The 115,343-nt window shown below is 45.7% G+C and carries 106 protein-coding genes, 1 tRNA gene, 1 pseudogene and 1 CRISPR repeat array (1 of these 109 only partly in view); of the genes and pseudogenes, 58 read left to right on the forward strand and 50 right to left on the reverse strand.

Going from position 1 to position 115,343, the window contains the following annotated elements; genetic code table 11:
- From mnmA to E7L17_RS09895, 5 genes are all read left to right on the forward strand, one after another.
- Positions 1-790, forward strand: partial view of a tRNA 2-thiouridine(34) synthase MnmA gene (gene mnmA / locus E7L17_RS09875; RefSeq protein ID WP_316323075.1) — the 3' portion only. It extends 281 nt beyond the left edge of the window; only the last 790 of its 1,071 coding nucleotides appear in the window; the start codon falls outside the window, past its left edge; the stop codon is at positions 788-790.
- A 48-nt stretch (positions 791-838) separates the two neighbouring features.
- Entirely contained in the window at positions 839-1,471 is a 633-nt protein-coding gene (locus E7L17_RS09880; protein ID WP_316323076.1) for a CpXC domain-containing protein, read from the forward strand.
- 27 nt (positions 1,472-1,498) lie between these two features.
- Entirely contained in the window at positions 1,499-3,370 is a 1,872-nt protein-coding gene (asnB, locus tag E7L17_RS09885; protein WP_316323077.1) for an asparagine synthase (glutamine-hydrolyzing), read from the forward strand.
- A gap of 333 nt (positions 3,371-3,703) precedes the next feature.
- Positions 3,704-4,150 (forward strand): hypothetical protein, encoded by a 447-nt coding sequence (locus E7L17_RS09890; protein WP_316323078.1) that lies wholly within the window; start codon positions 3,704-3,706, stop codon positions 4,148-4,150.
- A 174-nt stretch (positions 4,151-4,324) separates the two neighbouring features.
- Positions 4,325-5,713 (forward strand): hypothetical protein, encoded by a 1,389-nt coding sequence (locus E7L17_RS09895; RefSeq protein WP_316323079.1) that lies wholly within the window; start codon positions 4,325-4,327, stop codon positions 5,711-5,713.
- A gap of 62 nt (positions 5,714-5,775) precedes the next feature.
- Here E7L17_RS09895 and E7L17_RS09900 read toward each other — a convergent pair whose 3' ends face one another.
- The 3 genes from E7L17_RS09900 to E7L17_RS09910 form a co-directional block, all read right to left on the reverse strand.
- Positions 5,776-6,453 carry a hypothetical protein gene (locus E7L17_RS09900; protein WP_316323080.1) on the reverse strand — a complete coding sequence of 226 codons (678 nt, stop codon included), beginning with the start codon at positions 6,451-6,453 and terminating at the stop codon, positions 5,776-5,778.
- Positions 6,437-6,781 (reverse strand): PadR family transcriptional regulator, encoded by a 345-nt coding sequence (locus E7L17_RS09905; RefSeq protein ID WP_316323081.1) that lies wholly within the window; start codon positions 6,779-6,781, stop codon positions 6,437-6,439. Before E7L17_RS09905 ends, E7L17_RS09900 begins: the two co-directional genes overlap by 17 nt.
- Positions 6,782-6,998: 217 nt before the next feature.
- Complete coding sequence (locus E7L17_RS09910; RefSeq protein ID WP_316323082.1) at positions 6,999-7,970, reverse strand: LysR family transcriptional regulator; 972 nt, start codon at positions 7,968-7,970, stop codon at positions 6,999-7,001.
- A gap of 226 nt (positions 7,971-8,196) precedes the next feature.
- Here E7L17_RS09910 and E7L17_RS09915 point away from each other — a divergent pair, with 226 nt between their 5' ends.
- From E7L17_RS09915 to E7L17_RS09930, 4 genes are read left to right on the forward strand one after another with little or no spacing between them, the layout of a single operon-like run.
- A complete protein-coding gene (locus E7L17_RS09915) occupies positions 8,197-9,195 on the forward strand; it encodes a 4-hydroxy-2-oxovalerate aldolase (protein WP_316323188.1) in 999 nt (332 codons plus the stop codon).
- On the forward strand, positions 9,192-10,163 hold the full coding sequence (locus E7L17_RS09920; RefSeq protein WP_316323083.1) for a 2-hydroxyacid dehydrogenase: 972 nt from the start codon (positions 9,192-9,194) through the stop codon (positions 10,161-10,163). The genes E7L17_RS09915 and E7L17_RS09920 overlap by 4 nt, the downstream gene beginning before the upstream one ends.
- Before the next feature lie 20 nt (positions 10,164-10,183).
- Complete coding sequence (locus E7L17_RS09925; RefSeq protein WP_316323084.1) at positions 10,184-11,548, forward strand: TRAP transporter large permease subunit; 1,365 nt, start codon at positions 10,184-10,186, stop codon at positions 11,546-11,548.
- A 6-nt stretch (positions 11,549-11,554) separates the two neighbouring features.
- Positions 11,555-11,779 (forward strand): cobalt ABC transporter substrate-binding protein, encoded by a 225-nt coding sequence (locus E7L17_RS09930; protein WP_316323085.1) that lies wholly within the window; start codon positions 11,555-11,557, stop codon positions 11,777-11,779.
- Positions 11,780-11,831: 52 nt separating this feature from the next.
- Here E7L17_RS09930 and E7L17_RS09935 read toward each other — a convergent pair whose 3' ends face one another.
- Complete coding sequence (locus tag E7L17_RS09935) at positions 11,832-13,325, reverse strand: hemolysin family protein (protein WP_316323086.1); 1,494 nt, start codon at positions 13,323-13,325, stop codon at positions 11,832-11,834.
- 432 nt (positions 13,326-13,757) lie between these two features.
- On the opposite strand from E7L17_RS09935, the gene nifJ reads away from it, so the two are divergent.
- From nifJ to E7L17_RS09955, 4 genes are all read left to right on the forward strand, one after another.
- Positions 13,758-17,315: a pyruvate:ferredoxin (flavodoxin) oxidoreductase gene (nifJ, locus tag E7L17_RS09940; RefSeq protein ID WP_316323087.1), complete on the forward strand. Its 3,558-nt coding sequence runs from the start codon at positions 13,758-13,760 to the stop codon at positions 17,313-17,315.
- Between the two features lie 395 nt (positions 17,316-17,710).
- Positions 17,711-18,445: a 16S rRNA (uracil(1498)-N(3))-methyltransferase gene (locus E7L17_RS09945; protein ID WP_316323088.1), complete on the forward strand. Its 735-nt coding sequence runs from the start codon at positions 17,711-17,713 to the stop codon at positions 18,443-18,445.
- Positions 18,446-18,470: 25 nt separating this feature from the next.
- A complete protein-coding gene (gene ymfI, locus E7L17_RS09950; RefSeq protein ID WP_316323189.1) occupies positions 18,471-19,229 on the forward strand; it encodes an elongation factor P 5-aminopentanone reductase in 759 nt (252 codons plus the stop codon).
- Positions 19,230-19,249: 20 nt separating this feature from the next.
- Positions 19,250-19,777 (forward strand): flavodoxin domain-containing protein, encoded by a 528-nt coding sequence (locus E7L17_RS09955; RefSeq protein ID WP_316323089.1) that lies wholly within the window; start codon positions 19,250-19,252, stop codon positions 19,775-19,777.
- Positions 19,778-19,851: 74 nt separating this feature from the next.
- Here E7L17_RS09955 and E7L17_RS09960 read toward each other — a convergent pair whose 3' ends face one another.
- Together E7L17_RS09960 and E7L17_RS09965 are read right to left on the reverse strand one after the other, a co-directional pair.
- A complete protein-coding gene (locus E7L17_RS09960) occupies positions 19,852-21,228 on the reverse strand; it encodes a glycine--tRNA ligase (protein ID WP_085832610.1) in 1,377 nt (458 codons plus the stop codon).
- 38 nt (positions 21,229-21,266) lie between these two features.
- Complete coding sequence (locus E7L17_RS09965; RefSeq protein ID WP_316323090.1) at positions 21,267-21,689, reverse strand: GtrA family protein; 423 nt, start codon at positions 21,687-21,689, stop codon at positions 21,267-21,269.
- Between the two features lie 357 nt (positions 21,690-22,046).
- Here E7L17_RS09965 and E7L17_RS09970 point away from each other — a divergent pair, with 357 nt between their 5' ends.
- Genes E7L17_RS09970 through E7L17_RS09980 form a run of 3 tightly spaced genes read left to right on the forward strand, consistent with a single transcriptional unit; the run spans position 22,047 to position 26,210 of the window.
- Positions 22,047-22,736 carry a response regulator transcription factor gene (locus E7L17_RS09970; protein WP_316323091.1) on the forward strand — a complete coding sequence of 230 codons (690 nt, stop codon included), beginning with the start codon at positions 22,047-22,049 and terminating at the stop codon, positions 22,734-22,736.
- A gap of 29 nt (positions 22,737-22,765) precedes the next feature.
- On the forward strand, positions 22,766-24,283 hold the full coding sequence (locus E7L17_RS09975) for a HAMP domain-containing sensor histidine kinase (protein ID WP_316323092.1): 1,518 nt from the start codon (positions 22,766-22,768) through the stop codon (positions 24,281-24,283).
- A gap of 22 nt (positions 24,284-24,305) precedes the next feature.
- On the forward strand, positions 24,306-26,210 hold the full coding sequence (locus E7L17_RS09980) for a trypsin-like peptidase domain-containing protein (RefSeq protein WP_316323093.1): 1,905 nt from the start codon (positions 24,306-24,308) through the stop codon (positions 26,208-26,210).
- A gap of 274 nt (positions 26,211-26,484) precedes the next feature.
- On the opposite strand, the gene E7L17_RS09985 is transcribed toward E7L17_RS09980, so the two are convergent.
- The 4 genes from E7L17_RS09985 to E7L17_RS10000 all read right to left on the reverse strand — a co-directional run bounded on the left by E7L17_RS09985 (position 26,485) and on the right by E7L17_RS10000 (position 30,595).
- Positions 26,485-28,326 carry a methyl-accepting chemotaxis protein gene (locus tag E7L17_RS09985; protein ID WP_316323094.1) on the reverse strand — a complete coding sequence of 614 codons (1,842 nt, stop codon included), beginning with the start codon at positions 28,324-28,326 and terminating at the stop codon, positions 26,485-26,487.
- 396 nt (positions 28,327-28,722) lie between these two features.
- Positions 28,723-29,361 carry an ABC-2 transporter permease gene (locus E7L17_RS09990; RefSeq protein WP_316323095.1) on the reverse strand — a complete coding sequence of 213 codons (639 nt, stop codon included), beginning with the start codon at positions 29,359-29,361 and terminating at the stop codon, positions 28,723-28,725.
- Positions 29,358-30,218: an ABC transporter ATP-binding protein gene (locus E7L17_RS09995; protein WP_316323096.1), complete on the reverse strand. Its 861-nt coding sequence runs from the start codon at positions 30,216-30,218 to the stop codon at positions 29,358-29,360. Before E7L17_RS09995 ends, E7L17_RS09990 begins: the two co-directional genes overlap by 4 nt.
- Complete coding sequence (locus E7L17_RS10000; protein ID WP_316323097.1) at positions 30,215-30,595, reverse strand: GntR family transcriptional regulator; 381 nt, start codon at positions 30,593-30,595, stop codon at positions 30,215-30,217. Before E7L17_RS10000 ends, E7L17_RS09995 begins: the two co-directional genes overlap by 4 nt.
- A 363-nt stretch (positions 30,596-30,958) precedes the next feature.
- On the opposite strand from E7L17_RS10000, the gene E7L17_RS10005 reads away from it, so the two are divergent.
- The 19 genes from E7L17_RS10005 (at position 30,959) to hflX (ending at position 43,371) form a co-directional block, all read left to right on the forward strand.
- Complete coding sequence (locus tag E7L17_RS10005; protein WP_316323098.1) at positions 30,959-31,279, forward strand: hypothetical protein; 321 nt, start codon at positions 30,959-30,961, stop codon at positions 31,277-31,279.
- A 2-nt stretch (positions 31,280-31,281) separates the two neighbouring features.
- Complete coding sequence (locus E7L17_RS10010) at positions 31,282-32,556, forward strand: PBSX family phage terminase large subunit (RefSeq protein WP_316323099.1); 1,275 nt, start codon at positions 31,282-31,284, stop codon at positions 32,554-32,556.
- Entirely contained in the window at positions 32,543-33,706 is a 1,164-nt protein-coding gene (locus E7L17_RS10015; protein WP_316323100.1) for a serine/threonine protein phosphatase, read from the forward strand. The genes E7L17_RS10010 and E7L17_RS10015 overlap by 14 nt, the downstream gene beginning before the upstream one ends.
- On the forward strand, positions 33,703-34,680 hold the full coding sequence (locus E7L17_RS10020; RefSeq protein ID WP_316323101.1) for a hypothetical protein: 978 nt from the start codon (positions 33,703-33,705) through the stop codon (positions 34,678-34,680). The genes E7L17_RS10015 and E7L17_RS10020 overlap by 4 nt, the downstream gene beginning before the upstream one ends.
- A gap of 21 nt (positions 34,681-34,701) precedes the next feature.
- Positions 34,702-35,043: a hypothetical protein gene (locus E7L17_RS10025; RefSeq protein ID WP_316323102.1), complete on the forward strand. Its 342-nt coding sequence runs from the start codon at positions 34,702-34,704 to the stop codon at positions 35,041-35,043.
- Positions 35,044-35,063: 20 nt separating this feature from the next.
- A complete protein-coding gene (locus tag E7L17_RS10030) occupies positions 35,064-36,074 on the forward strand; it encodes a phage major capsid protein (protein WP_316323103.1) in 1,011 nt (336 codons plus the stop codon).
- Between the two features lie 17 nt (positions 36,075-36,091).
- Positions 36,092-36,448 (forward strand): hypothetical protein, encoded by a 357-nt coding sequence (locus E7L17_RS10035; RefSeq protein ID WP_316323104.1) that lies wholly within the window; start codon positions 36,092-36,094, stop codon positions 36,446-36,448.
- Positions 36,445-36,801, forward strand: coding sequence for a hypothetical protein (locus E7L17_RS10040; RefSeq protein WP_316323105.1), 357 nt, complete (start codon positions 36,445-36,447; stop codon positions 36,799-36,801). The genes E7L17_RS10035 and E7L17_RS10040 overlap by 4 nt, the downstream gene beginning before the upstream one ends.
- On the forward strand, positions 36,788-37,198 hold the full coding sequence (locus E7L17_RS10045; RefSeq protein ID WP_316323106.1) for a hypothetical protein: 411 nt from the start codon (positions 36,788-36,790) through the stop codon (positions 37,196-37,198). Before E7L17_RS10040 ends, E7L17_RS10045 begins: the two co-directional genes overlap by 14 nt.
- A gap of 1 nt (position 37,199) precedes the next feature.
- The gene (locus tag E7L17_RS10050; protein WP_316323107.1) at positions 37,200-37,592 is read left to right on the forward strand and encodes a hypothetical protein; all 393 of its coding nucleotides are present in this window, start codon (positions 37,200-37,202) and stop codon (positions 37,590-37,592) included.
- On the forward strand, positions 37,589-37,723 hold the full coding sequence (locus tag E7L17_RS10055) for a hypothetical protein (protein ID WP_316323108.1): 135 nt from the start codon (positions 37,589-37,591) through the stop codon (positions 37,721-37,723). The genes E7L17_RS10050 and E7L17_RS10055 overlap by 4 nt, the downstream gene beginning before the upstream one ends.
- Positions 37,720-38,244, forward strand: a complete 525-nt coding sequence (locus tag E7L17_RS10060; RefSeq protein WP_316323109.1) for a LysM domain-containing protein — start codon at positions 37,720-37,722, stop codon at positions 38,242-38,244. The genes E7L17_RS10055 and E7L17_RS10060 overlap by 4 nt, the downstream gene beginning before the upstream one ends.
- Positions 38,241-39,155 carry a hypothetical protein gene (locus E7L17_RS10065; RefSeq protein ID WP_316323110.1) on the forward strand — a complete coding sequence of 305 codons (915 nt, stop codon included), beginning with the start codon at positions 38,241-38,243 and terminating at the stop codon, positions 39,153-39,155. The genes E7L17_RS10060 and E7L17_RS10065 overlap by 4 nt, the downstream gene beginning before the upstream one ends.
- Positions 39,156-39,168: 13 nt before the next feature.
- Positions 39,169-39,513: a hypothetical protein gene (locus E7L17_RS10070; protein ID WP_316323111.1), complete on the forward strand. Its 345-nt coding sequence runs from the start codon at positions 39,169-39,171 to the stop codon at positions 39,511-39,513.
- A 2-nt stretch (positions 39,514-39,515) separates the two neighbouring features.
- Complete coding sequence (locus E7L17_RS10075; protein ID WP_316323112.1) at positions 39,516-39,875, forward strand: histidine kinase; 360 nt, start codon at positions 39,516-39,518, stop codon at positions 39,873-39,875.
- Position 39,876: 1 nt separating this feature from the next.
- On the forward strand, positions 39,877-40,950 hold the full coding sequence (locus E7L17_RS10080) for a baseplate J/gp47 family protein (RefSeq protein ID WP_316323113.1): 1,074 nt from the start codon (positions 39,877-39,879) through the stop codon (positions 40,948-40,950).
- The gene (locus E7L17_RS10085; protein WP_316323114.1) at positions 40,951-41,517 is read left to right on the forward strand and encodes a hypothetical protein; all 567 of its coding nucleotides are present in this window, start codon (positions 40,951-40,953) and stop codon (positions 41,515-41,517) included.
- A 25-nt stretch (positions 41,518-41,542) separates the two neighbouring features.
- A complete protein-coding gene (locus tag E7L17_RS10090; protein ID WP_316323115.1) occupies positions 41,543-42,016 on the forward strand; it encodes a hypothetical protein in 474 nt (157 codons plus the stop codon).
- A gap of 92 nt (positions 42,017-42,108) precedes the next feature.
- Positions 42,109-43,371, forward strand: coding sequence for a GTPase HflX (hflX, locus tag E7L17_RS10095; protein ID WP_316323116.1), 1,263 nt, complete (start codon positions 42,109-42,111; stop codon positions 43,369-43,371).
- 60 nt (positions 43,372-43,431) lie between these two features.
- On the opposite strand, the gene ruvX is transcribed toward hflX, so the two are convergent.
- From ruvX to E7L17_RS10130, 7 genes are all read right to left on the reverse strand, one after another.
- On the reverse strand, positions 43,432-43,863 hold the full coding sequence (gene ruvX, locus E7L17_RS10100) for a Holliday junction resolvase RuvX (protein WP_316323117.1): 432 nt from the start codon (positions 43,861-43,863) through the stop codon (positions 43,432-43,434).
- Between the two features lie 102 nt (positions 43,864-43,965).
- The gene (locus E7L17_RS10105) at positions 43,966-44,622 is read right to left on the reverse strand and encodes a histidine phosphatase family protein (protein WP_316323118.1); all 657 of its coding nucleotides are present in this window, start codon (positions 44,620-44,622) and stop codon (positions 43,966-43,968) included.
- 22 nt (positions 44,623-44,644) lie between these two features.
- On the reverse strand, positions 44,645-45,556 hold the full coding sequence (locus E7L17_RS10110; RefSeq protein ID WP_316323119.1) for a dihydroorotate dehydrogenase: 912 nt from the start codon (positions 45,554-45,556) through the stop codon (positions 44,645-44,647).
- Positions 45,557-45,559: 3 nt separating this feature from the next.
- The gene (locus E7L17_RS10115; protein ID WP_316323120.1) at positions 45,560-46,330 is read right to left on the reverse strand and encodes a dihydroorotate dehydrogenase electron transfer subunit; all 771 of its coding nucleotides are present in this window, start codon (positions 46,328-46,330) and stop codon (positions 45,560-45,562) included.
- Between the two features lie 5 nt (positions 46,331-46,335).
- Entirely contained in the window at positions 46,336-47,265 is a 930-nt protein-coding gene (gene pyrF / locus E7L17_RS10120; protein ID WP_316323121.1) for an orotidine-5'-phosphate decarboxylase, read from the reverse strand.
- Between the two features lie 119 nt (positions 47,266-47,384).
- Positions 47,385-48,662, reverse strand: a complete 1,278-nt coding sequence (locus E7L17_RS10125) for a dihydroorotase (RefSeq protein WP_316323122.1) — start codon at positions 48,660-48,662, stop codon at positions 47,385-47,387.
- A gap of 184 nt (positions 48,663-48,846) precedes the next feature.
- Complete coding sequence (locus E7L17_RS10130) at positions 48,847-49,605, reverse strand: YdcF family protein (RefSeq protein WP_316323123.1); 759 nt, start codon at positions 49,603-49,605, stop codon at positions 48,847-48,849.
- Positions 49,606-49,937: 332 nt separating this feature from the next.
- Here E7L17_RS10130 and serC point away from each other — a divergent pair, with 332 nt between their 5' ends.
- The 3 genes from serC to E7L17_RS10145 all read left to right on the forward strand — a co-directional run bounded on the left by serC (position 49,938) and on the right by E7L17_RS10145 (position 53,515).
- Positions 49,938-51,023 carry a 3-phosphoserine/phosphohydroxythreonine transaminase gene (serC, locus tag E7L17_RS10135; protein WP_316323124.1) on the forward strand — a complete coding sequence of 362 codons (1,086 nt, stop codon included), beginning with the start codon at positions 49,938-49,940 and terminating at the stop codon, positions 51,021-51,023.
- 128 nt (positions 51,024-51,151) lie between these two features.
- Complete coding sequence (locus E7L17_RS10140) at positions 51,152-52,315, forward strand: 3-phosphoglycerate dehydrogenase family protein (protein ID WP_316323125.1); 1,164 nt, start codon at positions 51,152-51,154, stop codon at positions 52,313-52,315.
- A gap of 180 nt (positions 52,316-52,495) precedes the next feature.
- Positions 52,496-53,515, forward strand: coding sequence for a homoserine dehydrogenase (locus E7L17_RS10145; protein ID WP_316323126.1), 1,020 nt, complete (start codon positions 52,496-52,498; stop codon positions 53,513-53,515).
- Between the two features lie 174 nt (positions 53,516-53,689).
- Positions 53,690-54,054: direct repeats of the CRISPR family, unit length 33 nt; unit sequence GTCGCCCCTCGCGAGAGGGGCGTGGATTGAAAT.
- A gap of 40 nt (positions 54,055-54,094) precedes the next feature.
- On the opposite strand, the gene E7L17_RS10150 is transcribed toward E7L17_RS10145, so the two are convergent.
- Positions 54,095-54,460 (reverse strand): hypothetical protein, encoded by a 366-nt coding sequence (locus E7L17_RS10150; protein WP_316323127.1) that lies wholly within the window; start codon positions 54,458-54,460, stop codon positions 54,095-54,097.
- 51 nt (positions 54,461-54,511) lie between these two features.
- A complete protein-coding gene (locus E7L17_RS10155; protein WP_316323128.1) occupies positions 54,512-54,838 on the reverse strand; it encodes a hypothetical protein in 327 nt (108 codons plus the stop codon).
- 783 nt (positions 54,839-55,621) lie between these two features.
- On the opposite strand from E7L17_RS10155, the gene E7L17_RS10160 reads away from it, so the two are divergent.
- Entirely contained in the window at positions 55,622-55,834 is a 213-nt protein-coding gene (locus E7L17_RS10160) for a helix-turn-helix transcriptional regulator (RefSeq protein WP_316323129.1), read from the forward strand.
- An 82-nt stretch (positions 55,835-55,916) separates the two neighbouring features.
- Here the strand turns inward: E7L17_RS10160 and E7L17_RS10165 are convergent, their stop codons facing one another.
- The 5 genes from E7L17_RS10165 to E7L17_RS10185 all read right to left on the reverse strand — a co-directional run bounded on the left by E7L17_RS10165 (position 55,917) and on the right by E7L17_RS10185 (position 62,500).
- Entirely contained in the window at positions 55,917-56,237 is a 321-nt protein-coding gene (locus tag E7L17_RS10165; protein ID WP_316323130.1) for a hypothetical protein, read from the reverse strand.
- Positions 56,238-56,837: 600 nt separating this feature from the next.
- Positions 56,838-58,964, reverse strand: a complete 2,127-nt coding sequence (locus tag E7L17_RS10170) for a 5'-nucleotidase C-terminal domain-containing protein (protein WP_316323131.1) — start codon at positions 58,962-58,964, stop codon at positions 56,838-56,840.
- 247 nt (positions 58,965-59,211) lie between these two features.
- Complete coding sequence (gene spoVAD, locus E7L17_RS10175) at positions 59,212-60,222, reverse strand: stage V sporulation protein AD (RefSeq protein WP_316323132.1); 1,011 nt, start codon at positions 60,220-60,222, stop codon at positions 59,212-59,214.
- A gap of 15 nt (positions 60,223-60,237) precedes the next feature.
- Positions 60,238-60,687 (reverse strand): stage V sporulation protein AC, encoded by a 450-nt coding sequence (gene spoVAC, locus E7L17_RS10180; RefSeq protein ID WP_316323133.1) that lies wholly within the window; start codon positions 60,685-60,687, stop codon positions 60,238-60,240.
- 301 nt (positions 60,688-60,988) lie between these two features.
- Positions 60,989-62,500, reverse strand: coding sequence for a phosphomannomutase/phosphoglucomutase (locus E7L17_RS10185; protein WP_316323134.1), 1,512 nt, complete (start codon positions 62,498-62,500; stop codon positions 60,989-60,991).
- 144 nt (positions 62,501-62,644) lie between these two features.
- On the opposite strand from E7L17_RS10185, the gene E7L17_RS10190 reads away from it, so the two are divergent.
- The 3 genes from E7L17_RS10190 (at position 62,645) to E7L17_RS10200 (ending at position 64,720) form a co-directional block, all read left to right on the forward strand.
- Positions 62,645-63,322: an ABC transporter ATP-binding protein gene (locus E7L17_RS10190; protein WP_316323135.1), complete on the forward strand. Its 678-nt coding sequence runs from the start codon at positions 62,645-62,647 to the stop codon at positions 63,320-63,322.
- An 83-nt stretch (positions 63,323-63,405) separates the two neighbouring features.
- Positions 63,406-63,657, forward strand: a complete 252-nt coding sequence (locus E7L17_RS10195; RefSeq protein ID WP_316323136.1) for a hypothetical protein — start codon at positions 63,406-63,408, stop codon at positions 63,655-63,657.
- Positions 63,658-63,766: 109 nt separating this feature from the next.
- On the forward strand, positions 63,767-64,720 hold the full coding sequence (locus tag E7L17_RS10200) for a ComEC/Rec2 family competence protein (protein ID WP_316323137.1): 954 nt from the start codon (positions 63,767-63,769) through the stop codon (positions 64,718-64,720).
- Positions 64,721-64,925: 205 nt separating this feature from the next.
- Here the strand turns inward: E7L17_RS10200 and E7L17_RS10205 are convergent, their stop codons facing one another.
- The 4 genes from E7L17_RS10205 to E7L17_RS10220 form a co-directional block, all read right to left on the reverse strand.
- The gene (locus E7L17_RS10205) at positions 64,926-65,774 is read right to left on the reverse strand and encodes a transporter substrate-binding domain-containing protein (RefSeq protein WP_316323138.1); all 849 of its coding nucleotides are present in this window, start codon (positions 65,772-65,774) and stop codon (positions 64,926-64,928) included.
- 179 nt (positions 65,775-65,953) lie between these two features.
- The gene (locus E7L17_RS10210; RefSeq protein ID WP_316323139.1) at positions 65,954-66,919 is read right to left on the reverse strand and encodes a hypothetical protein; all 966 of its coding nucleotides are present in this window, start codon (positions 66,917-66,919) and stop codon (positions 65,954-65,956) included.
- A 297-nt stretch (positions 66,920-67,216) separates the two neighbouring features.
- Positions 67,217-68,542 (reverse strand): glycoside hydrolase family 1 protein, encoded by a 1,326-nt coding sequence (locus E7L17_RS10215; RefSeq protein WP_316323140.1) that lies wholly within the window; start codon positions 68,540-68,542, stop codon positions 67,217-67,219.
- A gap of 53 nt (positions 68,543-68,595) precedes the next feature.
- Positions 68,596-71,025 carry a GH36-type glycosyl hydrolase domain-containing protein gene (locus tag E7L17_RS10220; RefSeq protein WP_316323141.1) on the reverse strand — a complete coding sequence of 810 codons (2,430 nt, stop codon included), beginning with the start codon at positions 71,023-71,025 and terminating at the stop codon, positions 68,596-68,598.
- Between the two features lie 486 nt (positions 71,026-71,511).
- Between E7L17_RS10220 and E7L17_RS10225 the strand changes: the two genes are divergently transcribed.
- The 6 genes from E7L17_RS10225 to E7L17_RS10250 all read left to right on the forward strand — a co-directional run bounded on the left by E7L17_RS10225 (position 71,512) and on the right by E7L17_RS10250 (position 77,611).
- Complete coding sequence (locus tag E7L17_RS10225) at positions 71,512-72,546, forward strand: LacI family DNA-binding transcriptional regulator (RefSeq protein WP_316323190.1); 1,035 nt, start codon at positions 71,512-71,514, stop codon at positions 72,544-72,546.
- Between the two features lie 101 nt (positions 72,547-72,647).
- On the forward strand, positions 72,648-74,036 hold the full coding sequence (locus tag E7L17_RS10230) for an ABC transporter substrate-binding protein (protein ID WP_316323142.1): 1,389 nt from the start codon (positions 72,648-72,650) through the stop codon (positions 74,034-74,036).
- 119 nt (positions 74,037-74,155) lie between these two features.
- The gene (locus tag E7L17_RS10235) at positions 74,156-75,142 is read left to right on the forward strand and encodes a sugar ABC transporter permease (protein ID WP_316323143.1); all 987 of its coding nucleotides are present in this window, start codon (positions 74,156-74,158) and stop codon (positions 75,140-75,142) included.
- Positions 75,139-76,002 (forward strand): carbohydrate ABC transporter permease, encoded by an 864-nt coding sequence (locus E7L17_RS10240; RefSeq protein ID WP_316323144.1) that lies wholly within the window; start codon positions 75,139-75,141, stop codon positions 76,000-76,002. The genes E7L17_RS10235 and E7L17_RS10240 overlap by 4 nt, the downstream gene beginning before the upstream one ends.
- 281 nt (positions 76,003-76,283) lie before the next feature.
- Entirely contained in the window at positions 76,284-76,796 is a 513-nt protein-coding gene (locus E7L17_RS10245) for a Crp/Fnr family transcriptional regulator (protein WP_316323145.1), read from the forward strand.
- 68 nt (positions 76,797-76,864) lie between these two features.
- Entirely contained in the window at positions 76,865-77,611 is a 747-nt protein-coding gene (locus tag E7L17_RS10250; protein ID WP_316323146.1) for an SDR family oxidoreductase, read from the forward strand.
- 108 nt (positions 77,612-77,719) lie between these two features.
- Here the strand turns inward: E7L17_RS10250 and E7L17_RS10255 are convergent, their stop codons facing one another.
- The 3 genes from E7L17_RS10255 to E7L17_RS10265 form a co-directional block, all read right to left on the reverse strand.
- On the reverse strand, positions 77,720-79,807 hold the full coding sequence (locus E7L17_RS10255) for a glutamine synthetase III (protein ID WP_316323147.1): 2,088 nt from the start codon (positions 79,805-79,807) through the stop codon (positions 77,720-77,722).
- Between the two features lie 321 nt (positions 79,808-80,128).
- Complete coding sequence (locus tag E7L17_RS10260) at positions 80,129-81,046, reverse strand: LysR family transcriptional regulator (protein WP_316323148.1); 918 nt, start codon at positions 81,044-81,046, stop codon at positions 80,129-80,131.
- 237 nt (positions 81,047-81,283) lie between these two features.
- Positions 81,284-82,456 (reverse strand): cadherin-like beta sandwich domain-containing protein, encoded by a 1,173-nt coding sequence (locus E7L17_RS10265; protein WP_316323149.1) that lies wholly within the window; start codon positions 82,454-82,456, stop codon positions 81,284-81,286.
- A 207-nt stretch (positions 82,457-82,663) separates the two neighbouring features.
- Between E7L17_RS10265 and E7L17_RS10270 the strand changes: the two genes are divergently transcribed.
- A complete protein-coding gene (locus E7L17_RS10270; protein ID WP_316323150.1) occupies positions 82,664-83,206 on the forward strand; it encodes a hypothetical protein in 543 nt (180 codons plus the stop codon).
- Positions 83,207-83,297: 91 nt separating this feature from the next.
- Here E7L17_RS10270 and E7L17_RS10275 read toward each other — a convergent pair whose 3' ends face one another.
- From E7L17_RS10275 to ygiD, 3 genes are read right to left on the reverse strand one after another with little or no spacing between them, the layout of a single operon-like run.
- Positions 83,298-83,813 carry an HD domain-containing protein gene (locus tag E7L17_RS10275; RefSeq protein WP_316323151.1) on the reverse strand — a complete coding sequence of 172 codons (516 nt, stop codon included), beginning with the start codon at positions 83,811-83,813 and terminating at the stop codon, positions 83,298-83,300.
- Positions 83,814-83,846: 33 nt separating this feature from the next.
- Entirely contained in the window at positions 83,847-84,401 is a 555-nt protein-coding gene (locus E7L17_RS10280) for an NADPH-dependent FMN reductase (protein ID WP_316323152.1), read from the reverse strand.
- Positions 84,402-84,451: 50 nt separating this feature from the next.
- Positions 84,452-85,225, reverse strand: coding sequence for a 4,5-DOPA dioxygenase extradiol (ygiD, locus tag E7L17_RS10285; protein WP_316323153.1), 774 nt, complete (start codon positions 85,223-85,225; stop codon positions 84,452-84,454).
- A 257-nt stretch (positions 85,226-85,482) separates the two neighbouring features.
- On the opposite strand from ygiD, the gene E7L17_RS10290 reads away from it, so the two are divergent.
- The 8 genes and pseudogenes from E7L17_RS10290 (at position 85,483) to E7L17_RS10325 (ending at position 94,901) form a co-directional block, all read left to right on the forward strand.
- Complete coding sequence (locus E7L17_RS10290; RefSeq protein ID WP_316323154.1) at positions 85,483-86,358, forward strand: NAD(P)/FAD-dependent oxidoreductase; 876 nt, start codon at positions 85,483-85,485, stop codon at positions 86,356-86,358.
- Between the two features lie 268 nt (positions 86,359-86,626).
- A complete protein-coding gene (locus tag E7L17_RS10295) occupies positions 86,627-87,103 on the forward strand; it encodes a desulfoferrodoxin family protein (protein WP_316323155.1) in 477 nt (158 codons plus the stop codon).
- Positions 87,104-87,194: 91 nt separating this feature from the next.
- Positions 87,195-87,602 carry a hemerythrin family protein gene (locus E7L17_RS10300; protein WP_316323156.1) on the forward strand — a complete coding sequence of 136 codons (408 nt, stop codon included), beginning with the start codon at positions 87,195-87,197 and terminating at the stop codon, positions 87,600-87,602.
- A 969-nt stretch (positions 87,603-88,571) separates the two neighbouring features.
- Positions 88,572-91,119: pseudogene (locus E7L17_RS10305) on the forward strand (heavy metal translocating P-type ATPase).
- A 21-nt stretch (positions 91,120-91,140) separates the two neighbouring features.
- Positions 91,141-91,404 (forward strand): metal-sensing transcriptional repressor, encoded by a 264-nt coding sequence (locus E7L17_RS10310; RefSeq protein ID WP_316323157.1) that lies wholly within the window; start codon positions 91,141-91,143, stop codon positions 91,402-91,404.
- Positions 91,405-91,715: 311 nt separating this feature from the next.
- Positions 91,716-93,683 carry a methyl-accepting chemotaxis protein gene (locus tag E7L17_RS10315; protein WP_316323158.1) on the forward strand — a complete coding sequence of 656 codons (1,968 nt, stop codon included), beginning with the start codon at positions 91,716-91,718 and terminating at the stop codon, positions 93,681-93,683.
- A gap of 184 nt (positions 93,684-93,867) precedes the next feature.
- Positions 93,868-93,943 (forward strand) — tRNA-Lys (locus tag E7L17_RS10320).
- 139 nt (positions 93,944-94,082) lie between these two features.
- Entirely contained in the window at positions 94,083-94,901 is an 819-nt protein-coding gene (locus E7L17_RS10325; RefSeq protein WP_316323159.1) for an undecaprenyl-diphosphate phosphatase, read from the forward strand.
- 411 nt (positions 94,902-95,312) lie between these two features.
- Here the strand turns inward: E7L17_RS10325 and E7L17_RS10330 are convergent, their stop codons facing one another.
- The 10 genes from E7L17_RS10330 to sdaAB form a co-directional block, all read right to left on the reverse strand.
- Positions 95,313-97,337 carry an ABC transporter permease gene (locus E7L17_RS10330; RefSeq protein WP_316323160.1) on the reverse strand — a complete coding sequence of 675 codons (2,025 nt, stop codon included), beginning with the start codon at positions 97,335-97,337 and terminating at the stop codon, positions 95,313-95,315.
- Positions 97,334-98,098 carry an ABC transporter ATP-binding protein gene (locus E7L17_RS10335; RefSeq protein ID WP_316323161.1) on the reverse strand — a complete coding sequence of 255 codons (765 nt, stop codon included), beginning with the start codon at positions 98,096-98,098 and terminating at the stop codon, positions 97,334-97,336. The genes E7L17_RS10330 and E7L17_RS10335 overlap by 4 nt, the downstream gene beginning before the upstream one ends.
- A 136-nt stretch (positions 98,099-98,234) precedes the next feature.
- Positions 98,235-99,227, reverse strand: a complete 993-nt coding sequence (locus E7L17_RS10340; RefSeq protein WP_316323162.1) for a sensor histidine kinase — start codon at positions 99,225-99,227, stop codon at positions 98,235-98,237.
- A gap of 21 nt (positions 99,228-99,248) precedes the next feature.
- Positions 99,249-99,920, reverse strand: coding sequence for a response regulator transcription factor (locus E7L17_RS10345; RefSeq protein ID WP_316323163.1), 672 nt, complete (start codon positions 99,918-99,920; stop codon positions 99,249-99,251).
- Between the two features lie 195 nt (positions 99,921-100,115).
- The gene (locus E7L17_RS10350) at positions 100,116-101,252 is read right to left on the reverse strand and encodes an endospore germination permease (protein WP_316323164.1); all 1,137 of its coding nucleotides are present in this window, start codon (positions 101,250-101,252) and stop codon (positions 100,116-100,118) included.
- A 10-nt stretch (positions 101,253-101,262) separates the two neighbouring features.
- Positions 101,263-101,502 (reverse strand): hypothetical protein, encoded by a 240-nt coding sequence (locus E7L17_RS10355; RefSeq protein WP_316323165.1) that lies wholly within the window; start codon positions 101,500-101,502, stop codon positions 101,263-101,265.
- A 3-nt stretch (positions 101,503-101,505) separates the two neighbouring features.
- On the reverse strand, positions 101,506-102,699 hold the full coding sequence (locus E7L17_RS10360) for a Ger(x)C family spore germination protein (RefSeq protein ID WP_316323166.1): 1,194 nt from the start codon (positions 102,697-102,699) through the stop codon (positions 101,506-101,508).
- 6 nt (positions 102,700-102,705) lie between these two features.
- Positions 102,706-104,232, reverse strand: coding sequence for a spore germination protein (locus E7L17_RS10365; protein WP_316323167.1), 1,527 nt, complete (start codon positions 104,230-104,232; stop codon positions 102,706-102,708).
- Between the two features lie 223 nt (positions 104,233-104,455).
- Positions 104,456-105,331: an L-serine ammonia-lyase, iron-sulfur-dependent, subunit alpha gene (gene sdaAA / locus E7L17_RS10370; protein WP_316323168.1), complete on the reverse strand. Its 876-nt coding sequence runs from the start codon at positions 105,329-105,331 to the stop codon at positions 104,456-104,458.
- A gap of 16 nt (positions 105,332-105,347) precedes the next feature.
- Positions 105,348-106,013, reverse strand: a complete 666-nt coding sequence (gene sdaAB / locus E7L17_RS10375) for an L-serine ammonia-lyase, iron-sulfur-dependent subunit beta (RefSeq protein WP_316323169.1) — start codon at positions 106,011-106,013, stop codon at positions 105,348-105,350.
- A 370-nt stretch (positions 106,014-106,383) separates the two neighbouring features.
- On the opposite strand from sdaAB, the gene E7L17_RS10380 reads away from it, so the two are divergent.
- Positions 106,384-108,186, forward strand: coding sequence for a methyl-accepting chemotaxis protein (locus E7L17_RS10380; RefSeq protein ID WP_316323170.1), 1,803 nt, complete (start codon positions 106,384-106,386; stop codon positions 108,184-108,186).
- A gap of 52 nt (positions 108,187-108,238) precedes the next feature.
- On the opposite strand, the gene E7L17_RS10385 is transcribed toward E7L17_RS10380, so the two are convergent.
- From E7L17_RS10385 to E7L17_RS10410, 6 genes are all read right to left on the reverse strand, one after another.
- Positions 108,239-108,409 (reverse strand): hypothetical protein, encoded by a 171-nt coding sequence (locus E7L17_RS10385; protein ID WP_316323171.1) that lies wholly within the window; start codon positions 108,407-108,409, stop codon positions 108,239-108,241.
- A 169-nt stretch (positions 108,410-108,578) separates the two neighbouring features.
- The gene (locus E7L17_RS10390; RefSeq protein WP_085832527.1) at positions 108,579-108,911 is read right to left on the reverse strand and encodes a P-II family nitrogen regulator; all 333 of its coding nucleotides are present in this window, start codon (positions 108,909-108,911) and stop codon (positions 108,579-108,581) included.
- Between the two features lie 50 nt (positions 108,912-108,961).
- Entirely contained in the window at positions 108,962-110,623 is a 1,662-nt protein-coding gene (locus E7L17_RS10395; protein WP_316323172.1) for a DUF1538 domain-containing protein, read from the reverse strand.
- Between the two features lie 278 nt (positions 110,624-110,901).
- Entirely contained in the window at positions 110,902-111,954 is a 1,053-nt protein-coding gene (locus E7L17_RS10400; RefSeq protein WP_316323173.1) for a lysylphosphatidylglycerol synthase transmembrane domain-containing protein, read from the reverse strand.
- A gap of 421 nt (positions 111,955-112,375) precedes the next feature.
- Complete coding sequence (locus E7L17_RS10405; RefSeq protein WP_316323174.1) at positions 112,376-114,709, reverse strand: heavy metal translocating P-type ATPase; 2,334 nt, start codon at positions 114,707-114,709, stop codon at positions 112,376-112,378.
- Positions 114,710-114,736: 27 nt separating this feature from the next.
- A complete protein-coding gene (locus E7L17_RS10410) occupies positions 114,737-115,105 on the reverse strand; it encodes a metalloregulator ArsR/SmtB family transcription factor (RefSeq protein ID WP_316323175.1) in 369 nt (122 codons plus the stop codon).
- Positions 115,106-115,343: the final 238 nt, after the last annotated feature.

Genomic DNA, 115,343 nt, shown 5'->3' on the forward strand with positions numbered 1-115,343 from the left:
CCGAACACCCAACCCCTGCATCAACTGCAACCGGTATTTAAAATTTGAAGAAATGCTGCGCCGTGCCAAACAGCTTGGCTTTGATGCGGTTGCCACCGGGCACTATGCCATTGTGCGGCAAAATGAAGCAGGGCGGTGGCTTTTGTACCGTTCCCCTGCGGGAAAAGACCAAAGCTATGCGCTGTATTCTTTAACACAGTATCAGCTTGCACACACGCTTTTTCCCATTGGCGAACTGGAAAAGCCAGAGGTGCGCCGTTTGGCGCAGGAGGCAGAGCTCCCAGTCGCAAAAAAGCCCGATAGTCAGGAAATCTGTTTTGTAGAAGATAAGGATTATGCCGGGTTTATTCACCGTTATACTGGGCAAGAACTGCCAGCGGGCGATTTTGTAGATGCAAAGGGAATTGTGTTGGGACGGCATAAGGGAATTACCCATTATACCGTAGGCCAGCGTAAGGGCCTTGGAATTAGCTTCCCCCAGCCGATGTATGTAACGGCAATTGATGCTGAAAATAATCGAATAATTCTGGGGCCGGAGGGCAGCCAGTACGCAAAAGAGCTGGTAGCTGGCGACCTGAATTGGATTGCGTTTGATGAGCCGCCTGCCGAGCTGCTGGTGCAGGCAAAAGTACGCTACCAAGCAATGCCGGCGCAGGCACGGGTGGTGCCTGATACCGAGGGGCAGGTTCGTGTAATATTTGATGAGCCGCAGCGTGCGGTCACACCGGGACAAGCGGTGGTATTTTACCAAGATAATTTGGTAATTGGTGGCGGAACCATATTAAAGTAAGAAAAACTGGTACAAACTTTTAGAATTAAGAAGCAATGGGGTGTTAGAATGGCAGCCTGCATTACCAAAGAGCTGAGCTGCCCCGGTTGTGGGGCGGTAAATAAAAGCCGCATGTGGATTGAGATTGACGCTTCTGCCGACCCGGAGCAGAGGGAGCGCATTTTAGATGAAACTTTGTTCTTCTGGGAATGCCCTGACTGCAATCATCAGGCGCAGATGGTCTACCCATGCCTGTACCACGACAAAGAGCGAGGCTTTTTAATCTGCCTGTCACCTGCCGGGCGCACCCAGCAGGTAATTGAGGCGGAGCAACGCCACCCGGGTCTGGCTGGGCTGAAGAAGCGGCTAGTGCTTTCCCCAGCAGAGCTAAAAGAAAAAGTGATGATCTTTGAAAGCGGGCTCAATGATGTGGCGCTGGAGATGGTTAAGCTGGCGTTGCAGGAGCTGGCCGAGAGCAAGCAGCAAACAAGGGTGGATCATACATTCTTTTTAACAATGAGTGAAGAACTGGACTACCTAGGTTTTTCAATGTTCCTTCGGGGCGAAGAAAAACCGGTGTACCAAGGGGTTCGGTTGGAAGTATATCAAAAATCGCTTCGCGCCGCGGAGCGGGTAGGTTTTCAGGAATCAGGCTTTCAGTTGGTGGATTTGGCACTCGCCAGAACGCTGCTGGAGCAATAACCGGAGAAGGGACTCAAGGATTAGGTTATGTGTGGAATATGCGGATTTACAGGCGAGATTATAGATAGAGAGGCCGTGCTCAAAAGCATGGCCGACAAGATTACACACCGCGGGCCAGACAGCAGCGGCGCCTTTCAGACGGAGGATATCTCAATGGGATTTCGCCGCCTGAGTATTATCGATGTGTCTTCTACGGGCGACCAGCCGATTTTTAACGAAGATAAAACGCTGGTACTTACCTTTAACGGTGAAATATACAACTATCAGAAGCTACGTGATGAGCTGATTGAAAAAGGCCATGTGTTTACCACTCACACAGATTCTGAGGTGTTGATTCACGGCTTCGAAGAGTGGCAGGAGGGATTGCTTAACCGCCTGCGCGGAATGTTTACGTTTGCAATTTGGAATACAAAAGATAAGTCTCTGTTTATTGCGAGAGATTTTTTTGGCATTAAGCCTTTGCACTACACAACAGTGAACGACCATTTTGTGTATGGCTCGGAGATTAAGAGCATTTTAGAGTTCCCGGGGTTTGAAAAGCGCCTGGATTACGATACGCTCAATAATTACCTCTCGTTTCAATATGCGGTGCCGCCGAAAACCTTTTTTGAAGGTGTATTCTGTCTTTTGCCCGCACACTACCTGTGGTACCGTGACGGCAAGGTGACGACCACCCGCTATTGGGAGCCTCGCTTTGAGCCAGATGAATCCCTCACCGAAGAGGAAGCAATTGACCGCATTGAAAAAGTGTTTGAGGAATCGGTAGAATGCCATAAGATTAGCGATGTTGAGGTAGGCTGCTTCCTTTCCAGTGGTGTAGATTCCAGCTATGTGGCAACGTATTTCCCGGGGCAGAAAACCTTTACCGTAGGGTTTGATTTCGGCGAAAAGTACAATGAAATCGACTGGGCGGAGAGCCTTTCCAAAGAGATTAATGTGGAGCACCACAAAAAGTTGATTACCTCCGAGGAGTTCTGGGGCAATATTAAAAAAGTACAGTACCATATGGATCAACCGCTCGCTGACCCCTCCTGCATTGCGCTGTTTTTTGTTTCTAAGCTTGCGAGCGAATATGTAAAGGTTGTTTTGTCCGGCGAGGGGGCAGATGAGCTCTTCGGCGGCTACACCGTGTACAATGAACCGGATGTTTTTGAGAAGTACCATAAACTACCACAATGGCTTCGCACATTTTTGCGCCGTGTTGTGCAAAAGGTGCCGTGGCATTTTGTGGGACAAGGCTTTATCACACGTGGTGAATTTCCCACAAACCAAAGCTTTATTGGCAACGCCAAAATGTTTGGTTATGAAGATAAAAAGCGTTTGCTCAAAGACCCCTCCATTGCGACCAAGCCCCAAACCCTTACAAAGCTGTATTACGACCGCGTAAAGGATTTGGATGATGTGACCCGTATGCAATATCTTGACATGAACCTTTGGATGGTGGGAGATATTCTGCTTAAGGCAGACCGCATGAGTATGGCAAATTCATTGGAGCTGCGTGTTCCGTTTTTGGATAAAGAGGTGTTCCGTGTTGCGTCGTCTATTCCGAAAAGTTTGCGTTTAAAGAATGACACAACCAAGTATGCCATGCGGCAGGCTGCGCTGCGCCATCTTCCCGCTCGTACAGCGAAGAAGGAAAAGCTGGGCTTCCCGGTTCCTACCCGTGTATGGCTGAGGGATGAGCGGTATTACCAAGTGGTAAAGGATGCGTTTTCTTCCGATTTAGCAAAGCAGTTCTTCCACACGGAGGAGCTTTTACGGTATTTGGAAGACCATTATAAAGGCCTCCGTGATTACAGTCGCCGTATTTGGACGGTATTTGTGTTCCTGCTATGGTATCAAGTCTATTTTGAGGGAGCGGGACACGAAGAAGGCGATATGCCCAATTTTAAAAAGTAAGCTTTAGTTGAGTACGAAAAAGAGCGCATTGCACTCTTTTTCGTATTTTTATTACATAAAAACCACTTATTTCATTGGGGATGCCAAAAAGCTTTCTCTATGCCAATAAAACGAACACTCTGATCGTTATGTTAAAAAATGATTGATTGCCGGCAAGAGCAGGCTGCACTGGCAATTGAATAATTACCGACTACTCGGTCGTATGTGAATTTGAGTTATCCGTTCACTTGTTTTTATGCCGTAATTTTAAAAACAAGAGGATTTTACCCAACTTACACTGGTTCTGTACTTATTAAAAAATCGATAAGTATTATAGGGAGATGCAAAAATAGTATGAAAAAGATAGAGTCGTTTTTTCTTTGCCTGACTTTTGTATTTTGTATGCTACTAAATGCCTGTTCTTCTGAATCGGAGCAGTCGAAGAATCCTTTTCCGATTAATGTAACAAGGGAAGAATTGCTTTATGAATCAAAAGAGGACTATAACTCGGTTCAAATATACCAGCAAAAAGGTCAGCTGGTAATCAATGCGAAATCAGAAGCAGGTTTCTTTGATGGTGCCCAATTTACCGTTAAGACCGTGGAGCCTCTAACAGATAAGGATGTGGCGGTTATATGGACTACCGTAGGGGGCGGTACAGAGAAAACCGAAAAGAATGATAGAATCATTGCGGAAATTGTAGTAAGGGATAATGAAACAATTATTTTTGATAAGAAAATTAATTTTGTGAGTAAAGCGATTCATGCTGTGGAGGATTTATTGGAAAAGCGGAGTAAATGAATGAACTAGAATGAGATTGGGGAAAAAGGGATGGATATGGTTGCCCTTGTTACCTTGACTCATAGTTAGATTTTATATATAATGAGAGGGAAATAAAGGGAAATTGTGATAATTAGGCAACCTACAGTAAAACGGCTCGATTGTGCGGGCAGAATGCAGGAGGAACGAAAGCCGATGAGAAAAATAGGGAAAAAATGGATGGCGATGGTACTGTCTATGGGTCTGTTATGGACAGCGGTACCTCAACAAACCGCTCAGGCAGCATCGAGCGACCAAACGGTTGACATAGATATTACTGGTACCAGCTTTAAATTTGATGCTGCAAAATTATCTGAAATTGAATACATACTCACAAATGATAAAAAAAATGTGACGGTACAATTGAATTTTGAGTCCGCTACCTCGAAAGCCGTGCAGGATATTGGTACGATTACCGTTCCAAAATCTACCTTGCAGGCGATTGAAAAAAGTGGCAAAAAAGCTACCTTTGAGATATACTCCAAAGACGGAGACAAGGAATATGCTTGGGAGTTTACCAATGGTAAAATGGATAAACCTGCTGATATTAATCTGGCATTGAAAATGACTTCGGTTTCAACCATCACACTATCTGACCCCATTACTGTCAACAGCGCCGTTTTACAGATGAAGTATACGAGTGAGCTGCCGAAGAACACTTCGCTCATTCTTCCGGTGGATAAGGGTGATGATGCAAAAGTAACTTACCCCGTATTTTACGATTTGGATAATGCCCAGAAAAACTCATTCTATTTATATAAGCTTTCCGGCTCTAAGCTCTCTTATGTCACCGGTTCTCGCTACAAATTAAATGACGACGATGAGTTTAAAATCAGTGTGGCTACCGGTGGTTCTTATGTATTTACGCCCACAAACTTAGGGCTTTCAAATCCGAATGGCAATAATAATTCCAGCTCTGGTACAACCGATTCGGTTCAGCTTAGCAGCTACACCGGTACGGTTGGCATAGGGGGAACGGCGTCTATCTTCATTCAGAGGCCAACCTCCGGTACCTTTACCGTAACCTCTGGTAACCCCAATGTGGCGCAGGTATTGGGTTCGGGTACAGCAGTGAATGGTGGAACGCAATACCAAGTGCAGGGGCTTTCAGCCGGTACCTCTGTATTCACCGTGAAATCTTCAAACGGAACAACTACGAGCTATACCTTAACAGTTACAACTGGTTCTACACCAACTCCTACACCGTCAAACCGCGGTTGGGTAATGATAGACACCGTAAGCTACCAGTTTGCACCGGGTAATATTTATGACTACAAGGTTACCCTTTCGGGAGCCTCTGCGGATGAAGTGAAAACGACTTCCAGTCGTGCACATATTGCATCTGTAAAGGAGCTTCGCCGTGTGGCAAGAAGTGACGGGCAGGTGGATGTGTATTACCGCATCACCGCACATAGAGCGAGCGCAGACCCCACAACGGTTAGTTCTACTGTGCGCGGCGTGCATTCCTCCATACGGGTTATGGTGACAGCCGGAGTCAAGCAAAATGGTGTTGCTGCCCGCAACCAGAGTTTCTTTACTTCTTAAGTTTTCAATTGAATATAATAATAAACGCCGAAACAAGTGTAAAACTTGTTTCGGCGTATTTTTTATCCCTCAAATCGTTCAAAAAAACGGTAAAGTACGAACATAACAAATATACTGATACAGGCTGACCAAATTGATACAGTAAATGCAATTGCCTGCCCGTACCATGTGATGAGTAATAAAAATAGTATAATTCCTACACCAATCAAAAATGCTTTTCCCAAACCGGGTTTATTTTTTTCCGTCTCAAAGACGGTTTTACATATATGTTGAACTATAAAAACAGAAAAAGCAATAATCAAGGCAAAGGAAATCACACTGCTAATCGGTACAGAAATGAGAAGATCGACAGGCTGATTGGAAAAGGCGGAACGGATGATACGGTAGGTATCCTTGGAAAATAGAACACCGATCACACTCAAAATTGTCGCACATTGAAAAAAGGTGCTGAGTGCGCCACATATCTGTTGTGGAACGGTTCTTGCGGGCAGGCTGGCAATAATCTCGTCGCAGAAAGCTTTATAATCCTTGCCAATTACCGATTCAATGGAGTCTCCTCGTTCCTGCGCGGAGAGAAGCATCTCTAGTAAATCCTGCCGAACAATCTCTTGATGATATTCCGATAAGTGGGATGCGCGCAGGTAACAAACCATATCTACCATCACCGGAACGTATTCTTGAAATAGATCTTTATCAAGTTTGTTGTTACTGCGGTTGAGCAGCTTAGATTTTAGATTCATCGTAATTCCCTCCATGAAGAAATAAGTTATTTACCGCTTTTTCAAGTTCCTGCCAGTTTGCATAAAAACCGCTGAGCTCTGCCTGACCCTCTACGGAGAGGGAAAAGTATTTTCGGCGGGGGCCAAGCGGGGATTCTCGGTATTCGGCAGTAATAAGGCCGCTTTTTTCAAGCCGCAGGAGAAGCGGATAGATCGTTCCCTCCGAAATATCGGTAAATCCATACTGTTGTAACTCCTGCGATATTTCATAGCCGTAGGTTTCTCGCCGACTAATTATTTTTAGTATGCAGCCCTCGAGTGTCCCTTTCAGCATTTGCGATGGTATCATGTGGTGCATCCTCCTGACTTGCTACATCTATCTTGCAATGCAATGTAGTAGCTACATTGTAATACATGGTAGAGGAATTGTCAAGTGCTCTAAGTAAATGTTAAAAGCAAAGTGGCAAAAATAAAAAGCGCTTTGTGCTGCCTTTTAATGGCATTCAAAGCGCAAGTAGAGAAAAAATGCGGGGCTGCTGTAAATTTTCTTGCAGGCAGCCATGATTTTAGTGGTTATCTGTTCTTCTTTTTTGTGAAATAGAGGAAAACATATTTTGAGTTAAAGATATAAAATGCTTGGCCGGTTTGGACAAGTACCGGCGACAGTTGATGGTAAGTGTAATGTCCCGGTATAAAAAGTCTCCGTTCAGTAGCAAAGGAAAGGTGTGGAGCGTTTCCGTTCCTTCCTGCTGGTAGCGCAGGGTATCGTCCAGAATCATTTCCGTTAAAAAGGCGGCCGCAATCCCACGGAAGTAGAGTGAGTGAAAGAACTGGGGATAGGTAGTAGTCAGTAAGGTGTTGGGCTGGCTGCCAGCCTCTTCATAGCAAGAGAGAATTGCACGGCTCAGTGGAATACTGCTTGTGGGCATGACCACAGGAAGCCGGGAAAAATCGGCAATATTCGCTCCGTGTTGCGCCTGCATTCGCAATTCATTGGCCTGCGTGCCATAGCAGCTGCGAAGCAGCGCGTCAGAGACGCAGAGATAAACCTTATCTGTTAGCAGATGCGTTGACTGAAGCTCTGGGTATTCAGAGTAGATTACCCCAATGCAAAAATCCAGTTTATTATCTATTAGCATTTTCTCCAACTGATAGGAGGGTTGGTCAAACAACTTGATATGGACTCCCGGGTGCGCATCGATAAATTGCTCCATTATTTCTGGAATGATGATGCTTGCGCGGGGCGTTGTCATTCCGATACGCAATTCGCCCGTATCTTCATTTTGAATAGACTTTAATACCGTTACAATGTTGCTTTCGGATGCGACCACTTCTTTGGCATAAGAGAGGAAAAGCTCCCCCTCATAGGTAAGAGCCAGTTTGGGTTTTCGCTGAAAAAGCTTGCAATCTAAAAGAATTTCCAGCCTTGCAATGTGATTGCTCAGATTTTGCTGAGACAAAAACAAACGACTGGCTGTTTGTGTAAAGTTAAGGTCTTTTGCCGCCTCTGTAAAATAATAAAGACTGGTGGTGTCCATGTTCTGCCTCCCTCATCGATTCGCACTATGCCAAACACTTTCTTTTAAAACAGCATACCTGAGTTCCTGATATTTGTCAAAATGCAGAATTTTCTTTAAAGTCACAAAGAATATTTGTGATAATCAAAAAAGACTTGTGTTTCACTTATGGTGTAATTTCTAGTATGTTAATTATAGCAATAAAATACATCAATTTATTTGATTGAGGAGTGATTTTGTGAAAATTATGGACTGTACGCTGCGTGACGGCGCGAATGTTGTCGGAAATGGGTTTTCCCCAGAACTGACCAAATTAATGATTGAGGGCCTAATCCGCAGTAACATTCACATTATTGAGATGGGAAATGCCAAGGGACTTGGAGCAACGGAAAAGGGGAGCCCTGCTCCGATTAGCGATGCTGATTATCTAGATTTAATCCACCCTTACCTGTCACAAGCAGATATCGGCATGTTTTTAAATGCTAAGCGCTATGAGCCGGAAAATGTGGCAATGGCGGCAGACAAGGGATGTTCTTTTTTACGAATTGGTATGGATGCTGGCGACGGTGCCAAAGCCTATCATGTAATTGAGGATGTCAAAAAACATGGTATTACCGCAAGGTACTCTTTGATGAAAGCTTATCTTCTTACCCCGGAAGAGTTGGCCGAAGAGGCTGCTGGACTTGAAGCACACGGTTTAGATGAAATTACCATAATGGATTCGGCCGGAACCATGTTGCCGCAGGATTCTGGACTGTATGTGAAAGCTTTGAAAGAACGCATTCAAATTCCGGTTGGCTTCCATTGCCACAATAATTTGGGATTAAGCACCGCCAATGCTTTGGCTGCCTTTGAAAATGGTGTTGATGTGCTGGATTGTGGTCTATTGGGTATGGCTCGCAGCGCGGGAAATCTTCCAACAGAAGTGGCTGTGGCTTTAATGCAGATGAAAGGAGCCGCACAGGAGGTTGACCTGTACCAGCTTCTGGATTTTGAGGATCGCGAGCTGATCCCTGCGATGGAGAAAGAGGGATATCATACCCCCATCAAACCCAAAGATTTGATTTTGGGTTATAGTGGTGCTCACTCCACTTTCATGCCTCTCTTCCGTAAGGTTGCTGGGGAATGCAGCGTAGGGTTATATCCGCTGATTGTGGAAACCTCTAAAATCGATCGCAAAAATCCCAGTGAGGAATTAATGCGTGAGACCGCTGCTCGTATTCATGCGAAAGGGGATAAAGCATGAATGTAATACTTGCAGGCCCTTACCCCACCGGAACTTTGGAGCGTTTTCAGTCGCTCCTTCCGGAGCACCGCGTGACTCAGGTTTTGTCGCAGGAGGATTATAACTCTTTGACGGATGCAGAGTGTATCATTGTCCGTATTTTAAAAACTCCGGAGGCTGTCATTGCAAATAATCCAGACCTGAAAGCAGTAATCCGTTGGGGAGCCGGATACGATTCGGTAGATATTGAAGCAGCGGGAAAACACGGCGTTATGGTAGCAAACACGCCCGGCGTCAATGCCTATGCCGTGGCAGAACTTGCCTTGGGCCTGATGATTCTGCTGAACCGCAAAATAATGGGTTACAGCCGTAATGTACAGGCTGGAAACTGGGACAGGGGAGTGTACGCAGACACGTCTATTTCCCTCAACTACAAAACGGTAGGGCTTATCGGCGGAGGAAATATTGGCCGTAGGGTAGCTGCGTTGGCACAGGCACTGGGTGCTAGTGTTCAATATTATGATGCGTATCGCCTACCGGAGGAAGTGGAGAAGCAAAACAATATGACTTTTGTTTCTCTGGAACAGCTTCTGTCTACTTCGGATCTGATATCTCTCCACGTTCCCCTGCTGGACAGTACCCGGCATATCATTGGAGCAGAACAGCTTGCCGCGATGAAACCGTCAGCATGTTTGCTGAATACCGCCAGAGGCGGTTTGATCGATGAAGCTGCTTTGGTTAAGGCTCTGAAAGAGGGAAATTTGGCTGGAGCAGGCCTGGACTGTGTGGAGGAGGAAGATTCCGAAACGACAGCTCAGCTATTGCAATGCGCTAATGTGATTATAACACCTCACGTTGGCGGAACTACGGCTGATTTGGCCGATGCGATGATTCCTTATATCGCCGATAAAATTACATCTTTAGCAGAAACAGGGACAATGCGAGACGTTGTTAATGCTCAATGGCTTTGCGATTCTGAGAAGAAATAGTTTAAGAGGAGGGTTGATTTATGGGTATTGGGATTGGAATTTGGGCCTTTGTGGTCTATATTCTGTTTGTTATGTTTTGGTATCTCGGGTTAAAACGCACAATTGCGGAGGCGATGTTCTTAGGAATGATAATAGCCTGTGCTTTCAACGGAATTAATCAGATTCCCGCGACACTGGCCAGCAGTTTTACGGATGCGGTACAGGAAAATGTAATGGCAGCTATTATTCTATTTACGGTAATGGCTTCTATTATGCAAAAAACAGGAATTATCAACCATTTGGTTAACATTCTGAACTCATTATTAGGGCGTGTTCGCGGCGGCCCCGCTTATGCTTCCACCTGCGCCAGCGGCTTATTTGGAATGGTGGCAAGTGCGAGCAGCGCTAACTCTGCAACTGTGGGTTCGATTACTGTTCCCTGGATGCTCGAGTCCGGTTGGCCGAAGGAAACAGCTGCCACCATTAACACTGGTAATGCAGATCTTGGAATCTGTGGCCCTGCGGCATCTTCTTTGTTTTTGATGTTGAGCTTTGCCCCCATCGCGCAAGCGGTCAGCTATGGTGATCTATATGTACCTCTGCTGTGTGGTGCTTTTTGGGCTTTGGCTTATCGTTTGCTGGTTGTACGTTACTATGTATGGAAACATAAGATTCCTGCTATGGACAGCAATGCTGAAAAATTGGGTGTTGCGGTGAAAAAGGGCGGTACATCGTTACTAATGTTCTTGGGCATTGTCATACCACTGGTTTTGACCATTGGCCCCGTTGGCACCATGCTGAAGAATCAGGCTTCCTTTGGGTCGAAAGCCGTGAACGCTATTAATATCATTATCTGGGTTCCGGTGTTGATTATGTCCATTTGCTTAGTTCTGGGCCGAAAACTATTGCCAAAAACCTGGGACGGCTGGAAAGCTCTCTTATCCTCCACCTCTAAAACTGTCTGCTCCTGCGGTGCGGTTTCTTTATTCGCTCTGACTGGAAGCTCTGCTTTGACGCTAATTGGCTTTGGTGATGGCCTGAGTACGATTTTGGGTAACTTAAATCTGCCTAAGTTTGCCATGATTCTTATCATTGGTTTTGTGGTCGCTCTGGTAGCGGGTCCGCTGAATGCTACTGCTACTACTGTTAGCCTTGGTTTGGTAGCTTATACTGCCATGGTAGCTGTGGGAGTTCCCCCTGTTACTGCCGTTGTAGCGTTCCTACTGTTTGTTTCTACCGAGGGCTGCTCCCCTCCAATGTCCTCTCCAATTTTTATTTCCAGCAGTATTGCAGGTGTGGAAAACGTCAGTGTTATGTTCAAGCCATTGATTTTCAACTATTTAATACCGCTTGTTCTGGTTGGCGTTTTGGTCGCATTGGGGATTTTACCCATCATAGGGGGTTGATGTAGCATGAAAAATATCGTCAATAATATATTTCTGTTGTTTTTAATTCTATCTATCGTATCTGCCTTATGTTTGGTTGCGATTCAGCTCTTTTCGGTTATTACCATGAATGGTGCCCTGGCTATTTGGGCGAAGAGCTCTTTGCAAACTCCAGTTTGTGTTCTCTGTTCTATTTCTGCGCTGGTTGCTTTTTTGTTGAGCTATCTCTCCAAAACTGCAAAAGAAGATTGATACGAATAGAAACTAAAAATGCCCCGCGCTATCCGGCGCGGGGCAAAGTAGTTTATTGTTCGGTATCAATAAAAGAGGAGACATGCGGTTGGTGGCTGTGCTCTTTTATAGAATCACCTTTTGGCGGTAAAGCCTTTTTATCTCCGGTTTCTCCGAAAGCGGGAAGTGAAAGGTCTTTTACAATTAGTAAACGAGAGATACGGTTCTCTTCCACTTCCTGAACGGTTAGCGTTAAGTTTTTTACATGGATGGTAGGGTGCTCGCCGAATTTGGGGATACGGCCTAGTTTTTCAACTACCAAGCCTGCAATGGTATCGTAATCGCCTTCTGGTAAATCTACACCCACCAGATCCGATATTTCATCGATTGAGGTGCTGCCCTCCACCGTGTAGCTATTGTCGCTCACGCGGCGAATTTCTTCTTCCTCATCGTCGAATTCATCTTGAATATTGCCCACAATGGCTTCCAGCAAATCTTCCAGAGTGATGATACCCGAGGTGCCGCCGTATTCGTCAACAATAACGGCAATCTGCACTTTTCTCTCTGTCATTTCAGTAAAGAGCTGCGTGCAGCGTTTGGTTTCCGGTACAAAGTAAGCAGGGCGCATAAGGTCTGTTATTTTTACGCCGCCATTAATTTCGCTACCAACGTATTGGAGTAAATCCTTCACGTAAATGATGCCAAGAATGGTATCCAAATCCTCATGAAAAACAGGAATACGGGAATAGCCTTCCTCAATTGCAAGTGTAACTACATCGCTGATGCTGCTAGTGTCTTCAATTGCGGCAACATCGGTACGGTGAGTCATAATCTCTTCTACCGTAGTATCGGCAAAATCAAAGATATTTTCAATCATATCCTTTGCGCTACCAACAATGAGTCCCTTTTCTTCGCCAACGTCTACCATCATTAGAATTTCTTCTTCCGTAACCGTATCCTCTGTGGAGTTGGGGTCGAGACCAAAAAGCTTGAGCACAAAGTTGGTGGAAACCGTAAGAAGAGAAATGAAAACACTAAAAATGGATGCCGTCGCACTTAATATGCCAATAAAGCGAAAGCTAAGTTCCTCGGCTTTTTGCATAGCAATTTTTTTAGGCACCAATTCTCCCAGAACCAGAGAAAAATAAGAGAGAATAATTGTAATAAGTACGGTAGAAATACCATGCAGCAGAGAAGTGGAGATTGGCAAAAAGCTTAGTTTTTCCGCTAAAATTGCGGCAAAACTTTGCGATGCCGATGCGGAGGTTAAGAAACCGGACAGCGTTACACCAATCTGGATGGTAGAGAGAAAACGGCTGGAGTTTTCCGTCAGCCTTAGAATTTTTTCCGCTTTCTTATCGCCGTCTTCCGCCATACGCCGAATCTTATTATCGTTAAGTGTGATAATAGCAATTTCAGAAGCAGCAAAAAATGCGTTGACTAAAATAAGCAGGAATAGAATCAACAATGAAACAAACGGATTCGAGTCTGGGTTAACGGCTTCGGCGTTCTGCATGCTTAATAGCATGGGAGCGCCGGATAGTATGCCCGCGGGATCGGGAGGCATGTATTTTTCCCCTTTCAATTTGGAAATTTAGTTCGGTACGATTCCGAACAGTCTCAATGGCGTTATATACTTTCTATTGTATCGTATGAAAAGCAAACATGTCAAACTTCCCCAGCGCACGCAGCAAGGGGCAGGCGCAGTTGAGCGTATGTGAGAGGGATATAAAATTAGATGTATGCTCTTTTTTGCCCCGATTACCGCCAAAACGGGGGAAAATCAAAAATAGGAGATAGAAACGGATAAGAATAGGTGTAAAAAGGTGCTATAATTGCTTTTTCGAAAAATACACTGAAAAGCCAAAATTCAGAACCGTTTACCTTTACACTATATTAAAAAAATGATAGAATAAACGGAGGCACAGATAAGGTATAGGGCTGTGCAAATTGATATGCTCGCTTCCTAATTCTGTATCCTTAAAGGAGGAAATTTTACATGGTAAGAAAAACAAAAACCATAGACGGTAACACCGCCGCAGCGCATGTATCCTATGCGTTTACGGACGTTGCTGCCATCTATCCAATCACGCCTTCTTCTGTGATGGCGGACGAAACGGACAAGTATGCCGCAAATGGGCTGAAAAATCTGTTTGGCAGAGAGGTTCAGGTTACGGAAATGCAGTCTGAGGCTGGTGCGGCCGGCGCTGTGCATGGTTCTTTGGCAGCAGGCGCGCTGACGACAACTTATACCGCATCTCAGGGCCTGCTCTTGATGATTCCGAACATGTACAAGATGGCCGGTGAGCTGCTGCCCGCAGTAATTCACGTTTCTGCGCGTGCTCTTGCAACGCATGCACTTTCTATCTTTGGCGATCATTCCGACATTTATGCCTGTCGCCAGACCGGTTTCGCCATGTTGTGTTCCAATAACCCGCAAGAGGTTATGGATTTGGGTGCGGTTGCACACTTGACCGCCATTCGTGGCAGAGTACCGTTCCTCCATTTCTTTGATGGTTTCCGTACTTCTCATGAAGTTCAAAAGGTTGCCGCATGGGATTACAAAGATCTGGATGATATGCTCGATAAAGACGCTGTGGCTTCGTTCCGCCGCCGTGCTTTAAACCCCGAGCACCCCGTACTGCGCGGTACTGCACAGAACGGCGATATTTTCTTCCAGGCTAGAGAAGCCAGCAACCCGTACTATGACGCTGTGCCTGAAATGGTGATTGACTACATGAACCAAGTCAATGCTAAGATTGGCACAGACTACAAACCCTTTAACTATTATGGCCACCCCGAGGCAGAACAAGTAATCGTTGCCATGGGTTCCGTTTGCGACTGTATTGAAGAGGTTATTGATTACCTAAATGCCGCCGGCGAAAAGCTTGGTTTGGTAAAGGTTCACTTGTACCGCCCCTTCGTTGCAAAATATATGCTCGATGTGATGCCAGAATCTGTTCAGAAGATTTCTGTGCTTGACAGAACCAAGGAGCCTGGCTCCATTGGTGAGCCTTTGTTCTTGGATGTTCTTGCTGCTTTGGCAGACAGCAACTACTCCTCTGTTCCTGTATATTCCGGCCGTTATGGCTTGGGTTCTAAGGACACCACTCCCGACGACATTATTTCGGTATACCGCAACATGCAGACAGAAGCACCGAAAAAGCGCTTCACCATTGGCATTGTGGATGACCTGACTCACCTGTCTTTACCTTTGGCAGAGCGTGTGAATACCGTTCCCAAGGGCACTCATTCCTGTAAGTTCTGGGGCCTTGGCGCAGATGGTACCGTTGGTGCCAACAAGAACTCCATTAAAATCATCGGTGACCACACCGACATGTTTGCTCAGGGCTATTTCGATTATGATTCTAAGAAATCTGGTGGCTTGACCGTATCTCACCTGCGTTTTGGTGACAAGCCGATCAAATCTACTTATTACATTTCTCAGGCTGACTTTGTTGCCTGCCACAACCCTTCCTATATTGACAAGTACGATATTGTGGAAGACCTCAAAAAGGGCGGAAGCTTCCTCTTAAACTGCCCGTGGGATGAGGCAGAGCTTGAGCAGCGCCTACCCGGCAAAATGAAGAGATATATCGCACAGAATGATATTCACTTCTACACCATTGATGGTATTAAGATTGGTAAAGAGCTTGGCCTCGGCGGCCGCATTAACACCATTCTGCAAGCTGCGTTCTTTAAAATCGCGAACATTATTCCGATTGAGCAGGCTGTTGAATTCATGAAGGCTGCTGCAACCAAGTCTTACAGCAAGAAGGGTGACAAGGTTGTTGCTATGAACCATGCTGCGATTGACCGCGGTGTGGATGGCTTCCACGAAGTGAAAGTGCCTGAGAGCTGGAAGAATGCACCTGACACAGACGGCCAGAAGGAAATTAAGGGTGACCGCCCTGAGCTGGTTAGCTATGTAAAGAATATTCTTGACCCCGTAAATGCGTTCCGCGGCAGCAAGCTGACAGTTGCTGACTTTAAGGATTATGCAGATGGTACCGTACCGCAGGGCAGTGCTGCTTATGAAAAGCGCGGTATTGCGGTTGATGTTCCTGAGTGGAACCCCGACAACTGCATTCAGTGTAACTTCTGCTCTTATGTTTGCCCGCATGCGGTTATTCGCCCGCTGGTTATGACCCCCGAAGAGCTGGCAAATGCACCTGCACAAACAAAGTCCAAAGACCTGAATGGTCTGCCGGGCCTGAAATTCACCATTGCTGTTTCTACCCTTGACTGTACCGGATGCGGCTCTTGCGCGCAGGTTTGCCCGGGCATGAAGGGCAACAAAGCATTGGTTCTTAAGCCCATTGATACACAGCTTGCTGGTGCTGAAGTATTTGAATATGGCAGAACCCTTTCTGAGAAGCCGGAACTGCATGAGAAGTTTAAGGATAGCACCGTAAAGGGCAGCCAGTTCCTCCAGCCGCTGCTTGAATTCTCCGGCGCTTGCGCAGGCTGTGGTGAAACACCATATGCGAAGCTTGCAACACAGCTGTTCGGTGACAGAATGTTTATTGCAAATGCGACCGGCTGCTCCTCCATTTGGGGTGGTTCCGCACCTGCAACTCCCTATACCGTAAACCGCCAGGGCCGCGGCCCCGCATGGGCAAACTCCTTGTTTGAGGACAATGCTGAGTTTGGTCTTGGTATGGCTCTTGGCCAGAAGGCTGTTCGCAACCGCTTGATTGATTATGTTGAGAATATTATGGCTCTCAATGAGGCATCCGCTGAACTGAAGGAAGCCTGCCAGAAGTATATCGAAACTCTCCCGAACAGCGGCGAGAACAAAAAGGCTGCTAATGTTCTGCTTGCAGAGGTTGAGAAGGCAAAGTCCGCAGGTGGTGAGCTTGCAAGACTGGCTGGCTTGATTCTGGATGACAGCGATTACCTCGGCAAGAAATCCATGTGGATCTTCGGTGGTGACGGCTGGGCTTACGACATTGGCTTCGGCGGTTTGGACCACGTAATCGCTTCCGGCGAGAACGTAAACATTCTGGTATTTGATACCGAGGTTTACTCCAATACCGGCGGTCAGGCGTCGAAATCCACTCCTACCGGCTCTGTGGCTCAGTTCGCAGCAACTGGTAAAGCGATTAAGAAGAAGGACTTGGCTGGTATTGCCATGACCTATGGCTATGTATATGTTGCTCATGTTGCGATGGGTGCAGACTACAACCAGTGCTTGAAGGCTTTCCATGAGGCTGAGAGCTACAATGGCCCGTCCCTTATCATTGCGTATGCTCCCTGCATTAACCATGGTATTAAGGGCGGCATGACCGTTGCACAGGCTGAAGAGAAGAAGGCTGTTGCGGCCGGTTACTGGCACAACTACCGCTTTGACCCTCGCCGTGCAGACGAAGGTAAGAACCCCTTCCAGCTCGACAGCAAGGCTCCCACCGAGAGCTATCGTGACTTTATTCTTGGTGAGGTTCGTTACAGCTCGCTGACCCGTGCATTCCCGGATCGTGCTGAGAAGCTGTTCGATAAGGCTGAGGAAGATGCGAAGAAGACCTACGAAAAGCTGGAAGCAAGAGCAAAAGACTAATTTACTTCTGGTTTGATGAAAATACTTGCCGCAGCAAATGCTTGCGGTAGAATACGAATCCCCCTGCCGGGCCCGGCAGGGGGATTCGGTTTTATATGGAATAAAGGTAAGGATACGAACTAGGAAGAAAAGCAACTATAGTTAGCTTGTAATAACTAAATCTGCGAACATATAGATATAAAAGGGGATAAAAGTAGTTTTTTAAAAAGCAAGTTTGAGTGATATGGAAAGAAAGTGCTTTTTTCTTATATAGCACGAAAAATCTAGCAATATTACCCTATGATAGAAGCGAAAACGGGTTTTACGGAATTGATTTGACTTTCTACTTTTGTATGGAATATAATAATTCCATCGATGTAACAGGTTAGGCCACTGGCCGGAAAGAGTGTGAAGGCATGCCAAGATTTTTTATCGATTTTCCCTGTGATCTGGGGGACGAGCCCTGGGTGGATGGGGAAAATGGAGCACATATCGTCAAATCCCTCCGAATGCGGGAGGGAGAAGAGTTGACTTTATGCGATGGAAAAGGAATGGATTACCGCTGTGTGTTGCTGCAAGCGGAATCGGTTCGTGCTCAGGTACGCGTGCTGGAGAAGAAAAAAAGCGCCAGTGAACCTACGGTGTTTGTAACGGTATATCAATGCCTGCCAAAGGCAGATAAAATGGATTCTGTGGTGCAAAAAGTGGTTGAGTGCGGTGCGTGCCGCGTGGTACCGGTTCTAAGCGAGCGTTGTGTTTCTCGCCCGGATGAAAAGGCGGCTCGCAAAAAGGTGGAACGCTGGCAGAAAATAGCGTTGGAGGCCGCCAAGCAGTCCGGCAGGGGAATTGTGCCGGAGGTTACTGGAATTACTCCGTATACAAAAGCATTGCAGCAGGCGGAAGCGCAAAGCGGGAGAATCCTGTTTTTCTATGAAGGTGGCGGAAAGAGCCTGAGCAGCCTTGCTCTTCGCCCAGAGGAACCGATATCGCTGTTTATTGGCCCAGAAGGTGGATTTTCAGAAGAAGAAGTGGAGCGAGCATCTGCAAGCGGCGCTGAAGTGGCAACTCTTGGTCCACGCATATTTCGAACGGAGACCGCACCAGTTGCTGCACTCTCTGCGTTGATGCTATTGACTGGGAATATGGAATAAGAAAGAGAGCAGAGAGGTGAATGGATTGGAACAGCGCAAAACAGCACTCATTACCGGAGCGTCTCGTGGAATTGGCAGTGAGATCGCGCGGCATTTTGCCCTTGCGGGCTACCGAGTGGTAATCAACTACAATAAAAGTGAGGAGCAGGCACGAAAGCTTGCAGAAGAGCTGGAACGTGAGCTAGGTGTAGCCACAGGAGAACGGATACTTACGGTTTGTGCAGATGTTGCCGACCGGATTCAGGTTGATAAAATGTTCGATGACGCAGAGGCACATTTTGGGAGTATTGATGTGCTTGTAAATAATGCAGGCATTGCGCAGCAAAAGCTGTTTACCGACCTGACGGACGACGATTGGAGAGCGATGTTTGCCATTCATGTGGATGGCGCGTTTTATTGCAGTAGACGCGCGTTGCAAGGGATGATTCGCCGTCATAGCGGTAAAATTGTAAATGTTTCTTCTATGTGGGGGCAAATTGGTGGCTCGTGTGAGGTGCATTATTCTGCTGCAAAAGCGGCTGTAATAGGAATGACACGTGCGCTAGCCAAAGAGGTTGGCCCCTCTGGAATACAGGTGAACTGTGTAGCGCCCGGCGTAATCGATACTGAAATGAACGGCGCACTTCCTGCCAAAACACTGGAATTGCTCTGCGAAGAAACACCGCTTGGCGCACTTGGTACATGCCGTGACATTGCGGAGGCTGTGTTTTTCTTAGCAGACAGCCGGTCAGACTTTATTACCGGGCAGGTTCTGGGAGTAAACGGCGGAATGGTTATTGGTTAACAAATAAGGGAGACTATATTATGAAACGCATTGCAGTAATTTATCAGTCTAAATATGGTGCAACCAAACAGTATGCGCAGTGGATTGCAAGGGATTTGGGAGCGGAGCTATTTGAACACTCTGCCATTGCGCCGAGTTCTTTGCAAAGCTTTGATATTGTAGTTTATGGCGGTGGCCTTTATGCGGGCGGGGTAGCCGGAGTGGATTTGGTTTTAAAGCACCCTTGTCCTACACTGGTGGTGTTTACGGTAGGGTTAGCGAACCCAGAGACTACGGATTATTCTGAAATTTTAAATCGTAATTTTACCCCGGAGCAAAAGGAGAAAATAAAGCGATTCCATTTGCGTGGAGCAATCGATTACAGTGAGCTCACCCTCGTTCACCGTGGCATGATGGCAATGATGAAGAAAATGACGATTGACCCCAAAGCGCCTGAAGAATGGAATGACGAAGATCGACTCTTTTTAGAAACGTATGGAAAGACTGCCGATTTTATGGATGAAGCTTCCATTGCCCCGTTAGTGGAATATGTAAAAGGCTTGTGCTGATGTTCTTTAAAATGCAAAAAGGCTCTGGTTCGTTCATAAGAACGGCCAGAGCCTTTTTTATAATATAAAAATAATTAGAATTCAATTTTGGCTTCGATATACTCCACCAGCTTGTCGATGGAGACGCGCTCCTGCTGCATGGTGTCGCGGTCACGAATGGTGACACAGCCATCGGCTTCACTCTCAAAATCGTAAGTGAGGCAGAATGGAGTACCAATCTCATCCTGGCGGCGGTAACGCTTGCCGATGGAACCGGCATCATCGTAATCGACCATGAAGTGCTTCGAGAGCTTTGCAAAAACTTCCTGAGCCTTATCGTTGAGCTTCTTAGAAAGCGGCAGAATAGCGGCTTTGTAGGGAGCCAATGCCGGGTGCAGGTGCATAACCACACGGCTGTCGTTTTCGCCAAGCTCTTCTTCGTCGTATGCGTCGCACAGGAAGGCCAGCGTTACACGGTCTGCGCCGAGTGAGGGCTCAATAACATAGGGGATATAGCGCTCGTTGCTCTCAGGGTCAAAATAATCCAGTGCTTTACCGGAGTGAGTTTGATGCTGCTTTAAATCGTAATCGGTACGATCTGCAATACCCCACAGCTCGCCCCAGCCAAACGGGAATAGAAACTCAACGTCTGTTGTAGCTTTAGAATAGAAAGAAAGCTCCTCTTTCTCGTGGTCACGCAGGCGGATGTTCTCTTCCTTAAGGCCAAGGTCTAAGAGCCACTTTTTGCAGAAGTCTTTCCAGTAATAGAACCAGTCGAGGTCTGTGTCTGGCTTGCAGAAGAACTCGAGTTCCATCTGCTCGAATTCACGGGTACGGAACGTAAAGTTACCGGGTGTGATTTCGTTACGGAACGATTTACCGATTTGCGCCACACCGAAAGGAATTTTGCGGCGTGTGGTACGCTGAATATTCACAAAGTTTACAAAAATACCCTGAGCGGTTTCCGGACGCAGGAAGATTTCGTTCTTTGCATCTTCAGTTACGCCCTGAAAGGTTTTAAACATCAGGTTGAATTTGCGGATGTCTGTAAAATTCTTTGAGCCGCAGTCCGGGCATGCGATGTCGTGCTCTTTAATATAATCGGACATCTGCTCAAAGGTCATGCCGTTCGCATCGCCGCCTTTGTCTTCAATCAGCTTGTCAGCACGGTGGCGAGTATGGCAGTCGCGGCAATCCATGAGTGGGTCTGAGAAACCGCCCACATGGCCGGAAGCAACCCATACCTGCGGGTTCATCAAAATAGCGGAATCCAGCCCTACGTTATAGGGGCTTTCCTGCACAAATTTTTTGCGCCATGCCGCTTTCACATTATTTTTAAATTCCACTCCCAGAGGGCCGTAATCCCATGTGTTGGAAAGTCCGCCGTAAATTTCGGAGCCGGAATAAACAAATCCCCGGTTTTTACACAGACCAACAATTTTTTCCATCGTCTTTTCGCTGTTATTAAGCATGTTTCTTCCTCCAAGTTCGGGACGCTGGCTGCGGCCCTTTATTTTTTCTGGTTAAAGATCAGCAGCTTGCTGAAAATGTAATTCAGAATGACGACAATCACATTCATTAGGATTTTCGCCACCCAGAAGTTCCAGTGCAGTAAATCTACCAAAAGCCCCATGCCGAGGGTATCGACACCCAACGAAAACAGGCGTGCTCCCAAAAAGGACATGGATTCTCGCAAGAGTATTGCGGGAGCCATGCTCTTGCTTTGAAACACAAATAGCTTGTTGGTAAAAAAGGCAAACAAGACGGAGACGAGCCAAGCCAAGGTGTTGGCAACGTATAGATTCCAATGCAGTATATCGTATAATAGGCCGGCTAAAAAAATATTGATGAGTGTGGTGAGAACACCAAATACCAGATAAGAAAGCATCTCTGGTGAGGTGAGAAAACGCCACAGCTTTTTTATTTTATTCATACCGGGAATCCCTCCTGCAAGCCATACATAACAGTGTACCATTGTAATGCTCAACCTGCAATAGAAATTACGACAAAATTGATTATTTCGAAGAATCCAAGAGAGCTTTGCAGGTGGATTAGTCAAATGTATTTTCTTGCACACCCAAAGGTACTTGGCAATGGGAAAGCTTTAAAAAATATTCATCCTTTTTATTGACCATTTTAGTATAATTACTGGTATAATAACTGCAATAGGCTTGTTTATTGCTCTGCGATAATGCTACGTTTTGTAACGAAGCAGAGGTTTATGAACAAGCGGGAAAGATTTACTACGCAAATTGTTCTTTAATATAGACAGAACGGGAGGACGGTTAAAATGGCGGCAGGAAAAATTATGGTAGTTGATGATGACCAGAACATCTGCGAGCTGCTTCGGCTGTATTTGGAAAAGGAAGGCTTTCATGTGGCAATTGCCAATGATGGCAAAAGGGCAGTAGACCTGTTTGATGCAGAGAATCCGGATTTAATGCTTTTGGATATTATGCTGCCGGAGCTGGATGGTTGGCAGGTATGCCGTGAAATCCGCAAGAAATCGCAGTGTCCCATTATTATGCTTACGGCAAAGGGCGAAGTGTTCGACAAGGTACTTGGCTTGGAGCTTGGTGCGGACGACTATGTGGTAAAACCGTTTGAAGCCAAAGAGGTAGTGGCCCGTATTAAAGCGGTGCTGCGCCGTGTAGGTAAAAACAGTGATGAGCTCATTAAAGAAGTAAAGTTCGACAAGCTTTCAATTAACCTTACAAACTATGAGTTGCGTGTAAATGGGTCACAGGTGGACACGCCCCCCAAGGAAATGGAGCTTATTTATCACCTTGCCAGCAACCCCAACCGCGTGTTTACTCGTGACCAATTGCTTGATGAGGTGTGGGGATTTGACTATTACGGAGATTCCCGTACGGTAGACGTTCACGTAAAGCGGCTGCGCGAAAAACTGGAGGGCGTTTCTGAAAAATGGGCCCTGAAAACCGTTTGGGGCGTAGGCTATAAGTTTGAAGTGAAGGAATAAATGGTCGTTAGGAAAGGGCGTCTTCCGGAGTGAAAAAAACTCTGTTTAAAAAATACCTGAGAATCACCCTGCTGATCATATTTGTGAGCTTTATCTTTTTGGGCGTAGTGATGATTAGCTTTATTTCGCGCTACTGGCAGGATGAAAAGCGGGAGCTTCTAAGTAAAAATGCGCAGAGCGTAGCCGCGGTTGCGTCGGAAAGCGTAATCATGATTCAGAACAATCAATACATGGTGGACGGCAAACGAATGCAGGCGTTTATCTCTGCATTCTCCGTGAATATTGATGCGGACATTTTCGTAACGGATAAAAACGGTGTTCGCCTGCTCTCAGCATATACGGGCAGCGGAGATGTTGGTGCTGGTGCTGTGGATACGGAGATTATGAATCAGGTTGTAAAGGGTGGATTTACAGGAACCGGTACTCTGAAGGGTCTTTATCAGCAGTCGCATTACATTGTGGGTGTACCCATTCAGGTAATTGGCGACAATGGGAACGCTGTAACCATTGGAGCGGTATTTACGGCCTCGAACATCTACTCGTTGCAGGTGTACCGTACTGAGGCGCTCCGCATGTTCCTCATTGCGGCGGCAGTGGTATTTATGCTGTCTTTTGTCATGGTATGGCTGTTCTCTTACCGTTTGGTACGGCCTTTGCATGAAATGTCGCTTGCGGCTCACAGCTTTGGAGAAGGGAACTTTTCGGTTCGTGTTCCGGTTAGCAGCAACGACGAAATTGGGGAGCTTGCACAGGCATTTAACAATATGGCGGCATCTCTTGCCTCTGGTGAAACGGTGCGGCGAAACTTTATTGCCAACGTTTCACATGAGCTGAAAACGCCGATGACTACTATTGCCGGGTTTATTGACGGGATATTGGACGGCACGATTCCTCCAGAGCAGCAGGAAAAATACTTGAAGATTGTTTCAACAGAGGTAAAGCGTCTTTCTCGCTTGGTTCGAACCATGTTGGATCTTTCTCGAATCGACAATGGAGAGTTAAAGCTGCGGCCCGGTCGATTTGATTTAACCAATACCATTCTATCGGCCCTATTATCATTTGAAAAAGCGATTGAAGACAAACACCTTGAGGTGCGCGGGCTGGAGGATGCGGAGAGCTTGTTTGTGGACGGCGACCCGGACATGATTCATCAGGTGATGTATAATCTGATTGAAAATGCCGTAAAGTTTACCAATACCGGTGGATATCTTGAAATTCATGTCGAAGAAAAACCAGACCGGAATATTGTGCGGGTGAAAAACAGCGGAGCGGGAATCCCGCCGGATGAAGTTGACATGATATTTGAACGTTTTTATAAAACGGATAAATCGCGCAGTTATGATAAAAATGGAATGGGATTGGGTTTGTATATCGTTCGTACCATTATTGGGCTGCACGGTGGAGAAATATCAGTCTCAAGTGTGGAGAATGAGTATTGCGAATTCCAATTTTGGCTGCCGAAAAACAAAGATAAGCAAGTAAAGTTGGAAGCGGAGGATGCGCCGTTTAAGGAGCTCCCCAAAGAGAAAAAAGACATGAAAGGGTAATTCATTTACGGGGGGATTGAGTATGGACGAATTCGATTGGAAAACACCCAATGAGGGGGATGCCGACAAGCCAGAGCAATCCCAGCGGCCGGATGCTTTACCGGAGGTTTTTTTGGGGGAAGAGGTCTTGGATGATGCGGGCGAAAAAGAAAATAATCGCCTACCAGAAAATGTGCGGGATGTAGTGCAAGAGGATAGACAATTAAGTGAAGATGTACCTGAGTGTGCCTCTGCGAATGACGAGCAGAATGAGCCTGCTATTGTGCAGGAAAGGTCGCAGGGCAATGAGGTGGAACCCGTGCAACAGCCGACGTTGCAGGAGGATAAGCCGAAAGAGACGCCCACGGTTTCACCGGTTGGTGCCGTGCAAGGCGAGCAAGCTGGTACAATGCAGGAGGAAACAACGCAACAAAACCAAAACCCACATGGTTCTGTCTACGGGCAGCCTGCGCAAAGGGATCCTCAATACCGACCGTTTGGTTCTGAACCCAATGCGGATGGTCAGAGAAATCCCGAGCAGAACCCATATGCGGACCCGCAAAACGGGTGGATGCCGCCGGAGGGTTACCCACCTTACCCACCGCCCTATGGGTACCCGAATTCCCCTCCACAGGGACAGCAGGTACCGTTTGGCTACCAGCCACCGAGAGTGTACGCGCCTTTTGGCGGAGGAATGGGAAATCCCCCAGAGTACACTCCAAAACCGTTTCGTAGTAAGGGTTACCGCCTGTTTATTGGAATTCTTATTGCGTTAGGAGCAGTATTTGTATTTGGATTTTTTAGTTTAAGTCTTTATTCTGCTTTCACGCCAGATGATTCCACGGCTTCCTCACAGGCTCCGCAAGAACCGTCGCAGTCCCCGCCAGAATCGGAGGCTGCTCCGCAGATTCCGGATACTGCCGAACCGGCACCTACTGGTGTGTTGGCAGATCCACGCTTTGCCGGATTAACGGTTTCGCCACTTCCGTCTGGCGATGAAAGTACTGCAAAGGCTATTTATGCGGCTGTTTCTCCTTCTATTATTGGTGTGGTGTGCGAAACGCAGGAGGGCATAAGTTCAGGCTCTGGTATCATCTGCCGTGAGGATGGGTATATCATTACCAACTCACATGTAATAAAAGATTCAAAACAGCACCAAAAGCTTCGCGTGATTCTTCATGATAATAGCCAGTATAATGCCGCAGTGGTTGGCTTTGATAAAACCACGGATTTGGCAGTGCTAAAGATTGATGCCAAGAGCTTACCGGTAGCTTCTTTCGGGAACTCGGATACGCTGGCGGTAGGTGACTGGGTGCTGGCGATTGGCAACCCCGGCGGGATGACCTTTGCAAGCTCTCTGACTCGCGGTGTTGTTTCAGGTCTGAATCGCTCTGTAGGATACAGTGAAAAGGCCAATATGACGTATATTCAGACTGATACGGCAATTAGCCCCGGGGCTTCCGGTGGAGCACTGTTTAACCTGTATGGGCAGGTTGTAGGGGTAAATACCTCAAAGCTGGTGGCCGAGGGTTATGAAGGAATGGGTTTTTCCATCCCGATTGCTCGTGCCAAAGGAATTATAGATGATTTGATTCAAAACGGGTATGTTTCTGGGCGGGCACGCCTGGGAATTGGTGCGAATCAGGTGTCTAGCATTCAGCAACAGCTCGGTTGGCCGCAGGGTGTGATTATTGCTTCCATAGACTCCAACAGTGCCTTTAGTGGCACAGAGGCAAAGGTTGGCGATATTATAACCAAAGTGGATGGCAACCAAATCTCTACCATGACAGAGTTGTACCAAAAGCTGGGTCTGCACAAGTCTGGTGAAAAAATGACGGTTAGTATTTACCGTCCCGGCAAGATTGGTCAGAATGGCAAGACGTTTGATGTTACCGTAACACTTTTAGCAGATAACGGAGATACACAAAAAACCGTGAAGGTAAAATAAGTATGGGTGAGAAGAGATGTGTCAATTTTTTAGGACACATCTCTTTTTTAAATTGTAAGGGAATATTTCTTTTTAGCGTATGTTAAATACAGCAAATCTGTCGGAACAATAACTTGCATGCGAAACAAGTAAATGTGAGTGACTTTTAGATGAGATAATGTTTAGTTACATCTATTTATTATATAGTAGCTTTGATTTGATTTTAGCGATATACAGACAAAAAAGCCACCGACTTTGCCGGTGGCTTTCAGAATATGTAAGAAAAAAATAGAGTTTACAGTGTAGTTGTGAGTTCTTTTTCATCCTCGGTTTCTTCCAAAATTAAGGGGTCTTCCGAATTGGAGAAGTCCAGGCCGTCATCGTAAGTCATGGCATCCGTCATGCTATTCTCCGGGAAATCGTATTCTGGTGCATAGGTGAGTAAGGAGGTATGGCCCCCCTCTTTTAGCTGGAATACGTTGACTAGGCTGAGCATAGTCTCTGCCTGACCGGAGAGCTCTTCACTGGCTGCCGCACTTTGTTCCGCCGTTGCAGAGTTGGTTTGCACAACGCCGGAGATTAAATTGATTCCTTCGTTTACTTGATCAATCGACACGGTTTGCTCTTGTGAAGAAATGGTAATTTCATGTATAACAGTTGTGGTAGCCGATGCTTTGTTTGATATTTCTTCCAGAGAATTGCGAACCTTACCAACCAAATTGGTGCTGTTCTGTATGGCAGACAAGGTGTTTTCTACCAGAGCGGTGGTATTATCAGCGGCTAGTGCACTCTTGCTGGCGAGATTTCGAACTTCCTCTGCCACTACGGAGAAGCCTCTTCCGGCAGCACCTGCGCGGGCGGCCTCAACCGCTGCATTTAGGGCAAGAATATTGGTCTGGAATGCAATATCGTTAATTGTTTTAATAATCTTATTTATTTCGGCAGAGGTTCTCGCCATCTCAGACATGGAGCCGACCAGCTGCTGCATGATTGCATCTCCGTCTTGAATCATACGGGTAGTGTCTTCCGCATTATTGTTCGCGGTTTGAGCATTGTCGGAATTGGCCTTTACCTTATCGGAGATTTCAGAAAGAGTAGCGGCAAGCTCTTCAATGGAGCTGGCTTGTTCGGTAGCCCCCTGGGAAAGGGTTTGTGCCCCAATGGATACTTGCTCCGCTCCGGTGGTAACTTGGTTGGCTGAATCTTGAATTTGAGAAAGGGTGCTGTTGAGTGAATCTAAAATTGTGGTAAGTGCATCTTTAATGGGTGCAAAGTCATTTTTGTATTCAATATCGAGCGAAACGGTCATGTCCCCTTTGGATATGGTGCCAAGCACATACGAAATATTTTCTATGTATCCCTTTAAGTTGCTAGACATAGCCCGCATACTATTAGCAAGAACACCAAGTTCATCCTTGGAGGTATAGGGAATATCTACATCGAGTTCTCCTTCGGAGAAGCGAAGCATAGCGGATTCAATTTGTTTAATTGGCTTTGTAATGAGGCGTACCACGTAAATGCAAACAAGAATAACAGCCAGCAGAATTATGCCACTTAAAATCATTATGATTTGGTAAGTCTGCTGTTCTGTTTTGCCTGCCGATATGTAGAATTGGTTTGCAACTGATTTGGAAGAAGAGCTTAAAGTGTAGGATAAGCTTTGTGACGAGTTCGCGGTGGTAATAAAATCGGAGTAATAGAGCTTTTTTGCTTCCTCAGTTTCGCCTCGGCTATACATTTCTTGCAGTTGGTTACTTAGTTTCTGCAAATTTGTAGAGTTCGAAATAAGCAGATTTAGCTTATCTTGATTGTCTTGTAAAATAAGATTGTTCTTTAAAATGGCAATGTCGGACTGCATGGCGAGATCTAACCTGCGCAGTTCGGATTGATAGCCAACAATAGCGTCTTTATCGTCATTTGTGAGGTACATAAGTAAATATTTTTGCTGGGCATTTAAAGACTTGCTTAAATCTTCCGCAGAAGTAACGGTTTGGTAAGGGCCTTGGTAAAAGTTGCTTAAGGAGCTTGCGATAGATTTTATACCGAGCGTGATAATGCATGCGATCATACCGCCAAATAAAACGACCACTAAAGCAAAGCTTATTGTCAGTTTTTTAGGAATGGATAGATTTTTCATGGGGACCCTCCAAAACAGCATTTTTAACCAAGCTCTATGGGAGCTTGGTTTTGGTCTCAATAAACATTAATTAATTGTTATATTTTTCCATGTTGTGACTGCGTCAATTATATAAGACAAGCCGAAATCTGTCAATTGAAATGGAGGGGGTGTCCTCCAAAAAAAAACGTTTCTTTTTGTGAGAAAATAACAATGTTCACACAAAATTTAATACTATTAATAGATAAAAAAGAGAACGGAATCGTTTTCGATTTCCGTTCTCTTATAAAAATTCAATAAAGAAAAAGAATTTGAATTATTACTAAAGTTTTGTAAAAATGTTCTTATGATGAATTCAATAATAAAGATAGTACCATGTATAAAAAATTAAATATTGAATTAATACTGCGATAATCATTAATTAAAATCCTTATTCTCAACGATTTTGCAAGAAACAAGGTAAGAGATGAAAAAACAAAGAATAGAGGCTCCAAAAGCAGCATAGCACAGAAGAATAACACTCTGGTCAGTTAGGGTAGGTGGTGCTATAGACAGATTCTGAAGCAAAAATGCCAACAAAAAGAAAGAGGCAAAAACGACCATTAGCAGTATTCTTGTAGTTTGAGTACCAAAATGGTAAATAAACGGAAGCAAAAAGCTGATTAAAATAAGTGAAACCGTTATGGATGCAGCTATTTGAAGTAATATTTCTAAACTAAAAACGGAGCCAAAGGCAATGTAAAAAAGGATGGATAAGCCTATAGCAGAAATAAGCACAAGCAGAAGAAAAACATAACGTCCTCTAACGAGTACACGCTTGCTAACCGGTAGCGATAGTGCGAAAATGTTCCAGTGGCAGGTTTCATCATACGTAAATAAGTTAAAAGATAGAAATATCGTAAAATAAATAGATATAAAAGAGAACAATCCCCCGTTGAGTATAGAGAGGTTTGAACGCATTGCCAAGGATGCAGTAAATAAAAGGATGATGATAATGCCAAAGGATGTAAGGCTGCGTTTTGAAATCATAAAATCTTTTAATAGTAGACCTTTCATTGGTTATGCTCCTTTCCGTAGAAGACCATGATGTCATCAATGCCGGCGGCATCAACAACAAGATCAGGATGTTTTTTTTGAAAATCCGTACGGTTTGCGACCAGAGCCTCACAGCCAAAGGAATTTTTGCGGTTGCGGAGGTACTCCTGCTTTGGCAGCTTTGAGAAATCTTGCGCACTACACTTTACAACACCGTAAGAGTCCAGAATCACATCCTTAGAATCGCTGAGAAGTACCTTGCCGTCATGAATAAACGTAACATAGTCTGCGATTCGCTCTAAATCTGCCGTGATATGCGATGAAAAAAGGACGGCATGATCCTCGTCTTGAATGAAATCCAGCAGCAAATCGAGTATTTCACTGCGAACGACGGGGTCAAGACCGCTGGTGGCTTCATCCAGAATCAACAGGCGAGGGTGGTGTGCCAATGCAGCGGCGATTGAGAGCTTCATTCGCATTCCTTTGGAAAAGTCTTTTATTTTCTTTTCTTTTGGCAAATTGAATTCTTTTATATAAGATTGGTACAAAGGTTCATCCCAAGTTTGAAAGAAATATTTTAAAAGACTGCTAATGTTTTGAGAATTAAAATCGCCCGGGAAATAACTATCGTCGAAGACAACGCCAATTTGTTCTTTAATTTTGCGTTCATGCTTTTTTAAATCAAGCCCAAATACTTTTATTACTCCTCCGTTTGACTGCATCTCATTTAAAATTAATTTAATGGTGGTGGTTTTACCAGCTCCATTTTCGCCTACCATTCCCATAATACTTCCGCCGGGAACCGAAAAGCTGATGTCTTGTAAGGAAAATGATTTAAAGTTCTTTGTTATGCCACGAACCTCTAATAGATTGCTCATATAGATTCTCCTTTGTATAAACGGTTGAGAAGGTCGGAAAGCTGTTCTTGCGAAATGGAAGATAATAACGCAAGCTGAACTGCCTTTGAAAGGTGATTTTTCACTTGGCGTAAGTGCTCTTCTTGGATCGCACTTACATTGCGAGTGGCAACAAAACTTCCCTTGCCTGCTCGTGTGATTAAAAAGCCATCCCGCTCCAAATCTTCATAAGCTCGTTTTGTTGTAATAACGCTAATACGCAGCTCTTTTGCTAGAACGCGCATCGATGGTAAAGCATCCCCTTCTTTTAGTGCACCGTTGATGATTTGATTCTTAATTTGATGTGTAATTTGTTCATAGATAGGCCTGGTGTCGGAGTTGCTGATTAAAATATCCACATAGCTCTCCTTTCTGCATACTGTATATACACTATATACACAGTATACTCACTAAAAAGAAAAAAGTCAACTCTTTTCTCGTTATTACTTTCAGTATATTATTTATTATAATTTACAATTTGTGATGAAAATCGACCTAAAATAAAAGAAAATAAAAAAAATATGGAAAGCTTTCTCTTTTGGGAGAAAGTTTTTTTATTTTGTCTGGGGGATTCATAACCAGACGATTCATAGCAGAGAAAGCACAAGATTGTTACAAAAGATGAAAGAAAGGGAAAAGCACCCCGAATAGAAGAGTTTATGGAAGAAACGGTTTATCAGAAAATCGAAGTAAATAGCAAATAAAAAGAGAAAGGAGCTTACATGACACAACCCAATAAATCAAAACGTAAAATTATGCGTGGTTACGATAAGCTGGCGTTTGGTGGCATTTCTGATGCAGTGTGGCTTATGTGTTGCGATGACCCCAATGTTCTGGAAATACGCAAATTGGATTTATTTAATGTAGCAGAAATAAAGCGCCCAAAGGGCGGTGGTATGGAAATCAAGTTTTTTGACCGCATTAAGGCTATGCAGTGCCTAGAGCAGCTAAGTGATGAGCGTGAACAGGGAGCGGGTGATTTTTACCGAGCTTTAGAGCAAAGTGTGGGCTGCTTTCAGGCGGATTCTTCAGAGGGGGATTGAGCTTGGTGTTTCATCCGTTCTCGCAAAAGCAGCTTCAGGCATTGAGTTGGTGGTGCAACGGCAGTCCTTATGAGCAGTACAGTGCCGTAATATGTGACGGAGCGGTGAGGAGCGGGAAAACGCTATGCCTTAGCATCTCTTTTATAGCTTGGTCCATTTACCGATTTGATGGTCAATCCTTTGCTCTTTGCGGGAAAACCATTCGTTCGCTGCGGCGGAATTTGGTGATGCCGTTACTGCCGGTGCTTAAGGAAAATGGATTTGAATGTACCCTGCGGCTTTCTGAAAACATGCTGACGATTTCGGCATGTGGGAGAGAAAACCGTTACTTTTTATTTGGCGGTAAGGATGAATCGTCCTGCGCACTCATACAAGGGATGACACTGGCAGGGGTTTTGTTTGATGAGGTGGCATTGATGCCTCGCTCATTTGTAGAGCAGGCATTGGCTCGCTGCTCGGTAGAGGGTTCAACTTTTTGGTTTAACTGTAACCCGGAAAACCCCCAGCATTGGTTCTACCGAGAGTGGATTATGAATGCGGCACAAAAAAAGGCATTGTACCTTCATTTTCAAATGGAAGATAATCCTTCCCTCTCAAAGGCGATGCTCGAGCGCTACCGCGGTTTATATTCTGGAACGTTTTACCGGCGCTTTGTACTGGGGGAATGGGTGGCGGCAGAGGGACTTGTGTACCCTTTTATGACGAAGGAGCAATTTTGCCCCGTGCCCAGCGATGCGTTCGAGCGTTATATTATCTCGTGTGATTACGGTACAGTGAATCCCTCGTCCTTTGGGTTATGGGGGGAACAAAAAGGTTGCTGGTACCGAATTGCAGAGTATTATTACGATTCGCGCAGAGAGGGCTTTCAGCGAACGGACGAAGAGCATTATACCGGTTTGTGTAAGCTTGCCGGAGCACGAAGAATTGATTGTGTGGTAGCTGACCCCTCTGCGGCCAGCTTTATGGCAGTGATTCGCCGGCACGGGAGCTACCAAGTGTTACCGGCGAGAAACGACGTGGTGGATGGGATACGGCAGGTTGCGGCGGCTCTAAAGGATGGGCAAATTCGCATCTGCGACACATGTGCCGATGCAATGCGGGAATTTTCACTTTACCGTTGGAGCTCGGATCACACCAAAGATACACCAATAAAGGAAAATGACCATGCCATGGATGACATTCGGTATTTTACCGCAACAATATTACAACAAGACGCGTTAGGCTGCTATGCGATAGCCGCCCCGCGCCGGACAGGAGAGTACGATGGGGTGGTTTAGAACGAAAAAGAGCTCTGCTAACATTCCCACCGCACAGACGGCTTTACGTTCTGAGTGGCAGGCGGGCTGGAATTGGAACCGGTGCACACCGCTTTCCGGCGGAGAGCAGCGTTTGTACGGCACACTACGAGAGTCGGTTCCGCTTATATCAGCTGCGCTGGAAAAGACAGTAAGGCTCATTGGTACCTTTTACGTGGATTGCCCGGAGGCCTGCGCCCGGCGAGCATTGGATGCGTTTCTAAAGCATGTGCCAGTAGGTACGGCGCAAACCGGAATTCAGGCATTTTTGAGCACCTATTTGGATCAAATGCTTACCTATGGTACTGCTGTGGGTGAAATTCTATTGAGGGCAGATGCTTCCGATATTGCGGGGCTTTACAATGCGAGGCTGGAGCATTTGGAGCTTCATCGTGGAGAAAACCCTCTGGGAGTGCAGCTTTGCGTTCGTGGGCAGTCCGGTGAGTTGGTGCCGGTACGCCGCCCGGATTTGGTGCTGTTTTCTGCACTAAACCCTCAGCCGGGAGAAGTACGAGGGGTATCTATTTTAAGGGGTCTCCCGTTCATGGGCGAAATCTTAATGAAAATCTACCATACAATCGGCGTGAACTGGGACCGTGTGGGAAATGCCCGTTTTGCGGTAACCTATAAGCCTTCCGGGGAGGGGGACCGTGCATTCGGCGCGGAGCGTGCCCGGCAGATTGCGGAGCAATGGAGCCGCGCCATGCAGCCGGGAGCCGGTGTAAGCGACTTTGTTGCCGTTGGCGATGTGAGCATTCGTGTAATAGGAGCAGATAACCAGATTTTAGACAGCCAAATTCCGGTGCGTCAGCTTTTGGAGCAGATTGTTGCAAAGCTTGGTGTACCGCCGTTTTTACTGGGGCTATCTTGGTCCTCTACGGAGCGGATGTCCTCCCAGCAGTCGGACCTTCTCACCAGTGAGCTGGAGAGCTACCGCCGTCTTTTGGAACCGGTGATTGAGAAAATATGCCGCTTGTGGCTCTCAATGAACGGGTACTCCGAGCGCATGGAGATTGTATGGGAGGATATTAGCTTGCAGGATACGGTTGACCTTGCAGGCGCAAGGCTGAAAAATGCGCAGGCCGCAAAGCTGGAATGGGACGTGCAAAAGGAGAAAGAGGGGAAAGAATGAGAGAGGGTTATGTATTAAAAAGTGCTGGGGCAACGGCATCTGCACAAGAGATGGAGCAAATAAGCCGTTATACAAGGCGAGAGTTTTCCCCAGAAGAGCTGTATGTGTTTTCAGTTGTATTGTGCGATAACGAGATTGACCGTGACTTTGAACGGTTTACCATTCCAGCACTGGAGCGGCTGGGCGAGCTTTTTCTTGGCAAAACCGGTTTGTTTGACCACAGCATGAAAAGTGCAGACCAGACCGCACGCATTTTTTCTACGCATATCGAGACGGACGCGCAGAAAAAGACGCAGGCAGGTGAGCCGTACACACGGTTGGTAGCAAGGGCATACCTGCCAAAATCCGAGAAAAACGGAGATTTGATTCTAGAGCTGGAGTCGGGGATTAAAAAAGAGGTGAGCGTTGGCTGTGCGGTTGGGAAGACCCTTTGCTCCATTTGCGGGGCTGACCGCAAGACCCAAGCGTGTACGCATGTAAAAGGACACCGTTATGATAATAGCGTTTGCTGTACGGTACTGGAGGGACCTACTGACGCCTATGAATGGTCGTTTGTGGCGGTACCGGCACAGCGGCAAGCCGGAGTAATCAAAGGCTTTTTACCAGAAAGAGAGGGTGAAATGGGGATGGAACAAATTCAGAAAGCGTTGCAGTCAGGGCAAAGCGTAACGCTTACCGCTGCACAGGTAGGTGAGCTCTCAAAACACATGGAACGATTGGAAGCGCTTGCAGAAAGCGGCAGGCAGTACCGCGAGAGTGTAAGCAAAAGTATTGTAAGGCTATGTGCGCTCAGCCAAACGGGAATCCCTTCAGAGGTGATGAGCCGAGCGGTAAAAAGCATGGAACTGGATGACCTGATTTTGCTGGAGAAGTCGCTCAAGCAAAAGGCCGCCGATGCAATGCCGATGCGCGCACAGCTGATGCAGGAACCACAAGCTGCGGCGGCAAGCGGGAACGACGTATTCCGTATTTAACAATATAGGGGAGGACTAAAAATGAAAGTGGAACTAAATGGATTTGGAGAAAAGATGGTTACCTTTGAGGCGGCACAGGGAATTGCAGCGGGTATGCCAGTGATGATGAGCGCAAACGGAAAGGTTGCTCCCTGTGCGGCGGGCAAGCTGTTTTGCGGTATCGCGGGAAATGTTCGCGGCGAATTTGCCGCCGTTCAGCTATCTGGTTATGTAAAAGTTCCCTATTCCGGTACGGCACCTGCAGTAGGTTACCAATCTTTTAGCGGAGATGGAACTGGAAAAGTGAAAGTGGACTCTGCCGGAAGACCGCTTTTGGTAGTGGATGTAGATACCGCCACAGCCGTGTGCGGCATCATTCTGTGAGAATAAAAGGAGGAGATAAAATGGCTTTTTACGATACATTAAAATTGGAAAAAGGAATGTACGGTGCCGGTAAGACCTTTACCCAGAACTTGGAGGAGCTTGACCCCTCTACCCATTATGAGGGTAGTTCCCTTGCAGGGCTAGACGCCTACCAGCGGCAGCTGAAGCGTTTTGACATTCGCATAGGCGGAGCGGGTTCGGATACCGTTGAAAAGTTTTTTCAAACAAGTGACAGTGCTGCGTTGTTTCCCGAATATGTATCTCGTGCAGTTCGCCAAGGGATGGAGCGGGCAGACCTGCTGCCGTCCATTGTGGCGACGGTTACAAAAATCAATTCGATGGATTACCGCACAATTACGTCTGACCCTCTGCCGCGCGAAAAAGAACTTTTGCCGGTTGCCGAGGGCGCGCAAATCCCCCAGACTGTAGTGAAAACACAGGAGAACCTCGTGCGCCTGCACAAGCGTGGTCGTATGTTGGTTGCCTCCTACGAAGCACTGCGCTTTCAAAAGCTGGATTTGTTTACTGTAACTCTGCGGCAGATTGGTGCCTACATTGCCCGCGCTCAATTAGAGGACGCAGTGAATGTGCTGCTTGACGGTGACGGTAATGCGAACCCCGCACCAGTTACAGAGGTTAGCGGTGCCTTAGCTTATAAGAATGTAATTAGCCTGTGGAGTGCATTGCAGCCATATGAGCTAAATACCATTTTGGCATCAACTCCTGCGGTGGAGGATATTCTGAACCTAAAAGAATTTCAGGATTCCAAAGCCGGATTGGATTTTCAGGGTACTGGAAAGATGGCTACCCCACTGGGTGCGAAGCTTCTGCATGTTCCCTCGCTTTCCGGTAACCGCATGATTGGTATTGATAAAAATTGTGCATTAGAGATGGTGCAGGCCGGTGAGGTGCTAACAGATTCTGATAAACTGATTGACCGCCAGCTCGAGCGTGCTTCTATTAGTGTGATCGCCGGATTTGCTAAAATATTTGCCGGTGCTAGCCGAGCTGTAAGCTATACCGGAGAATAAAAAAGGAGGGGAAGCCGATGAATTTGCCAGCAATACAAGAACGTTTCCTTTGCCTTTCGGGGCTTTCCCCGCAAGAAGCACAGCCGTGGCTGGGGTTATGTGATGAGGCTATGCAAGAATTGCACACGCAGGTGCTTAGTGAGCCAGAAAGCGCGGCGACGTTGCTGAATGCCGCCGCTGCCGCACTGGCCTTTTACCGCTTTACGGTGGCGCAGAGCAGTGGGCCGGAGAGTGAGTTTACAGCAGGTGAGGTGCGTGTGACCAAAAGTCTTGCCGGGATGGAAGCGGCTCGCAGGTTGTGGCAGGAGGCTCGCAAGGCAGCCTCCCCTTACCTGTGCGATACCGAATTCTATTTTAAGCAGGTACAGTCATGAGGCGGGCGGCTTTTGTTCGCCGTATGCTCCGGCAATATGGCAGTAATGTAACCGTAACAGCAGAAAATACAGAGCCTAAAACGGTGTATGCGCTAATTCAGGCGATGAATTACAAAAACAAGGTTTCTCCGAAAGAAGTTTGGATGCCGGAGGGGTATTTTGATAATTCCCACTTTTCTTACATTGGTCCGCCGGAATGTCGGTTAGACCAAATGAGAGGAGCGGTTTTGAGCTGTTCCGAAAATAACTACCAAGTCATACGTGCACAGAGCGTTGAGGTGGGGAACCAAATTTTATATCTATGGGCGGTTTTAAAGGAATTGCCGGGGGAGGAAACAGATGGCGGATTTTGATTTATTGGAACAAGAGTTACTTCGGCAGTTAACAGAAAAGGAGTCCCTTCGGGACATTTGCTTTTCAAAGGCTTGGGAAAAGCGCAGAGGGAAAACAGAGGGGTTAAACGCATGTCTAAAAATTCTTCCGGTTCGCTTTGTTCCGGCTTCACTGGATGAATCTCTGCGTCGGGCAGAGCTTACGGTGAGCCTTTGGATTTCTGCTTCACGAGAAATGGGTGCCAATGCGTGTGTGGACGCATTCTCACGCATCAGCGATGTGCTGTTGTTTGGAAATAATGGTTTATGCTTACAGACCATCTCCTGCGGTAAGGTGGAATATTCCGATACAACAGTATCGTATCGTATGAATGCGGAGGTAGGTATGACCGCTTATTGTAAGGAAAGCAGGGGTTAAGATGGAGCTGTTACTACCCAAGCGCCAGAGTGTTTCGATTGAGCTCAATGGGAACAAAATAGCGGCTGCCAGCTCAGTAAAATGCGTATGTGTAAAAGAACGCAAGGCAATATACGCTTTTGGCGAGGGCGAGCCGGTCGCCTATTTGGAGCGCGAGCCTTCTTACCGGCTAGAGCTTTCTCAGCTTTGTGTTCCAAGTGAAGGTACTAGCCAATCATCTCTTTTGGAGTTTACCGATTTTCGGCTGATTACAGTACAGGATGGCGTACGAACGGTGTACAGTGGGTGTGAATGGCAGGAGTATACCGAGCAAGTAGAAGCCGGGGATGGCTTTTTAGCGGAGCATGCAATCATTACAGCCCGAAAAAGGCGAAGAGAGGAAGATGCGGTATGAACCAGAATTTGAGTGCGGCAGATGATTCTACCGCAGTGCAGGAAAGAGAAGAAGCGGAACGCATCAGCCGCGCTTTAGAGCGAGATTATCGCCGTTACCCTCACCTATTTTTGGAAGGGGAGTTGGTATGAAGCTGCAACCAATGAAATACGGGGAGTATGTTTGGCCGCATAACCCAGAAAAGCTAACGGTTACTTGTCGCAGAGAAGTGAAAGAGCTTCACGCGCCGTTTTCCGGGAGTATTTTACAGGATTACGGTGTTCAAAAGCGAGTGGTTGAGGGCGAGGGCGAGTTTTATGGTGGGAACTGTATCACCCAATTCCAGAAACTATATGCTGTACTTGAGAAAACCGAACGTGATGTGCTAACTCTGCCGAATGTACCCCCATTTTACGCACGATTCCTATCTCTCGAGATGATTGGCAACCCCGAACCCGATTTGGTGCGCTACCGCTTTGTGTTTTGGGAGGACGGCACTGCCGATGCAGTACAAAACTCACTTTCCGGACAGTTTTATGAATGTGCAGAGGGCGATGACTTGTGGAAGATAGCCACCAGTTATTCTGTAACGGTTGACCAGCTTTTGGAGAAGAACCCGCATATCCGTTGGCCGAACTACCTGCAAAAAGGGGAAAGGCTGGTGATTCCGTGATATTTGAGGGAATTACCGCATTGGGAAAGGTGTATTCACTTGGTACTCCGCTTTCCGTTCATATAACCAAGGGGTCGGGTGCTCCGGCAGACGAGTTCGTTGGGGAGTTTTCATGGAGTGCTCTGCCTCCCTTGTACCGCTTGCGTGTTTTAGATGGTCAGAAAGTCATCTTTTATGGCCCATTGGATGTTCAGCAAGATAGGCATTCTTCCAAAGGAGATTTCGTACGGGTTGAGGGGCGCAGTATGGCGGCGCTGCTTCTAGATAATGAAGCTGTGCCGCAAATGTATTATTCCCCTCCGTTTTCTACGGTGTTTTCGCGCCATGCTGTGCCTTATGGTTTTTCACAGTACCACGTTCCAAAGGGAACGGTGAAAATTGGTGATTTCACAGTCGCAAAGGGAATGAGCGAATGGCAGGTGCTCGAAAGCTTTTGCCGCCGTGCGTGGAACGCGGTTCCCACAATGCAGGATGGCGATATGTTAACCATAGGAAAGGATGAGCAAGAAGTCCCACTTGTATTTGGTGATTTGGGACTAGGGCTCGGTTACCTTTCCAAAACAAAAACAAGTCGTGAGTTCGAGAGAATTAGTGAGGTTCTCACCCGTAACCCCCAAAATGGCAGGTATACGGTTTCATATAAAGAGGAACAAGCGCTGCGCGATGGAATTCGGCGCCGCCGCTGTATGACGACAGCAGCAAACGGGAGACAGGTGCTTGACAATGCAAACCAAAAGTCACTTGAATATGCTTGGGTATTGCCGGGGTGGCCGAATATACAGCCGGGGAAAAAAGCAGAGATAAACGACTGCTATTTTGGCCACTTGGAGGGCCTAACGGTGTGGAGCGTTAAGTGTTCATTGGATGCTACAGGAATGGTTTGCAGTGTTACCCTGCGACAATCGGGTTGAAGGAGGGGATAAAATGTGGCTTACAGAAAAAATGGCAGAATCGAAAGTAACGGGAGAAGTGTTTTCTGGTGAAGTGACAGGCGGGCAAAATGCCCAAGTGGCGGTACAGGGAGAAAACGAGTACCGCGAGCTTGCGCTTGCGGCACCTTGGGGGATTGCCTATCTGCCTCCTACGGGCGCTCGAGCGGTCATCCTTGGTGGTGGGGAGCAACCTGTTTGCGCCGGCACGATTGTGGAGAACAGCGAGCTTGAGCCCGGTGAGCTGCTATTGTACTCTGCCGGAGGGGCACGAATCTGCCTGAAAAACAGTGGGGAAGTTATTATAAATGGGCAGACCTTTGCCAAAGTGGAGGAATAATAATGGATACAAAGCTGGAAAATGGGGATTTTGAGGTAGTGGCAAACGGTTTGCCGCGTTCGGTTACCGGGAAAGAGGAGCTACTGCAAAGAGCTACCATTCGCCTTACTGTACCGCGGGGCAGCTTTTCGTATGATCCGTCCCTCGGCAGTAAATTGCATACGTTGGTATTGTCGGGTTCGGACTTAAACGCTAGAGCGCGTGAACTGGTAGAAGAGGCACTTGCACCTCTACCGGGAATTTCGGTGGAGCAGGTTTTGTGTACGCCGCTTGGAACACGCCGCGCACGACTGACTGCTGAGCTTTCGACCTCCTTCGGGTTAGGAACAATTTCAATGGAATTAACGGGCGAGGAGGGGTGAAATGGAGAGCTACGATTCCGTATTAAAAAGAATGCAGAGTAGCTTTGAGGGGTTAGCAGGTTTTTCAGCAGACGATGCATCGGACTTGGGTATTCGAATCAAGGTATTGGCAGGTGAGGTCTATTCCTTGCTTTGTGGAATTGAGTGGCTCAAAAAACAGATATTCCCCCAAACGGCACAGGGGGAATATCTAGAGATGCACGCCGCACAGCGTGGGCTTACCCGAAAGAGTGCGGTGCCGTCTAGCGGTACGCTTGTTTTTGGGCGATCAAGCACCCTGCCGTACGATGTTTTGATTCCTAAGGGAACGGTATGCTCTGTCTCTGGTGAAAACAGTCTGCGATTTGAAACAACCAAAGAGGTTACACTCACGGCGGGTTCCCGCACGGTACAAGTCCCTGCAGTAGCACAGCAGGGTGGTAAACCCACAAATACGGCGGCAAATACGGTGACACTTTTACTTACCCCTCCGGCAGGAATTGAAAGTGTTTATAACCCAAGTGCGTTTACCGGGGGAACCGATGAAGAAAGTGATGAGGAACTGTGCAAGCGGCTGCAAAAAAGCTATGAGGTATTGCCCAATGGCACAAATGCAGAATTTTACCGCAGCTTTGTGGTGCAGTATGATGGAATACAATCTGCCAGTGTAGTGCCAAGGGCGCAAGGCACAGGAACGGTTGCAATTTATGCTGCTGGCAGGGGAGCAGCACCCTCTGCCGAGCTTCTTTTCAATATTCAGGCGGAGCTCAATCGCCTGCGTGAAATAAATGTAATTGTAACGGTATTTGCAGCACAATTGGTGGCTTTTCCAATCTCCCTATACATTGACCCTGCGCCCGGCTGTACGCTCGCGGCGGCAACGGCACAGGCGATACATGAAATGGAGTCTTACTTTGAACAGCTTTCGGTTGGGGAATCGGTCATATTGGCTCAAATCGGTAAGAGGCTGATGGATACTGGTCTAATTCGAAATTATCGTTTTGATGATACCTTAACCAAAGATAAAAAAATGGAGCTTTCACAGCTTGCGGTACCAGACCCTATTTATGTTCAGCAAATGGGGAGCGTGGTATAAATGAGGGCGATGGATTCGCTGAAAAATAAATTGCTGCCTCTACGGCTTTATCGGTTTGACGGCAATACCCGTGTGGAGGCGGAGCTTACCGCTGCAGCGGCTGGGCTGGATTTGGTCTACCAGGCACTCGAGGAATTGACCCAGGAAGCATTTCTTCCCACCGCGCAAGAATTAGGGCTTGCGATGCGAGAGCTTTCTTTTGGTTCGGAACGAGCCGATTTGCCAACGGAGCTTCGGCGCGAAATGCTCTTGTACCGTGGCGCGGTAACCGTAAATGACAACACAAAGCAAAGCCTCGAGCAGGCTTTGCAAAGCATTGGTATTCGTGCAGAGCTTTGGGAGGTTCCCGAAGAGCAAAAACTGTATGTGCTTAGCCATGAGGTGCTTGATCAATCGGTTACACGGTACCGTTTAAAGCAGGCGGCCTTGCAGCTATTGCCCGCACACTTGGACATTCTATTTGATTTTGGAAAGATTACATGGTCTTATATAAAAAATACGGAAAAACCGTTTCAGGAGCTAGAGAATTCCGGTTATACCTGGGCGCAAATTCGAGAACTGGAATAATGGAAGGAACTGGAGGAAAAACAGGATGCCATCTACGAATAAAACGCCCAAGCTGGGGCTAAATAGCTGGGTAGAGAGTGATAAACCAAGGTGCGAAGATTTTGTGCAGGATAATATGATTTTAGATACCATTCTCGGTGAGCACTTTGCAAATGAAGTGCAGCATTTAAACACCGCAGATCGCCTGAAATTAAATGAGGGCTTGGTAGTCGGTAGCCGTACGGGCACCGGAGCCGAAGAGGTCGCCATCACGCTTGATTTTGAGCCAAAACTTTTTCTAATATATGCAAAGGATAAGCCTGTTTTGGAATCGAATTTTACCAGTAGTTATACAATGGTAAACTATGGTGTGGCTACACAATGGGGTAGCACCGCCGGACTGGCAATGAGCGGCAAGAAAGTAACGTTAAAGCAGAGCAAAACCACACCGGAGGCAGGTAGTGCACAACTGAATCTTAACAAGTTGTATGGGCAGTATATTTATGTGGCAGTGCGTTAACGGCAATTGACGAACTGGAATTTTTATACTATGATAAGGTACAAATTATTCTCGGATGTGGTTAAAGTTCCGGGTTGTGGATAGGAGTTTATATGGAACTGTTTGAAAATGAGATTCGCCCGGAGCGAGCGCTTTTGGTGGCGGTAGATACCGGTGATTACGATGTGCAGGCTTCCATGGCGGAGCTGTACGAGCTAACGCGGAGCGCGGGTGCAGACCCGATTGGCTCCATGGTGCAAAAGCGCCCATCACCGGATAAAGCTACCTGCGTTGGCTCCGGTATGGCAGATGATATTGCCGAACACTGTAAACAATATGAAATGGATTTGCTCATTTTTGACTGCGAGCTTTCGCCTACTCAAATCCGCAATTTAGAAGCGCTGACGAATGTGCGTGTGATTGACCGCACCATGCTTATTCTCGATATTTTTGCCGCCAGGGCAAAATCAAAAGAGGGTAAGCTTCAGGTAGAGCTTGCACAGCTTCGCTATTTGCTGCCCCGGCTAAGCGGCAAGGGTATTTCAATGTCTCGCTTAGGGGGCGGTATTGGTACACGCGGCCCTGGTGAAACAAAGCTGGAGACCGACCGACGGCACATTCGCCGGAAAATTGAGAATTTAAAGGAACAGCTCGATGAGGTGGAGAAGCACCGCGAGCAGATTAACCGTCGCCGCCAAAAGGATGGCATCATTACCGTTGCACTGGTCGGCTATACCAATGCCGGCAAAAGCACTCTAATGAACTACCTTACACAGGCGGGTGTATTGGCCAAAGACCAGTTATTTGCAACGCTTGACCCCACAGCCCGTGCTTTAAAGCTACCAAGTGGTGTTACTGTGATGCTGATTGATACCGTTGGTTTTGTACGCAGACTGCCTCACCACTTAATTAATGCGTTCCGCTCTACACTGGAGCAAGCAGCGTTGGCAGATTTGATTTTGAATGTTTGTGATGCGTCGAGCCCGGAAGCGCAAACACACCTTGAGGTAACTCGAACTCTATTATCTGATTTGGGGTGCAAAGACCGCCCAATGATTCCGGTACTGAATAAGTGCGATTTGGTTCCCGAGCTGGATGCCGTTCCCATGATTGGGAATGCCGTGCGTATTAGTGCGTTCACCGGAGCAGGAATGGGCGAACTGCTGGAAACCATTGAGCGTAATCTACCGGTTCGCACGGTACTGGTTGAGGCCTTACTCCCTTTTTCAGAAAGCGGACTAGCCGCACGCATCCGCAAGGATGGCGTTTTGCAGGAAGAAGTGTACACGGAAAATGGGCTGAAGATTATTGCGAGGGTAGGGCCGGAGCTATTGCAGCTGCTTTCGGACTATTTAATTGAACCAGATCTTGAGTAACATACATGGCATAAAAAAAGACACCCAAGGGAACCAAGTTCCTTTGGGTGTCTTTTTTGTTTAATTATTGATTGATGCTTGGTTTTTCCGAAGCATTAAATAATTTTCTAATATGATAGTCGCGGCTACTGCATCCACCACGGCTTTTCGGCGTTTACCGCGCGTGTCTGTTGCGTTGAGGTAATTGTGTGCCGTAATCGTGGTGCCGCGCTCGTCACAGAAAGCGACGGGAATTCCGCTTTCCTGCTCAAGCTTTGCACCAATCGCTCGGGCATTCTGTGCGCTTTCGCCCTCGCTGCCGTCCATATTGCGGGGCAGGCCAATTACAAACAGCTTGGCTCCGTTCTGCTTTGCGGCATCAATAATGGCAAGGCACAGCCTTTCTTGGTTGTGCTCCTGTACCACTGTAAGCGGGCTGGCCAATCGTTCGCCTTCGTCGCATATAGCTAGGCCGGTGCGTGCCTTGCCCAAATCCACTGCTAAAATTTTCATGGCAGGCCCTCCGTTTAAAATTAGATAGTAAATAAAGATTTACATGACCTCGTTGGGCGGGTTTACTCAACGATTCCGTAATGTATTTGCGCCTGTGGGCGATTACTCCTTGCGTGTCCAATCACGCGGGTTAATCACGGAGGCTTCTCCCTGTAAATGAGAGGAATCATTCTTTAGAACGATAGTGGAACAAAGCGCATCATCAAAATCGACAATGCTTACAGCGGTATTATCGCTCCAATCCATATCATTAAGCTGCTCAATCGGCCAGCCCTCTGCGCGGCAAAGAAAGTTGCGAATAGCACAGCCGTGGCTGGTAACTGCAATGGTCTTGCCCGGGTTTGCCTTTACAAGCTCAATCACGGTGTTCCAAATACGGTCGTACATTTCCCGCATGCTTTCGCCCTCTTTGGAGGAGAACTTGTACGGCGATTTCCACCAGATTTCTTCCATTTCGGGGAATTTCTCAGGCAGGTCCATCCACGGTACCCCTTCCCATTCGCCGCCGTTTAGCTCAATTAAGCCCGCATCCTGTAAAATGGGCAGGTTGTGGTACTGGTTCACTGCTTCGGCAGTTTGGTACGCGCGCACTAGAGGGCTGGAGTACACCACATCAATGGGTGTGTTGCGCAGGCGCAGTGCCAGCAGTTCAAGCTGACGGCGGCCATTTTCGGTAATTGGAGCATCTGTGTGCCCCTGAAAAATCTTTTTTACGTTTCCCTCCGCCTCACAATGGCGGATTAAGATTACTCTGGTCATTCGCTGCTCCTTTTCATTGTTGTTACCAAGGCTTTACGCCACCGGTAAGTTCCGTAACGGAAGAAATTCCGTTTTGCTCCATATATTCGTTCAGCCCCTTTAAAATGGAGAGAGGCGCTTTGGGGTCGCTAAAAAACACTGTACCGATTTGCAAGGCACTCGCGCCTGCAAGCAGCATTTCCACCGCATCCTGCCAGCTGGAAATACCACCCATGCCCACTACGGGGATTTTCACACGGGCGGCTGCCTGCCAAACCATGCGAACCGCTACCGGGAACACCGCTGGGCCGGAAAGCCCGCCTGTATTGTTGTGCAGAATCGGGCGGCGGCTTTTAATATCAATCCGCATTCCAGTTAAGGTGTTAATAAGGGAGATGGCGTCTGCTCCGGCGCTTTCCGCCGCGGCTGCAATGTCGCCAATATCCGCCACATTGGGGGAGAGCTTTACCATCAGCGGTTTTTTACAATAGCGGCGAACTTGTGCAGTAATTTCTTCTACGCCCGCACAGGAGGTGCCAAAGTGCACGCCGCCTTGCTTCACATTTGGGCATGAGATATTCAGCTCAACCATATCTACAGCAGAACCGGATAGCCTCTCCGCCATTTCGCAGTATTCGGCGGGTGTATTACCGGCAATGTTTGCAATAATGCGTGTGCCTTGTTGGGAGAGCCAAGGCAAATCCTTTTCCAGAAAAGCGCCAACCCCCGGATTTTGCAGCCCCACTGCATTGAGCATCCCGCTGGGGGTTTCTGCAATACGTGCCGGGGGGTTGCCTGCCCGCTCTTTGAGTGTGATTCCCTTGCAGGAAATACCGCCAAGGGTAGAAAGCGGGAAAAACTCTTGGTATTCATGGCCGAAGCCGAACGTGCCAGAGGCTGCAATCAGCGGGTTTTCAAATGTAACTCCGGCAATGGTCACTTTTAAATCTGCCATGCTTTATTCCTCCCACACAATGCTCCGGCTGTCAAAAACCGGGCCGTCCTTACACACGTGGCCGTAAACCTCTTTGCCGTCACGCTGAATCTTACAGGCACAGCCAAGACAGGCACCCACGCCACAAGCCATCCGCTCTTCCAGAGAGAATTGTGCGGGTATATTTTTCTCCTGCACCAGCTTGTCCAATGCTTTAAGCATGGGCTTGGGGCCGCAGGCAAAGAGCACATCGGTTTCATCTGCATATTGGCGTGCACAGTCTGCCACGGTTCCGTGAAAGCCCATGCTGCCATCGTCGGTTGCGATGAATACACGGCAGCCCGCCAAAGCGAAGTCGCGAGCTAAAATAACAGATTCTTTATTGCGAAAACCGAGAATCACGGTTGCGTTGCTGCCAAACTGCTTTGCCGCCGCGAGCAGAGGGGGGACGCCAATGCCGCCGCCCACAAACAATGCCTTGCGGCTGGTGTCGCCAAGCTCAAAGCCGGTGCCAAGAGGGGCGAGCAGGTCAATAAAATCGCCAAGGTGTTTCTGGCCAAGCAGCTCTGTTCCTTCCCCTCGCTCTTGGAACACAAGGCGCAACGTTCCGTTCTCTGCGTCAATATCGCATATTGAAATCGGGCGGCGCAACGTTTTGCCTGGAACAAGCACATGAACAAACTGCCCCGGCTTTGCGGCGCGGGCAAAGTCCTCGGCATCCACAATCCAGTCGTGAACACCGGGTACGGGCTGCTTCTTATAAATGATTTCACATTGCATGGTATCGTATTTCATAGGTGTTAACCAATCCTCCCTATCCGTTCGGTAATGGCGTCGCGCATACGAACCGCTTCTCTGGCAGCGGCCTTTGCAAAGTCCTGCTCGGGGGCATTTTCTTTCTGCCAAGCGCACAGAATACTGCGCGATGCGTTTATAATTGCACCAAGACCCGAGGCATCGAATGCGGGGGCAACATCATCTGCACCGCCGCCCTGTGCGCCGTAGCCTGGAACAAGGAAGAAGGTGTGTGGGAACTCGATGCGCAGCTCACGTAGCTGCTCGGGGTACGTTGCCCCAACGACCGCACCCACGCCAGAATACACATATGCACCGGGCAACAGCTCGCCCCATTGCTCACACATAGCACCCATCTGGTAATAAACCGGCTTGCCATTCTTCAGCAGTTGATCCTGCAATTCCCCAGAGGAGGGATTCGAGGTTTTTACTAGAACAAATATGCCTTTATCCTCTTGCTTGCAAATACCCAGAAGGGGCTTGATTCCATCGGAGCCAAGGTAGGCGTTTACCGTAAGAGCATCTCCGCTAAAGGGAGTGAGGAGTTCGCCCTCCACCTCTGTTTTGCCAAGGTGTGCGTCTGCATAGGCCTGCATGGTGCTGCCAATGTCGTTTCGCTTTCCGTCGGTAATGACAAACAACCCGCGCTCACGAGCGTATTCCATGGTTTGTGCAAGCGCACGCATTCCCTGCCAACCAAGCGCCTCATAGTAGGCGCACTGGGGTTTAATGGCAGGTACAATTGGCGCCAGCTCATCAATAAGGGCGCAGTTAAAGCGCAGCACGGCATCGGCTGCGCCCTCCAATGTTTTGCCATATTTCGCATAGGATTCTTCCCGAAGAAAATGAGGAATATACTCCAGCTTGGGGTCTAGTCCCGCAACAGTGGGGTTCTGCTTTTCAATAATCTTTTCAATCAGCGTGTCCAGTGACATAAGGCTCCTCCTCCAATGTAATAAGCGTTTATATGGGCACGGCATTCGTTTGTTGGCCTTACGACGAATAGCCGTTTAAAACAGGAAGGCTTTCGGGTGTTTACTCTGCTTGTGCAGGGTTATGCCTCCTGATACACCACTTTGCCACGGCAGATGGTGTATTTAACTTTGCCGGAAAGCTCCATTCCTGCAAAGGGTGTGTTGCGGCTTTTCCCGTGCAGGGAGTTGGGGTCTACCGTAAAGCGATCGGTCTCGCTAAATAACACAATGTCTGCCGGTGCGCCTTGCTGTATAGTGCCGCCGGGGATTCCAAGAATCCTTGCCGGTATTACCGACATCTTTTCAATGAGCTGTGAAAGCGTGAGGCAATTGGTTTGAACAAGGTAGGTGATTCCTACGGCGAGAGAGGTCTCCATACCGATGGAGCCGTTCGGAGCAGTGAGAAAATCTGCTTTCTCCTGTGGAGTGTGCGGTGCATGGTCGGTGGCAATGGCGTCGATGGTGCCGTCGCACAGCGCGTCACGAATTGCATGCAAATCATGTTCGGTGCGCAGGGGAGGATTCATGCGGAAATCGCCATTTCGGGTGAGCAGAGCTTCTTCGGTGAGTGAGAAGTAATGCGGAGCGGTTTCTGCCGTTACCTGCACGCCGCGCCGTTTTGCGTCGCGAATCATTGCGGCGGCAATCGCGGTGCTTACATGGCAAATATGGATGGGAACGCCATAGGACTCTGCCAGAGCAATGTCGCGTGCGGTGCCGCATTCCTCTGCGGCTGCGGGAATACCCGGTACGCCGAGCTGGCAGCTGATTTTTCCCTCGTTCATGAGCCCTCCGGCAGCGAGGTATAAATCTTCACAGTGAGAAACCACTCGCATGCCAAGCTGTGCGGCCTGCTTCATTCCCTCGGCCATCAGGCGCGTGTCCGTTACCGGGCGCCCGTCGTCTGAAACAGCGGTAACCCCTGCCGCCTTGAGCGCCGGCAAATCGGTTAGAGCTTCGCTTTTCAGCCCCGTGGTAATTGCCGCGGTTACATAAACACGCGCGTCGGCATTTTCTGCACGGGCGAGTATGTCTTTGGCAACCTCGGGCGTGTCGGTCACCGGGTTGGTGTTTGGCATCGCCAAAAGGCTGGTAACACCGCCTGCGGCAGCCGCGCGGCACCCGCTGAGGATGTCCTCTTTCTGCGTAAAGCCCGGGTCACGCAGGTGAACGTGCATATCTACCAAGCCCGGTGCGGCGATTAACCCTTGTGCCTCAATAATACGGGCATTGGGTTGTGAAAGGTGCTCACCAATTTTTGCTATGACACCATCCTGCACCAGAAGGTCACCGACTTGGTCGATACCGTTTGCAGGGCTTAAAATCCGGGCACCCCGGATGAGAAGCTGTTCCGCCATACTTCGCCTCCTCGTTTTTTATTTCAGTGAAATAATTCGGTTATTTCAGTTCTTGCCCCACCAAAGGCGGGGCAAGAAGCTTGTCTCTATTCTCTTATTATACATGATTTGTGGGTACGCGTAAACCACGCAACTGTTCTGAAAAAGCGACTGGATTGCACAAACTTCTTTGCCATTGTGCCAACTATTTTTCACCTATGAACATTGTAGCGGTGAGTGCGAGAAGCTCTCTTGTGTACATGGCGGACAGAATAATGCGGGGACTATTGGCGCTCACCGCATAGGGTGTGAGGCCTTTTTGTTTCGCCAGCCAAGAGGCACGCAGTTGGTGGTATTCATCGGTTACAATCGCTACATGAGAAGAAAGGCCATGTTCTTTTAAAAGCTCTGCGGAATAGCGCAGGTTTTCTTCCGTGCTTTTGGAGCGGCTTTCCAACAAAATGCGTTCGGCTGAAATACCCCGTTCTATCAGCTTTTCCCGTATTACAACGGCTTCACTGCGGTTTTCTCCCTTACCTTGACCACCGCTGGCAATGCAAAGTGCTTTGGGGTTTTCTTTCAGGTATTTCTCTGCCGCACCAATTCTCGCCCACAAATCAAGGCTTGGCTCATCTCCGCGAACCTGGCTGCCAAGCACAATCGCTGTGGTGTTGCTTGGGGGAGTTTGTTTTGCGGCCGTATACATTTGTACGGTTAAAATGCCCGCCCATATAAAACCGGCAGTGAGAAGCCCCGCACAAAATCGTGTTCCAGTGCGGTAAGCCTTTGAGTGCCCTGTAGCTTCGGCTTTGCGCCTTAACTTCGGTGCAAGTGTACCCCACAAAAGGAGAAAGAGGCATAGCGCAGTTCCCAGCATATTCCCAATGTTCCAAATACCAACACTCACAGGCCAAAGGTACCAAAGGAGCCCAGCGGCGGGAAAGAGCAATATAAGCCTTTTCATATAAAAGCTCTCCTTTTAACGGACGATTTCACAAGGCAGCGAAATAATATGTGAAATTACGCGGTGAAATCAGTGATAAAAAATCTTGCATATTTCTCTAACGGAATAGCAAACCCCTAAATATGATTTAAAGTATACCAAACAAAGCAAAAAATGAAAAGTTTAGTGAGTGGAGAAGAAAAAACAAACGGGTACTTATGCCAGAAAAAGCCTATATTCTACTGTAAAATACGGGCAATATGGCACCTGATTTTAATTTGAAACAATTGACTTGATTTTTGGAAAGGTCTATAATAAATAAACTATTATATAAACCAATTGGAGGTTCATTTATGAAACGCGTTTATAACTTTTCTGCGGGTCCTTCCGTCCTGCCGGAAGCGGTTTTACGCCGTGCGGCAGATGAAATGTTAGATTATCAGGGCAGCGGCCAGTCTGTTATGGAGATGTCCCATCGATCTAAAATCTTTGAAGGAATCATTAAGTCCGCGGAATGTAATCTTCGCGAGCTGATGAACATTCCAGAGAACTATAAAGTATTGTTTTTGCAGGGCGGCGGCTGGTCACAATTTGCAATGGTTCCCCTTAACCTGATGGTAAACAGCGGCAAGGCAGATTTTGTGGTTACCGGCCAATGGGCTGCAAAAGCACAGGAAGAAGCCTCCCGCTATGGCGAGGCACGCATTGTGGCCTCTTCCAAAGATAAAACTTTCAGCTATATTCCAAAGCTTGACCCCAAAACCTTTACGCCGGATGCAGACTATTTTTACATTTGCATGAACAACACCATTTATGGTACTCGTTATACCGAACTGCCGGATACCGGCAACGTGCCGCTGGTAGCAGATATTTCTTCCTGCATTCTCAGTGAGCCGATCGATGTTTCAAAATTTGGCCTGCTGTTAGCCGGTGCACAAAAGAACGTTGCTCCTGCCGGCCTTACGATGGTAATTGTTCGTGAAGATTTGATTGGCCATGCCAAGGAGTTTACTCCTACCATGTTCAATTATAAGATTCATGCGGATAATGACTCTTTGTTCAACACACCGCCTTGCTACGCGATTTATATTTGCGGCTTGGTGCTGGAGTGGATTAAGAGTGAGTTCGGTTCTTTGGAGGGCATGAAGGCTCATAATGAGAAGAAAGCCGGTATTTTGTATGGTTTCCTGGACCAATCCAAAATGTTCCGCGGCACAGTAGTGAAAGAGGACCGCTCATTGATGAATGTTCCGTTTGTAACCGGAAGCGACGAGTTGGATAAGAAATTTGTAAAGGAAGCGGAAGCAGCAGGCTTTGTAAACCTGAAAGGTCACCGTTCCGTAGGTGGCATGCGTGCTTCCATTTACAATGCAATGCCCATTGAGGGTGTAGAAAAGCTTGTGGAGTTCATGGCGGAATTTGAAAAGAACAATGCCTGAATCCTTTCTCGTTCCTGAAAAACGGTCATTGTAACAATAATGCCTCCTCTTCCTTTGGGAGGGGAGGCTATTAATACCAGTAAACAGGGATGAAACCAATATGAAGAAAGAACAGAGGGTTTATTAAAATGTATCGTGTAAAAACTTTAAATAATATCGCAGAAGAGGGTCTTTCCCGCCTTGGGCAGAACTATGAGTGCGGAAGTAACGTAGAAAACCCGCAGGGCATTCTTGTTCGCTCCGCCGCTATGCACGACATGGAGCTGCCCCAAGAACTGTTGGCTGTTGCCAGAGCGGGCGCAGGCGTGAACAATATTCCGGTAGACAAGTGCAGTGAAAAAGGAATTGTGGTGTTTAACACCCCCGGTGCGAACGCCAATGCCGTAAAAGAGATGGCAATTGCGGCACTGTTCCTTACATCCCGTAAAATAGCCCCTGCATTGGAATGGACAAAAACCCTCAAGGGCAAAGGCAGTGAAGTGAGCAAGCTGGTGGAAAAGGGCAAGAGCCAGTTTGCCGGCCCCGAAATTAAGGGCAAGAGCCTTGGCGTAATCGGCCTTGGCGCAATCGGCATATTGGTGGCTAACGCCGCAAGAAGTCTCGGAATGGAAGTATACGGCTACGACCCCTACCTTTCTGTTGATGCAGCTTGGGGGCTTTCCCGTTGGGTTCACCACGCCAGAACTCTCGATGAGATTTTTGCGAATTGCGATTATCTCACCGTTCACGTTCCCCTTACACCGGATACCAAAGGTTTGGTCAATGCGGAATCCATTGCCAAGATGAAGGACGACGTTCGCATTTTAAACTTTGCGCGCGGTGAGCTGGTGGATACTGCTTCTGTTTTGGATGGTCTGAAGTCCGGCAAAGTTGCCGCTTATGCGACCGATTTTCCGTCCGATGAGTTGATTGGTGTGGAAAATGTGCTGGCTATCCCCCACTTGGGTGCTTCTACTCCGGAATCGGAAGACAATTGCGCTCGTATGGCAGTTGATGAACTCAAGGATTTCCTCGAGAACGGCAATATCCGCAACTCGGTAAATATGCCCTCCATTTCAATGCCCCGTGCCCATGCAGTTCGCATTTGCGTGTTCCACCGCAATGTGCGTAACACCATCAGCCGTTTCTCCGGCGTGATGGCAAACGCAGGCATCAACATTGAAGATATGCAGAGCAAATCGAGAGGCGATTTTGCTTATACGATTTTGGATGTAACCGGCGATGTTGACGATGCTGCACTGGAGCCGATGAGACAAATGGAAGAAATCATCCGCCTGCGTGTGATTCGCTGAATACATTCGCTGTAAGGCACATACCGCTAGCAAGCGTGTAAGGTGCTGCGTTTTATAGAAATGATGGAACTGCTTTTTTGGTGGCCGCTGGAACCCAGTGACAAGATAAAACCGAAAAAGCAGTTCTTTTTTTAAAAATGATGGGGATGCTCCATCATTGTATAAAATGGAGGGGAAAATATGAGAATAGGTTTAATTGGATACGGCGGAGTTGGCAAAGCCTTTATTCGGCTAATCGTAGAGAAAGAGGCTGCGCTAAGGGCACAGGGACTTTCGTTTGATGTGATATACATCATAGGCTCAAAACGGGGGCTTTATCATCCTGAGGGTATTGATTGTGCTCGCTTGCTGGCGGCCTCAAAAGATGGAACTAGCATAGAAATGGAAGATACGGAAGAGAACCGTAGTGTTACGCCGGAGCTTCTGCTGAAAAATAAGGACATCGATTTGCTGGTGGAGCTGACTAGCACAAATAAAGAAACCGGTGAGCCTGCAAAAAGCTATATTTTAAAAGCACTGCAAAATAATATCCATGTGGTGACGGGGAATAAAGGCCCCATTGTACATAGTTACCGGGAACTGAGTCGGGCAGCAAAAGAGAATGGCGTAAAGCTCGGCATTGGCTGCACCTGCGGTGGAGCACTGCCCTCCGTGAATGGAGGAACCATCGATATGGCGGGGTCAGAGGTTTACTCCATTGAGGGCGTGCTAAACGGCACCACAAACTACATTTTAAATGAGATGGAAGAAACCGGCTGCACCTATGAAACTGCCTTGGAAAAGGCAAAGGCATCCGGAATTGCAGAGGCAAACCCAAGCTTTGATGTAGACGGCTGGGACACCGCCTTTAAGCTGCTGATTTTGACCAATGTGGTGATGAACGAGAATAAAGCCCTTGCCGATATTAAAATACAAGGGATTGCCAGCCTCACCCCGCAAGACATTCAAGCAGCAAAAGCAGAGGGAAAGCGGTACAAGCTGATTGGCCGGGCAAAGCGAGAGGGGGAGACGATCCAATTGGTGGTCACACCCGAAAAGCTGAGCGAAGAGCACCCCTTTTACCGAGTAGACGGTAAAAATAAGGCGGTCAAATATGAGTCCGATACGCTGGGGGATCTTACGCTGATTGGCGGGGCATCTGGCACTACGGCTGCCGCTGCTTCTATTCTGAGGGACATTGTATCGATTTACAGCTGTTAGCCGATAGACTTTTCGTGCGAATTGCAAGCTACCATAAAAAGTCTGGAGTATTCGCACACAAAATTCTAGGGTATAGACCAAGTTCTAGTTTGCAAATCGAATTACTTTGCGATATTATTATTTAGAAGAGCAAAACAAACTGCCAAAAAAGAATATGGATTTGTTTGTTTTGCAGTCGCCCCTCGCGAGAGGGGCGTGGATTGAAATATCCAACAGCGACCGTTCCACGGCTGTTTTAGGCGTCGCCCCTCGCGAGAGGGGCGTGGATTGAAATAGTCCTTTCAATTTTTAATGGTGGATGGTAAAAGTCGCCCCTCGCGAGAGGGGCGTGGATTGAAATTGCATCGGAAACGATTGAAAACAAATTTTACGATGTCGCCCCTCGCGAGAGGGGCGTGGATTGAAATTTTATGCCTAGTTCTTTTTGCATTCGTTTAACGTCGCCCCTCGCGAGAGGGGCGTGGATTGAAATAATTTGAAGTGTTGACTTTTAATTTAAAATGAATGTCGCCCCTCGCGAGAGGGGCGTGGATTCCAATCAAGAAAGGCTGCCGCAGTTTGCGGCAGCCTTTCTTTCTATCAAAAACTTAATTGTAAGAACTTTAGTAAGGATGTTGCTGCTAGAATAAAAGAAAAAACTGCGGAGAATGCAGTTCCTGCAATGTCCCAATCGAACTTTGGCAACGGTTCTTGCCGGATTTCCCGCATAGGCTCAACTTCTTTTTCTCGGTGCCGGTGCAGCTTTTGTGCGATGCTATACACAAGGCCGCACATGGTTAAGAAAAAAGCGATAGCAAATAGCAGGTGAAACCAATGCGCAGCAAGCTCTTGTGGAAAAACATATTCTTTTAAAACGCCAAGGAGAACAACGGAATACCCAAGTGCTTTAAGAAAAAGATTGGAGTCCTCTTGTTTTTCCGGTGTTCGCAGTTGTTTTTCATTCAAAGTGACAGCCCCTTTACGGTAGAAATAAAACTATGTAAAAGCAAAAAGAATCTAGTACTTTAGAAAAGAAATCAGATTTATTATCACGGCAATTGCCCCTAAAACAAAAGCAAAGAAATAGGTTATCATTTGCTTACGGCGTACGCTTGGCTCAGCAGAGCTGCCCTTGTTTTTATGAAAGCGGCGCATTTCATTCCAATCGTAAGTTAAGAAAAGAAGGAGCACAGCAAATAAAACGAGGTACGCTAGAGAGAACCAACGCTGTGCAGGGTCATCTGCTGCAACCTGTTTTTGAACCATGTTAATGGAGATAAACGTAATCAAATAGATGAGCGGTGCAAACCGCATAAATGAACTATGTTTTCCAACGTATTTCAAAGCACACCTCCATGCTGATTATTCCTGATTTTTAATATCGTTATTGCAGAAAATCCTATTAAAAAGATAATACTCGTATCAGCTTACCGATTATATAAATGACAAAAAGAACGAGCGCAATCCAATTGATAATCGTTTGTTTGCGGTAGTCTTTTTTTGCCTCCTCATCCTTTGGATTGTGGTGAAAAAGCCGCATTCTGTTCCAGTCAATAAATAAAATAATCATTAAAGTGAAAAAAATAGCAACGTCAGAGTATTCAAGCCAGGCGGGAAGAACCTCTCCGCTTGCATAAGTTATTTCAATTCGGTTTCGAATTATTATCAGAATGAATAGAATTGCACAAGTGATACGAGTATATAAAGAAGACCGATATTTCATGGTAAATACGCTTTCATTTCAGAATATTGTTAATAATAACATACCATTGCATATATAAATTGTCAATGAATGGTAATGTAACGTGTTGCCTAAGAATAGTAAAAGACTGACATATATCAGCCTTTTACTATGAGAATAAATTTAGGGAGAATCTGTTTTCTCGTTAGACGAATAATTTGTATGCAGTAATTTTAGGTGGTTTTCTGAACTTGTAAGATAGAGTTGTTCCGTCTCTAATTGCACATATTTTAGTTGCTCCATAATATCCGTTATTGTATGGAAAAGTGTAAAATACATTTTTTTATAATCTGCCAATACAATCACCTCAAGTATATTTTAGGACAATTAGTCCATTATGTCAATAGGACGATTTGTCCTTTTGTATACTAAGCTTGGTGATGAAAATGAAAAGTAAAATTCGTGATTTACGGGAAGACAACGACCTTACTCAAAAACAAGTAGCCGAATACTTATTATGTGACCAATCGCTGTATTCCAAATATGAACGTGGTGAAAGAGAGATTCCCTTATCCATCCTCATAAAGCTTGCGCAGTATTATCACACCAGCATAGATTACTTGGTTGGGAGAACGGATGAAAGAAAGCCCTATCCATAAAAATAAGCATCGTAGAATTTCTCAATTGTTAAGAGATGTTCCACGGTGCTTATTTTTAAATAAGACTAACGTATCAGGTTGTTTAAAAGTTTGACTTTGCGAGAAAGTCTGAAAACCGAACAATGCTTGCACACAAAGGTAGTATGGCATAAACCATTTCAAAAATAGCGTCTCTCTTTTTTGTTTTGGCGGGTACATCAATTCCATCGGTTTTATAAAATTTGCGCAGCTGTACCCAGTTGTATAAAAAATATAAGAAACAGCTAAGGAACAAAACAGTAAAAGCCAAATCAAACCAACGAGGTAAATTGGGTGGGAAGTAAGACCGGCTCCAATAATCTAATATTGCTACAATCATTAAGAAAACTACTAAAAACAAAGGATGTTTTCTTTCGTATTTCATTTGTAACTCCTTTCTACTTAGCAAAGGAAAGAAATTTATATTGGTTATAGAGACTTTTAATTTGATATAAGCTCTTTATAATTTATGCTTAACAATTCATTTTCCCTGTGTTTAAAGATTAAGGTTAAACCCACCGGATTCAAAAGCTCATCATTCGGTTTACAATACCAAAAGCTTACAAAAGAACAAGAAGAATGTAGCAGATTGGTTTCTTCACAAAAAACGGAAAATTTTTCTTTGTGCCTTCCGCTTCTGAATTGGGCTTTTTTTGATTGAGTCGCACTAGCCAAATAAAAATAAGAATAAAATAGATTACAAAAAAGAGAGCCATACCAAAATCCAGCCACCTGCGAGCGGGGTTCCAAGGAAGGTACGCCTTCCACATTATAAAATCAAAAATCTACTAAAGAAAAAGGGTAAATAAAAACAAAGACTCTATTTTATACCTTCTCATCGAGGAGACACCTCCATTCTTATGTCAAAAAATATAGAGTAAGCCGTAACCGCAGCTGCCATCTGGCTAAATATACTAAGTTAATAGTTCAGGCCGATGATAGCTTCATCGGCCTGAATGTTGTTTTAATGTAAAGTGGACTTCAATTATTCCGGAACGACAAGCTTTTGGCCAATGTAAATACGGTTAGGGTCTTTTATCGTACCCTTATTCAAATCGTAAATTTTCTTCCACTGTGTGGGGTCATTGAGCAAATTCTTTGCAATTTTGCTTAGGGTATCGCCATCTTTTACGGTGTAGGTTCCGTTTTCTGTGGAAGCGGGAAGAGTCGAAATATCTGGCAGTTTATCGCCCTTTTGTGCCATGATTTTCTGAACCTGTGCCTTTGTAACAGGAACTTTAAAATCAGTTACAATGTCACCGCTATTGATGTACTCAATTGCTTTTGCACGGAGTGCTTTATCCCAGTTCAAATTCACAAACTTCCAGTTGTCGTCGCAGGTATTTGAAATAGTTTTGTTCGGCTGTTTGCCAATGTAATCAATGATTAAATCCATCATACTGGTTGAGCCGTTCGGCGCCTGAATGTCGGAAGCAATCAGCCTTGCTGTTTTTTGACCCGGCTTAAATACTCCGGTAGACGAGGTGGCAAGAAGCTGTGTGGTAGAGCGGTAATTGTTTGCAGCAACCACATATTCTTTTTTCGGGTCGAAGGCAGCACCGTTGGCCATCGAAAGAATGCGAATTCGTTGGCCAACTGGCTTCGTGAGGTCTACTTCGTACTTAATTCCGGAGAATTGGTCTTGGTTGTAGCCCTGCATGGTGCCGGTAGGAATGGTAAGATCCGTTTTCAGGTTAACAGCAGGCTGATTGTTGTTGAACACACCGTTTACCGTAGAGCCAAAATAGCTGTAGCTCCATTCCATCCACTGCTTTACCTGTTCGCCGGTCATTCCTAGCTTGTATAGGGTGTTATTATCGTATTTGTAAATCTGTACGACACCGCCAACGGTGATGTTACCAGGGTTGTGGTTCGAATTTGCATCCAAAGGAGCTGTTCCGGCAATGTCTGCCTTGGTGTAATAGAACATTACGTTATTGATAAGGTCAATGAGAGCGGTATCACCCAAATAGCCCTCATAAGTACCCTTAATTTTCGGCTCGGGAACGAGGGGGCCGCCAACCAGCTTACCAATTACCGTTTGTGTAATATAATTCCTGGCTGCTTGGTCTGCCGCTTTAATGGAGTTTTCTACCGTTGCGTTGAGAGGAACATCCTTTGTAACAGCGATGACATCTGTTTTCACGCCTGCTTTTGCATCGGTAGCAGTCTTGTTTTTCACAACCCACTGTCCCTTTTCATAGGTAGCAGTAATTTGTACTTTACCCAAGGAACCGCCGGCATTCTTATTCTCAATGAATTTTACATTGTTTGAGAGCACGACCTGCTTATCGGCAGTGCCTACAATGGTGTGGTAATGCGCACCCAAAATAACGGCAAGCTCGGGGTTCTTTTTCGCCACATCCACTGCGCCGGAGCCCTCTCTGCCGTATTCGCCTGTATCGCCCATATGGGTAACGGCAACGAATATATCGGCTAGGTTATTCTGTTTCAGCTCATCAATTGATTTGCGAATGGAGTCAGAAGCGCTGATGGTATGTAAGCCCGCTTTTTTTAAATTAGAAGTATCCCAAAGGTCAATATTGGGAGTAACCGCGCCAATAAAGGCGACCCGCAAGCCGTTGTCTAATGTTTTAATGCTGTATGCGGAATAGCCATCCATAAGGGAGCCGTCTTGCTTTAATACATTTCCGCAGATTTTGGTTCCCGTAAAGCCTTGGTATGCTTTATTCAGAGCATCCTGACCAAAGTTGAATTCATGGTTGCCCATGCCCATAATTTCGTACCCTACATCCTGCATCGCCTTTACAAGAGGAAACGGCTTGTAATTGTCGTTATTGATAAAGAATCCAGTACCATTCCCTTGAATGGTATCTCCGTTGTCTACTAAAAAGGTTCTTCCGTTAAAAGCGGCTTTTTCTTTTTGAATTAAGGTAGCCACCTGCGAAAAGCTGCCAACTGTGGATTTACCAGTAGCGTAGTTGTAGTTCGTTAAAGAACCATGAGTGTCGCTTGTGAATAAAATCTGAAAAGTCGCTTGATCTCCCTCTTTTGGGGTTTCGGCCGCAAACGCTGTGCCGCCAAAGGATGAGAAAAGCATTGTGAGCGCAAGTGCGAGAGCCATGCGCTTTTTGGGAAAGAACTTTTTCATATAGAACCTCCTTTTATTTTTCGCCGTTAATCGGCATTACATCTAAATGAGTTCCTTATGTTAATCCTGCAATTTTAATAAATAAATGGGATTCTTTAACAGTTGTATATTACCATATTTTACATTGATAAGCAATCAAATTATGTTGAAATATAATAAATTGTTTTTGATTCTATTGTTAAATAAAACAAAAGCCACAGTTCTTCTATAAAAAGAAGCTTCTGTGGCTTTTTAATCTGGTTTTTATTTACGTAGAGGTTAAGTGAACCAAATGCGCAACACCGGGAACACTTTCACCCTGCTGCTGTGAGGTAGTGGAAGTTAAAGCACCTGTGGCAACAAAGAGCACGTTATTTAGCTCACGGCTTTGCAGGCGCTTTAAAATAACGGAACAAAGTACCGAAGCGGAACAACCGCAACCTGAGCCGCCCGCGTGAACGTCCTGCTTTTCACGGTCATATAGCATTAAACCGCAGTCGTTGTGTACATCAGTGATATCTAGATTATTATCTGCCATAATATCTCGCAGGAGCTTTGTGCCAATTGCTGCGAGGTCACCCGTTAAAATTAGATCGTAATCTTTTGGTAAAGTGCCGGTATCCTGCAAGAAGTCTGATATCGTTTGAGCCGCGGCCGGTGCCATGGCGGCACCCATGTTGGCAGCGTCTTTAATACCAAGGTCTACAATGCGTCCGATGGTCACATGAGAAACAAAGGGACCATTTCCACTAGTTCCAACGATTACAGAGCCGGAGGCCGTTGCCGTCCATTGTGCGGTAGGGGTTCGCTGACCGCCGTATTCGAGTGGCAAGCGGAATTGCCGCTCTGCAGTGCAGAAATGAGAGGAGGTAACTGCTGCTGCTTTGCGAGCCGCGCCTGTCTCAACAAAAATAGATGCCATCGCCAGTGTTTGAGCCATTGTGGAACATGCGCCAAATTGCGCTAAAAAAGGAATATCCAAACTGCGAAGTCCAAAGGTGGATGACGTACACTGGTTTATTAAATCGCCAGCAAAAATGTAATCCATGTCTTTTGCAGTTACTCCAGCTTTTCTCAGTGCTAGATTTACCGCTTCTGTTTGAAGGCGGCTTTCGGCCTTCTCCCAACTGCTTTCACCCAAGGTGGTATCTTCAAATGATAAGTCAAAAAAACTGCTTAACGGCCCTTGCATTTCTTTTTTACCCACTACGGAGGCGTACCCTTCAATGGTGGGGCGTTGAATCATCTGCAAGGTGTAGCGTCCGATTCGTTCTGCCATGTGTGAAATCCTCCCTCAGTACCAACCAAATAGGTAAATGATAACGCCATATATTACCGAGGCCGTGATTCCATATACCAATACCGGCCCCGCAATTACAAACATCTTTGCTCCAATACCCAAAACGTAGCCTTCTGGTTTAAATTCCATTGCAGGTGAAACCATGGAGTTTGCAAAACCGGTAATCGGTACAAGAGTACCTGCCCCCGCGTGTTTTGCCAGATTGTCATACACTTTTAAAGCGGTAAACAGTGCGGTCAGAAAAATTAATGTAATGGATTCCGCCGCACGTGCATCCTTTAAATCAAGGCCAGAATTTTGGAACCAGTTTACGAGGAACTGGCCAAACGTGCAAATGGCACCGCCAACTAAAAAAGCCATCAGGCAGTTTCTAAATATAGGACTAGGGGGCGATGCTTTTTCCGCCATTTTTGCATATTCTTCTTTTGTTATTTTTTTCAACAAAGTTCATCCCCTTTTGTTTAACTTTATCGCATCTATCTTTTCCTTTGCGGGGCAGAATATGCAAATTAGCAGTGTGACAAATGTAAGAGTAAGAAAGCGTGTCCTATCTCCCAATATGGAATGTTTATTATTTCTAATTAATAAAAGAATTGAAATAAGATTTTATTGAAAGGTCAATTTTTATCTATCCTTTCATTTTCAATAAAAAACATTGAATTTCATAAAAGAAGATGCAAAAAAATCCCGCGCTCGGGCATGCTAACCAAGCGCGGGATTTTATATTTTTATTATCGTTTAGAAATCATTTTGCAAGCAGTGCCGAAAGATTCAAACCCTTGCAAGTGGTAAGAAATTTTACAAGCTTTTGGTGGATGATTTCCACACCACCTTCGGCATCACTTTCAATGTTTAAAGGCATGATGGGGTCGTGTACGCTCAGGCGCAGTAAAAACCAACCTTCGCCTTCGTTTTTACCGAAGGAGACTCGCAGACCCTCGTGGTTGTCCGGTGCAATTTGCCAGCCTTGTTCGGTTGCATATTGCTCTAAGTCTGCCAGAATCTTTTCGCCGCACTCACGAAATGCTTCTTCGGTGATTGGGAGGCGAATCTCCGTTGCTTCTTTCGGCTCAGCTAAAGATTCCAATAGGCTTTCAAGCGTTTTGCCCTCTTTACGAAGGACAGCAAGCTTAATGATAATCTTTGTTACCAGATAAGCGCCGTCATCAAGAAAGTAGTTTTCGCGCATAGCTGCATGGCCGGAGGTTTCAATTGCCAGAGGACAATTAACACCTTCGTTGTTCAGGCGTATGGCTTCATTGATTACGTTTTTATATCCGCGTTTGAAACGGTGGTGGGTGCCACCCAAAGTGGTTTCTATATAATGCTTGAGACCGTCAGAAGTAATGGAGTCGGTAACAACGGTACCACCTTCATTGCCCTTGAGAGCGATTGCAGAAGCCAGAGCCACCAAACGGTTGCGGTTAATTTCCATGCCTTGGCTGTCCACTGCGCCGCCACGATCCACATCCGTATCAAATATAACGCCTAAATCGGCACCCGAAAGCACGGTTGCACTACAAACTGAATCCATGGCCTGCTGGTTTTCCGGGTTCGGCACATGGTTCGGGAACATGCCGTCCGGCTCTAAGAATTGGCTGCCGTTAATGTCGGCTCCAAGCGGCTCAAGAACATCGTAAGCGTAAAAGCCACCTGCGCCGTTGCCTGCGTCCACAACTATGTGGAAGCCTTCCAGCGGGCGTTCGTAGTTCTCTGCTTGTACACCCTTCTTAATGATGCTGCGTAGGTGAGCACTGTAAATCTTCATATGGTCGCTCGGCTCCACGCTGCCGGGCTTGTCTGCTGCGGGGGCTTTGTTTTCCTGTGCATAGAGCAGCAGGGCTTCAATATCGGGAGCGTCAAGACCTCCTGTTTTTACAAAGAACTTTAATCCATTTCGGTTGTATGGATGGTGGCTGGCTGTCATTTGAATTGCACCGTCGCAGGGGATGTCTAACGTAGCCATGAACATGGAGGGGGTTGAAGCGAGGCCGCAGTCAAACACACGAATTCCGCAGCTGGTAAGAGCGCGGGTTACCGCCGCACGAATGCGGGGTGCAGAGATGCGCGAATCGTGGCCAATTGCCACAGAAAGCTCCCCTGCAGCTTTATTGGTTTTCTCCGTAAGCCACAAGGCAAAGCCGCAAGAAATGCGTTCAATCACTTCGTCGGTCAGGTTTACCTGCTCTGGGCCTTCACTGGCAACTCCGCGTATGTCGGTGCCGCTTTTGAATTGCTTCCATTCTTTTGTCAGCATAAAATCCTGCTCCTTTTATCGTGGGCGCCGTTGCGCCGTAATGAATGGGTAAAATGTAACTCTATTATAGAGGAAAGAAGCGGGAAAGTAAATCTTGTTTTGGGGAGATAATTTCACTCGTAGAATTATAAAGGAGGAATGACAATGGAACTCATTCGTATTGAAGGGATTGAAAAACGCTATTGGAACGGGGAGGAAGAGATTCGTGCCCTTGACGATTTAAACCTGAAAATAGAGCAGGGGGAGTTTGTTGCAATTGTTGGGCCATCCGGCAGTGGAAAATCAACTCTTATGAATGTGCTCGGGTGCCTGGATTTACCTACGTGTGGGAAGTATTACTTAAATGGGGAGAATGTAGCGAAAATTTCAGAAGACCGATTGTCTCGTATTCGCAATACCGAAATAGGTTTTGTATTCCAGGGCTTCAATCTCATCCCTACACTTGATGCGCTTGAGAATGTGGAGCTTCCCCTTGTTTACCGCGGCCTGCGCAAAACGGAGCGCCGTAGCCTAAGTCGAGAAGCATTGGTACGTGTAGGGTTAGAAAAGCGGCTTTACCACCGGCCGGGGCAGATGAGCGGTGGGCAGCAGCAGCGTGTAGCCATTGCAAGAGCGATTGCAGCACGTCCACCGGTTATTTTGGCGGATGAGCCCACCGGTAATTTAGACTCACAATCGGGTCAAGAGGTGATGGAGATATTAAAAAGCCTGAACCGTGAGGGGAGAACGGTGATATTAATCACACATGATGATAAAATTGCGGCGCAAGCAAAGCGGAAAATACAAATACAGGATGGTAAATTAGTAGAAATGTGTTCCTGAAGTTTGGTTGACAAATAAGGGGAAACTGTTATAATATGAGTGATATTTTAGTGATAACCCTTATTTGAAACGGGGGATTTTCTATGGGAAAATCAATTTTAGAATTGCATGATTTAGATGTGCCTGGCTTTATTCGTGTTTTAGAGCAATGCAAGGGTAATGTATTTTTGGTGACACGAGAAGGTGACCGCCTGAATTTACGCAGTAAGCTTTCCCAATTGATGGGTCTTACCCATTTGATTGAAGGCGGCAAGATTGCGGAAGCGTTTTTGGAATGCGAAAACGCAGAGGATGAGAGCATGCTATTTCGTTACAATCTATTCCAAAAACCGTAAGTCAGTATCGGCCCTTAAAATGGAAAGGGCTTTTGTATGCTGTATTGGCTCTCCTAAATTTGGAGCCACCTAAAAAAGCAAGAGCCGCTCGATATGGGCGGCTTTTTTATTGAAAGGATTGTTTCCTATCACACGGCGAAAAAAGATATCGACCCCGGCGCTTTTTGCGTCAGTTATATTAATAATAGCAACGTGGATTTTTTCATCTGACCCAGACCGTTATGCCGTTGGGTTTGATGTTCCGTCTGGCGACTTTGTAAAAGAAACGAGCAATGTGTCTATTTACTATTTGGATGTAGGCCAAGGGGATAGCGAACTTATTCGCTTGCCAGGCGGTGAAAACATATTGATTGATGCCGGGCTGGCGGAAGGCTCAAATAAGCTTGTTGATTATTTAGAGCAGCTCGGGGTACACAAAATTGATTATTTAATTGCCACTCACCCGCACGCTGACCATATTGGCGGGATGGCTCAGGTGATTAAAAAAATGGACATAGGAAAAATTTATTTGCCAAAGGTAGCAGACAGCCAGGTTCCCACCACCCGAGTTTATGAAAATATGCTCGATTCCGTAGAAAAAAAGGGTTTGCGTTTAACGCAGAGCAAAGCGGGGATGACGGTGTTGAACCAAGGTGATACTCGACTGGAGTTTTTGGCTCCTCTTGGTGAGAATTACAAAGACCTTAACAATTACTCCATTGTTGCGAAGCTAACCTTTGGGAAGAAAACGTTCTTATTTACCGGTGATGCGGAAAATGAAAGTGAAAAAGAGATGCTGCAAGAGTTCGGCAGCAAATTGAGCAGTGATGTGTTAAAGGTAGGCCACCACGGTAGCAACAGCTCCACCTCTGTTAACTTTTTAAAAGCGGTGGCGCCAAAGTACGCGATTATCTCTTGTGGAAAGAACAATGATTATGGCCACCCTCATAAAGAGGTAATGAAACGTCTAAATGCAGCAAAGGTAAATGTTTATCGAACCGATGAGCAGGGCACGATTTTAATTACCAGTAACGGTACGGATATAAACGTAAAGACTGGTCTTCCCCTGCTAGCAGCCTCCTAACAAGCTTGTATATATCTAGCCAGTGCCCATTATCGGCACTGGCTTTTTTTATTTTATCGTCTAGCCTAAGATGTTAGTTGTGATGATTTGATATGAGGGCTTGAATTATAAGAGAAAAATTCAATAAATAAAATGCCCCCTTGTGCAAAGCACAAGGGGGCGAATCATTTTTAAGTTATCTAGTAAAGAGTAAAGCTTGTCCCAATTATAGAGTAGAAGAAGCGGCAGATAAATCAGTTCCAAACCATTTTTTCGAAAGCTTTGAAATGGTTCCGTTTTCAGAAAGCTCATTGAGTGCTTCTTGTACCTTTATGGTCAGGCTTTCGTCATTTTTGCGGAATGCAACGGAATAATTTCCGGTTTCAAGCGATTCGGCGGGCTCTGAATCATTTTGCCCTAAAATACGATATTGTTTCGGATCTTGCTTGAGGAAATACTCAGCGGACACCTCGTCCATAATTACGGCACTAATCTTTTTACTGTCCAGTGAGCTTTTTGCCTGTGCGTAATCCGGATACGTTCCAAGCTGTGCAAGGCAGCCTTTAAAGGCTGTGGAGGCTTCTACCGCCTGCTGACCGCCGGAGCCATCCTTAACGCCAACCCGCTGGCCTTTCAGGTCTGCTAGGTTATTTAGCGGGCCATCGGCCAAGGCGAACACGACTTGGTTACTCTTCATGTAACCAAACGTTAGGTTAGAAACGTCACTTTGCTGTGTAGGCTTGCTGTAACTGCTCCAGAAGCAGTCAATCTCGCCATTGTTGAGCGATTGCTGAGCGCTGGAGGGAGCAAGCGTTTTAAACTCAACCGCAACACCCAGCTCTTTTGCAACTTCACGGGCACTGTCTACGGAGAAACCCGTTAGATTTCCATCATTATCAGTATAGGACAGAGGCTGGAAGTTTTCTTCCACACCTACCACCAATGTGTCTTTTGAACGTATTGCATTCCATGAAGGGTCTGTGGGGGAAGAGGAACTCGAACTGACTCCGGAACAGCCACCCATGGTAAATCCTATGGCACACACCAGCAGTAGGGCTGAAAGTGTTTTTTTCATATTCAGGTACTCCTCTTTGGTTTGTCTTTTTTAGAAAAAGTTAAAACTTCTTCATTAGTGTAACATATTTGTAATTATTTTACCCAAAAAAGACCCAAAGGTAAAGCGTATCTGAAAACTATTTACATATTGTTCATGAATTAGAAACAATTTCACTCGTCAACTGGAAGTATTTTCTACTATTTTGTCGAATCATCCGGAGGGTTGTTGCGGAAGAACTGATCCCAGTCGAAGCCGTCGGAATCAGGTCCACTGGTTCGGCCGGAGCTAATGTCGGTATATTGGCCGTGAGAAGTATCTTCCGGAGTGCCTTGTGACTGCTGCTCCAAAGTGCCAGAAGGAGTCGGCTTAGGAGTAGGCTTCTTAGGTAAGGGCTTTGTTGCGGGGATTGCAGGAATCGGCCCAGTTGTACTCATTTGAGTCGGACGTCTTTTGCCAATAAAAAATTGGCGGTAAACAAAATAAACCACACCCGCTACACCGACAAGAATCAAAGCAATGCCGCCAAGCAGCAGGTTTGAAGTGCCGCCGGTGGAGGTAGTTGCATTGGTGGGGGTATCTTCTCTTAAAAATCCGTCTGTGCTGGCAAGGCTGTTTTCACCACCAGAAAGAAGACCCTTTAAATCATCGCTCGTAAAGTCGGTAGGGGCGCGGCTGTCTTGTCTGGCAGAGGCTACACCAGCCGGGGGCTTTACGGGAACGGAAGGTTTCGAGGAAACGCGTCCTTGGCTGGAGTGCCTGGAAGAGCTTTGGTTATCTTCCGGCTCTTCGGGAATCTGGCTCTCTTGTGTTTCGCTGGAAGCAGTATGGCTGCTTTCGGAAGATATTTCAGAATTTCCGTTCGTATGGCTACTGTTTTGTCCCTCTGGAGCAGAAGAGGGATGGGAGTTTCCATCACTGCTTGGAGTACCCGGGTCAACTTGTCCGCTGTTGCTGGGTGTGGTGGCACTGCTGGGAACGTCCGGCGGGTGCGGCGCATCATCAATTGTTTGGTGCTGTGCTGAGGTGGTTCCGTTGGTGATTGGCTGCCCCTGTGAGGGAATCTCGTTGGTGGCAAACGCAGTTAATGAAAAAACTGACATACTGAATAAAACGGCTGTGGCTGCACAGAAAAGCCGACTCCGTTTGTGCTTTATGATATCCATGGTACAGTAGCCTCCGGTCATTATCATTCTAAAAAGGGAATTGGGTTTATCATAGCACAAAATCAGAAAAAAATACAAGCGCCATTTCATGAACACAAAGAGAAATAGCCCTTAATTTTTGATAAGTGTGAGCTTATCGATAGTAAGAAAAGATTTAAACAGCTTCGGGTGAAAAACGCAGGCAAAAGCCCCACGCACAAGGAGCGTTGTGCGTGGGGGCTTTGCTGAGACCCTTGGTTCTTAAAGGGTCCCTATATAGAATGAAGATTAGGAGAGCAAATGAAAGCGGGACTCACGCTATAATAGCCGTCCGTTGGATTGTGCAATTCTGGCATACCACTCCGCGGAGTCTTTTCGAATTCGCCGTTGGGTAGGGTAATGGAGAAAGATAAGGCCCATCCGTTCATCGTAGCCGTTATTCCATTCAAAGTTATCAGTTAGGCTCCAATGAAAGTACCCTTTAATGGGTACACCCTCGGCACAGCAATCCCGTAGTTCCAGCAGGTAGCGGTGTAGAAAATCGATTCGGTCTAAATCGTGAACTTTACCGTCGAGGTAAATACGGTCGTTACATGCCTGCCCGTTTTCCGTAATATACATTGGTAGGTGGTAGCGTTGGTACAGCCATCGAAGACCATAGCGCATTACCTGTGGAGTAACAGGCCATTTGAGCGAGGTGCGCGGGTACCCCGTGATACGCTCAACATATTCTCCGTTTTCATCTACCTGTATGCCGTTATATACATTGATTCCCAGAAAATCAAGTGGCTGGCAAATGGTCCCCCAATCATCCTTGGGGATGCAGTCCGTTAAGACCTTCAGCTCAGGTGGAAGAGAGCCAAGTAAAATAGCATCCAAAAACCAAGTGTGCGAGAACCACCACTCTTTTTCATCTACCTGAAAAGAGGCGGCTTCGGCAGCTGCCTGGTTTTCAGCCGTATTGTGCATGGGATAGCATAGCTTGCCGGTGGAGGCAGCGCCAACTTGAACCGTGTGTGGGCTCGCTTTTCGTATGGCTTGAACGGCCAAACCGTGCGCCAAAAGGGCGTTGGCCGCGCAGGTAAAAAGTCCACTGCCTTTTAGAGTTGCCCCCGGTGCGTGCTCTCCTGTGCCGTACCCAAGCCCAATAAAGCATTGTGGCTCGTTTAAGGTGCAATAATGCAGCACCCTGCCGGAGAAATGCCGTGCCATAAAGCCTGCATACTCAGCGAACGCCAGTGCGGTATCTCGGCTACGCCAACCACCTTCTCGTTCCAATGCAAGAGGGAGATCCCAATGGTAGAGTGTTACGTGGGGAACGATTCCCTCTTTGAGCAGAAGGTCAATTAGGCGGTCATAATACGCGAGTCCCTCTTGGTTTGGCGCTCCGCGCCCTTCGGGGAAAATACGCGGCCAAGAGATGGAGAAGCGGTACGCAGTAAGGCCAAGCTGTTTTAAATGGTGTACATCCTCACGATAGTGCCGCAGACCGTCACACGCTGTTTCTCCCGTTTCACCGTTGCGAATCGCACCGGGGCGTTCGCAGAATTCATCCCAAATGCTGTCGCCGCGACCCTCTCGATTCCCTTCTGTTTGGTAAGAGGAGCTGGCGGCTCCCCAAACAAAGTCATTTGAAAATTCCATAGGCACCTCACTGATTCAAAAGCTGGACTTGCTATAATAAAGCAAGATATCGGTTATTTTACAATGGCTTCAATGGAGCAGTTCGTAAGACCCTCCCGGTGAGGAATTAAGCCGCTCTTCATGGGCTGGCCGTCCATGGTTACTCCGGGGAACTCGCCTTCTTCTGCCTGCCGTACCAAAATGTGATACACAGTACCGCGATAACGCCGGGTTACCCGGTAATTGGTGATTTCTTTGGGGAGGCAGGGGTGAATCCGCAAGCCGTCAAAATCAGGGTGAATTCCCAAAATCGCCTGACTGATGTTCACAAATGCCCATGCTGCCGTACCAGTTAGCCAACTGTTTTTGGCCTCACCATAACGCTTGGCGCTTCGCCCGGCAATCATCTGGCTGTAAACGTAGGGTTCTGTGCGGTGTATTTCACTAAATTCTTCTATCCAGGCGGGGGCTGTTTTACGGTACAATTCAAACGCATTTTCGCCGTCTTCCAGTACAGTGTGGGCGATGCTCAGCCAAGGGTTGTTGTGGCAGAAGATTGCACCATTCTCTTTGTAACCGGGTGGGTAGCTGGTAATCTCACCGAGCTCTTTGTGGTAGCTTGTATAACAAGGGGTGAGAAGCTCCACACCGTAGCGGTTGCCCAGCAGCTCACGGGCGCTTTTGAGTGCCTGCGGTGCAAGGCCCTGCCGGGCACCGATTCCTGCCATCACGCAGAAGCCCTGTGGCTCAATGTATATTTTGCCCTCGCTGCATTCGTGACTGCCTACTTTTTGCCCAGCGGCGTCGTAAGCGCGCAGGAACCATTCACCGTCCCAGCCAGACTCCAACACGGCAGCTTCCATTTGGCGAACGCGCTGTTCTATTGATTTGTGTTCTTTCGGGTCACCGAAACGGCGGCAGATTTCTGCATACTCGCGCCCGTATTTTACAAACATGGCGGCAATCAGCACGCTTTCTGCTGTTTTGCTGTCAAAGTTCTGGGTGGTCTGAAAGCTTTCGCCCGGCTCTTCGGAAAAGCAGTTGAGGTTCAGGCAGTCGTTCCAGTCCGCGCGCCCAATCAGCGGCAGGCCGTGAGGGCCAAGGTTGTTGCACGTGTAGGCTATGCTCTTCCTTAAGTGCTCAAACAATGGTTGCTCAGAGCCCTCTTTGTTATTGAATGGAACTGGTTCATTTAATATGCTCGAGTCTCCGGTTTCTTTTAAGTAGGCGGTAACACATGCAATCAGCCATAGCGGGTCGTCGTTAAATCCGGTTCCTGCGTCGGCGTTGCCTCGCTTTGTAAGTGGCTGGTATTGGTGGTAGGTACTTCCGTCCTCAAATTGGATGGCGGCAATATCCAGTATGCGCTGGCGTGCCCGATCGGGAATCAGGTGCACAAAACCGAGCAAATCCTGGCAGCTGTCGCGAAAGCCCATGCCGCGGCCGGTACCACTCTCAAAATAGCTGGCACTGCGGCTCATATTAAAGGTAACCATGCACTGGTATTGGTTCCACACGTTTACCATACGGTTCAGTTTATCGTTGTCACTTTCCAGCTGGAAGCGGCTTAACAGAGACTCCCAGTATTCAGCGAGTTCATTTAAAGCGTTCTGTACCTGATCAGGGCGTGCGAATTCTTCCATCAAACGTTTTGCAGGTGCTTTTTGAATCATGCCGGGTGCTTCCCACTTCTCGTCGGCCGGTAGTTCCACGTAGCCCAAAACGAAAACAAGCTCACGAGATTCTCCAGGCTGCAAAACAAGGTCTATGCGGTGGGAGGCCATGGGGTACCAGCCGCTGGCCACGCTGTTAAAGCTGGTTCCGTTTTTTACTGCGGCGGGAGATTCCCAAGTGCCAAAGCAGCCAAGGAAGGAGTCGCGATCCGTATCGAATCCACTGATAGGAGTATTTACGCCATAAAAAGCATAGTGGTTTCTGCGCTCACGGTATTCGGTTTTGTGGTACAGCACGCTGCCGTCAATCTCAACCTCACCAATGCTCAAATTGCGCTGAAAATTCTGCGCGTCATCCACTGCGTTCCACAAGCACCATTCCATAGCGCTGTAAAGCTGAATGGATTTTTCGGCGTTAGACTTATTTTCTATTGTAAGAAGATTCACTTCGCAGGGTTTCCCCAGCGGTACAAAACAGGTAAGCTCGGCGCGTAAGCCATGCCTGCGCCCTTCCAGCTTGGTGTAACCGAGGCCATGGCGGCATTTGTAATCATCCAAATCGGTTTTGCACGGTAGAAAAGCAGGGCTCCATACATCGCCGCCGTCCCTTATGTAGTACCGCCGCCCGCCCATGTCTGCGGGTACTTCGTTGTAGCGGTAACGGGTGATGCGGCGCAGCTTGGCATCCTGAAAAAAGCTGTATCCCCCGCCGGTGTTCGAGATTAGGCTGAAAAAGCCATCGTTCCCCAAATAATTAATCCACGGTAGGGGAGTAGCCGGAGTCTGTATTACATATTCTCTGGCGCGGTCGTCAAAGTATCCGTATTTCATGGCGCTCCATCCTCGTATCATCATTTTCAAACTGCTCTTTATTGCTGCAAAAAACTCTAATCTGGCTGTGTGTTTTTACCGCAGCAATATTATTTCTGTACGTAACAGGAGGTAAGAGAGTAGGATTTACGAAATCGTTTAAGTATATTGTTATTATAGGGCGACAAGATTAAAAAAGCAATACTAAAATAAAAAAGCGCTGATTATCTCCATTTTACAACAATTTTTGACGTACTTCTATTTTATAATAACGAAACCGATTCGAAACCGTATTCGTGTTTTTCCATTCATTTCATCTGTTTTGTTAGATTTAAAGGGGTTTTTAATAGATACAACCCATTATTGTTTACATTATATCACAAAAATAATAAAATAAATTTTAAAATTCTATTGAAAAAATGTTAAATGGGTGGTAATATGAATTCAGAAATCGATTAAGTTGCCATTTGCCCTGGTTCTGAAAATCCTTTATAATGAATCCAGAATCTGAGGCGGAGGGATCCATTTATGATCACAATCAAGGATATTTCTGAAAAATGTGGTGTTTCCCGCGCGACAGTCAGCAAAGCGCTGAATGGGCACAAAGACATTAGCGAGAGCACCGGAAGACACATTCGTAGCGTAGCCCGTGAGATGGGTTACTTACCCAATGCTGCGGCACGCTCCCTGAAAACAAAAAGAACCAATAATTTGGGAGTTTTATTTGTAGATAAAACGTGCAGTGGTTTAACCCATGAGTACTTTTCATCCGTGCTAGAAAGCTTTAAGGTAGAAGCGGAGCGTCTGGGGTACGACATCACCTTTATTAGCCGCAACATTGGCTCGGCCTCCATGAGTTATTATGAACACTGTAAGTACCGCGGGTGCGATGGTGTAGTAATTGCCAGTGTGGACTTTGCTGATGAAATGGTGGTTGAGCTGGTAAACAGTGAAATTCCCATTGTGACCATTGACCATGTGTTTAATGGCCGCACCGCAATTTTGTCAGACAATGTGCAGGGAATTCACGACTTAGTGGAATATGTATACCAATGCGGCCACCGTAAAATTGCCTATATACACGGTGAAGATACCTCAGTAACCAGAAAACGACTCGCAAGCTTTTACCGCACCTGTGCAGAGCATTCCATTGATGTGCCAGAGGAATATGTAAAAGATGCGTTGTACCATGACCCAAAATCGAGCGGGATTGCCACGCGTGAGCTGCTTGATTTGCCCAATAGACCAACCTGCATTCTCTACCCCGATGATTTTTCCTTTATCGGCGGAATGAACGAGATTGAAAAGCATGGGTTACATATTCCAGAAGACATTAGCATTGCCGGTTACGACGGCATTTATCTTTCTCAGGTACTTCGCCCTAGGCTTACTACCCTTCGGCAAGATACCGGCGTGCTCGGCCGTGAAGCTGCAGCACGCCTTGTTGAGGCAATCGAGCGCCCAAAGCTTGCCATACCGCAGCAGATAATGGTGGCAGGGCAGCTTATTCCCGGCAGTTCCGTTCGAAAAATAGAAGAGTAATATTCGGGCGGTTGCAGGGAAGGCGATACCCTCTTTTCATTGTGTCAGTTTCCCTTTTCATAAAGGTTAAAAAACGCATTATTTTAAGGAGGAGCTTAATTATGAAGAAAATTCAAAAGGCTACGGCCGCCCTACTGGCATCTTTAATGCTGGTTTCTGCGGCAGGCTGCGGCGGCAACACTACGCCCGCTGCGTCGGGAACACCGGCGGGGTCGGCTGCACCTGCAAGCACAGATTCCGCTAAAACCCTTCGCATTTATGGTTGGAACACCGAGTTCCAAGAGCGCTTCAACAAGTACTATAAAGACGCCGGCAAGCTGCCGGATGGCATCAAGGTGGAGTGGGTAATTACCCCAAGCGAAAACAACGCCTACCAAAACAAGCTGGATGCCGACCTGAAGATGCAGGATTCTGCAGCTGATAAGATTGACATTTTCCTCATTGAGGCAGACTACGCGCTCAAATATGTGGATTCCGATTATACGCTTGACGTGAAAGCGGATGTTGGCCTGACGGATGCCGACATGAAAGACCAGTTTGAGTACACCAAGGACATTACAACAGACAGCAAGGGCAAGCTCAAGGCTGTTTCTTGGCAGGCAACCCCCGGTCTGTTTGCGTACCGCCGTTCCATCGCCAAAGCCGTTCTCGGAACAGATGACCCCGAGAAGGTTCAGCTTGCGCTGAGCGATTGGGATAAGTTTAATGCAACTGCAAAAACAGCACATGATAAGGGCTACAAAATGCTCTCCGGCTATGACGATTCCTATCGTACCTTCTCAAACAACATCAGTTCACAATGGGTAGACGACAAAGATACGATTCACATTGACCCCATTATGATGAAGTGGGTTGACCAGACAAAGGAATTTACGGATAAGAGCTATAACAATAAAACTTCCTTGTGGGCACCCGAGTGGCAGGCCGACCAAGGCCCGAACGGCAAGGTGTTTGGCTTCTTCTACTCCACATGGGGCATTAACTTTACACTGCTCAAGAACGCTTTGGCGAAACCAGTAGCGGAAGGCGGCAAGGCAGAAGTAGGCAATGGTATTTACGGCGATTATGCAGTATGCCAAGGCCCTGCAAACTACTACTGGGGCGGCAGCTGGATTTGCGGAGCAAAGGGAACCGATAACATTGACATAGTGCGCGATGTTATGAAGACCTTAACCTGCGACCAGGCCACCATGAAGCAGATTACACTGGATACCGAGGACTTTACCAATAACCAGACCGCTATGGGCGAGTTGGCAAAGAGCGATTACAAATCTCCCTTCTTGGGCGGCCAGAACCATATTGCTTTGTTTGCCGCTGCGGCTCCCAAAATCAACATGAAAAACCTCTCCAAATACGACCAGGGCATGACAGAAGAATTCCAGAAAGCATTTAAGGATTACTTTGACGGCAACGTATCAAAGGATCAGGCTTTGGATAACTTCTACCGAGCCATTACAGAAAAATACCCGAACTTAAAACGAGCCTCCTAATTTTCTCACACTCTTTCACTTTTTTTGCCAGGTGCCCCTTTTCAGGGAGCGGTTCACTGCTCCGCTCCCTGAGCTTGGGGGCTCATCTGCTATAATCCCCGGATTTGAGGTGATGCTCCATGCCCGGTACCACGTTAACAAAACCCAATCAATCTTCCAATCAACAATCTCCGGTTAACGAAAAGAATAAAAGAGCAAAAGGCGTGAACTATTCCAAGTGGGGTTATTTCTTTATTGCCCCGTTTTTCATCGCATTTGCTGTTTTTACAATGACCCCTCTTGTTGCAACCTTTTACAATAGCTTTTTAGAAAGCTATTGGGTTGGCCTAACCCACGTTGGCCCTCGTTTTGTAGGCTTTAGTAATTATGTGGCGCTTTTCTCTGACAAAGACCTTTATATGTATGCGAGCAATACAGCTATCATTTGGCTGATGGGCTTTGTGCCACAAATTGTGTTTTCGCTTTTGCTGGCGGCTTGGTTTACAGACATTCGTTTGCACCTACGCGCCGCTGGCTTCTTTAAAACTGTCATTTATCTGCCGAACCTGATTATGGCTGCGGCATTTTCCATGCTGTTTTTTACCTTGTTCTCCGACTCGGGCCCGGTTAACAGCATTTTAATGTCTATGGGAATGGAAACTCCGTTCCGCTTTTTAGCAAATGCGTGGAGTACCCGTGGGCTCATTGCCCTCATGAACTTTTTAATGTGGTACGGTAACACGACGATTTTGCTAATGGCTGCAATACTTGGAATAGACCCATCTCTGTTTGAAGCGGCTGAAATAGATGGAGCTACCGCGTTCCAATCCTTCAAAAAAATAACAATGCCGCTCATACGCCCCATTTTGGTATATGTTTTGATTACCTCTCTCATTGGTGGTATTCAAATGTTCGACGTACCGCAAATTTTGACCAACGGGAATGGTAACCCCAACCGTTCGAGCATGACCTTGGTTATGTTCCTCAATAAGCATTTATTTAGTGAAAACGTTGGTATGGCAGGTGCTGTTTCGGTTCTGCTGTTTGTAGTAGCCGGCGCATTGAGCATACTGGTGTATTTCAGCATTCGTGACAAAAAACCGGCGAAGGGAGGAGCAGAAAAATGAAAGACAACGCAGCAAGAGAAAATTTAGGGTTTTTGCGGATGCGCCGTGGTTTCGCCTATTTTATTCTGATTTTTCTGACCTTTCTTTCTCTATTTTCATTTTATATTCTGTTTGTAAACTCCACTCGCTCCCACCCAGATATTCAAAAAGGCTTCTCCTTTATAGTGGGCGGTTCGCTTGGCGCCAACTTTGATAATTTAATGAAAAATGCAAACCTACCGGTATTAAATGGCCTGATGAACAGCCTGATAGTTGCCGGTCTGGCAGCAGTTTTTGCCACCTATTTTTCAACTATGACGGCATTTGGTATTCATGCGTACCGTTTTCGGTTGAATCAGGCTGCGTTTTCCCTCATTATTATGGTAATGCTGGTGCCAACGCAGGTTACGGCATTGGGCTTTGTTCGCCTGATGGCAAGCATGGGCTTAAAGAATTCTTTTATTCCTCTTACGGTTCCGGCAATTGCTTCCCCCATTGTATTTTTCTTTATGATACAGTACATGAGAAGCTCGTTGCCAATTGAGGTTGTGGAGGCCGCGCGAATTGACGGTGCGGGTGAGTTCTACGCATTTAACCGAATTGTTCTGCCTATGATGAAGCCGGCCATTGCCGTGCAGGCAATTTTCACCTTTGTTAGCTCTTGGAACAATTATTTTTTACCTGCTCTGATTCTTGACAGCAAGAAGAAGCAAACCGTACCAATTTTAATTGCTCAATTGCGAAGCGCCGATTTTATGAAGTTTGACATGGGGCAGGTCTACCTGCTCATTGCCCTTGCGATTTTCCCGGTCATTGTGGTTTACTTGTGTCTCTCGAAATTTATAGTTCGAGGAGTAGCCTTGGGCAGCGTAAAAGGATAACTGGATTTTTCCTCCAATCATGTAATATTGCTCCGGTCTTCCCACACCGGAACCAAAACAGGATGATTCGCGCATCAGGCGCGAATCATCCTGTTTTTTAGAATATTGATTGAAATATTTGTTCAGACAATCAGACGTAAAAAATGATATTATAGTTTTAGTACTTCCCTTATCAACGGTATCAAATCATTACTATGAAATTTAGAAAGATGATGATTATGAGAGCAAGTGAGTATCTAGAAAGTAAAATACAAATTATATTCAGCTCAAAGGTGGCAGAAATGATAAATCGTGAGGCGAAGATCATCTCTTTTTCTTCAGGAGACACCGTTTTATGGGAAGGTGATACTGCATCCCATTTCTATTACATAATTAAGGGCCTGGTGAGAGGATATTACATTGATCGTGATGGTTACGATATTACAAAATGCTTTTGTGAAGAGGGGGATTTTTTTTCAACGGAAGGATTCCGTACAGCCTCTCCAGCCACCTTTACCATTGAATGTTTAGAGAACTGTAATTGTGTGCAATTGCCTTATAAAATTATAAAATCTATTTTACAAATGGATAAAGAGTTGAGCAGTAAGGTAAGCCGCCTATTTCAATATGAGATAAGTAATCAGGAGCGCAGGTGCAAGGATCTTATGATATTAAGCGCAACAGAGCGTTATCTTGCCTTTTGTAAGGAGAATCCTAAGTTACAAAATCGGATTGTTTTAAAATATATTGCTTCTTACATCGGGGTGCGGGCAGCTTCTTTGAGCCGTATTAGAAAAGAGAGCCAATCGTTGTAATTAACATAGGTGAATGACAAAATCACTCCCTCCTATCATACTAAACAAAATGGGAGGAGTGATTTTCTTTGAAAAATGTATTGATAACAGGAGGCACGAGTGGAATTGGTTATGAGCTTGCCTGTGTATTCGCAGCAAATCAATATCAGGTTAGTATTGTTTCATCCAACTACAATCAATTATTATTAACGCAGAAAAAATTGCAAGAGAGATTCGGTGTCACCATCCGAATTTTCGAACAGGATTTATCACAATTGGAGGCGGCAGAAAAGCTCTACACTCAAATTCAAGCAGAGCAAATAGAGATTGACGTATTGGTAAACAATGCTGGATTTGGCTTAGCTGGCGAAACAGTAGAGATTGATTTTAAGAACGACGAAAAGATGATGATTTTAAATATGCTTACTCCGGTAAAGCTATGCAAACTGTTTTTGCCCTCTATGTATCGAAGACAGCATGGAAGCATATTAAATGTATCTTCAACAGGAGCATTCCAGCCGGGTCCATTTACATCCACTTATTTTGCAAGCAAGGCATTTCTTCTAAGTTACAGTAAGGCAGTGCGCTTTGAGGCTCAAAAGCATGGGGTACATGTTTGCACCTTGTGCCCGGGAGCTACAAGAACAAACTTTTTTACCAGAGAGGGAAAAATAATGCCAAAAACCGCTATGCCTGCTGAAAAAGTGGCTCAATTGGCTTTCCGCCAGCTAAAACAAAACCGGTCTGTATGGATTCCCGGTTTTGCAAATCGGGCAATGCAAGTACTGCCAACAAATATAAAAATGATTGGGATAGCGAACAACAAGAAACCTTAATCGGAATATTAAGAAGAATGGGTAAGCAAAAAGACTCTCAAGCCAATTGGTTTGAGAGTCTTTTGATTTTAAAAAATAAATTCAAGTGAAAAAGCGACGGATGAATCCTTATTTTACACCGAATAATAACTCGCCGTAAGTGGGGAAAGGCCAGTAGGTTCTTCCCACCAAAAGCTCCATTTCATCTGCAAAGGCACGAGCTTCTTCCATGCGGGAAAGAACTTCCTCACGGTAATACCTTGCCTCTTTCAAGTAATCGCCGGATTCTTCTTCGTGATCTATCGCACCCTGCAAGCGATCAACCATGTCATACAACTTCACAGAAAGAACGGTAAGCTTTTCAATCTGTGTTTTTTCCAGAGTGCAGTCAATTCCAAGATTTTTCTTGTTCATTGCCTGTGCGCTCAAATCGCCGGTGTAGTGGCTAACGGCCGGAAGAATGTCTTTACGAATCATTTCGAGCATGGTCAGGGCCTCAATGTGCACCTGCTTAATGTACTTCTCCAAAATGATTTCATAACGAGATTTCAGCTCAGTTTCTGTTAAAACACCCTGGCGTTCAAACAACTCCACATTTTCTTTCCGGGGATAGTAAGCCAGCGCTTCGGGAGTGCTTCTCAAATTCAGAAGACCACGGCGGGCAGCTTCCTCAACCCACTCTGCGGAATAGTTGTTGCCGTTAAAGACAATCCGCTTATGTGCCTTGAGTGTTTTGCGAATCAGCTCATTTAGTGCATCGGTAAAGTTTTCAGCTTTCTCGAGTTCATCCGCAAAAGTTGATAATACATCTGCAATCATGGTGTTCAGCATAATGTTGATGCAGCCGATAGAGCTGGAAGAACCCTGCATACGGAATTCAAACTTATTGCCGGTAAACGCCATGGGAGAAGTACGGTTACGGTCCGTAGAATCTTTACGGATGGGAGGGAGGATATCTGCACCGATTTTTACAAAACGACGGCCCTTAGCCTTATATTCGGTGCCATTCTCAATGGCGTTGAGAATATTTTCAAGTTCTTCACCAATGAACACAGAGACAATTGCGGGAGGTGCTTCATTGCCACCCAGGCGGTGGTCGTTGCCAGCGTCTGCAACGGCGATACGGAGCAAATCCTGGTGTTCATCCACCGCTTTAATAATTGCGGTAAGGAAGAGGAGGAACTGTGCGTTTTCGGTCGGCGAATCACCGGGATCCAAAAGGTTCATGCCGGTATCGGTAGCAATGGAGTAGTTGTTGTGCTTACCGCTGCCGTTAATGCGGGCAAACGGCTTTTCATGAAGCAGGCACGTAAGACCATGGCGTGCTGCAACCTTTTTCATTACTTCCATTGTAAGCTGGTTCTGGTCAGTTGCAAGGCTGCAAGCAGAGAAAATAGGAGCCATTTCATGCTGTGCAGGAGCAACCTCGTTGTGCTTTGTTTTGCTTAGAACACCAAGCTTCCAAAGCTCTTCGTCCATTTCTTTCATGAACTCGCTAACGGTAACCTTCAGCTCGCCAAAGTAATGGTCATCCAGCTCCTGGCCCTTAGGCGGCTTAGCACCGAACAAAGTGCGGCCAGTGTAAACCAGGTCTTCTCTTTTGAGGAACATCTCTTCCGGTACGAGGAAGTATTCCTGCTCTGGGCCAACGGTAATGGTAGTACTCTTTACGTCGTCATGTCCAAACAGTTTAAGCACACGAATTACTTCTTTATTCAATGCGGAAATGGAACGCAGCAAAGGCGCTTTTTTATCCAATGCTTCCCCGCCGTAAGAACAGAAAACGGTAGGAATAAACAGAGAGCCATCCTTTACAAAAGCGTATGAGGTCGGGTCCCATGCGGTGTAGCCACGTGCTTCAAACGTTGCGCGAATACCGCCGTTCGGGAAGCTGGAGGCATCTGGTTCACCCTGAATGAGCTCTTTGCCTGAAAACTCCATAATGACCTTACCGTCACCGGCGGGGTTAATGAAGCCGTCGTGCTTGCCGGCGGTAATGCCGGTCATCGGCTGGAACCAATGGGTGTAGTGCGTTGCGCCTTTTTCTATTGCCCAGCTTTTCATGGCGTTTGCCACTACTTCCGCCACTTGAGCGTCAAGAGGAATACCCTCATTTCTTGTTTTCATTAATGCCTTGAAAGTGTCCTTCGGCAATCTGTCTTTCATGACAACTTCATTAAATACTAAGCTTCCAAAAATCTCAGGAATATTGCTCATATAGCTGCCTCCTTTTGAGTTAAAATAGAAAAAAACGCTGCAGGTATCCTAAGAAACCTACAGCGCCATTACTGTTTTTATACACGTAATTATAGCAAACCAAATTGCCGCTGTCAATGCTCTATAACAAAATAGCATTCACTACGAAAACAAATATTATGCGGTGTTACAGCGGATTTTTGGTACATAATACAGCAACCATAAAATGGTTATGATTACGTACGTTTTTTATTTAAAGCCATTGTATGCACTAAGAAGAAAATTGTTTACGGAGAAAAGAAATCCATGGTTTATGGTATTAATAAAAGACAGGTGGCTACCTTAGGGTATTTGCACCGTATCTGCAATAATCTCTACTAAAGCATTTAGTGCGGGAGAATGATAGTTGTCTTTACGATAACAAACGAAAATCTCTCTCTGCGAGATACCATCTGCAATGGGGAAATACACGCCTTTTTTATTGAGAAAATGGTCGGTGTGGATAATGCTGGATGGAACAAAGGCGAAGCCTAAATTTTCTTTTGTTAATTGGTGTGCTACATCAATGCTCTCCGTTTCTAGCAAAATGCGAGGGGAGTAGTGGCAGTTTTCAAATAGCCTGTCTGCAATGGTACGTATACCATGGCCCTTTTTCAACAGAATAAATGGTTCATTTCGTAGATCGTTAATATGCAGTGCTCTGTTGTTTACTCCAATATTGTAGTGCGGGAGGCGTTGGTAGAAGAAAGGAGGAACCGCTAAATAAATGGTTTCTTTGTTCACCGGCTTATAGGTAAGCCCGCTTAGCAATGGCCGATACACCACAGCTAAATCAACTTGGCCGGAAAGAGCCATTTCCGCTAGGTGGTGAGAAGGAATTTCAACCAGCTTCAAATCATATTTGGGGTATACCGCAAAAAATCGGGGGAGAATGCGATGGGTCATAATAATGCTTTGGTGTAGCGACATTCCCAGTGTGATGCGACCAAGGCTGCCATCGTGAATTTCAGAAATTTGCTGTGTGACCGTATCATAAATACGGTGTATTTGGCTGCAAGCGGATAAGTACTTTTCACCCGCATAGGTAAGCCGCATGGGAATGGTGCTGCGGTCAAACAAAGGGGTTCCTAGTTCGCGCTCAATGCCAAGTATCATTTGGCTTAGCGCAGGCTGTGATATATATAGCTTTTTGGCTGCCCGCGTAATATTGCCCTCGCGTACTACCGTCATCAAAGCTTCCATCTGCTTATGATTAATCATCTTTAATGCCTCCGATAGTGAATTTGTTTAACAAAGGGAAACCGAAAGATTTTTACTGTAGTTACAGAAAAGCCGTCCTTTCCCACAAAGAGGAATAGGGCGGTTTTTCTAGCTATTATATAAGCTTTGCTGCTAAAATCCTGTAAAACAGTCCCTTATAAAAAATATATAGTTAAATAGAGAGCAATCCTTTTAAAAAATGAAGTGTGTCTTAGTAACGAGGCTTATGGATTTTGCTTATTGCTTTCCTTTACGGTTCCAAAAGCTGTACCCCACAAGAGCGGTAAGAACCATTACGCAGATTGCCATTATCCAAATTGGCAGGCTGCCCGATTGACCACCTACAATATAAAGGTTTCGGGTGCCTTCAGCTTGTACCACAGTTGGCTCTGTCTTTTCTTCCAAATCTTCTTTCATAGAGGAAGTACTTTTGGAAGATGTGCTTTTCACGCTTGTTTTAGCAGTTTTAGAAGATGTGGATTTGGATGAGCTTTTGCTAGCTTTGGAAGAACTTGTGCTGCTTTTCAGCGAGGAAGTTGTTTTTTCAGTTGTATGTTTACTTGTGCTTTCTTTTTCAGCCACAGAAGCTGAGGACGACTTTTCTGAATTGCTTTCGGGGCCGGCATGTCCCAGCGATTCTGCCCGATTCACACGGATTAGGTATTGTGACTTGCTCTTTTTATCCTCAGCGGTTACGGTCACAACTATTTCAGTGGTTTCCCCCGCGCGTTGCAAAGTTTGCCGGTTAATTCGAACCGTACCGCCATCCTCCGCGTTTGCCTGGAATTTTACAGTGCTAATGTCAGCCCCAACTCGTAAATCGTACTCGGCAACATCCGGCGAAAATTCGGGTTTTAGCTTTCCCGTGGAGGGGACCAACTTTTGCAAGATTGCGTTTTGAGACAAAGATGGTTTAATGGAAAAGGGTAGATTCATTATTCGGTCATATTTGGGGAGCAGACGTTCGTTCCAGTCAGCGATTTGATCCACCTGAACGGTAAGATTTGTAGTGCCGGGGTCGGCATTCTCCGCAACACTGAACACAAAGCGGATGCAGTCACCGTTGAGTCTCGGAGCAGAAAGGCCATCGCAGGCATAGACTCCCGTTACGCATTCCCCATCGTCATAATATTGAAATGCTCCGCTTTGTATCTGCTCTGTTGTTTCCACCCGCAAAAAGTGCAGACGTGTGCTGTCGTATGAAACCTGTGTACGAAAGGCGGCAGGCAGCTCGCTTTCCATTAAAGCGCTTGCGTGAGCGGAGAGAGTAATACGCACGGTTTCGCCCGGGTAAGCGGCCGCTGCGGAAAAAGCTGCTGTAAAATATTCAGTCGCCGCCGCAAAAACATGGCAGGGATAATAAAATAGAACGGCGCATACAATCATTATAAGCAGGCATCTGGTTTTCATGGAGGACTCTCACCGCCTTTCCGAAATATGGGAATGATACACACTCTCTATATATTACCATACCCTATCGCTAAGCCGCAATATGCTTACAGAAAGCGTCAATCGAAAATGCTTCATTCATAATTTGTTAACAATATTTTTTGAAAAAAGTTTATGATAGAAAGTAAGAAAACGGCACTACTGTTATTTTTGAAGAAGGAATTATTTATGTTCAAAAGCGCATCTCTTTCTCATGCAATTGTATGGAATGTAATGATAATCACCATGTGGCATTGCGTGGTGTTTTTTGCTTGCGTTAAATTATCGAAACAGACCTTTGACCCGGCTAAAAACCGTTACCAGGCTTTCCGTTGGGAGCAAAACGGCCGCTGGTACCGCAGTAATTTAAAAATACATTTATGGAAAGACAGTGTGCCCCAATATATAGGAAAAGATGGTTTTTCTAAAAAACACCTTACCCGTGTAACACCGGAATATTTGGATGAATTCATGCTGGAAACCTGCCGTGGCGAGTGGATGCACATGAAGAACTGTATGTTTGTGGTGGTGGTATTCCTAATGAACTCTTCGCTGATTATGGCACTGGTTTTCTCTGCGCTCATTTTACTTGGGAATCTGCCCTTCGTGTGCATACAGCGCTACAACCGCTTTCGTATACAAACACTGCGCCAGGTACTTGTAAAAGAGCAGGCGCGTGCCCGCCGTTTGGAGGCGCGCAGCAAAGAGTCTGCCGTTCATTCGCTAACTTAGTCTAACATCGTCTTTTCTATTATTATTCATATGTTTGAAAAAAGCAGGCGGCAACACCGTCTGCTTTTTATTTTGTGTATAAACTGATTTCTCATCGGCAAAAAAAGGTTTCCCAAAGAGAACAGCATTTGTCGGCGGCGCACACAATAGCAGATTCCCGATACTTAGGGCAGCTGCGCAGGGTAAGCGGCCACATGTGCTTAAGAATAATGTCTTGCTCGCGTTTATTGAGCAGGAACGTTTTATTTGCATTGTGCAGGGCGGCCCTTGGGTGAGTAAACCCATGCAAACCGGAGCGGCTGGCGTCTTTTTTATGCCAGTCGTATAGAAAAAAATCGTGCAGCAAGGCACCGCGCACCAAGCTGTTTACATCTGCGCGGATTCCCAGCTTGCGGCAGAGCCAAAAGCTTAGCTCGGCAACCGCCACACTGTGCTCTAAACAGCTAACGGAACCATGCTGAATAAACGCTTCCATCTGCTGCACCTGTGGGTGCTTTAGCAATTGGTGACTGTATTGCTCAAATTCTTGGCGTTCCTGTACAGTAAGCTTTACACGCAGGCTGTTTGATTTTTTCTTCAGATTCTTATTTTGATTGCTCTGTTGCATGGGCTGAGTTCTCCAATGAGTTCTTTCGTCTGTTTAGGCCTTTTGCGCTTTTACCAAGTCGATTAGCTTGTTAATGAGAGCTGAAATGTGCTCTCGGGTTTCTTTGTCAACAAGATTGCCGTTTGCATCCACTTTCTCATGTACAGATGCAATAAACACTTCGGGCTGATTGATAAGCCGCATATTCAGTACAACGCCAACTTGGCGCAAATGGTATTGCACACGGGCACCGCCTAATGGCCCCATGGAAGCGCTCATAATAGCGGTTGGCTTATTGGAAAACAGTCTGGCCGGATTACGGGATGCCCAGTCTAATGCATTTTTGAGTACGGGAGGAATGGAAAAATTGTACTCCGGTGTAGCAATAAGCAATGCATCAGCCTCCGTTATTTTTCTCATAAAGTCGGTAACGGGTGCAGGCAGTTCCCCTCCTTCTAAGTCCTCGTTGAAAAATGGGATTGCAGAGAGGTCTAAAATCTCAAGCTCTGCATCATTGGGAAGTAATTCTTTCGCGGCGCGTAGCGCAGCGAGGTTATAAGAGCCTTTGCGAAGGCTTCCGGTAAATCCTACAATTTTAATAGGGTTCATAAAAGAATGCTCCTTTCATTATTTCTTGCGGCTTAAATGTTGCCGCAAATTTATGGCTGAAATAGGTAGCTTGTCATAGACAGAGAGCCTAACAAACAATCTTTATTAAATGCAGTGAGCTGGTCGGTTTCATTGACTGCGCCCAAAACATATAAAAGCGGGTAAAAATGGTCGGGCATGGGAAATGCCATTTTGGCAGAAGAACCTGCATTTTGGTAATGAACAACTTCAGAATACTCTCTTTTTACTATTTTGTCCCAAATATAGCCATCAAATTCCTCAGCCCAAGAAAAGCCGCCTTCCGCCTGCCATTGGATTTTTGCCAGGTTATGCACAATATTTCCGCTTCCTATTATCATAACACCTTCATCACGAAGAGCGGCAAGCTCTCGGCCTATATCGAAATGTACTTGTGTGTCGGCGGTGCCATCAATACTTAACTGCACCACCGGGATATTGGCTTCGGGGAATAGGTGACGCAGCACAGACCATGCGCCGTGGTCAATTCCCCAGCTGTTATCTGTTTTAACGGGCACCGAAAGTAACTCCCGTACCCGTTCCGCTAGCTCTGGGGAGCCGGGAGAGGGGTACTGCACCCGGTACAGCTCCTCAGGGAAGCCATACATATCGTACACCAGTTTTGGCGTTTTTGTATCCATAATTCGAGTACCATGGGTATACCAGTGCGCTGAAACCATTAAAATTGCGCGAGGGCGCGCAAGCCCGCGACCGATTTCCTGCCATTTTTTTGTGTAATTGTTGTTTTCCACCGCGTTCATTGGGGAGCCGTGCCCCACAAAGAGCACGGGCATTCTTTCAGGCATTCAGTATCCTCCTTGTTAACGATAATATAGAAACGGCAAATTTTCCCTTTTGTTGGCTTTATTATATACCGTTTTTGGCAAGAAAACCACTGTGATTTTTACCGTTTTTGAGCTGTGCAGAGGCCTTGGTTTAGAACGTTTCCATTAGGGAAATAGATTTGTAACTTTGTCACGATACTTTTTTTGCGAATAATGATATACTATATAGTAAATAAGAAATTATAAAACAGGTATATAGAAAAAGGAGAGGCTCAATTATGGCAAACATCGTAATCGTCGGAAGAGGGCCCGCTGGTATCTCGGCTGCTCTTTATACCCTGCGAGCTGGATTCACAACAACCATTATCGGTAAAGATAACGGCACGCTGGATAAAGTGGAGAAGATAGAAAACTTTTATGGCTTCCCGGAACCGATTACCGGCCCGGAGCTGGTGCAAACCGGGCTGCAGCAGGCACAGCGCCTTGGCGCACAAATGGTGGAGGATGAAGTAGTTGGCATCTCTTACGACGGACGCTTGGTTGTAAAAACCGCACGTGGCGAATACCCGGCAGATGCACTCATTCTTGCAACCGGTTCTACCCGTTCCGCACCGCGTATTCGCGGCTTGCAAGAGCTGGAGGGTCATGGCGTTAGCTATTGCGCGGTTTGCGACGGCTTCTTCTACCGCGGAAAAGAAGTTGTGGTTTTGGGTAATGGAGATTACGCTATACATGAAGCATTGGAGTTGCTGCATACATCAAAATCCGTTACCGTTCTTACCAATGGCAAAAAGATGCTGGCTTCGGTTCCCGAGGGAATTCAGTTATGCACCAAAGAGATTCAATCGCTCGATGGCAATCCTTTCTTAAGCGGTGTCCGTTTTGAGGATGGTACCTCTTTACCAGCTGAGGGCGCTTTTGTGGCGGTTGGTGTAGCCGGCAGTACCGACCTAGCCCGCAAACTGGGGGCAGAGGTAGAAAATAATAAAATTGTAGTCGATGAAAATATGGCGACGAATATTCCGGGCCTTTTCGCAGCTGGGGATTGCACCGGCGGCCTGCTGCAAGTTTCAAAAGCAGTGTACGAGGGCGCAAAGGCAGGAACGGAAGCAATTAAGTTTGTACGCGCAATGGCAAAAACCGTGAATGCGTAAATTGCTAGCCACATAAAATTTCGTACCGGTCTGGAATCCAGACCGGTATTTTTATAACTATTATAATACTTACAAGATTCATCATTTATTAAAATAAGAATAATTATTAAATATTTCATCAAGTTTACGAAAAGCCCTTGCCTTTTTGGAAAAAAAGGGATAATATGAAAATGAAAAAAGTAATATATTTATGTAAGTAAGACAAGCGGCTGCGAGCAAATCATAGGGGCGAAGCAGCTGTTTCTACTAAAATATAAGGAGTGTAAATATGAAATCTGCTGTTTTTTATCAGTGTAAGCTTTGTGGTAATTTGGTGGCGCTCATCGGTTCCGGTGGGGGAACGCTTACTTGCTGCGGCCAACCAATGGTGCAGCTGCAGGCCAATGTGACCGATGCCGCGCAGGAAAAGCATGTACCAGTAGCACGTATGGAAAACGGCCGCCTGATTGTTGAGGTTGGCTCAGTGGCTCACCCAATGGTCGCGGAACATTATATTGAGTGGATTGCCTTAGAAGACGGCGACCGGCTCGAAATTGTGAAGTTGAACCCTGGCGATAAGCCTTGTGCAGAATTCGTTTACCAACCGGCAGAGGCTCACGAAGAAATTTTTGCAGGTGAAAACGACGAGATTGTTCCCAATTGTGAAGGGAATCCCTGTAACTTTGTATACCGTGAAAAAGTGGGCTCACACGCAGTGGTGTATGCTTACTGTAATTTACACGGCCTTTGGAAGGCAGAACTGTAAATCATCTCGTTAGGCAACTGCTTAATCGATCAATTACCGGTAAGGCTGGCTGTGGAAGCCAGCCTTACCGGAACATAGGGGAGTGTTTGGAATGGCTTATACATTAACAAGTGATTTAATAACCAATAACAGTATGATTGACACACAGCATAAGCAGCTCTTTGATGCAATCAATGCACTGCTGGACGCCTGCGCTAAGGGGCAGGGTCGCGCAGAGATTGGCAAGACTCTGGATTTTTTAAGTAAGTATGTAGACAAGCATTTTTCGGATGAAGAGAAACTGCAGATTCAGTATTCTTACCCGGAACATGATAAGCACCATAAATTCCATGAAGAGTACAAAAAAATTATTCGCGATCTTCAGCAGGAGCTGGAGAAGAGTGGTGCAAACATTGCACTGGTAGCTAAGGTGAATACCGCTATTGGCGGCTGGCTTGTAAACCACATTAAACGTGAAGATTTAAAAATGGCGAAGTACATTCGCGAACATCAGAAATAAATAAGAAAGCGCCGGATTATCCGGCGCTTTTTGATTTCTATTTTATGCTTGTGTGCAAAACTTTTTGTACCTATAAATTATCTTTAAGGAATAATTATACCAAATGATTCTAAAGAGGTCTCACCACAAGAAAATTTATCGTTCTTTCACTTGACCCTCACACCAGAGGCTTTCAATCATTTAGCAAATGATTGCTTTTAAGTAATTTTGCACAGTGGCGTAGTCTGTCTGCCGACGCCCGAGTGCAAAACTTCATATAGCAAATATGCTTTTGTAAAGTAAATATTAGCGACTAGTGCCGCAGGGAATTTCTTCTTTCATTCATTCTCCCCTCAAGCCGGGGCAGGCTCTCCTTTTCTTGATGAGAAGAAAAGGAGGAAAGACTCACTAAAGGCTCTGCCTTTGGATTCCGTTTGGGGAACACCCCCCGACTAGAAAACAAAAGCCTCCGGTAAGGCGCTCCATTAAAATTGCCCACTCTCCTAGCTATATAAAGAAAAAACATACTGTTTTTGTCCGTCGGCGGTCATTTTTAGAGTGCTCTCGTTGGCTCGCAGTTGCTCCCCGACAACTAGATTTAACGGTAAATTCCATAAGCAATAAAAAAAGCCGAATTTCTAAAAATTCGACGAAACAAGACGAAACAAATAGAATTTTTTCCAGCTTCGCCGCGCTAATGTCTGTTAGAGTACAATCCGCACAATTGCCCGTGCGGCTTACGCCGTTCCAATAAAGGAACGGCGTTTTTATTTTGCGCTTTTTCAAGCGTGCTTATTTGCTCCTACAAACAGGTACGAATCAGATTCTTTTTCATGATAAAAGCGGCATTAAAAAAATAATAAAAATAGAAATCTTTAAATCGGGAACGCTAAATAAAAATTCAAAAAATATTTTGTTACTCTTGACAAACAACAAAGATTGCAGTAAAGTATAGATACACCCCACCGGGGGTGTAGGGAGGTGTCGATTTTGAATAAAAAATATAATGTAACAGGGATGACCTGCTCCGCCTGCTCTGCTGCGGTAGAGAAAAGCGTAAAAAAGCTGGAGGGCATTGAAAACGTAAATGTGAACTTGCTTTCAAACAGCATGACAGTTCATTTCGATGAAAGCTTGCTGGATGATAACCGTATTATTTCGGCAGTGGAAGATGCGGGCTACGGTGCCAGCGTCTTTACACACGGTGCGGCTCCCACAGCGCAAAAAGCAGCAGACCCAGTACAAGAAGAGTTGAAATCTATGCGCTCTCGCCTGATTGTGTCATTTGCATTTTGGATTCCTCTCATGTATCTAGCCATGCACCACATGCTAAACGAGTGGTTCGGCTTGCCCGTACCGCTGTTCCTGAAGAATGCGTTTCATGGTGCGGAAAACGGAATCCCCTTTGCATTTACGCAGTTACTGCTTTTAGTCCCTATACTTTATGTAAACCGTAAATACTTTCAGGTTGGTTTTAAAACGCTTTTTAAGCGTTCGCCCAATATGGATTCACTCATTGCAATTGGTTCCACAGCAGCGATTGCTTACGGGATTTTTGCAATTTATAAAATTGGCTACGCGCTCGGTACGGGGAATATGATGGTCGCTGACCATTATTTAATGGATTTGTATTTTGAATCCGCCGGTACCATTTTAACATTGATTACTCTGGGTAAATATTTAGAGGCACGCTCGAAGGGCAAGACCTCAGAGGCGATTTCAAAGCTGATGGATTTAGCACCGAAAACAGCCGAGGTCGTTCGGGATGGCAAGGAAATAGAGATTCCCGTAGAGCAGGTTCGCGTTGGTGACGTTGTGCTTATTCGCCCAGGTAAAAGCATCCCCGTAGACGGTGTAATCATCGAGGGCTCCTCTGCGGTTGACCAGTCTGCTCTTACAGGAGAGAGTATTCCGGTGGAAAAAACAGTTGGTGATTCCGTGATTGCTGCTACACTGAACAAAACTGGATTTTTTAAGATGGAAGCCAATAAAGTGGGCGGCGATACAACCTTGGCGCAAATTATCACATTGGTTGAGGAAGCCAGCTCCTCCAAGGCACCCATTGCCAAAATGGCAGATAAAATCAGCGGCATCTTTGTACCGGTGGTCATTGGAATCGCACTTTTAGCTGCCGTAGTGTGGCTGATACTTGGTCAGTCATTTGAGTTTGCACTTTCCATTGCAATTGCAGTGCTTGTCATTTCGTGCCCCTGTGCGCTAGGCCTTGCCACACCGGTAGCAATTATGGTTGGCACGGGCAAGGGTGCAACAAACGGCATCCTCATCAAATCTGCCGAAGCACTTGAAACGGCTCATACCGTTGGTGCTGTGGTACTGGATAAGACCGGAACGATTACCGAAGGCAAGCCCCGTGTCACAGACTTGATTCCCGTGCAGGGAGTTGAGGAACGTGAGTTGCTCATTGCTGCAGCTTCCATTGAGAAGCCTTCCGAACACCCGTTAGCAGAAGCAATTGTGGAAAAGGCGGCAGAGTTGGCACTTGCGCTTTCACCAGTCGGTGATTTCACGGCGGTTTCAGGACGCGGGATTCTTACCAGCATTGACGGCGAGCCGTATGCCGCTGGCAACTTAGCATTGATGCAGGAGCAAAACGTAGATACCAGTGCTTTACAGCAAAAGGCAGAGGAATTTTCAGAACAAGGCAAAACCTCACTCTTTTTTGCAAAGGGTGGTAAGCTTCTTGGCGTAATTGCTGTAGCCGACGTTATAAAACCCACCAGCCGTCAGGCGGTAAGGGAATTAACGGCGATGGGCATTGATGTGGTTATGCTAACCGGCGATAACAAGCGCACTGCCGAGGCAATTCGCAAGCAGCTCGACATTGGCCGTGTGGTCGCAGAGGTGCTCCCGCAGGATAAGGAAGAAGAGGTTCGTGCAATTCAGGCATCCGGCAAACGGGTAGCAATGGTTGGCGATGGTATTAACGATGCTCCTGCGCTGGCTCGTGCCGATGTTGGCATTGCCATTGGCGCCGGAACCGACATCGCCATAGAATCCGCCGATATTGTGCTCATGAAAAGCGATTTGATGGACGTGGTTACAGCCATTCAGCTCAGCCGCGCAACCATTCGTAATATCAAAGAAAATTTGTTCTGGGCATTCTTCTATAACAGCATTGGCATCCCGCTGGCGGCCGGTGTGTTCTATGTACTGCTTGGCTGGAAGCTCAACCCCATGTTTGCGGCGGCGGCAATGAGCCTTAGCTCAGTGTGTGTCGTATTGAATGCTTTGCGGCTTAAGTTTTTTAAGCCCCACCATAAATTTGACAAATGAGAAAGGAAGCGCTACTATGAAAAAACTGATTACAATTGAAGGAATGCACTGCGAGCACTGCCAGGGAAGAGTAGAGAAAGCCCTGAATGCAATGGAGGGGGTAGAGGCAAAGGTGAACCTGAAAAACAAGCAGGCCACCGTAGCCTTAAGCCGTGATATACCCGACGAAGAATTTGCAAAGGTAATTGAAGAAGCCGGGTATCAAATGGTGTCTATTAAAGAGAAAAAAGGATTGTTTGGCTAATCGATCAGGGAGGTTGATAGAATGCAGGCAGACAAAGAAAAAACCTTGCGTATGCTCAAAACGGCGCGCGGTCAGTTGGATGGTCTCATTCGTATGGTGGAAGAGGATCGTTACTGTATCGATATTTCAAACCAGCTCATGGCGACGCAAGCAATTCTGCGAAGCATTAATCGCGACGTACTGCATGCACATTTAACCGGTTGTGTTAGTCAGGCTTTGGGCAGCGAGGAACAGCAGAAAAAAATTGATGAGATTATCGGCGTAATGGATAAACTCTCAAAATAAGAGATAAAAAAGCGGATTCTGCCTGCCGGTAGAATCCGCTTTTTCTTTCATTCATTGAAAGCAAAAAGACACCCTAATAATAGCTTGCTCTTTTGGAGAAATAAATATTGTTGAATTATACAGCAAGTTTCGCAATACTACATAATTTAACAAATTAGGTTGCTTTCTCGAATGATTTTCATTTTATTTCTTATTTTCTTGGTGTTATTTTATCAAAAAAGACAATTTGCGACCGATAATATATTTAGATATAATGCAATTTGATAGAGCCCTGTAAAAGAGCCCAAAACGGATAAGGGAGAGTTAATACTGTGAAATCATTAAAGCGAAAACTACATCTATTCATTATGATATTGGTACTATTTACAAACGTTATGGCTACGGGTGTAACCTGTTGGATGGCGTATCTGGATTCGATGACGCAAGCTGAACAAACCTCAGCCTATTTGGCGGAATCCTACAAACAGTATCTTGGCTCTGAACTGAGTAAATACCGGAATGAAGTCATTGAGGTTGCGAAATCTTCAGTTATAAATTCTACTGATACAGCGGCAAAGCAGCAGTATTTAAAAGACCAAGCATCCCGAGATGGTTTTATGTACTTTGCTTTGGCGGATGCGCAAGGCAACACACAGCAAGACGGAAATGTGTCGCAAGAAAAATGGTTTGAGTCCGCTAAAAATGGTTCGGCTTACATTGCAAACCCGGTAAAAAGCCGCCGAAGTGATGATCTTACTCTTACCATTGGAGTACCGGCCGCCGGTGGTCAGGTAGTGTATGGTGAAATTACATACGACGCATTTTCAAAGATACTGGAGTCTATAAAAATAGATAATAGTGGTTATGCTTTTGTTATTAGTAATGATGCAAAAACCGTTTTGCACCCAACTAAAGATACCGTAGCGAACCCAATTGATTACACAGAAAAAGCGAAAACAGATAAAAGCGTAGCTCCCGTCGCAGAGCTTTACAACCGTGCAACGGCAGGAAAAACCGGTATTCAGTACACGGTATATCAGGGACTAAAAAGACAGGTAAGCTTTACTACTCTGGATGGCCCAGAGAAATGGTCAATTGCGATTTCACGCCCCATTAATCAGATCATGCAAAATCTGTACCAAAGCATTTTAATCAATGTGGGTATAGCGGTGGTGCTTCAGCTCATCACACTGGTGGCCTCGCTTATGTTCGCCGCTAAGCTGGCAAAACCAATTGAGGAAGCAACCAAGAGAATTGAGTTGCTTGCCCAGGGTGACCTGCAAACCGAGGTTGTGCAGGTAAAAGGGCGCGATGAAATTGCCCGTTTCTCCAATGGCTTGGGGCATACGATAAAAGAGCTTCGCCTCTATATACAGGATATTTCTCATGTGCTCAACGAGATTGCCAGCAATAATTTAACAGCACAAAGCGGTGTAGAATACCGGGGCGATTTTGCACCGATTCAAGATTCTCTCAATCGTATTTTAGATTCACTGAATGATACATTTGAAGGAATTTCGCAAGCAGCCTATCAGGTAAATGCGGGAGCGGAAGAATTGGCACTTGGCGCACAGAATTTGGCTCAAAATTCTGCCGAGCAGGCAAGCACAGTAGAAAATCTCAACAACTCGTTGCAGAATGTTTCAGAGCACGTAAAGAACAATGCTTCCCATGCTACTTCCGTAGAGGGCATTTCTCACGATACGATTCAATTTGTGCAGCAGGGCAACGACCAGATGAATCAGATGCTAGAGTCAATGCAGGATATTGACAACGCTGCAAATGAAATTTCAAATATTATTAAGGTAATTGATGATATAGCGGCTCAAACTAATATTTTGGCGCTGAATGCTGCCGTAGAGGCTGCCAGGGCCGGTTCTGCCGGTAAAGGCTTTGCAGTGGTTGCCGATGAAGTGCGCAGCTTGGCTTCCAAAAGTGCGCAGGCAACAACTACAACGTCCAATTTAATTCAAAAGGCAATAGATTCTGTGAAAAAGGGAATGGTCATTGCAGAAGAAACCGCTAGATCACTTGATCAAATTGTTGCAAAGTCCAGTGAGGTCAACTCGCTCATTAACCGAATTGCAGAGGCTTCCAACGAGCAGGCAAAAGCGATTATGGAGCTTGATAGCGGCATGATGCAAATTTCATCTGTAACGCAAACAAACTCTGCAACCGCACAGGAGAGCGCCGCGGCTAGTGAAGAGCTTTCTAGCCAGTCAGAGATGCTTAAGGAGTTAATGAAGCGCTTCCACACAAAAGTTGAGGCATCCGAAAGCAATTACAAGATCATAGAGTAAAATGTATAAAAAACAGCATAATAACTCGGGTGGGGTCATGTTCCCCTCCCGAGTGTATGCTGCAAATACGGCGTTGGTACCCTGTTTTTCGAGAGAAAACGTCTTTCTACGAAAAAAAATCCCATTTTGTGTTGACAAGCCCCGGTTCTATTGCTATAATATACAAGTTCTCTAAAGAACAAATGAATCATTAGCTCAGCTGGCAGAGCACCTGACTTTTAATCAGGGTGTCCGGGGTTCGAATCCCCGATGGTTCACCAGTAAAATAACAGGGAAGAGTAATCTTCCCTGTTATTTTATATTGTTCACATCTTTAAAGCCCCTATTATAGGAAATAGAGCGTGTCCATCCATAGGGTGGGCTGTTTTTTTAAATGAAAGAACGGGAGCTCAGAAGCATATGTATACAGTAGAAATTATAAAGGCTATCTTTTTTGGAATTGTTGAAGGAATTACAGAATGGCTGCCAATTAGCAGTACCGGCCACTTAATATTGGTCGACCAGTTTTTGAAGTTGAATGCGTCCAATACATTTAAAGAGCTCTTTTTTGTTGTGATACAGTTGGGGGCAATTCTTGCCGTCATTGTGTTTTACTGGAAGAAGCTATGGCCGTTTTCAAGGCAGGCAAAGTATTTGATTGAGCGTGATACGGCTGCGCTTTGGACGAAGATTATTGTTGCGTGTTTACCGGCGGCGGTGGTGGGCTTATTGCTGGATGACCCAATTGACGCAATGTTTTATAATTACCAAACCGTTTCTTTAATGCTAGTGCTGTATGGCATCTTATTTATACTCATAGAGAACAAGCACAAGGAATCTATGGTGAAAATAAGCGACGTTACGCAAATTGATTATAAAACAGCGTTTTTTATCGGGTTGTTTCAGGTTTTGGCTCTCATTCCCGGAACCTCCCGTTCAGGAGCAACCATTATTGGTGCAATGCTGCTTGGAACCTCTCGTGTAGCGGCAACGGAGTTTACGTTCTACTTGGCCATTCCAGTCATGTTTGGAGCAAGCCTGCTAAAAACCGTGAAGCTGGGCCTTCCCACTACGAATTTAGAGCTGACAGTGCTTTTCGTTGGCACCTTGGTTGCTTTTGTGGTGTCGCTGCTTGCGATTCGCTTTTTAACATTTTATATTAAGAAGCACAATTTTAAGGTGTTTGGCTGGTATCGAATCGTATTGGGTGCGCTTATCATTCTTACCTTTCTATTTTAATTATAGCAAACGGCCCGCCTTGAAAAAGCGGGCTGATTTTTTTATAATGATACTTGAATGAATATGTAGTGAAGTAAAATGAAAGGAGCCTTAGCATGAGCGTTACGAAAAAGGGATTCCGGATTCTATCATATTGTCTTATCATAATGGCGTTCTTCTTTTCGTTTTCTTTTCCAGCTTTTTGTCTTGGGGATTCAATTTTAAGTCATATGGGTCTGCCTGCGTGGTCAGAGCAAGGCTTTCATCTCACCATTTTATACTCAATCGTTTTTCTTTTTGCAACTATTGTATTACTTCACAAACAAGCTTTCCAATAACGGTCTAATCTTAAACTGATTATAAGCAAAAAAGCCTTCCGAATGAATCGGAAGGCTTTTTTTAAATAAATTTGAATGTGGGCAGTTTTTAGAATTATCTTATGCTGCTTACAATGTCGTAATAGGCACGGGAAGTAATCACATAAACAAAAACGTAAAATAATGCGAAGATAAAGAAACTGATGATGGTTACAAGAATTAGAAGCTTGGTATTAAAAAGACCAAACAGCAAAAGTAGCTTTGAAATCATGGGGAATGCAAACGTAATATGAATTGCGGCCACAATTAAGGGGAGGAAGAACACGGTAAGCACCTGCGAATTAATGCTCTTCTTAATCTCTCTTTTTGTCATACCAACCTTTTGCATAATTTCAAAGCGGTTTTGGTCTTCATAACCCTCTGAAATTTGTTTGTAGTACATGATCAGCACAGCGGCAAGAATGAACACGATGCCAAGAAGAATACCCAAGAAGAGCAGGCCACCGTTTACTCCATAAAAATCGGCACGGTTTACGGCAAGGCTTTCCACAGCTACTCTGGCAAAATTCTCGTCTGCCTCATGGAGCTTCCGAATTTCCTTTGAAATCTCATCTCGAATGGCAGTCTGTTCCTTATCATCGCAGGCGAGATTGAACCCGTAATACTCGTACTCTGTTTGTATTTGTCTTTCCTGGTATTTTTCAGCCGTACTCTGGAACAAAACACGCTGAGCCTCTATATCCGGTACAACAATAAAGAGTGAGGGGTAAATCTTTACGGCATCCAACCCATTATCCAGGAATTTAGGTACTTTTTTCTTAATTTTTTTAATGGAGTCGTGTAAAGTAAGGGTATTATGGTTGTACTCTACTTTTGTGTTGTAAAGTAAAATTTCGTCCTTTTCCAGAGTCTCCTTTGTTCCGGCCAATCGGTTGTATTCATCCAGTGAAAGAACAAAAATTTGGCGCATTGCTCCCACGTCTGAAAGCGAAGCATTGTTCATTAGGTTAGGGTCAAGTATTACTTTGTCACCCTCTAAAACGGATGCTAAGGTTAGGTAGCGGTAATTTAGTATATCCTTTTGCTGCAAATTGTGGTTTTTCACAATCGAATCTGTAATTTGGTGAACCTGTGTTGCTTGTGCTTCATCGAGTGTATAAGTCTCAGTTGCTACATCTCTGGGGTAACGGCCACGCAGAGAACTCTCCGAACCTACAAACAGGCACACAGTGGAGGATAGCATGACGAGCACCATGGTAGACAAAATGCAGATAGAGGCAAGGCCTGCTCCGTTTCGCTTCATGCGGTACATCATGGAAGAGATAGATATGAAATGGCTTGATTGGTAGTAATATTTTTTGTTTTTCTGAAGAATTTTGCACAGAACCACAGAACCAGCGATAAACAACAGGTAGCTTGCAACAATAACCATAATAACCGCGGCAAAAAACCATACCAAAGCACTTATGGGCTCTTGTATTGTAACGGCAATGTAATACGCGGCTGCTAAAATGATAATACCGAGAAGTGCCAGGAACCAGTTGGATTTTGGAGGGCGTTCCCCTACGGTTTCACTGTGCAAAAGCTCTATGGGCTTTGAAACGTGAATTTGACGAAGTGTATTGAGAAAAATCAATGCGTAAATTGCAATGAAAAGAATGACGGTGCTGATTAACGAGCCTACCTCTATGGAAAAAGTAAAGTTGACCATACTGCCCATCATGTTTAAAAGCAGCAATTCCGTTAGCTTTGAGAATAGAATACCGAAAAAGAGGCCAAAAGCAAGCGAGATCACTAAAATAGCGGCGCTTTCCCATAAAAGAATGCGCATCAAATTTCTCTTGCCCATTCCCAAAATATTATAGAGACCAAATTCTTTTTTTCTTCTACGAATTAAAAAGGAGTTGGTATAGAAGAGAAAAATGAGTGCAAATACAGCTATAACCCCGGTACCAAAGCCCAAAATGGTTTGAAGTGTATTGCCTCCCTGAATGTTAGACACATTTTCATTTTTTGATAAAAAACCAATGAGGTAATAAATCATTACCATGCCCGAACAGGTAAGAATGTAGGGCAGGTAGGTTTTTCGATTTTTTTCCATACCCGTCCATGCAAGTTGAGGGTAAAAGCCGAGCTTCATTTCTGGTCACCGCCTGTCGCAAGTACGGTGAGAGTATCCGAAATTTTCTGGTACATGGTTTCGTTGCTGCTCGAGCCGCGGTAAATTTGGTGGAATACCTCACCATCTTTAATAAACAGAACACGGCCTGCGTGGCTGGCTGCCTTAAGAGAGTGAGTTACCATCAATATGGTTTGCCCGCTGTGATTAATCTGCGAAAAAAGGTGGAGCAGCTCATCGGTCGATTTTGAATCGAGCGCACCGGTTGGTTCATCCGCCAAAATTAGTCGCGGATTGGTAATGAGTGCTCGCGCTACGGCAACCCGCTGCTTTTGCCCGCCGGATACTTCATACGGGTATTTATTTAATAGCTCTGCAATTCCAAGCTGCTTGGCAATTGGTTGCAGCCGCTGCTCCATCTCACGGTAAGGGGTGCCTGCCAGAACCAGAGGCAGAAAAACATTATCTTTGAGTGAAAATGTGTCGAGCAGGTTAAAGTCTTGAAAAACAAAGCCGAGGTTATCTCTGCGAAAGGTTGCGATTTGCGATTCTTTAATTTTTGAAAAATCACGAGCATCCAAAAGCACGGAACCGCTGGTTGGTTTATCCAGTGCGGCCAAAATATTCAAAAGCGTTGTCTTCCCGGAACCGGATTCGCCCATGATTGCTACATATTCGCCCTTTTCCACGCTGAACGATACGTTCTTCAGCGCTTCCACCTGGTTGCCGCCAAAGCGGGTGGTGTAAATCTTTTTCAGGTTGTTAACTTCGAGAATAGACATTTTTGCATTCCTCCTTGTTATGGGCTTATTATAGCAAAAAGGAGAAATGGTCCGCCATTTCATCGGCTTACATTTCCCCTCGTTTTCCTTACATTTTTGAAAGGTAGAAGATTTTACGAAATAAATTAATAAAGATTCACTCAAAATCCAGCTCGGTTCGGTTTAAATCCAAAGTGATTACGGTGCCCCTGCCAAGAGCTGATTTTGCCGTAATGCGGTGCCGCAGATTTGAGCAGATTCGGCGGCAAAGATACAGGCCGATTCCGCTGGCTTTTTTATCGCTGTGGCCGTTATAGCCTGTGTAGCCCTTTTCAAATATTCTGGGCAAATCCTCCGGCGCAATGCCAATTCCAGAATCGCCAATGCTAAGAATACCCAACTCATTCATTGAAATAAAAACTGTTCCTCCATCTCTGGAGTATTTAATCGCATTGGAGATTACCTGTTCCAGTACGAAAAGAAGCCATTTTTCATCGGTTAAAACAGTAAAGTTGCAGGGCTTGTACTCCAGTTTTATTTTGCGGCGAATAAACTGGGAGGCAAACTTACGTACAGCCTGCCGTATGATGGTATCCAAGTCCAGTTTTTGTATCATATAATCGGTAGCTGCGGAATCGAGCCGTAGGTAGCATAGCACCATCTCCACATATTGCTCAATTTGCTGAAGCTCATCCGTCAATTCTCGGCTGAAAGCGGAATCTTCCTCCTGCAAACTTAAGTGCATAGAGGCTATGGGCGTTTTAATTTGGTGTGCCCAAACAGTATAGTATTCAATTAAATCGGTATAACGGTTCTGCATTTGATTCTCAATTGTTTTCTTCTCTTGGAATAAAGAAATAAGAATTTCTTGGTACTCCTTTTCCAAAAGTGTTTGTGGGTGATGAAGAGGGGCCAAAGAAACATTTGCCCGGTGCGCCAGTACTTGTATACGGTTATGCTGTACCCGATAAAAATGAAACCCGATAAGCAAAAATACCAGTGCAAAAACACTGCAAATTGCAACGGGGTACAGTACAGCATCAAGTGGCAAAGAGTAGAGCGCAAACGTGAGAATGAAAATGCCGAAAAACAAGAAAAAGATAAGAATGTGCCTTGTGTGTTCCCGCAGGTAGTGTCCCCATAATTTCATTATTTTTCCCTTTCCGGTGCATTATTCCACAAGGTAGCCCATTCCAACTTTGGTAGTAATAAAATGGGGCAGGCCGGCGGCATCCAGCTTTTTACGCAGACGGGTCATGTTGACGGTAAGCGTGTTTTCGTCCACAAAGCTGTCGGTCTCCCAAAGACGTTCCATTAGCTTCTCCCGGCTTACCACCTGGCCTTTTCGCTCCATAAGCGCCTGTAAAATTCGGTAATCATTTTTTGTAAGATCGATTCGTTCGCCTTCAAAGGTAAGGGTAGCGTCAGCGGTGTTAAGCAGAGCACCGCGGTGCTCCAGCACTGAAACCTGCCCAGAAAAATCGTAGGTACGGCGAAGCACCGCCTGCACCTTCGCCATAAAAACCGTTAAATCAAAGGGCTTGGCGATAAAATCATCCCCACCCATATTCATTGCCATTACAATATTCATGTTTTCAGAAGCGGAGGAGATAAACACAATGGGAACCTTTGAAACACGGCGAATTTCACTGCACCAATGGTAACCGTTAAAAAAGGGCAGAGAAATGTCCAGCAGAACGAGGTGAGGATTATATTCAGAAAAGGCAGTAAGAACGTTTTGAAAATCGTCAACGCACCTTGCTTTCAGTCCCCATGCCTCTATATGTTTTTTCATGGAAGCTGCAATTCCCATATTGTCTTCCACAATTAAAATTCGGTACATGGTATCACCCTGCTTTCTCTGCTTTTCATTTTACCCTTACCGCATCTAATTGACAAGCCCGTTTTATGCTGCCTATTTGGGTAATGTAGGTACGGGTGTCTGCATTCTTTCACTATTTTGTAGAAAAGCAGCGCACAAACAGGGTTGCCCATGTTTGTGCGCTGCTTTTTGCAGAATATAATCATCTAAAATAAGTCACCCGGAATAATCCGGCACGTTCTGTACTGTGTTTGTATTATCTGCTGAAAAGAAGTTTTTACGAATATAATAAACGATGATGATGGCTATGGGGATTAACGCTCCGGTGGTAAAGGAGTAGGGAACCCAAACGTATTTATCCCAAAAGCCAAGGTATGCGCTGTTTGGGTACACAATATTCGAATAGATGAGCGTACTAAATAATATGGGCGCTATTATTTTGCGGTAGTCTTTTAAATGCAGGGAGTAGGCAAGGCCTTGAACTCCGGCATAAATATAGCAAAACCCTTTGTAAAACAAGGTGATAATCCAAGCGCCTACAATTAACCCCTCTACGCGAGATAAGAATCCAAGGTTGATTTGCTTTGCCAGAAAATAAGTGGAATACACTGAAATATACGTTACATGGCTTCCCAGTACCAGTATGGTCATTATCATAATAAAAAACATAATGATGCAACCAAACAAATAGCCATAAAAGTAATATTTTAATGTGGCAGAGTTATTCTCCGTGTGAATGGGGTAGATCATGGTTAATAGTACAAGAGGCCACACGCGAAAACTGGTGATATACAAGGTTCCTTTTAAAACGGGGTAAAAACCGTTTTCCATCACCGGTACAATATAATTAAATTGAATATTACCAATATTCGCAAGAAAAAGGAAGGCCATAATTAAAACGACGAGTCGAAATAAGATTTCAGCGGAGCGCACAGTAGTCTCTATTCCGTAATGAAGCGCAATCCCGAAAAGAAAAATAATCATAAAATTGATAACAGATACAGGTGTAGTAATCAGGTATTCGGTACTCATAAATTGACCAATGTATGCGGTTATTTGAATGCCGCTGTGCAGACAAAAGATGATAAAGTAAGCAGTAATAACACCACCAATCCATTTGCCAAATATGGAAAAGAGGATCTGTACTAAATTTTTGTTGGGAAAAAGCTGCCCAAGATGATAATACAGCAGAATAAAAAGTATACCTAGGACTGAGGAGAGAAGCGATGCAATCCACCCGTCCCGCTGGCAGAGAGCGGCAACCGGCGAGCCTACCACAATCACGGAAGAGCCACAGGTAGCGCATGCTGTGAGAGAGAGCAATTGGTGATTTGTAATTTTAATTTTACTCATAGGTTACCCCTTACCCTAGAAACTTTTTTGTAATTTCTACCAATGGCGTTAAAAGGATCGTAAGACTGTCTGAGGGGTTGTACATGGGAACGTCGAAACATACCAAAATTCCCGAGACTAGGCCAATCAGCATAAAGATGGAGTAGATGACCAGCTCTTTGTACATGCTTCCCCTCAGCATTTGTGGTACTTCTTTAAAAGATAGAACGCCAACAAAGGCAAGCATCAAAAAAATACTAATTAGTTTCATAAGTTAATCCACCTGAAAGAGTATATATTGACTAATGGAGTCTGAACCTAAAATTTTCACTTTAATATCAAATTCAACCGGAAGATTGACAAAACCAACACTGTTCCAGTCACTTTTTATTTTTTTCCAAAGTTTTGGGTCGGCGTGGTGAATCTTATCTCCAAATCCAAAAATATCACTTTTTAATAATTTGGTTTTTTTGATTGCTGCCCAGCAGCTTGCCTCAATTTTTTTTTCGGCAATGGACTGAATTAGATTAATATTTTCTTGTCTGGAAATATCTAATTTACTTCCCATATTTTGAATGGAAACCGAAACATTAATCTTAACCTTCATTTTGGGCATACCCTGTTCTATTGTTACCTCTTGCTTGGTAGCAGCCTTTTTTATACTGAGTGCCACCATACCTGTTTGCTCATTCTGTATTTTCAGACCAGAGCCAGAAAAATTCCCGTAAATATAATTAAAACCAAAGCTTTCCGGTTCATCGAGCCAGCCAACCATTTTGTCCTGAAGAAATACAGCATTATCCTTTAATTGCAAAGGGTCATTCTGCGTTTCTCTTAAATTATCCAAATTATCTTGTGGTTTATCGCTGTTCATAGCAATTCCAGAAATTACGGCATTTAAACCCGGGTCTACAACGCAGTTGGTTAGTTCGGTTAATTTAATTTCGTTTGTTGAGCCCCAGATTCTTTGTGCAATTTGGATGCTGGAATTGATATTGGCGGCAGGGTCATTCTCTAATTTTGTTATATTGTTTAATAGCTCATTGGCCGTACAATCTTTGGCAACACCAAAAAAAAGCTCTGAACTGGTTTGGTAATGGCGCAACATAAAATCAATTATCTCAGCGATGCCGTCCCTTGCAAATTCTTCCCCAAAAATAATGGTTTGCATATGGGTGCCAACAATTCTGCGGGGAGACTGGGTGCTGGTTTTACGAATGATTTCAAGCAAATTGTCCCCTGTCTCTGTATATACTACAAAGGGAGCCTCGTTGGTACCCTGCTGTGTAGCGGTTGCCTTTGGGTTTAATACTTGAATTGTAAGCATAAACTGGCCTTTTGCATCTTTATCGATACCCAATGCCGTTGAAAAACCAAGCTGATTTAACTCGTAGCGATCCCAGCAGCCGGCAAATGAAGGCAGAATCAATACAATGATTAAAAACAGTGCAAACGCTTTTTTTCTCACGGGATGTCATTTCCTTTCGGGAGTTTGGGTTTGGCCTTGTTGCATAGGCTGGTTAGACGCGCTTCTGGATGAACTTAATTTGCTAAATATACTGGGGTATGGTCTTTTCTTCCATAAAGGGGAGCGGATAATGGAATCCGTATTCTTACCGGGAAATATGGGGGCTAACGGAGCCATATAAGGCACACCAAACGATTTTAGGCTGCACAGGTGAAGCACAAGACCGATTAAGCAGATAAATATGCCATATAAGCCCATAAAACCTGCAAACATCATAAATATAAAGCGTATGATGCGAAGAGTGTCTGCCATTGAAGTATTGGGAATGCAAAAGCTTGCAATGGCGGTAATCGATACCACAATGACCATTGCAGCAGACACAAAGCCAGCCTGCACTGCCGCTTGTCCCAATACCAGTGCACCCACAATCGAGATAGCAGGGCCTATTGCCCGTGGCATACGAATACCGGCTTCCCGTAGCACTTCAAACGTAATTTCCATTAAAATTGCTTCTATAAAGGTGGGGAGAGGTACGCCCTCTCGCTGAGCCGCAATATTTAAAAGGAGCGGCGTTGGAATCAGCTCTTGATCAAATGTGGTAAGCGCAATATAAGAGCCCGGCACAAGAACCGTTAAAATCATGGAGAGAATGCGAACAAAACGGAATAAAGCCGCCTCCGCCGGGTGGTGATAGTGGTCCTCACTTGAGATAAAAAATTCAAAGAACGTTGTAGGTGCAGTTAGAACATAAGGGGTTCCGTCAACTAAGATGGCTATTTTTCCTTCTAGTAGGCTAGCAGATACTGCGTCCGGTCGTTCGGTATTATAGATAGTGGGGAATAGTGAGCCTGGGTTATCCCGTATCATTTCTTCTATATATTCACTTTCGAGAATGGAATCAATTTCAATTTGATTCAGTCGCTTTCTCGCTTCTCGTATTGTACTTTCTTTTGCAATGGTCTCAATGTAGAGCAGTGCAACATTGGTTTTTGTAACAGAGCCCAATTTGAAAGATTCCACACGCAGCGCCTTGTTTCGAATTCTTCGCCGAATTTGAGAGAGATTGCTTTCAATCTGCTCAGTAAAGCCTTCCTTTGGACCGCGAATAACCGTTTGTGAGGTAGGTTCTTCAATCGACCTTCCTTTTGGCCCATACGTGTTATATGAGAGAAAAGATGACAGTCCATCGAATAGAATAACGGTATGACCCTCTAAAATCTCTTGCAGCATATCTTCTGGTTTTTCTCCAACCGTTACGGTTGAACCGCTCAATGGGGTGTTTTGCAACATCTCAAAATAACTGTCCATCCGGTTGCCTATGCCTTTAATTGAGCGGGAAAGCCTGTCTATTTCAATGCTCATTTCTCTGGTTTTTTCTTTGTCGGCAAGGCTGCAAAGAAAGACCAGGCAAATGCGAGCATTGCCCACTCCTCCGGGCAGATTCATTTTTTGGATGGAAAGGTCCTTACTATTGCCCAACTCCTGCTGGATGAACTCAATTTTCGGCTTTAAAGAACTTGGGTTTTGTTTCATTGTAACCATTCCTGTTGCAATTATTTCCTGTGTTTTTTATCCAACAGAATGGTCTTATTATGGCTTGCTTACGCCGTGATTATGTAAAAATATGCAATTATAGATTGAATAATATGCTAGCTTTGAAATTTCGATTATGGAAACGAAAGTTAAACTCCTAAATAAGAAATAACATAAAAAACCCACCGCACTAAACAAAGCGGTGGGTTTTTATCGGTAGATTTTAGTGTTTGATAAAAATATCTTCAAAAATACTTTTTGCTGTGGAGGTAGCGGCGAGGCCACCTTGTGCGGTTTCTCGAAGCTGTGTGGGCAGCATTTTGCCCGTATGGTACATAGCGCCTATTACTTCATCCGGCGGAATAACACTTCTTTGGCCTGCCAGTGCCCAATCGGCACTGAGTAGTGCATTCAAGGTTTGAGATGCATTGCGCTGTGCGCAGGGCACTTGAACCAAGCCAGCTACCGGGTCGCAGACCAAACCCATTGCGTTCATAAGGCAAAAGCAACTGGAATGCAAAGCCGCCTCGGGTGAACCATGAAGCATTTCTACTGTGGCAGCAGAGGCCATTGCGGCGGCAACACCGCATTCGGCCTGGCAGCCGCCCTCTGCACCTGCAACCGTTGCGTTGCGTGTAATAACCGCACCAACACCTGCCGCTGTAAGCAGACCGCACAGCGTTTCTCGCTCAGTTAGATTGTATTTTTTACGAACAGAAATGAGAACTGCTGGTAAGATTCCGCATGCACCCGCAGTGGGTGCAGCACAGATTTTTCCCATAGAGGCGTTTACCTCACTGCTAGAAAAAGCCATCGCCATCGAGTGGTTCACCCAAGAGCCGCACAATGAATCACTTTTTTTCGAGTAGTTATTTTGAATTTGGCTAACACCGGTGATTAATCCTCCTATGGCATGCTGCGGGCTGGTAAGCGCCTTGGTTGCCGAGCGTTCCATAACATTATAAGTATAAAGAAGTCGCTCAAATATGGCTTCTTCCGTTTTTTCAGTTAAATCCATTTCATTTTCCAGTACGATTTGCCATAGGGGAACCTTTTTATCTTGTGCCTGCGTTAGTAGTTCTTCTGCGGTACGGTACATCGTGTTTTCCCCTCTCTCAAATCAGATTAATCGCCCGGACCTGAAAAATATTCGGTATGGCTTTTAGCTGCTGTGTAGCTTCCTGCGGAATCGTTTGATCAGTTTCAATGGTACAAAGTGCAGTACCACCTTTTTGTAAGCGGCTTACCTTCATAAGCGCGATATTTATTTCGTATTCGGCTAAAATTCCGGTTAGTTTGCTAATGGCTCCCGGGCGGTCTCGGTAACTCAATATCAATGCAGGTAATTGTGCGGTATAGTGTGTGGTGAAGTCGTCTATCTGCGTAATGATGATTTGCGCGCCGCCAATCGAAGAACCTATGACACGGCAAATTTGCTTATGTTGCTGGTAAAAGGTAAGAATGGCCGTGTTTTCGTGAGCACCCTCTAATTCAGTTTGGTAAAACTCGTAGAAAAGACCAGCTTCTTCTGCCAGCTCGAATGCGTTTGGAAGTCGCTCATCATCCTCGTAATACCCTAGCGCGCCAAAAACTAAGGCACGGTCGGTCCCGTGGCCGCGGTAGGTTTTTGCAAATGAACCATGCAGGCCAAACGTAACACGGTCATATGGCTCACCCGCTATTACTCCGGCAATCCGCGCAAGCTTTGCTGCTCCGGCAGTGTGTGAACTGGAGGAGCCAATCATAATCGGACCAATCACCTCAAAAATACTCAATTCCATTTTACAGCCTCATTTCTAAGCAATATTTCTATTACACAGTAAATCCGCAATTCAAAAGGTAAGCTTAATAGATATTGTTTCCTTAAAAGTAAAATAAATGGGTTAACAAAAATATATTTCGTAATTTTATCGCTCGGTTCTAAATTATCCCATAAAATCTACGATAATATTAATGGAATAAATACACAGCATTTTCCAGTTTGGCAGAATATCCTTATATTCATTTTTTGTTTTGAGATAAAGATATTTTTAAAAGGAGTCGAGGAAATCTATAAATAATAGCCGATAATAAGTATTATTTTTACTGTTATTTCTCCTGTGCTCTTTGATTTGGAAAATAGGGATTTAAACAAAGGCGGAGGGATTTAAATTGATAAAACAATCGTTTGGCTCAAAAAAGACGATCCAGCTAAAGCATAGAATTTTACGTTTTGTGGGTATTCTTTTATTAGAAATTGTTATCGTGTTGTCGGGGCTTTCCTTTTTCTTCTTAGATGGTGCTTTTGGGCAAGTAAACGATCAACAAAAATCGGGGTTTGATACTCAAGCAAAAAATGCGGTTGAAACCGTAATAAGTGCTTTAGAGGCCAATAACAAACGCTTTGAAGCAGGCGAGATTACCGAGCAGCAGGCAAAACAAATTGCACAAACCATCGTGAGAGATACTCGCTACAACAATGGTGAAGGTTATTTGTGGGCAGATGAAAAAAATGGCCTCTGTGCGGTACATATGAACAAAGAGTACCAGGGTCAAATGCGGTACGATTCGCAGGACAAGCAGGGCATTTATTATGTTCGCAACCTAATTACCGCCGGTGATAACGGGGGCGGATATACGGAGTACTATTTCACAAAGCCCGGCCAAGACGGCATATTTAAAAAGAGAGCCTACACGGAGCTGTATAAGCCATATGGCTGGTATATTAGCACCGGTAACTATTTTGATGATATTGAAACAAGCATGGCACAAAACCGAAAAGTACAGCGTACCGATGCAGTCGTTTTGGTGGCGGTAAGTATTTTGGTGGGCGCACTAAACCTATTCTTTATGCTGCGTTGGGCAGCAAAGCTGACCAAGCCCATTGAGCTGGTATCGGATCGGCTTACTTTGCTTTCGGAGGGCGACGTACATACTCCGCCTGTCGATTTGGTTGAAACTCAGGACGAAACCGGAAAGCTGACCCTCGCTTGTAAAGCGTTGATTGAGAATATGAACGGCGTAATTGGTGACGTAACCCAGCATCTGGATAAAATCTCAAAAGGAGATATGCGAGCAAAAGTAGAGTATTCTTATGTAGGAGATTTTCAACCGATTGGCGAGTCTTTGGCACTCATTTACAGCTCGCTAAATGAAACGCTTCGCACCATTAGTCTTTCTGCAGAGCAGGTAAATGCAGGTGCAGACCAGGTTTCTGCCAGTTCGCAGTCTCTGGCGTCCGGTGCTTCTGAGCAATCTAGCTCAGTAGAGCAATTGGCAGATTCCGTTGAGAAAGTGGAAGCTGCGGCAAACGAAAATGCGGCAGGCGCACAGGAGGTCTCAGGTCAGGTTGGTCTGGTAGCGCAGGACATGACTCGAACCAAGGAGCAAATGACAAATTTGAATGCAGCAATGGAACAAGTGAAAGAAACTTCTTCCCAAATTAGTGATATTTCAAATCTAATCGAGTCAATTGCACAGCAAACCAATATTTTGGCGCTGAATGCTTCCATTGAAGCGGCTCGTGCAGGTGCGGCCGGTAAAGGTTTTGCCGTAGTTGCGACAGAGGTGGGCTCACTGGCATCCAAAACAGCACAGGCGGTAAAAGAAACGGGAACGTTGATTGCGAGTGCGATAACTGCAATTTCAGAAGGCGCCAGACTTACACAAACCGTCTCTTGTATGGTGGATGATAGTGTAGAAAAGGCAGACGCCATTTCTGCAGCAGTCACTGAAATTGAAAAAGCCTGTGTTTACCAGGCTCAAGAGATTTCTCGTATAACGCAAGGGTTGGAGCAAATTTCAAACGTGGTGCAGTCCAATGCAGCTGCGGCAGAAGAAAGCTCCGCATCAAGTGAAGAACTTTCTTCGCAGGCTCAATTGCTATACCGCGAGTTGGATAAATTCCATTTGTTGGAATCTCCAGTATCTCGTACGTTCGGCACAGAAAGAGAAGATTTTCATACTGATTTTTAATAATAGAAATTGAAAGCGGTTCCCCGGCATGCATCAAATGCCGGGGAACTTTTTATTTTTGCTCTCTACCATTCATTTTTTCGGCTTGACGCTCCAGCGTGGAGAGCTGTTGCAGACGTTTGTCCACCTCATCCATTTTGAGATACAGCAAAGCTTGGTTTTTTACAATGTTGTTTAGTGTGTGATTAATGAGCTTTAATTGCAAATTCTTTTTTTGATTCATGCATTATCCCTTCCTCGCCGAATTTCCTAATTTTTCCAGATGCTTATTTATTGTATCATGAAAGATTCGGTTGGAAAATCCATAAAACATCCCTTTTCAATGAAAATAGCAGAAAAGAAAAAAGGCCACTGCTCCCTAAACTGGGAGACAGTAGCCTTTTCAACTGGTTTTATTTATTTTCTTTTGCGGAGGTTAAGCCGACCACTTGGTCAACCGGCAAAGAAAATACAAATGCGTCGGCATCAGTACCCGAGCCATGTACTTTCATAACAGCCTGCATAATACCGTTTTTCAGCGATTGCTGGGTCAAAATTAGAATCAGCTCTTTTTCAGGCTTTAACGTCATACCAAAAAAAGTCTCTAAATTTTCAAGTCCGGAGCCGGTTGCGTGAATTACCGTGCCGCCGGTTGCTCCAGCCGCTTTCGCAGCCTCCATAATTTCAGCGGAAAAGCCTTGGTTCGCAATCACGAGTATCATACTGTGTGCAAAAAGTTGTTCCATTAGAACCTCCTAAACAGTCAAATAGTTTCTTTTCCCGGAAAGGGGGTCGTCTATTTATTTTCATCTTGAGTCAAGTTTACCGTTTCTTTTTCCGGTTCCTCTTGCAAAGCTTCATTTTCTTCGGGTTCCGTTTGCGGGTCTAATGTGTTCCGTGCGATATCCGGCTCAGGTTTTATTTCGAAAAGCGCAGGCTCGGAATCGCCGCCAATCTCCATATCGATAATCAAATCATCCGGCGAATCGGCAATCTGGGGCTCAAGCAGAGCTGCCTTACGGCTCTTATGCTGGAACAATATGCCAATACCCTGAATGGTAATGAGGGGGAGTGTGGCGATCATAGCTATCATACCGAATGCGTCGGTCATCACGTTACCACCGAGCGTCTCGCACACGCCAACACCAAAGGGGAGCAAGAATGCGCCCGCCATTGTACCCGCGGCAACTCCGCCGGAATCAAACGCAATGGCTGTAAATACTTTGGGTGTAAATTTCGTTTGAACGAGTGCAATCACATAGCAGGGTAATAAGAAATACCAAATATTAATTTGGAACATAATTCGCAGCATGGCAAGGCATACCGCGAGACTTACACCTACCGAAAGCCCCACCTGCATCACACGTTGTGAGATAGCACCACTGGTAATATCCTCAACCTGCTTGTTTAGTATATACACAGCAGGCTCTGCCGCGACAATGAAAAAGCCCAATAAAGCAGCAAGCGGAATCAAGATCCAATTATGAGTAAAGGAGGCAATATGGCTGCCCAAAAAACGGCCAACGGGCATGAACCCAACGTTAACGCCGGTTAAAAAAATAGATAGCCCAAGTATCGTATACAAAATACCCACCATAATTTTAATCATTTTGGTGCGGGCAAGCTTTAACCGGAGAATTTGGAACAATATAAATATGGTTAAAATGGGTAGCAATACCGTAACAACCTCTTTTAAAGAGCCGACAAACTGTGTTGCATAAAGCGCAGGAATCTGGCTAATGGTTTCAAGCTCTGCGGGGGATTCAAACGCAAAGCCGGAAGAGGATGAATCGTAAAATATTCCCAAAAATAGAACGGCTATAATAGGGCCGATGGAGCACAGCGCGCACAAGCCAAAGCTATCTTCTTCACTGTTTTTACTGGAAAGAACAGTAGAAATACCCATGCCGAGAGCCAGTATAAACGGTACGGTAATGGGGCCCGTGGTTACACCGCCGGAATCAAAGGCTACTGCTAAGAAATCAGGAGAAAAAATTCCTGCCACTAAAAACACCAAAGCGTAGGATACGATGAACAAGCGCGATAAACTAATTTGGAATACAATGCGCATGAGTGCAAGCACCAGAAAAGCTCCTGCACCGAACGCGACTGCACCAACCAAAACTTCGTCTGGTACAGCGGGAACCTGTTTGGTAAGTACCTGCAAATCTGGCTCTGCAATGGTAACTACTACACCTATTAGAAAACCGCCCCCAGCAATCCATCCAATTTTTTTGGACCGCGTCAGCTCAGACCCAATTGCTTCTCCAATGGGGAGAATAGCCATGTCGGAACCAAGCGTGAAAATGCCTAGGCCAATAACCAAAAGCACCGCACCGGTTATAAACAAAGCGACGGTGGTTAAGGGCAGTATAAATGAGAAGGCAAGAACTATGGCGCAGATAGGCAAAACAGATAGGGTAGATTCCTTCAATGAGTCAATTAAAATGTCTCTCATTCCTTACTTCCTTTCGCATCTATTTTTTAGATCGCGTCTTTTTCGGCCGCCAGCGAAAGAAAAGGGGTCGGTGGCATGGCAAAAAAGACCGATCCGGAATCTCAAAAATGGTTAGGTTACTTAACTAGTATAACATAGATTATAGAGTGAGAAAAGGCTTTCTTTCCTACATCGTTCTCAAAATAACATCATTTTAAGAAAAATAGAGTAAAAAATCCCTCTATACTCTCCGTTTCAGGAGCAGAATAGAGGGGATTGAGTCTGAGAAGGGAGTAATTTTACATCCAGTTCTTTTTTGCGGCAACCAAAGTGGTAAGGTAGCCGAATACAATGCTGCTGTAATATGCTAAAATGCGCCATAGCAATATAGCCGGGAAGATGGCGGAACCAAACATGTCGTGGAAGAACAGGAAAAAGCCACCCTCCGCACCACCGGAAGAGCCGGGTAAGGGTACAAAAGCCGCTGCCATGGTTACAAATGTATCGGCAGCCATCATGGTGTAAAAGGGTGCCCCGTGCAGATTAAAACTCTGGTGAATAAAATAGGGGATAATGCTTGCACAAGTAATTTGCACCAAAGTGAGCAATGCGGATTTTACATACAGAGCGGTAGAGCGCCCCATTAACGTGGCTCCGTCATGGAACGCATAAAGTTGACTGCGAATTTTACGGTACAGGCGCTTAGGGTGCTTGCACCATTTCATACGAAGAATTACCGCCATTAAAAAACGCAGAAGCTTTTGAGTAAGGCGGGAGTTAAACATTACGATAAGGATAACGCCAATAATGGCCATGTTAATGACTAAGGTAAGAATGATTACAAGGAAGATATTATCCAGCACTGCTTGAAAATATTGAAATTCAGTAGCGATAAAAAAGAGGCAGTACACCATCATTACAATTTGGTAGATTAAAGATTTTAGCGCAATTACTGCGCTGGATGCGCCCGCACTCATTCCCATGCGGTCCATTGTGTAAATCTCCATTGGCTCACCGGCTGAAAAAGGAGTAAGCGCGCTGTATAAAAAGCCGACCATACCAACCGTAAAGGATTTTCGAAATGTCCACGATGGGTCCAAATGGTGCGACAACAGGTAGAGTACATAGCCCTCAATCGCGTAGCGTGCCATTACAGCAAGCAGGGCTACCCACAGCCACCATACTTTTATATTCTTCGATATCTCCATTAAGGTATTAAGGCCATCGGTTGTTAAAATGAAGTATACGATAACTCCAATGGATAAAATCAGTGTAATGGTAGTAAACCATTTTTTCTGTTTTTCTCTCTTGGGGTCTACAGCTTTTTGTTGATTGGAAGGTGAGCTTTGCAAACTTCCAGCCTCCTTTCCCGCTTGGTTTGGTTTATAGAAACCAAACTAGCCTTTGTGTTATGCCAATATATTTGAGACAATAAAGCAATATCGGTTATGTTGCTGCTTTGAATTCAACCATAAAAGATACAATTTGCAATATTGCTGTAATATCTATTTAAAAAACACACAATTTTTATTATATCATTAAATTTAACATTCGCCAATAAAAAACTTGGGTTGAGCGAGTGTGCGAAGTCTTATGATTAAAGAAAGAGAGCAGAACCACATTTATTATTACCGAATCTCAAAAAGTTTACAAGTGTTTACTTATGAACATAATGATGCAAACGCAAAAAATCCGCAGATTTTGATGAAACAAAGCAAATCTACCAAAGTAGTATTGCACGGTTAACACCAAAATCTGCGGAAAAATCCAAAATTATTTCGTATTCAAGGCCCGCATAGCATTTAATACGGCAATTAAAGCGACACCAACATCCCCAAATACGGCAGCCCACATAGAAGCATACCCCAATGCGGCGAGGATTAAGATGATTGCCTTAACGCCAAGTGCAAACCAAATGTTTTGCCAAACAATGCTGCGGGTTTTCTTAGCGATTCGTACTGCGGTGGGTAGCTTAGAGAGCTCGTCGGTCATTAAAACAATGTCTGCAGCCTCTATTGCGGCATCCGAACCAATTCCGCCCATGGCAATGCCAATGTCTGCACGGGCAAGAACAGGGGCGTCATTAATGCCGTCCCCCACAAAGGCAAGCTTACCACCGGGTGATTTTTTGTTTTCCAGCAGCTCTACATGCTCCACCTTCTGGTCCGGCAAAAGCTCCGCATAAACGGTGTCGATTCCAATGCTTTGGGCAACACGCTCGCCAACAGCACGGCTGTCGCCGGTAAGCATGGCAATCGTGTGAACCCCAGTACGGCGAAGCTCTTCCACCGCTTGCTTGCTGTCTTCCTTAATTTCATCTGCAATTACAAGGCAGCCGGCATATTCGCCGTCAATAGCCAAATAGACAAGAGAGCCGGGGATGGAAACTGCTTCAAACGGAATGCTTTCCGATTCCATAAGGCGGCGGTTGCCTGCTAGAACCACTTTTCCATCGATGATTGCTCGAATGCCGTGACCGGCTATTTCCGTGCGCTCCATCTCCTTGCCGTCTTCAATGGACTGACCATATGCTTTTACAATGGACTGAGCAATGGGGTGGTTGGAAGCACTTTCCGCCAGAGCGGCGAAACGTAGGAGCTCATCCGGTTCTATTTTTACGGGCAGAATATCAGTTACGGTAAAGCTACCTTTGGTAAGTGTACCTGTTTTATCAAACACAACGGTGTCAAGGCCGTTAAGCGCTTCTAAATAGTTACTGCCTTTGATTAGGATTCCCTGACGGGAGGCTGCTCCAATGCCGCCAAAGAAGCCAAGAGGAATGGATATAACCAGTGCGCAAGGGCAAGAAACAACCAGAAATGCTAATGCACGGTAAATCCATGTGTTAAAGTCGGCTCCGGGGAGAACCAGAGGAGGAATGAGCGCCAATGCTATTGCCGCAAATACCACGACAGGGGTGTAATAGCGGGCGAATTTTGTGATGAAGTTCTCGGTGGGGGCTTTTTTGCCGCTTGCATTCTGAACCAATTCCAGAATACGAGAGGCTGTAGAATCCCCAAATTCCTTTTGAACCTCAATGGTAAGCAGACCGCTTTGGTTAATGGAGCCGGAAAGTACCTGACTGCCAGGCTGTACGTCTCTTGGTAAGGATTCACCAGTTAATGCGGAGGTGTCTAGCGAAGAGGTTCCCTGCACCACAACACCATCTAAAGGAATTTTTTCGCCCGTTTTAACAACAATCAAATCACCAACGCCAATTTCTTCCGGTGAAACGCGGCGTACCTCGTCACCCAGCTTTAGGTTAGCAAAATCGGGACGAATGTCCATCAATGCTTTAATGGAAGTACGGGAGCGGTTTACTGCAATGTCCTGAAACAGCTCTCCTACGCGGTAGAACAGCATAACGGCTACGCCTTCGGGGAATTCACCGATCGCAAATGCACCGATTGTGGCGACGGACATTAAAAAGTTCTCATCAAAAACCTGACCGCGCAAAATATTGCGCACGGCAATGAGAAGAATTTCACCTCCGATTAAAAGGTAAGCGGCAAAATAGAGGAGGAATGAGGGTAAAGCGGCCATAGGAAAGATCATACCGACTGCGAACAGTACGATGCCCACCGCAAGAAATATACGAGAGATTCGTTCCTTTTTTTCGTCCTCTTCGCCCTCGGTATCTTCTTCACGGAAAGCAACGGTTACATCCGGCTCCATTTCCTTAATAATTTGAATGGTTTCACGAGTTAATTCCGGCAGCTTTTCGCGATCCACAGCTTTTAACAGCACTCTCTGTGTGGAGAAGTTTACCTGAGCCTCCTGTACTCCACTGAGACTCTGAACTCGGCGTTCAATTTTTGCAGCGCAATCAGCGCAGTCTAAGCCCTTCAGGAATAAAATCCGTTCACCGGCTTGCGCAGCTTTGCGTTCGGTGAGGCGAATATCTGGTTCATGGCCCTTTGCAATCTCTTGCATCTTGGTTGAAAGTTCTGGGAAACGCTGTTCGTCTAAAAGCTCAACTCGTAATGTTTTTGAAACAAAATCGAGCGAAGCGGCTGAAATGCCCTCCAGCTTTCCTACCTCGTGCTCAATTTCTGCCGCGCAGTGTGCACAGCCTAAGTTTTCTACCGCAAATTCCTTCGTAGCCATTTATGAATTCCCACCCTTCTTTATTTGTTATTTCTCTTTAATGTGGGTTAGACCCAAACTTAAAATCGCTTCAATATGCTCATCGTCCAGAGAATAATAAATCACTTTACCGGCTCTGCGAGACTTTACCAAGCGTGCCTGTTTTAAAACACGAAGCTGGTGTGAAATTGCAGACTGCGATATTTCCAAAAGCTCGGCAATATCGCATACACAAAGCTCGGTAGAAAGAAGAGCGCATACAATTTTAACTCTTGTAGAATCACCAAATATACGAAAAAAATCAGCGAGGTCAAGCAGGTGCTCTTCTTTGGGCATTTTCTCTTTTGCTTGCTGAATGGACTCCGGGTGTATGCCGGCTAGTTCACAATGATCCATCTCTTCTAATCTATCTGTCATTTTATAAAACTCCTTTGCACATATGAACATATGAATAACTGTTCATATGTATTATATGTAGAAGCGATGAAAAAGTCAATACAACAAAGAGAACTTTATTACTTTCCCGAATTCTCTTCTAAAAAGTGGGGACTGTTTTTTTTGAAGGCATAATGTTATAATAACCCCAGCTATGTAGCTATGGGAAAATGGATAGAATATTTAAAAAGTTTTTTGCTGATTTGTGATGGAATCATGT

Origin of the sequence: Clostridium sp. (genome assembly GCF_032576335.1) — a bacterium.
GTDB lineage: Bacteria > Bacillota > Clostridia > Oscillospirales > Acutalibacteraceae > Faecalispora.

Excerpts from the sequence above, each read along its gene's own strand:
- E7L17_RS09880 (WP_316323076.1), top strand. The coding sequence starts at position 839 with ATGGCAGCCTGCATTACCAAAGAGCTGAGCTGCCCCGGTTGTGGGGCG.
- asnB (WP_316323077.1), top strand. The coding sequence starts at position 1,499 with ATGTGTGGAATATGCGGATTTACAGGCGAGATTATAGATAGAGAGGCC.
- E7L17_RS09890 (WP_316323078.1), top strand. The coding sequence starts at position 3,704 with ATGAAAAAGATAGAGTCGTTTTTTCTTTGCCTGACTTTTGTATTTTGT.
- E7L17_RS09895 (WP_316323079.1), top strand. The coding sequence starts at position 4,325 with ATGAGAAAAATAGGGAAAAAATGGATGGCGATGGTACTGTCTATGGGT.
- E7L17_RS09900 (WP_316323080.1), bottom strand. The coding sequence starts at position 6,453 with ATGAATCTAAAATCTAAGCTGCTCAACCGCAGTAACAACAAACTTGAT.
- E7L17_RS09905 (WP_316323081.1), bottom strand. The coding sequence starts at position 6,781 with ATGATACCATCGCAAATGCTGAAAGGGACACTCGAGGGCTGCATACTA.
- E7L17_RS09910 (WP_316323082.1), bottom strand. The coding sequence starts at position 7,970 with ATGGACACCACCAGTCTTTATTATTTTACAGAGGCGGCAAAAGACCTT.
- E7L17_RS09915 (WP_316323188.1), top strand. The coding sequence starts at position 8,197 with ATGGACTGTACGCTGCGTGACGGCGCGAATGTTGTCGGAAATGGGTTT.
- E7L17_RS09920 (WP_316323083.1), top strand. The coding sequence starts at position 9,192 with ATGAATGTAATACTTGCAGGCCCTTACCCCACCGGAACTTTGGAGCGT.
- E7L17_RS09925 (WP_316323084.1), top strand. The coding sequence starts at position 10,184 with ATGGGTATTGGGATTGGAATTTGGGCCTTTGTGGTCTATATTCTGTTT.
- E7L17_RS09930 (WP_316323085.1), top strand. The coding sequence starts at position 11,555 with ATGAAAAATATCGTCAATAATATATTTCTGTTGTTTTTAATTCTATCT.
- E7L17_RS09935 (WP_316323086.1), bottom strand. The coding sequence starts at position 13,325 with ATGCCTCCCGATCCCGCGGGCATACTATCCGGCGCTCCCATGCTATTA.
- nifJ (WP_316323087.1), top strand. The coding sequence starts at position 13,758 with ATGGTAAGAAAAACAAAAACCATAGACGGTAACACCGCCGCAGCGCAT.
- E7L17_RS09945 (WP_316323088.1), top strand. The coding sequence starts at position 17,711 with ATGCCAAGATTTTTTATCGATTTTCCCTGTGATCTGGGGGACGAGCCC.
- E7L17_RS09955 (WP_316323089.1), top strand. The coding sequence starts at position 19,250 with ATGAAACGCATTGCAGTAATTTATCAGTCTAAATATGGTGCAACCAAA.
- E7L17_RS09960 (WP_085832610.1), bottom strand. The coding sequence starts at position 21,228 with ATGCTTAATAACAGCGAAAAGACGATGGAAAAAATTGTTGGTCTGTGT.
- E7L17_RS09965 (WP_316323090.1), bottom strand. The coding sequence starts at position 21,689 with ATGAATAAAATAAAAAAGCTGTGGCGTTTTCTCACCTCACCAGAGATG.
- E7L17_RS09970 (WP_316323091.1), top strand. The coding sequence starts at position 22,047 with ATGGCGGCAGGAAAAATTATGGTAGTTGATGATGACCAGAACATCTGC.
- E7L17_RS09980 (WP_316323093.1), top strand. The coding sequence starts at position 24,306 with ATGGACGAATTCGATTGGAAAACACCCAATGAGGGGGATGCCGACAAG.
- E7L17_RS09985 (WP_316323094.1), bottom strand. The coding sequence starts at position 28,326 with ATGAAAAATCTATCCATTCCTAAAAAACTGACAATAAGCTTTGCTTTA.
- E7L17_RS09990 (WP_316323095.1), bottom strand. The coding sequence starts at position 29,361 with ATGAAAGGTCTACTATTAAAAGATTTTATGATTTCAAAACGCAGCCTT.
- E7L17_RS09995 (WP_316323096.1), bottom strand. The coding sequence starts at position 30,218 with ATGAGCAATCTATTAGAGGTTCGTGGCATAACAAAGAACTTTAAATCA.
- E7L17_RS10005 (WP_316323098.1), top strand. The coding sequence starts at position 30,959 with ATGACACAACCCAATAAATCAAAACGTAAAATTATGCGTGGTTACGAT.
- E7L17_RS10015 (WP_316323100.1), top strand. The coding sequence starts at position 32,543 with ATGGGGTGGTTTAGAACGAAAAAGAGCTCTGCTAACATTCCCACCGCA.
- E7L17_RS10020 (WP_316323101.1), top strand. The coding sequence starts at position 33,703 with ATGAGAGAGGGTTATGTATTAAAAAGTGCTGGGGCAACGGCATCTGCA.
- E7L17_RS10025 (WP_316323102.1), top strand. The coding sequence starts at position 34,702 with ATGAAAGTGGAACTAAATGGATTTGGAGAAAAGATGGTTACCTTTGAG.
- E7L17_RS10030 (WP_316323103.1), top strand. The coding sequence starts at position 35,064 with ATGGCTTTTTACGATACATTAAAATTGGAAAAAGGAATGTACGGTGCC.
- E7L17_RS10035 (WP_316323104.1), top strand. The coding sequence starts at position 36,092 with ATGAATTTGCCAGCAATACAAGAACGTTTCCTTTGCCTTTCGGGGCTT.
- E7L17_RS10040 (WP_316323105.1), top strand. The coding sequence starts at position 36,445 with ATGAGGCGGGCGGCTTTTGTTCGCCGTATGCTCCGGCAATATGGCAGT.
- E7L17_RS10045 (WP_316323106.1), top strand. The coding sequence starts at position 36,788 with ATGGCGGATTTTGATTTATTGGAACAAGAGTTACTTCGGCAGTTAACA.
- E7L17_RS10050 (WP_316323107.1), top strand. The coding sequence starts at position 37,200 with ATGGAGCTGTTACTACCCAAGCGCCAGAGTGTTTCGATTGAGCTCAAT.
- E7L17_RS10055 (WP_316323108.1), top strand. The coding sequence starts at position 37,589 with ATGAACCAGAATTTGAGTGCGGCAGATGATTCTACCGCAGTGCAGGAA.
- E7L17_RS10060 (WP_316323109.1), top strand. The coding sequence starts at position 37,720 with ATGAAGCTGCAACCAATGAAATACGGGGAGTATGTTTGGCCGCATAAC.
- E7L17_RS10070 (WP_316323111.1), top strand. The coding sequence starts at position 39,169 with ATGTGGCTTACAGAAAAAATGGCAGAATCGAAAGTAACGGGAGAAGTG.
- E7L17_RS10075 (WP_316323112.1), top strand. The coding sequence starts at position 39,516 with ATGGATACAAAGCTGGAAAATGGGGATTTTGAGGTAGTGGCAAACGGT.
- E7L17_RS10080 (WP_316323113.1), top strand. The coding sequence starts at position 39,877 with ATGGAGAGCTACGATTCCGTATTAAAAAGAATGCAGAGTAGCTTTGAG.
- E7L17_RS10085 (WP_316323114.1), top strand. The coding sequence starts at position 40,951 with ATGAGGGCGATGGATTCGCTGAAAAATAAATTGCTGCCTCTACGGCTT.
- E7L17_RS10090 (WP_316323115.1), top strand. The coding sequence starts at position 41,543 with ATGCCATCTACGAATAAAACGCCCAAGCTGGGGCTAAATAGCTGGGTA.
- hflX (WP_316323116.1), top strand. The coding sequence starts at position 42,109 with ATGGAACTGTTTGAAAATGAGATTCGCCCGGAGCGAGCGCTTTTGGTG.
- ruvX (WP_316323117.1), bottom strand. The coding sequence starts at position 43,863 with ATGAAAATTTTAGCAGTGGATTTGGGCAAGGCACGCACCGGCCTAGCT.
- E7L17_RS10105 (WP_316323118.1), bottom strand. The coding sequence starts at position 44,622 with ATGACCAGAGTAATCTTAATCCGCCATTGTGAGGCGGAGGGAAACGTA.
- E7L17_RS10110 (WP_316323119.1), bottom strand. The coding sequence starts at position 45,556 with ATGGCAGATTTAAAAGTGACCATTGCCGGAGTTACATTTGAAAACCCG.
- E7L17_RS10115 (WP_316323120.1), bottom strand. The coding sequence starts at position 46,330 with ATGAAATACGATACCATGCAATGTGAAATCATTTATAAGAAGCAGCCC.
- pyrF (WP_316323121.1), bottom strand. The coding sequence starts at position 47,265 with ATGTCACTGGACACGCTGATTGAAAAGATTATTGAAAAGCAGAACCCC.
- E7L17_RS10125 (WP_316323122.1), bottom strand. The coding sequence starts at position 48,662 with ATGGCGGAACAGCTTCTCATCCGGGGTGCCCGGATTTTAAGCCCTGCA.
- E7L17_RS10130 (WP_316323123.1), bottom strand. The coding sequence starts at position 49,605 with ATGAAAAGGCTTATATTGCTCTTTCCCGCCGCTGGGCTCCTTTGGTAC.
- serC (WP_316323124.1), top strand. The coding sequence starts at position 49,938 with ATGAAACGCGTTTATAACTTTTCTGCGGGTCCTTCCGTCCTGCCGGAA.
- E7L17_RS10140 (WP_316323125.1), top strand. The coding sequence starts at position 51,152 with ATGTATCGTGTAAAAACTTTAAATAATATCGCAGAAGAGGGTCTTTCC.
- E7L17_RS10145 (WP_316323126.1), top strand. The coding sequence starts at position 52,496 with ATGAGAATAGGTTTAATTGGATACGGCGGAGTTGGCAAAGCCTTTATT.
- E7L17_RS10160 (WP_316323129.1), top strand. The coding sequence starts at position 55,622 with ATGAAAAGTAAAATTCGTGATTTACGGGAAGACAACGACCTTACTCAA.
- E7L17_RS10165 (WP_316323130.1), bottom strand. The coding sequence starts at position 56,237 with ATGAAATACGAAAGAAAACATCCTTTGTTTTTAGTAGTTTTCTTAATG.
- E7L17_RS10170 (WP_316323131.1), bottom strand. The coding sequence starts at position 58,964 with ATGAAAAAGTTCTTTCCCAAAAAGCGCATGGCTCTCGCACTTGCGCTC.
- spoVAD (WP_316323132.1), bottom strand. The coding sequence starts at position 60,222 with ATGGCAGAACGAATCGGACGCTACACCTTGCAGATGATTCAACGCCCC.
- E7L17_RS10185 (WP_316323134.1), bottom strand. The coding sequence starts at position 62,500 with ATGCTGACAAAAGAATGGAAGCAATTCAAAAGCGGCACCGACATACGC.
- E7L17_RS10190 (WP_316323135.1), top strand. The coding sequence starts at position 62,645 with ATGGAACTCATTCGTATTGAAGGGATTGAAAAACGCTATTGGAACGGG.
- E7L17_RS10195 (WP_316323136.1), top strand. The coding sequence starts at position 63,406 with ATGGGAAAATCAATTTTAGAATTGCATGATTTAGATGTGCCTGGCTTT.
- E7L17_RS10205 (WP_316323138.1), bottom strand. The coding sequence starts at position 65,774 with ATGAAAAAAACACTTTCAGCCCTACTGCTGGTGTGTGCCATAGGATTT.
- E7L17_RS10210 (WP_316323139.1), bottom strand. The coding sequence starts at position 66,919 with ATGGATATCATAAAGCACAAACGGAGTCGGCTTTTCTGTGCAGCCACA.
- E7L17_RS10215 (WP_316323140.1), bottom strand. The coding sequence starts at position 68,542 with ATGGAATTTTCAAATGACTTTGTTTGGGGAGCCGCCAGCTCCTCTTAC.
- E7L17_RS10220 (WP_316323141.1), bottom strand. The coding sequence starts at position 71,025 with ATGAAATACGGATACTTTGACGACCGCGCCAGAGAATATGTAATACAG.
- E7L17_RS10230 (WP_316323142.1), top strand. The coding sequence starts at position 72,648 with ATGAAGAAAATTCAAAAGGCTACGGCCGCCCTACTGGCATCTTTAATG.
- E7L17_RS10235 (WP_316323143.1), top strand. The coding sequence starts at position 74,156 with ATGCCCGGTACCACGTTAACAAAACCCAATCAATCTTCCAATCAACAA.
- E7L17_RS10240 (WP_316323144.1), top strand. The coding sequence starts at position 75,139 with ATGAAAGACAACGCAGCAAGAGAAAATTTAGGGTTTTTGCGGATGCGC.
- E7L17_RS10245 (WP_316323145.1), top strand. The coding sequence starts at position 76,284 with ATGATAAATCGTGAGGCGAAGATCATCTCTTTTTCTTCAGGAGACACC.
- E7L17_RS10255 (WP_316323147.1), bottom strand. The coding sequence starts at position 79,807 with ATGAGCAATATTCCTGAGATTTTTGGAAGCTTAGTATTTAATGAAGTT.
- E7L17_RS10260 (WP_316323148.1), bottom strand. The coding sequence starts at position 81,046 with ATGATTAATCATAAGCAGATGGAAGCTTTGATGACGGTAGTACGCGAG.
- E7L17_RS10265 (WP_316323149.1), bottom strand. The coding sequence starts at position 82,456 with ATGAAAACCAGATGCCTGCTTATAATGATTGTATGCGCCGTTCTATTT.
- E7L17_RS10270 (WP_316323150.1), top strand. The coding sequence starts at position 82,664 with ATGTTCAAAAGCGCATCTCTTTCTCATGCAATTGTATGGAATGTAATG.
- E7L17_RS10275 (WP_316323151.1), bottom strand. The coding sequence starts at position 83,813 with ATGCAACAGAGCAATCAAAATAAGAATCTGAAGAAAAAATCAAACAGC.
- E7L17_RS10280 (WP_316323152.1), bottom strand. The coding sequence starts at position 84,401 with ATGAACCCTATTAAAATTGTAGGATTTACCGGAAGCCTTCGCAAAGGC.
- ygiD (WP_316323153.1), bottom strand. The coding sequence starts at position 85,225 with ATGCCTGAAAGAATGCCCGTGCTCTTTGTGGGGCACGGCTCCCCAATG.
- E7L17_RS10290 (WP_316323154.1), top strand. The coding sequence starts at position 85,483 with ATGGCAAACATCGTAATCGTCGGAAGAGGGCCCGCTGGTATCTCGGCT.
- E7L17_RS10295 (WP_316323155.1), top strand. The coding sequence starts at position 86,627 with ATGAAATCTGCTGTTTTTTATCAGTGTAAGCTTTGTGGTAATTTGGTG.
- E7L17_RS10300 (WP_316323156.1), top strand. The coding sequence starts at position 87,195 with ATGGCTTATACATTAACAAGTGATTTAATAACCAATAACAGTATGATT.
- E7L17_RS10310 (WP_316323157.1), top strand. The coding sequence starts at position 91,141 with ATGCAGGCAGACAAAGAAAAAACCTTGCGTATGCTCAAAACGGCGCGC.
- E7L17_RS10325 (WP_316323159.1), top strand. The coding sequence starts at position 94,083 with ATGTATACAGTAGAAATTATAAAGGCTATCTTTTTTGGAATTGTTGAA.
- E7L17_RS10330 (WP_316323160.1), bottom strand. The coding sequence starts at position 97,337 with ATGAAGCTCGGCTTTTACCCTCAACTTGCATGGACGGGTATGGAAAAA.
- E7L17_RS10335 (WP_316323161.1), bottom strand. The coding sequence starts at position 98,098 with ATGTCTATTCTCGAAGTTAACAACCTGAAAAAGATTTACACCACCCGC.
- E7L17_RS10340 (WP_316323162.1), bottom strand. The coding sequence starts at position 99,227 with ATGAAATTATGGGGACACTACCTGCGGGAACACACAAGGCACATTCTT.
- E7L17_RS10345 (WP_316323163.1), bottom strand. The coding sequence starts at position 99,920 with ATGTACCGAATTTTAATTGTGGAAGACAATATGGGAATTGCAGCTTCC.
- E7L17_RS10350 (WP_316323164.1), bottom strand. The coding sequence starts at position 101,252 with ATGAGTAAAATTAAAATTACAAATCACCAATTGCTCTCTCTCACAGCA.
- E7L17_RS10355 (WP_316323165.1), bottom strand. The coding sequence starts at position 101,502 with ATGAAACTAATTAGTATTTTTTTGATGCTTGCCTTTGTTGGCGTTCTA.
- E7L17_RS10365 (WP_316323167.1), bottom strand. The coding sequence starts at position 104,232 with ATGAAACAAAACCCAAGTTCTTTAAAGCCGAAAATTGAGTTCATCCAG.
- sdaAA (WP_316323168.1), bottom strand. The coding sequence starts at position 105,331 with ATGTACCGTACCGCAGAAGAACTACTAACGCAGGCACAAGATAAAAAG.
- sdaAB (WP_316323169.1), bottom strand. The coding sequence starts at position 106,013 with ATGGAATTGAGTATTTTTGAGGTGATTGGTCCGATTATGATTGGCTCC.
- E7L17_RS10385 (WP_316323171.1), bottom strand. The coding sequence starts at position 108,409 with ATGAATCAAAAAAAGAATTTGCAATTAAAGCTCATTAATCACACACTA.
- E7L17_RS10390 (WP_085832527.1), bottom strand. The coding sequence starts at position 108,911 with ATGGAACAACTTTTTGCACACAGTATGATACTCGTGATTGCGAACCAA.
- E7L17_RS10395 (WP_316323172.1), bottom strand. The coding sequence starts at position 110,623 with ATGAGAGACATTTTAATTGACTCATTGAAGGAATCTACCCTATCTGTT.
- E7L17_RS10405 (WP_316323174.1), bottom strand. The coding sequence starts at position 114,709 with ATGGCTACGAAGGAATTTGCGGTAGAAAACTTAGGCTGTGCACACTGC.
- E7L17_RS10410 (WP_316323175.1), bottom strand. The coding sequence starts at position 115,105 with ATGACAGATAGATTAGAAGAGATGGATCATTGTGAACTAGCCGGCATA.